General features: G+C 70.6%; 97 protein-coding genes, 10 pseudogenes and 1 riboswitch (1 of these 108 running past the window's edge). Of the genes and pseudogenes, 54 read left to right on the top strand and 53 right to left on the bottom strand.

Annotated features, from left to right (window positions below):
- Nucleotides 1–140: 140 nt before the first annotated feature.
- Nucleotides 141–380 carry a hypothetical protein gene (locus tag AB0C96_RS15060; protein ID WP_362917391.1) on the top strand — a complete coding sequence of 80 codons (240 nt, stop codon included), beginning with the start codon at nucleotides 141–143 and terminating at the stop codon, nucleotides 378–380.
- Between the two features lie 315 nt (nucleotides 381–695).
- Here the strand turns inward: AB0C96_RS15060 and AB0C96_RS15055 are convergent, their stop codons facing one another.
- The 9 genes from AB0C96_RS15055 to AB0C96_RS15015 all read right to left on the bottom strand — a co-directional run bounded on the left by AB0C96_RS15055 (nucleotide 696) and on the right by AB0C96_RS15015 (nucleotide 10566).
- Nucleotides 696–1808, bottom strand: a complete 1113-nt coding sequence (locus tag AB0C96_RS15055; RefSeq protein ID WP_362917389.1) for a type III polyketide synthase — start codon at nucleotides 1806–1808, stop codon at nucleotides 696–698.
- Between the two features lie 4 nt (nucleotides 1809–1812).
- Complete coding sequence (locus AB0C96_RS15050; protein WP_362917387.1) at nucleotides 1813–3927, bottom strand: MMPL family transporter; 2115 nt, start codon at nucleotides 3925–3927, stop codon at nucleotides 1813–1815.
- Between the two features lie 52 nt (nucleotides 3928–3979).
- On the bottom strand, nucleotides 3980–5203 hold the full coding sequence (locus AB0C96_RS15045) for a beta-ketoacyl-[acyl-carrier-protein] synthase family protein (RefSeq protein WP_362917385.1): 1224 nt from the start codon (nucleotides 5201–5203) through the stop codon (nucleotides 3980–3982).
- Nucleotides 5193–5474 (bottom strand): phosphopantetheine-binding protein, encoded by a 282-nt coding sequence (locus AB0C96_RS15040; RefSeq protein ID WP_362917383.1) that lies wholly within the window; start codon nucleotides 5472–5474, stop codon nucleotides 5193–5195. Before AB0C96_RS15040 ends, AB0C96_RS15045 begins: the two co-directional genes overlap by 11 nt.
- Nucleotides 5475–5894: 420 nt before the next feature.
- Nucleotides 5895–7568, bottom strand: a complete 1674-nt coding sequence (locus tag AB0C96_RS15035; RefSeq protein ID WP_362917418.1) for an ABC transporter ATP-binding protein — start codon at nucleotides 7566–7568, stop codon at nucleotides 5895–5897.
- 124 nt (nucleotides 7569–7692) lie between these two features.
- On the bottom strand, nucleotides 7693–8109 hold the full coding sequence (locus AB0C96_RS15030; RefSeq protein ID WP_362917381.1) for a lasso peptide biosynthesis B2 protein: 417 nt from the start codon (nucleotides 8107–8109) through the stop codon (nucleotides 7693–7695).
- Nucleotides 8106–8435 carry a lasso peptide biosynthesis PqqD family chaperone gene (locus AB0C96_RS15025; protein WP_362917379.1) on the bottom strand — a complete coding sequence of 110 codons (330 nt, stop codon included), beginning with the start codon at nucleotides 8433–8435 and terminating at the stop codon, nucleotides 8106–8108. Before AB0C96_RS15025 ends, AB0C96_RS15030 begins: the two co-directional genes overlap by 4 nt.
- 3 nt (nucleotides 8436–8438) lie before the next feature.
- A complete protein-coding gene (locus AB0C96_RS15020; protein WP_362917377.1) occupies nucleotides 8439–10280 on the bottom strand; it encodes a lasso peptide isopeptide bond-forming cyclase in 1842 nt (613 codons plus the stop codon).
- A 178-nt stretch (nucleotides 10281–10458) separates the two neighbouring features.
- Nucleotides 10459–10566 carry a keywimysin-related RiPP gene (locus AB0C96_RS15015; RefSeq protein ID WP_362917375.1) on the bottom strand — a complete coding sequence of 36 codons (108 nt, stop codon included), beginning with the start codon at nucleotides 10564–10566 and terminating at the stop codon, nucleotides 10459–10461.
- A 796-nt stretch (nucleotides 10567–11362) separates the two neighbouring features.
- Here AB0C96_RS15015 and AB0C96_RS15010 point away from each other — a divergent pair.
- Nucleotides 11363–12622 (top strand): FAD-dependent monooxygenase, encoded by a 1260-nt coding sequence (locus AB0C96_RS15010; protein ID WP_362917373.1) that lies wholly within the window; start codon nucleotides 11363–11365, stop codon nucleotides 12620–12622.
- A gap of 52 nt (nucleotides 12623–12674) precedes the next feature.
- On the opposite strand, the gene tgmB is transcribed toward AB0C96_RS15010, so the two are convergent.
- Together tgmB and tgmA are read right to left on the bottom strand one after the other, a co-directional pair.
- The gene (tgmB, locus tag AB0C96_RS15005; protein WP_362917371.1) at nucleotides 12675–13604 is read right to left on the bottom strand and encodes an ATP-grasp ribosomal peptide maturase; all 930 of its coding nucleotides are present in this window, start codon (nucleotides 13602–13604) and stop codon (nucleotides 12675–12677) included.
- A gap of 6 nt (nucleotides 13605–13610) precedes the next feature.
- Complete coding sequence (tgmA, locus tag AB0C96_RS15000; RefSeq protein ID WP_362917369.1) at nucleotides 13611–13802, bottom strand: putative ATP-grasp-modified RiPP; 192 nt, start codon at nucleotides 13800–13802, stop codon at nucleotides 13611–13613.
- An 842-nt stretch (nucleotides 13803–14644) separates the two neighbouring features.
- Between tgmA and AB0C96_RS14995 the strand changes: the two genes are divergently transcribed.
- Nucleotides 14645–15073 (top strand): hypothetical protein, encoded by a 429-nt coding sequence (locus AB0C96_RS14995; RefSeq protein ID WP_362917367.1) that lies wholly within the window; start codon nucleotides 14645–14647, stop codon nucleotides 15071–15073.
- A 103-nt stretch (nucleotides 15074–15176) separates the two neighbouring features.
- On the opposite strand, the gene AB0C96_RS14990 is transcribed toward AB0C96_RS14995, so the two are convergent.
- From AB0C96_RS14990 to AB0C96_RS14980, 3 genes are all read right to left on the bottom strand, one after another.
- Entirely contained in the window at nucleotides 15177–15593 is a 417-nt protein-coding gene (locus tag AB0C96_RS14990) for a VOC family protein (RefSeq protein WP_362917365.1), read from the bottom strand.
- 10 nt (nucleotides 15594–15603) lie between these two features.
- The gene (locus AB0C96_RS14985; RefSeq protein ID WP_362917363.1) at nucleotides 15604–16032 is read right to left on the bottom strand and encodes a helix-turn-helix transcriptional regulator; all 429 of its coding nucleotides are present in this window, start codon (nucleotides 16030–16032) and stop codon (nucleotides 15604–15606) included.
- Nucleotides 16033–16327: 295 nt separating this feature from the next.
- Nucleotides 16328–16450 (bottom strand): hypothetical protein, encoded by a 123-nt coding sequence (locus AB0C96_RS14980; RefSeq protein WP_362917361.1) that lies wholly within the window; start codon nucleotides 16448–16450, stop codon nucleotides 16328–16330.
- Between the two features lies 1 nt (nucleotide 16451).
- Between AB0C96_RS14980 and AB0C96_RS14975 the strand changes: the two genes are divergently transcribed.
- Nucleotides 16452–18839 (top strand): excinuclease ABC subunit UvrA, encoded by a 2388-nt coding sequence (locus tag AB0C96_RS14975; RefSeq protein WP_362917359.1) that lies wholly within the window; start codon nucleotides 16452–16454, stop codon nucleotides 18837–18839.
- Between the two features lie 112 nt (nucleotides 18840–18951).
- Here AB0C96_RS14975 and AB0C96_RS14970 read toward each other — a convergent pair whose 3' ends face one another.
- Complete coding sequence (locus tag AB0C96_RS14970; RefSeq protein WP_362917357.1) at nucleotides 18952–20151, bottom strand: CaiB/BaiF CoA-transferase family protein; 1200 nt, start codon at nucleotides 20149–20151, stop codon at nucleotides 18952–18954.
- Between the two features lie 276 nt (nucleotides 20152–20427).
- On the opposite strand from AB0C96_RS14970, the gene AB0C96_RS14965 reads away from it, so the two are divergent.
- On the top strand, nucleotides 20428–21228 hold the full coding sequence (locus tag AB0C96_RS14965; protein WP_362917355.1) for an alpha/beta fold hydrolase: 801 nt from the start codon (nucleotides 20428–20430) through the stop codon (nucleotides 21226–21228).
- An 18-nt stretch (nucleotides 21229–21246) separates the two neighbouring features.
- On the opposite strand, the gene AB0C96_RS14960 is transcribed toward AB0C96_RS14965, so the two are convergent.
- Together AB0C96_RS14960 and AB0C96_RS14955 are read right to left on the bottom strand one after the other, a co-directional pair.
- On the bottom strand, nucleotides 21247–22791 hold the full coding sequence (locus AB0C96_RS14960) for a serine/threonine-protein kinase (protein ID WP_362917353.1): 1545 nt from the start codon (nucleotides 22789–22791) through the stop codon (nucleotides 21247–21249).
- 101 nt (nucleotides 22792–22892) lie between these two features.
- Nucleotides 22893–23321, bottom strand: a complete 429-nt coding sequence (locus AB0C96_RS14955) for a MarR family winged helix-turn-helix transcriptional regulator (RefSeq protein ID WP_362917351.1) — start codon at nucleotides 23319–23321, stop codon at nucleotides 22893–22895.
- Nucleotides 23322–23382: 61 nt separating this feature from the next.
- Here AB0C96_RS14955 and AB0C96_RS14950 point away from each other — a divergent pair, with 61 nt between their 5' ends.
- The 3 genes from AB0C96_RS14950 to AB0C96_RS14940 all read left to right on the top strand — a co-directional run bounded on the left by AB0C96_RS14950 (nucleotide 23383) and on the right by AB0C96_RS14940 (nucleotide 28114).
- A complete protein-coding gene (locus AB0C96_RS14950; protein WP_362917349.1) occupies nucleotides 23383–24165 on the top strand; it encodes an alpha/beta hydrolase in 783 nt (260 codons plus the stop codon).
- Nucleotides 24166–24333: 168 nt separating this feature from the next.
- Nucleotides 24334–27345, top strand: a complete 3012-nt coding sequence (locus AB0C96_RS14945) for a BTAD domain-containing putative transcriptional regulator (protein WP_362917347.1) — start codon at nucleotides 24334–24336, stop codon at nucleotides 27343–27345.
- Nucleotides 27346–27766: 421 nt separating this feature from the next.
- Nucleotides 27767–28114: a hypothetical protein gene (locus AB0C96_RS14940; protein ID WP_362917345.1), complete on the top strand. Its 348-nt coding sequence runs from the start codon at nucleotides 27767–27769 to the stop codon at nucleotides 28112–28114.
- Nucleotides 28115–28229: 115 nt separating this feature from the next.
- Here the strand turns inward: AB0C96_RS14940 and AB0C96_RS14935 are convergent.
- A pseudogene (locus AB0C96_RS14935) lies at nucleotides 28230–28430 on the bottom strand (carboxymuconolactone decarboxylase family protein); the annotation flags it as partial.
- Nucleotides 28431–28433: 3 nt separating this feature from the next.
- Between AB0C96_RS14935 and AB0C96_RS14930 the strand changes: the two are divergent.
- Nucleotides 28434–28565, top strand: coding sequence for a hypothetical protein (locus AB0C96_RS14930; RefSeq protein WP_362917343.1), 132 nt, complete (start codon nucleotides 28434–28436; stop codon nucleotides 28563–28565).
- A gap of 66 nt (nucleotides 28566–28631) precedes the next feature.
- On the opposite strand, the gene AB0C96_RS14925 is transcribed toward AB0C96_RS14930, so the two are convergent.
- Nucleotides 28632–29504 carry a serine hydrolase gene (locus AB0C96_RS14925; RefSeq protein ID WP_362917341.1) on the bottom strand — a complete coding sequence of 291 codons (873 nt, stop codon included), beginning with the start codon at nucleotides 29502–29504 and terminating at the stop codon, nucleotides 28632–28634.
- On the bottom strand, nucleotides 29501–30499 hold the full coding sequence (locus AB0C96_RS14920) for a LysR family transcriptional regulator (RefSeq protein ID WP_362917339.1): 999 nt from the start codon (nucleotides 30497–30499) through the stop codon (nucleotides 29501–29503). The genes AB0C96_RS14925 and AB0C96_RS14920 overlap by 4 nt, the downstream gene beginning before the upstream one ends.
- 85 nt (nucleotides 30500–30584) lie before the next feature.
- On the opposite strand from AB0C96_RS14920, the gene AB0C96_RS14915 reads away from it, so the two are divergent.
- Nucleotides 30585–31556 (top strand): PHB depolymerase family esterase, encoded by a 972-nt coding sequence (locus AB0C96_RS14915; protein WP_362917337.1) that lies wholly within the window; start codon nucleotides 30585–30587, stop codon nucleotides 31554–31556.
- Nucleotides 31557–31662: 106 nt separating this feature from the next.
- Nucleotides 31663–33294 carry a penicillin-binding transpeptidase domain-containing protein gene (locus AB0C96_RS14910; protein WP_362917335.1) on the top strand — a complete coding sequence of 544 codons (1632 nt, stop codon included), beginning with the start codon at nucleotides 31663–31665 and terminating at the stop codon, nucleotides 33292–33294.
- Nucleotides 33295–33417: 123 nt separating this feature from the next.
- Here the strand turns inward: AB0C96_RS14910 and AB0C96_RS14905 are convergent, their stop codons facing one another.
- On the bottom strand, nucleotides 33418–33702 hold the full coding sequence (locus AB0C96_RS14905) for a hypothetical protein (RefSeq protein ID WP_362917416.1): 285 nt from the start codon (nucleotides 33700–33702) through the stop codon (nucleotides 33418–33420).
- Complete coding sequence (locus tag AB0C96_RS14900; RefSeq protein ID WP_362917333.1) at nucleotides 33699–34400, bottom strand: HNH endonuclease family protein; 702 nt, start codon at nucleotides 34398–34400, stop codon at nucleotides 33699–33701. The genes AB0C96_RS14905 and AB0C96_RS14900 overlap by 4 nt, the downstream gene beginning before the upstream one ends.
- Nucleotides 34401–34950: 550 nt before the next feature.
- On the opposite strand from AB0C96_RS14900, the gene AB0C96_RS14895 reads away from it, so the two are divergent.
- Nucleotides 34951–36366, top strand: coding sequence for an ATP-binding cassette domain-containing protein (locus AB0C96_RS14895; RefSeq protein WP_362917414.1), 1416 nt, complete (start codon nucleotides 34951–34953; stop codon nucleotides 36364–36366).
- A 79-nt stretch (nucleotides 36367–36445) separates the two neighbouring features.
- Here AB0C96_RS14895 and AB0C96_RS14890 read toward each other — a convergent pair whose 3' ends face one another.
- From AB0C96_RS14890 to AB0C96_RS14880, 3 genes are read right to left on the bottom strand one after another with little or no spacing between them, the layout of a single operon-like run.
- Entirely contained in the window at nucleotides 36446–37669 is a 1224-nt protein-coding gene (locus AB0C96_RS14890; protein ID WP_362917331.1) for a cytochrome P450, read from the bottom strand.
- Nucleotides 37670–37681: 12 nt separating this feature from the next.
- A complete protein-coding gene (locus AB0C96_RS14885; protein WP_362917329.1) occupies nucleotides 37682–39097 on the bottom strand; it encodes an FAD-dependent oxidoreductase in 1416 nt (471 codons plus the stop codon).
- Complete coding sequence (locus AB0C96_RS14880; RefSeq protein ID WP_362917327.1) at nucleotides 39094–39348, bottom strand: ferredoxin; 255 nt, start codon at nucleotides 39346–39348, stop codon at nucleotides 39094–39096. Before AB0C96_RS14880 ends, AB0C96_RS14885 begins: the two co-directional genes overlap by 4 nt.
- Nucleotides 39349–39526: 178 nt before the next feature.
- Between AB0C96_RS14880 and AB0C96_RS14875 the strand changes: the two genes are divergently transcribed.
- The 4 genes from AB0C96_RS14875 to AB0C96_RS14860 all read left to right on the top strand — a co-directional run bounded on the left by AB0C96_RS14875 (nucleotide 39527) and on the right by AB0C96_RS14860 (nucleotide 45476).
- A complete protein-coding gene (locus AB0C96_RS14875; RefSeq protein ID WP_362917325.1) occupies nucleotides 39527–40192 on the top strand; it encodes a TetR/AcrR family transcriptional regulator in 666 nt (221 codons plus the stop codon).
- 20 nt (nucleotides 40193–40212) lie between these two features.
- Nucleotides 40213–40869: a hypothetical protein gene (locus tag AB0C96_RS14870; RefSeq protein WP_362917323.1), complete on the top strand. Its 657-nt coding sequence runs from the start codon at nucleotides 40213–40215 to the stop codon at nucleotides 40867–40869.
- A gap of 326 nt (nucleotides 40870–41195) precedes the next feature.
- Nucleotides 41196–43724, top strand: a complete 2529-nt coding sequence (locus tag AB0C96_RS14865; RefSeq protein WP_362917321.1) for an ATP-binding protein — start codon at nucleotides 41196–41198, stop codon at nucleotides 43722–43724.
- A 168-nt stretch (nucleotides 43725–43892) separates the two neighbouring features.
- The gene (locus AB0C96_RS14860; protein ID WP_362917319.1) at nucleotides 43893–45476 is read left to right on the top strand and encodes a Na+/H+ antiporter; all 1584 of its coding nucleotides are present in this window, start codon (nucleotides 43893–43895) and stop codon (nucleotides 45474–45476) included.
- A gap of 343 nt (nucleotides 45477–45819) precedes the next feature.
- Here the strand turns inward: AB0C96_RS14860 and AB0C96_RS14855 are convergent, their stop codons facing one another.
- Complete coding sequence (locus AB0C96_RS14855) at nucleotides 45820–47742, bottom strand: NAD-binding protein (protein ID WP_362917317.1); 1923 nt, start codon at nucleotides 47740–47742, stop codon at nucleotides 45820–45822.
- 247 nt (nucleotides 47743–47989) lie between these two features.
- On the opposite strand from AB0C96_RS14855, the gene AB0C96_RS14850 reads away from it, so the two are divergent.
- On the top strand, nucleotides 47990–48523 hold the full coding sequence (locus AB0C96_RS14850) for a DUF1648 domain-containing protein (protein ID WP_362917315.1): 534 nt from the start codon (nucleotides 47990–47992) through the stop codon (nucleotides 48521–48523).
- A gap of 103 nt (nucleotides 48524–48626) precedes the next feature.
- Here AB0C96_RS14850 and AB0C96_RS14845 read toward each other — a convergent pair whose 3' ends face one another.
- From AB0C96_RS14845 to AB0C96_RS14835, 3 genes are all read right to left on the bottom strand, one after another.
- Nucleotides 48627–49241: a CBS domain-containing protein gene (locus AB0C96_RS14845; protein ID WP_362917313.1), complete on the bottom strand. Its 615-nt coding sequence runs from the start codon at nucleotides 49239–49241 to the stop codon at nucleotides 48627–48629.
- 269 nt (nucleotides 49242–49510) lie between these two features.
- On the bottom strand, nucleotides 49511–49927 hold the full coding sequence (locus AB0C96_RS14840) for a peptidase inhibitor family I36 protein (RefSeq protein ID WP_362917311.1): 417 nt from the start codon (nucleotides 49925–49927) through the stop codon (nucleotides 49511–49513).
- Between the two features lie 86 nt (nucleotides 49928–50013).
- Nucleotides 50014–50262 (bottom strand): hypothetical protein, encoded by a 249-nt coding sequence (locus tag AB0C96_RS14835; protein WP_362917309.1) that lies wholly within the window; start codon nucleotides 50260–50262, stop codon nucleotides 50014–50016.
- 461 nt (nucleotides 50263–50723) lie between these two features.
- Between AB0C96_RS14835 and AB0C96_RS14830 the strand changes: the two genes are divergently transcribed.
- The gene (locus AB0C96_RS14830; RefSeq protein ID WP_362917307.1) at nucleotides 50724–51623 is read left to right on the top strand and encodes a helix-turn-helix domain-containing GNAT family N-acetyltransferase; all 900 of its coding nucleotides are present in this window, start codon (nucleotides 50724–50726) and stop codon (nucleotides 51621–51623) included.
- A gap of 36 nt (nucleotides 51624–51659) precedes the next feature.
- On the opposite strand, the gene AB0C96_RS14825 is transcribed toward AB0C96_RS14830, so the two are convergent.
- Nucleotides 51660–52718, bottom strand: coding sequence for an FAD-dependent monooxygenase (locus tag AB0C96_RS14825; protein WP_362917306.1), 1059 nt, complete (start codon nucleotides 52716–52718; stop codon nucleotides 51660–51662).
- Between the two features lie 96 nt (nucleotides 52719–52814).
- Between AB0C96_RS14825 and AB0C96_RS14820 the strand changes: the two genes are divergently transcribed.
- The 5 genes from AB0C96_RS14820 (at nucleotide 52815) to AB0C96_RS14800 (ending at nucleotide 56933) form a co-directional block, all read left to right on the top strand.
- Nucleotides 52815–53309: a TetR family transcriptional regulator gene (locus tag AB0C96_RS14820; RefSeq protein WP_362917305.1), complete on the top strand. Its 495-nt coding sequence runs from the start codon at nucleotides 52815–52817 to the stop codon at nucleotides 53307–53309.
- Between the two features lie 214 nt (nucleotides 53310–53523).
- Nucleotides 53524–53901 carry an ATP-binding protein gene (locus AB0C96_RS14815; RefSeq protein ID WP_362917304.1) on the top strand — a complete coding sequence of 126 codons (378 nt, stop codon included), beginning with the start codon at nucleotides 53524–53526 and terminating at the stop codon, nucleotides 53899–53901.
- A 249-nt stretch (nucleotides 53902–54150) separates the two neighbouring features.
- A complete protein-coding gene (locus AB0C96_RS14810) occupies nucleotides 54151–55014 on the top strand; it encodes an RNA polymerase sigma factor SigF (protein ID WP_362917302.1) in 864 nt (287 codons plus the stop codon).
- A 179-nt stretch (nucleotides 55015–55193) separates the two neighbouring features.
- Nucleotides 55194–55733, top strand: a complete 540-nt coding sequence (locus AB0C96_RS14805) for a GNAT family N-acetyltransferase (RefSeq protein WP_362917300.1) — start codon at nucleotides 55194–55196, stop codon at nucleotides 55731–55733.
- 447 nt (nucleotides 55734–56180) lie between these two features.
- Nucleotides 56181–56933, top strand: coding sequence for a tRNA-dependent cyclodipeptide synthase (locus AB0C96_RS14800; RefSeq protein WP_362917299.1), 753 nt, complete (start codon nucleotides 56181–56183; stop codon nucleotides 56931–56933).
- Here the strand turns inward: AB0C96_RS14800 and AB0C96_RS14795 are convergent.
- Nucleotides 56899–57564: a hypothetical protein gene (locus tag AB0C96_RS14795; protein WP_362917297.1), complete on the bottom strand. Its 666-nt coding sequence runs from the start codon at nucleotides 57562–57564 to the stop codon at nucleotides 56899–56901. The genes AB0C96_RS14800 and AB0C96_RS14795 overlap by 35 nt on opposite strands.
- A gap of 34 nt (nucleotides 57565–57598) precedes the next feature.
- Complete coding sequence (locus tag AB0C96_RS14790) at nucleotides 57599–57829, bottom strand: hypothetical protein (RefSeq protein WP_362917295.1); 231 nt, start codon at nucleotides 57827–57829, stop codon at nucleotides 57599–57601.
- 233 nt (nucleotides 57830–58062) lie between these two features.
- Here AB0C96_RS14790 and AB0C96_RS14785 point away from each other — a divergent pair, with 233 nt between their 5' ends.
- From AB0C96_RS14785 to AB0C96_RS14760, 6 genes are all read left to right on the top strand, one after another.
- Entirely contained in the window at nucleotides 58063–59031 is a 969-nt protein-coding gene (locus AB0C96_RS14785; RefSeq protein WP_362917293.1) for a cyclase family protein, read from the top strand.
- A gap of 239 nt (nucleotides 59032–59270) precedes the next feature.
- Nucleotides 59271–62102: a SpoIIE family protein phosphatase gene (locus AB0C96_RS14780; protein WP_362917291.1), complete on the top strand. Its 2832-nt coding sequence runs from the start codon at nucleotides 59271–59273 to the stop codon at nucleotides 62100–62102.
- Nucleotides 62103–62287: 185 nt separating this feature from the next.
- On the top strand, nucleotides 62288–63823 hold the full coding sequence (locus tag AB0C96_RS14775) for a sugar ABC transporter ATP-binding protein (RefSeq protein WP_362917289.1): 1536 nt from the start codon (nucleotides 62288–62290) through the stop codon (nucleotides 63821–63823).
- On the top strand, nucleotides 63820–64860 hold the full coding sequence (locus tag AB0C96_RS14770) for an ABC transporter permease (RefSeq protein ID WP_362917287.1): 1041 nt from the start codon (nucleotides 63820–63822) through the stop codon (nucleotides 64858–64860). Before AB0C96_RS14775 ends, AB0C96_RS14770 begins: the two co-directional genes overlap by 4 nt.
- Before the next feature lie 80 nt (nucleotides 64861–64940).
- On the top strand, nucleotides 64941–66068 hold the full coding sequence (locus tag AB0C96_RS14765) for a substrate-binding domain-containing protein (protein ID WP_362917412.1): 1128 nt from the start codon (nucleotides 64941–64943) through the stop codon (nucleotides 66066–66068).
- A 323-nt stretch (nucleotides 66069–66391) separates the two neighbouring features.
- Nucleotides 66392–66709 carry a hypothetical protein gene (locus tag AB0C96_RS14760; protein ID WP_362917285.1) on the top strand — a complete coding sequence of 106 codons (318 nt, stop codon included), beginning with the start codon at nucleotides 66392–66394 and terminating at the stop codon, nucleotides 66707–66709.
- A gap of 81 nt (nucleotides 66710–66790) precedes the next feature.
- On the opposite strand, the gene AB0C96_RS14755 is transcribed toward AB0C96_RS14760, so the two are convergent.
- Both AB0C96_RS14755 and AB0C96_RS14750 read right to left on the bottom strand, forming a co-directional pair.
- Nucleotides 66791–71689, bottom strand: coding sequence for a trypsin-like peptidase domain-containing protein (locus tag AB0C96_RS14755; protein WP_362917283.1), 4899 nt, complete (start codon nucleotides 71687–71689; stop codon nucleotides 66791–66793).
- A gap of 7 nt (nucleotides 71690–71696) precedes the next feature.
- Nucleotides 71697–72002 carry a trypco2 family protein gene (locus AB0C96_RS14750; RefSeq protein ID WP_362917281.1) on the bottom strand — a complete coding sequence of 102 codons (306 nt, stop codon included), beginning with the start codon at nucleotides 72000–72002 and terminating at the stop codon, nucleotides 71697–71699.
- 282 nt (nucleotides 72003–72284) lie between these two features.
- Between AB0C96_RS14750 and AB0C96_RS14745 the strand changes: the two are divergent.
- Nucleotides 72285–72509: pseudogene (locus AB0C96_RS14745) on the top strand (helix-turn-helix domain-containing protein); the annotation flags it as partial.
- A 74-nt stretch (nucleotides 72510–72583) separates the two neighbouring features.
- Here the strand turns inward: AB0C96_RS14745 and AB0C96_RS14740 are convergent.
- On the bottom strand, nucleotides 72584–73087 hold the full coding sequence (locus tag AB0C96_RS14740) for an ATP-binding protein (protein ID WP_362917279.1): 504 nt from the start codon (nucleotides 73085–73087) through the stop codon (nucleotides 72584–72586).
- A gap of 343 nt (nucleotides 73088–73430) precedes the next feature.
- On the opposite strand from AB0C96_RS14740, the gene AB0C96_RS14735 reads away from it, so the two are divergent.
- The gene (locus AB0C96_RS14735) at nucleotides 73431–74024 is read left to right on the top strand and encodes a DinB family protein (protein ID WP_362917277.1); all 594 of its coding nucleotides are present in this window, start codon (nucleotides 73431–73433) and stop codon (nucleotides 74022–74024) included.
- Nucleotides 74025–74924: 900 nt separating this feature from the next.
- On the opposite strand, the gene AB0C96_RS14730 is transcribed toward AB0C96_RS14735, so the two are convergent.
- Nucleotides 74925–75935: a DUF5937 family protein gene (locus AB0C96_RS14730; protein WP_362917275.1), complete on the bottom strand. Its 1011-nt coding sequence runs from the start codon at nucleotides 75933–75935 to the stop codon at nucleotides 74925–74927.
- Nucleotides 75936–75990: 55 nt separating this feature from the next.
- Between AB0C96_RS14730 and AB0C96_RS14725 the strand changes: the two genes are divergently transcribed.
- Complete coding sequence (locus AB0C96_RS14725) at nucleotides 75991–77274, top strand: MFS transporter (protein WP_362917274.1); 1284 nt, start codon at nucleotides 75991–75993, stop codon at nucleotides 77272–77274.
- 135 nt (nucleotides 77275–77409) lie between these two features.
- Here AB0C96_RS14725 and AB0C96_RS14720 read toward each other — a convergent pair.
- A pseudogene (locus AB0C96_RS14720) lies at nucleotides 77410–77631 on the bottom strand (IS3 family transposase); the annotation flags it as partial.
- A 121-nt stretch (nucleotides 77632–77752) separates the two neighbouring features.
- A complete protein-coding gene (locus AB0C96_RS14715) occupies nucleotides 77753–78424 on the bottom strand; it encodes a hypothetical protein (RefSeq protein ID WP_362917272.1) in 672 nt (223 codons plus the stop codon).
- A 1089-nt stretch (nucleotides 78425–79513) separates the two neighbouring features.
- On the opposite strand from AB0C96_RS14715, the gene AB0C96_RS14710 reads away from it, so the two are divergent.
- Both AB0C96_RS14710 and AB0C96_RS14705 read left to right on the top strand, forming a co-directional pair.
- Nucleotides 79514–80740: a PP2C family protein-serine/threonine phosphatase gene (locus tag AB0C96_RS14710; protein ID WP_362917270.1), complete on the top strand. Its 1227-nt coding sequence runs from the start codon at nucleotides 79514–79516 to the stop codon at nucleotides 80738–80740.
- A 332-nt stretch (nucleotides 80741–81072) separates the two neighbouring features.
- Nucleotides 81073–81411 (top strand): transposase, encoded by a 339-nt coding sequence (locus AB0C96_RS14705; protein WP_362917411.1) that lies wholly within the window; start codon nucleotides 81073–81075, stop codon nucleotides 81409–81411.
- A 361-nt stretch (nucleotides 81412–81772) separates the two neighbouring features.
- Here AB0C96_RS14705 and AB0C96_RS14700 read toward each other — a convergent pair whose 3' ends face one another.
- The 3 genes from AB0C96_RS14700 to sigJ all read right to left on the bottom strand — a co-directional run bounded on the left by AB0C96_RS14700 (nucleotide 81773) and on the right by sigJ (nucleotide 86059).
- The gene (locus AB0C96_RS14700; RefSeq protein WP_362917268.1) at nucleotides 81773–82714 is read right to left on the bottom strand and encodes a sigma-70 family RNA polymerase sigma factor; all 942 of its coding nucleotides are present in this window, start codon (nucleotides 82712–82714) and stop codon (nucleotides 81773–81775) included.
- A gap of 10 nt (nucleotides 82715–82724) precedes the next feature.
- Nucleotides 82725–83915, bottom strand: a complete 1191-nt coding sequence (locus tag AB0C96_RS14695; RefSeq protein WP_362917266.1) for an FAD-dependent oxidoreductase — start codon at nucleotides 83913–83915, stop codon at nucleotides 82725–82727.
- 1190 nt (nucleotides 83916–85105) lie between these two features.
- On the bottom strand, nucleotides 85106–86059 hold the full coding sequence (sigJ, locus tag AB0C96_RS14690) for an RNA polymerase sigma factor SigJ (protein WP_362917264.1): 954 nt from the start codon (nucleotides 86057–86059) through the stop codon (nucleotides 85106–85108).
- A gap of 176 nt (nucleotides 86060–86235) precedes the next feature.
- Here sigJ and AB0C96_RS14685 point away from each other — a divergent pair, with 176 nt between their 5' ends.
- Together AB0C96_RS14685 and AB0C96_RS14680 are read left to right on the top strand one after the other, a co-directional pair.
- Entirely contained in the window at nucleotides 86236–86640 is a 405-nt protein-coding gene (locus AB0C96_RS14685; RefSeq protein WP_362917262.1) for a hypothetical protein, read from the top strand.
- A 311-nt stretch (nucleotides 86641–86951) separates the two neighbouring features.
- Nucleotides 86952–88106: an FAD-dependent oxidoreductase gene (locus tag AB0C96_RS14680; RefSeq protein ID WP_362917260.1), complete on the top strand. Its 1155-nt coding sequence runs from the start codon at nucleotides 86952–86954 to the stop codon at nucleotides 88104–88106.
- Nucleotides 88107–88573: 467 nt separating this feature from the next.
- Here the strand turns inward: AB0C96_RS14680 and AB0C96_RS14675 are convergent.
- Nucleotides 88574–88695, bottom strand: a pseudogene (locus AB0C96_RS14675) (nitroreductase); the annotation flags it as partial.
- Between the two features lie 276 nt (nucleotides 88696–88971).
- On the opposite strand from AB0C96_RS14675, the pseudogene AB0C96_RS14670 reads away from it, so the two are divergent.
- Nucleotides 88972–89301: pseudogene (locus AB0C96_RS14670) on the top strand (HAD-IA family hydrolase); the annotation flags it as partial.
- A gap of 539 nt (nucleotides 89302–89840) precedes the next feature.
- Here the strand turns inward: AB0C96_RS14670 and AB0C96_RS14665 are convergent.
- From AB0C96_RS14665 to AB0C96_RS14655, 3 genes are all read right to left on the bottom strand, one after another.
- Nucleotides 89841–90233, bottom strand: a complete 393-nt coding sequence (locus AB0C96_RS14665) for a recombinase family protein (RefSeq protein ID WP_362917258.1) — start codon at nucleotides 90231–90233, stop codon at nucleotides 89841–89843.
- A gap of 24 nt (nucleotides 90234–90257) precedes the next feature.
- Entirely contained in the window at nucleotides 90258–90392 is a 135-nt protein-coding gene (locus AB0C96_RS14660; protein ID WP_362917255.1) for a sigma factor-like helix-turn-helix DNA-binding protein, read from the bottom strand.
- A gap of 359 nt (nucleotides 90393–90751) precedes the next feature.
- Nucleotides 90752–91846 carry a MerR family transcriptional regulator gene (locus AB0C96_RS14655; protein ID WP_362917253.1) on the bottom strand — a complete coding sequence of 365 codons (1095 nt, stop codon included), beginning with the start codon at nucleotides 91844–91846 and terminating at the stop codon, nucleotides 90752–90754.
- 1002 nt (nucleotides 91847–92848) lie between these two features.
- Between AB0C96_RS14655 and AB0C96_RS14650 the strand changes: the two genes are divergently transcribed.
- From AB0C96_RS14650 to AB0C96_RS14630, 5 genes and pseudogenes are all read left to right on the top strand, one after another.
- Nucleotides 92849–94375 carry a serine/threonine-protein kinase gene (locus tag AB0C96_RS14650; protein ID WP_362917251.1) on the top strand — a complete coding sequence of 509 codons (1527 nt, stop codon included), beginning with the start codon at nucleotides 92849–92851 and terminating at the stop codon, nucleotides 94373–94375.
- Between the two features lie 120 nt (nucleotides 94376–94495).
- Nucleotides 94496–94899 (top strand): annotated as a pseudogene (locus AB0C96_RS14645) (transposase family protein); the annotation flags it as partial.
- Nucleotides 94900–94907: 8 nt separating this feature from the next.
- Nucleotides 94908–95093, top strand: a complete 186-nt coding sequence (locus AB0C96_RS14640) for a hypothetical protein (RefSeq protein ID WP_362917420.1) — start codon at nucleotides 94908–94910, stop codon at nucleotides 95091–95093.
- Complete coding sequence (locus tag AB0C96_RS14635; protein ID WP_362917409.1) at nucleotides 95068–96159, top strand: barstar family protein; 1092 nt, start codon at nucleotides 95068–95070, stop codon at nucleotides 96157–96159. Before AB0C96_RS14640 ends, AB0C96_RS14635 begins: the two co-directional genes overlap by 26 nt.
- 188 nt (nucleotides 96160–96347) lie before the next feature.
- Nucleotides 96348–97376, top strand: a complete 1029-nt coding sequence (locus AB0C96_RS14630; protein WP_362917248.1) for a hypothetical protein — start codon at nucleotides 96348–96350, stop codon at nucleotides 97374–97376.
- 506 nt (nucleotides 97377–97882) lie between these two features.
- Here AB0C96_RS14630 and AB0C96_RS14625 read toward each other — a convergent pair.
- The gene (locus tag AB0C96_RS14625; RefSeq protein WP_362917246.1) at nucleotides 97883–98329 is read right to left on the bottom strand and encodes a nitroreductase family deazaflavin-dependent oxidoreductase; all 447 of its coding nucleotides are present in this window, start codon (nucleotides 98327–98329) and stop codon (nucleotides 97883–97885) included.
- An 83-nt stretch (nucleotides 98330–98412) separates the two neighbouring features.
- Here AB0C96_RS14625 and AB0C96_RS14620 point away from each other — a divergent pair.
- Nucleotides 98413–99081 (top strand): annotated as a pseudogene (locus AB0C96_RS14620) (transposase); the annotation flags it as partial.
- Nucleotides 99082–99646: 565 nt separating this feature from the next.
- Here AB0C96_RS14620 and AB0C96_RS14615 read toward each other — a convergent pair.
- A complete protein-coding gene (locus tag AB0C96_RS14615; RefSeq protein WP_362917244.1) occupies nucleotides 99647–99874 on the bottom strand; it encodes a transposase in 228 nt (75 codons plus the stop codon).
- Nucleotides 99871–100155, bottom strand: a complete 285-nt coding sequence (locus AB0C96_RS14610) for a hypothetical protein (RefSeq protein ID WP_362917242.1) — start codon at nucleotides 100153–100155, stop codon at nucleotides 99871–99873. Before AB0C96_RS14610 ends, AB0C96_RS14615 begins: the two co-directional genes overlap by 4 nt.
- A gap of 183 nt (nucleotides 100156–100338) precedes the next feature.
- Between AB0C96_RS14610 and AB0C96_RS14605 the strand changes: the two genes are divergently transcribed.
- The 4 genes and pseudogenes from AB0C96_RS14605 (at nucleotide 100339) to AB0C96_RS14590 (ending at nucleotide 102933) form a co-directional block, all read left to right on the top strand.
- Complete coding sequence (locus AB0C96_RS14605; RefSeq protein WP_362917240.1) at nucleotides 100339–100623, top strand: transposase; 285 nt, start codon at nucleotides 100339–100341, stop codon at nucleotides 100621–100623.
- Nucleotides 100599–100913, top strand: a pseudogene (locus AB0C96_RS14600) (IS3 family transposase); the annotation flags it as partial. The gene AB0C96_RS14605 and the pseudogene AB0C96_RS14600, both read left to right, overlap by 25 nt.
- Nucleotides 100914–101011: 98 nt before the next feature.
- On the top strand, nucleotides 101012–101332 hold the full coding sequence (locus AB0C96_RS14595) for an integrase core domain-containing protein (RefSeq protein WP_362917238.1): 321 nt from the start codon (nucleotides 101012–101014) through the stop codon (nucleotides 101330–101332).
- A gap of 317 nt (nucleotides 101333–101649) precedes the next feature.
- Entirely contained in the window at nucleotides 101650–102933 is a 1284-nt protein-coding gene (locus tag AB0C96_RS14590) for an NPCBM/NEW2 domain-containing protein (protein ID WP_362917236.1), read from the top strand.
- 396 nt (nucleotides 102934–103329) lie between these two features.
- On the opposite strand, the gene AB0C96_RS14585 is transcribed toward AB0C96_RS14590, so the two are convergent.
- The gene (locus AB0C96_RS14585; protein WP_362917233.1) at nucleotides 103330–103878 is read right to left on the bottom strand and encodes a hypothetical protein; all 549 of its coding nucleotides are present in this window, start codon (nucleotides 103876–103878) and stop codon (nucleotides 103330–103332) included.
- A 774-nt stretch (nucleotides 103879–104652) separates the two neighbouring features.
- Between AB0C96_RS14585 and AB0C96_RS14580 the strand changes: the two genes are divergently transcribed.
- The 4 genes from AB0C96_RS14580 to AB0C96_RS14565 are packed head-to-tail and all read left to right on the top strand — an operon-like array spanning nucleotide 104653 to nucleotide 107705.
- Nucleotides 104653–104979: a hypothetical protein gene (locus AB0C96_RS14580; protein ID WP_362917231.1), complete on the top strand. Its 327-nt coding sequence runs from the start codon at nucleotides 104653–104655 to the stop codon at nucleotides 104977–104979.
- Complete coding sequence (locus AB0C96_RS14575; RefSeq protein WP_362917229.1) at nucleotides 104976–105827, top strand: DUF692 domain-containing protein; 852 nt, start codon at nucleotides 104976–104978, stop codon at nucleotides 105825–105827. The genes AB0C96_RS14580 and AB0C96_RS14575 overlap by 4 nt, the downstream gene beginning before the upstream one ends.
- On the top strand, nucleotides 105820–106512 hold the full coding sequence (locus AB0C96_RS14570; RefSeq protein WP_362917227.1) for a DNA-binding domain-containing protein: 693 nt from the start codon (nucleotides 105820–105822) through the stop codon (nucleotides 106510–106512). The genes AB0C96_RS14575 and AB0C96_RS14570 overlap by 8 nt, the downstream gene beginning before the upstream one ends.
- The gene (locus tag AB0C96_RS14565; RefSeq protein WP_362917225.1) at nucleotides 106509–107705 is read left to right on the top strand and encodes a ferritin-like domain-containing protein; all 1197 of its coding nucleotides are present in this window, start codon (nucleotides 106509–106511) and stop codon (nucleotides 107703–107705) included. The genes AB0C96_RS14570 and AB0C96_RS14565 overlap by 4 nt, the downstream gene beginning before the upstream one ends.
- A gap of 52 nt (nucleotides 107706–107757) precedes the next feature.
- Here AB0C96_RS14565 and AB0C96_RS14560 read toward each other — a convergent pair whose 3' ends face one another.
- Nucleotides 107758–108480 carry a helix-turn-helix domain-containing protein gene (locus AB0C96_RS14560; protein WP_362917223.1) on the bottom strand — a complete coding sequence of 241 codons (723 nt, stop codon included), beginning with the start codon at nucleotides 108478–108480 and terminating at the stop codon, nucleotides 107758–107760.
- A 66-nt stretch (nucleotides 108481–108546) separates the two neighbouring features.
- Here AB0C96_RS14560 and AB0C96_RS14555 point away from each other — a divergent pair, with 66 nt between their 5' ends.
- A complete protein-coding gene (locus AB0C96_RS14555) occupies nucleotides 108547–109005 on the top strand; it encodes a PaaI family thioesterase (protein ID WP_362917221.1) in 459 nt (152 codons plus the stop codon).
- Between the two features lie 641 nt (nucleotides 109006–109646).
- Here the strand turns inward: AB0C96_RS14555 and AB0C96_RS14550 are convergent.
- The 3 genes and pseudogenes from AB0C96_RS14550 to AB0C96_RS14540 all read right to left on the bottom strand — a co-directional run.
- Nucleotides 109647–109885: pseudogene (locus AB0C96_RS14550) on the bottom strand (transposase); the annotation flags it as partial.
- 156 nt (nucleotides 109886–110041) lie between these two features.
- On the bottom strand, nucleotides 110042–110422 hold the full coding sequence (locus tag AB0C96_RS14545; RefSeq protein ID WP_362917407.1) for an acyl-CoA thioesterase: 381 nt from the start codon (nucleotides 110420–110422) through the stop codon (nucleotides 110042–110044).
- 218 nt (nucleotides 110423–110640) lie between these two features.
- Nucleotides 110641–110822: riboswitch (cobalamin riboswitch) on the bottom strand.
- Nucleotides 110823–110902: 80 nt separating this feature from the next.
- Nucleotides 110903–111112: pseudogene (locus AB0C96_RS14540) on the bottom strand (short-chain fatty acyl-CoA regulator family protein); the annotation flags it as partial.
- 489 nt (nucleotides 111113–111601) lie between these two features.
- On the opposite strand from AB0C96_RS14540, the gene AB0C96_RS14535 reads away from it, so the two are divergent.
- Both AB0C96_RS14535 and AB0C96_RS14530 read left to right on the top strand, forming a co-directional pair.
- Entirely contained in the window at nucleotides 111602–112744 is a 1143-nt protein-coding gene (locus AB0C96_RS14535) for an MFS transporter (RefSeq protein WP_362917219.1), read from the top strand.
- Nucleotides 112741–113664, top strand: the 5' portion of a protein-coding gene (locus AB0C96_RS14530) for a sugar ABC transporter permease (RefSeq protein ID WP_362917217.1). It continues 171 nt past the right edge of the window; 924 of the gene's 1095 nt are visible here — the first part of the coding sequence; its start codon is at nucleotides 112741–112743; its stop codon lies beyond the right edge, outside the window. Before AB0C96_RS14535 ends, AB0C96_RS14530 begins: the two co-directional genes overlap by 4 nt.

Here is a 113664-nt window from a genome sequence, read left to right as displayed (position 1 = left end):
CGGGCCGCCATCACCGGATTGCCGCAGGCACGCGGGCCCGGCGCGCCGCCGAGCAGTTGCAAGATCTTTCGTATTACCTTTCGTAATCTCACCAAGTCAATTGACCGCAGGTCGCATCCGCTCAACCCACCGGAGACGAAATGTGCAAGCTTCGCAAGGCTGCCGTGGTGATTGCTGCTCTCGGCGGCGTCAGCCTCCTCGGTGCCGGTACCGCCTACGCCGACGGCGGGCCGGGCAGCCTGTTCGACATCTTGCAGGGCAGCTCGTGCAGGTCGCACGATCTGAACACCGATGTCCTCGGCGCGGTCGGGGTCGGCAGTGGCGCGCAGTCCACCGCGTTGGGATCGTCCCTCGGCTGCAACAACAGATTCGGCAAGTAACGGAAACGGGACCCGGCGCCCGAACCACCAGCCGGGCACCGGGTCCATTTTTGAACCTTCTTCACGGCACGGGTACGGGGCCCGTCCGAGCCACGGCCGGGCCGAAAGGGCATCAGAATTCAGGCTGGCCCGTCAGGCAAAGTGGTGCATTCCTCTCGGCGGCCGTTCAGGCGATTTCGATGCAGGCGGTGCGCCCGTAGATCCGCCCCACAGGGGTAGATGCGCCGCATAGAGGCATGCGCCGTCTATGGATATCCGGATATCCGTGGCGCTGTCCCCTGGGAGGACGTCTGAGGTGTACAGGGGACGTTCGGGTCACCAGCGGACGAGGACGAGTTCGATGGCGAAACCAGGGCCCATGGCGATGACGAGGCCCGGTGCGCCTGGGGGCGGTGGTGTTTGCATCGTCATCTGTAGTACGTCCAGTACGGACACGGACGCGAGGTTGCCCCGCTCCGCCAGGGACCGCCGGGTGTGTTCCAACATCTGCGGGGGCAGGCCGAAGGCCCGCTCGACCGCGGTGAAGACCTTCGGCCCGGCGCCGTGGACGACCCAGCTCGCAACCTGGTCCGCGGTGAGCCCATGCCGTCCGAGGAGCTCCTGGACCACCTTGGGCAGGTGTTCCTCCGTAAGCGTCGGAATCTCCGGGGACAGCACGGCCTTGAAGCCGTGCGTGCCGATCTCCACGGCGACGATGTCCTCGCTGTCGGGGAGCAGGAAACTCTCGGCGTCGACCATGTGGGGACCGGTGGCGCCTTCGTCCCTGTTGCCTCCGACGGCGACGACCGCGGCCACGCCGTCTCCGAAGATGCTGGCGGCGATGATGTTCGACATCGAGCCGTCCTTGCGCAAGTACCCCAGCGAGCCGAGCTCCACCGCGAGCAGGACGGCCACCTGGTCGGGGTAGGCCCTCAGGTAGTCGTGGAGCCGGGCGAGACCCGCGGCCCCTCCGGCGCAGGCGTTCCCGAACAGCGGGATGCGCTTGACGTCCTTCCGCAGTCCGATCCGGTGGACCAGCCTCGCCTCCAGCGACGGCACGGCCAGTCCGGTCACGGTGGTGCTGACCACCGCGTCCACCTCGTCCGGCTGCACCCCGGCCGCCCGCAGCGCCTGGGTCAGCGCCTGCTCCCCCAGCTCCAGGGCGGTCTCCAGCCATACCCGGTTGGCCCGGGTGAAGTAGTCGGACTCGCAGAGCGCGGCGAACTCCTCCAGCGGCAGCGACAGGTGGCGGGTGCGCACACCGATGTTGGCCTGGATCTTGTGCAGCATCAGGGTCCCTGCCCGGGACTCCTTCAGGGTCTCGCGCGCCAGGGCGGTCGTGATCTCTTCCTGGGGGTACCGATACGGCGGCATGACCGTCTCGACCGCCGTTACCCGTGGGTCGGGACTCCCCGGTCCCCGCTCGCAGCGCTCCGTCTTCTGCCTCATTGGCTCAGCCTTCGCCTTTCTCCGCGCGCGCGGTCATCCACGGTGAGGGTCGGGTGCGGGCCGGCGTCCACCAGTTGGCCGGGCCGAGGGCCGCCATGACGGCCGGCACCAGCAATCCGCGTACCAGCACGGCGTCCACCAGCGCGCCGAGCGCCACGCCGATGCCGATGAGCTTGAGCAACGAGACCTCGGACGTGCCCATGGCCGCGGTGGAGAGGGCCACCGCGGCGGCGGCGGAGGTCATCAGCCGGCCGGTCCGGGCGATGCCGCCGACGATCGCCGCCCGGTTGTCGCCGCAGCGTTGGTACTCCTCCCGGATGCGGCCCAGGAGGAACACCTCGTAGTCCACCGACAGGGCCAGCGTGATGAAGAGGACGAACAGGAGCGTGGAGGCGTCCAGCGACCCCATCGCCCGGAACCCGCCCAGCGCCGCGTTGCCGTGGCCGTCCTGGAAGAGGACGACCATCGCGCCCAGGCTCGCCCCGAGACTGACGGCCGCCACGGCCAGTGCCTTCAGCGGCGCGACCACGGTGCGGGTGAAGGTGCCGAGGAGGACCATGAGTCCGACGGCGAGCAGCAGCAGGCACCGGGGCAGGGCGTCGAGCACCGCGTCCGCGGTGTCGGTGACCTCCGCGGCGCGTCCGCCCACCAGCACGGTCCCTGGGGCGGGTGCGGCCCGCACCGCCCGGACCACGGCGTCCGCCTCCGGTGTGTCGGGGGCTGCGGCGGAGGCCACCAGCAGCACGGCAGCCTCGTCGGACGGGACGGTGCGCACCACGCGTGCGCCGGTGACGTCCGGGATGTGGGCGAGCCGGTCGCGGTACGAGCGCGCCCCGTCCGTCGCTCCGGGCCCGGTGACGACCACGGTGAGGAGCCGTTCGGGGGGTGCGGCGAACTCGGTGCGCACGCGCTCCGCGGCAGTGGCGGCCGGGGCGGACGGCGGGAGGGTCCGTTCGTCCACCAGGCCGAGCGACGCATGGGAGAAGGGCAGGGCCATCAGGACCAGGAGCAGCACCGCCGTGCCACCGGCGAGGAGGGGCCGCGCGGTGACCGCGGAAGCCGTCCGCTGCCAGAACCGGCTTCCGTCGCCCGTTCCGCTGCGCCGCCACCGCGCCAGGGGGTCCCACGCATCGGCGTGCGGACCGAGCAGTCGCAGGCAGGCGGGCACCACCGTCAGCGCGATCAGCGCCGCCAGCACGGCGACCACCATGCCCGCCAGGGACAGCCCGCGCAGCAGGGGCACCGGCACCACCATGGCGGTGGCCAGGCAGGCGGCGACGGCGGCGGCCGAGAACGCGACCGAGCGCCCGCTGGAGCGCAGGGCGGCGGCCAGCGCGGTCTCGCGGTCCGCGCCCCGTGCGGTCTCCTCCCGGAACCGGGCCAGCAGGAAGAGGCTGTAGTCGACGGCCAGGCCCAGGCCGATGGCCGAGGCGGCGCTCACGGCGACCCGTGACACGTCCATCACCTGGGCCAACAGGCCCAGCACCGGGAGCGTACAGCCGACCGCCAGGGCGGCCACGACGACGGGCAGCAGGGCCGAGACCACGGATCCGTAGGCGAAGACCAGGACGACGAAGAGGGCCGGTGCGGCCAGCAGTTCGGCCCGGCGCAGGTCGTGGTCGATCGTCTCGTCGATCTCCCGGTGCGCCCACACCTCTCCGCTGGGCTCCACGCGCAGGCCCGGGGCGGCGGAGCGGGCAGCGGACACCACGCCGGGGGCGGCGTGCTTGCGGTCCTTGTCCGTACCCTTCAGCCGCGCGGCGACCAGGACGGTCCGTCCGTCCCTGGAGCGCAGCCACGGATCCCCGGTCGCCACCGCGGACCACACGGCGCGTACGTCACGCTGCCGGGACAGCGCCCCCACCACTGCTCGGGCCCCGTCGCGGACCGCCGCCTCGTCGCCGCCCGTCGTGCGTCGCGACACCGCGAGCAACAGATCGGGCGACGGCACGTTCAACCGCTCGGCCTGGTCGCCGGCCCGCTCCGCCTCGGTCTCCGTGGCGACCGCGCCGCCGGAGCTCAGTGCCGAGAAGGCGGCCGGCGACAGGGCCGCGGCGCACACCGCCGCCAACAGGGCGCACACCACCACCAGCCAGGCCCGACGCCGCACCGTATCCATCCGTGTGCCAACCCTCACTCATGGCCGGCCTTGGCCGACGCGTGTTCCCGATCTAGGGAGCTGTGAACAGCAGGACGGCGTTCTGGCCGCCGAAGCCGAAGGAGCAGCTGATTCCGGCGGCCCCGCCCGTCGGACGCGGACATCCGGCCACCACGTCGAGCTTGTGGTCCCCGTCCTGGTTCTCGAAGTTCGCCACCGGCGGGACCTTCCCGTGGCGCAGCGCGAGGACCGTGTACGCCGCCTGGATCGCCCCGGCCGCTCCGAGGGCGTGCCCGATCACGCCCTTGGAGGCGGTGACCGGTGGTACCCCGTCGCCGAAGACCCGGGTGAGGGCCACCGCTTCGGCCTCATCGTTCAGCGGCGTGGAGGTGCCGTGCGCGTTGACGTGACCGATGTCCCGGGGCCGGCACCCGGCGTCCTCCATAGCGGCCCGGATGGCCCGGACCGCGCCGTCGCCGTCCGGATGGGGGGCGATGGGATGGTGCGCGTCGGCGCCGGCTCCGTAGCCGGCGAGCAGCGCCAGGACGGGCGCTCGACGCTCCCGCGCGGTGGACGTGCGTTCCAGGACGAGTACACCGGCGCCTTCCCCCAGAACGAAGCCGTCGCGCGCCGCGTCGAACGGCCGGCTGGCGAGTGCCGGCTGCTCCCGCCGCAGGGACAGCGCCCGCATCTGCGTGAAGCAGGCAGACGCCGGGCGGCAGCAGGCCGATTCACTGCCGCCCGCCAACACCACGTCGCAGGTTCCCGACCGCAGCAGGTCCCGGGCGACGCCGATCGCGGTCGCCCCCGAGGCACAGGCGCTGGAGGTGGTGAAGTTGGGGCCCTGCGCACCGAGGTCGATCGCCACCTCGCCCGCGGCCATGTTCGGCACGCTCCGCGTCAGCCCGAGCGGCGACATCCGCTCCGGCCGCCCCGCGCCGAGGTGGCAGAACTCGGTGATGTAGGTGCTCAGGCTGTTCGATCCGACGCCCAGCACGACCCCGACCCGGTCCGCTCGCCAGGTGCGCGCGTCGAGCTCGGCGTCGGCGACGGCCCGCCGCGCGGCGACCAGGGCGAACTGGATGAAGCGATCCACCCGTCGCGCGTACGGCCGACCGAGTTCCCCCGCGGCGTCGAAGTCGGCCACCCGGCAGGAGAAGTCGACAGCGAGCCCCGCCAGGTCGGGATCGGCGGCGGCCAGCGACCGGCCCCGGCACAGCGCGGCCCAGTTCGCCTCGGCCGTGTGCCCCGCCGGAGTCACCAGGCCCAGCCCGGTGACCGCGATATCAGGTCGCATTCCGGAACGCCCGAGCCGCATCGCCGAGGGTGGAGGACGGGGAGAGGTCCGCGGCCTCGTCGGGCAGGACGATCCCGAGCTCCTGCTCCGCGGCCACCACCAGCTCCATCAGGGACAACGAATCCATCTCAAGGCTCTCGAACGTCGTGTCCGCCGAGAGCTGGTCGGGATTCACCTTCACGTCCAAATGGCTGGTCAGCAGGGTGACGAGGGGCTCGGGGAGCTCCGACCGTGCCGGCTGTCCTGCCGCCTGCTCCACTGTCTGTGTCATGCCGGGGCCTCCTGTTCCATCGCCGCGGGACGAACGGAGCTGTTGCTTGGTGCGTCCGTGGGACCGCGTGTGCGGGACGCCCATGCCCTCGCTGACAGGAGCGTCGTGACGAGTCGGGCACCCCGCATTCGGTCGGCTGTTGGTCGTGGGCGAGATCCCACGTCGCCTGGGGCCCGTCCCTTGTGCCGTGGCCGGCACGCCCCGTGCTGTTGCAAGTGAGATCACGTTAAAGTCGCCGGCGCGTCGGCGCGAGCCGCCGCCAGCAGATGAGTGAGTGCCCGGGACCGGGTCTCGGGGAGGGCGTCGCGGACCTCCCGCGGTTCCGGGGTCGGCGGGAGGGCACGGGCCCGCCGACCGTATCCGCGGGGACGCCGGTGCCCGCCGGTTGGCCCGCACTGCGCCGTCCGGCGGGGCGGTGGTTCATTCGGTGGGGCGCAGGAGTTGCGTCGCCGCCAGTTCTGCGTAGAGGGCGTCGTCCCGGACCAGGCGCGCATGGGTGCCCACCGCCCGGACGCGCCCGGCCTCCATCACCACGATGCGGTCCGCGCTGGTCACGGTGGAGAGGCGGTGCGCCACCACCAGCACGGTGGTGGTGCGGGCCACGTCGGCGATGGTGTCGCGCAGGGCGGCTTCGTTGGCGGCGTCCAGCTGTGAGGTGGCCTCGTCGAGGAGCAGCAGCCGAGGGGTGCGCAGCAACGCCCGGGCCAGCGCGACGCGTTGGCGCTCGCCGCCGGAGAGGGCGCTGCCCCGATGGCCGACGGGCGTGTCGAGCCCCTGGGGCAGCCGGTCGGCGACCGTGTCGAGCCGGGCGCGGCGCAGCACCGCGCGGAGCCGGTCCTCCGTGGCGTGCGGGCAGCCGAGGAGCAGGTTCTCCCGCAGGGTGCCGGCCAGGACGGGTGCGTCCTGCTCCACGTACCCGATGGCGGCGCGCAGTTCGGCGAGGGGCCGGTGTCGTAGGTCCCGGCCGTCCAACAGAATGCGGCCCGCGTCGGGTTCCCAGAACCGCTCGATGAGCGAGAAGATCGTGGTCTTGCCCGCCCCGGAGGGGCCGACGAAGGCGGTCGTGCCCCGGGCCGGGATCGTGAAGGAGACCTCGCGGTGGACGTCGGGCGCCCCGGGCCGGTAGGCGAAGCTCACCCCGTCGAAGGCCACGGCTGCGGGGCCGGGCGGCTCGGTGTGCGGAGCGAGCGGTGAGGTCTCCTCGACCGGCAGGTCCTCGGTCTCGCCGATGCGCACCGCGGCCGCCGCTCCGACCTGCAACTGACCGGCCACGCCGGCGAGTTGGTTGATGCGTGGCGCGAGGGCGAAGAGGTAGAGCAGGAAGGCGACCAGTGTGGAGACGCTGATCGCATGCGCGGCGACCCGTGCCCCGCCGACGCCGAGCACGGCGAGGAAGGCGATCTGGGTGGCCGCGCCGGTGACGGTGTCGGAGACGACTTCCCAGGAGGCGGTGCGCACGCCGGTACGCCGGGCCCGCTCGGCCGCCTCGTGGAGCCGTGCGATCTCGCGCTGTTCCGCACCGCACGCCTTGACCGTGCGGAAGGCTCCGAAGGTGCGTTCCAGGGCGCTGGCCATGTCGCCGATGGCCTGCTGGGTCTGCTCGGCAGCCCGTCCGATCCGGGGCAGGATGCCCCCGCAGACGACGGCGATCAGCGCGATCGCGCCCAGGGTCACGGCCAGCAGCACGGGGTCGAGCAGCGCCATCATGCCCACGGTGAGCAGGCTGATGACGGTCTGGGTGAGGGCCGACGCCATGGCCTGGGTGGCGACCTGGCGCAGCAGGGTCGTGTCGGAGGTGACGCGGGCGATGAGGTCGCCGGGTTCGTGGCACTCGGCGACGGGGACGCGCAGCCGGAGCAGTCGGCCGGCCAGTCGGCGCCGCGCGGCGCACACCACCGTTTCGGCGGCCCGTTCCAGCACGTAGTACCCCAGGGCGACGAGGACCGCGCCGGTGAGCACGAGGGCACCGAGGGCGAGCATGTCGCCGGTCACCCGGTGCCCCGCGCCCAGCTGATCCACCAGGTGCTTGGCGGCGAGGGGTTGGACGAGTCCCGCCGTCGCGCCGAGCAGACCGAGCAGGGCGCCACCGAGGATCGCGCCGCGACTCTGCCCGAGCTGCCGGGCGAGGGCGCGCCGGGCGGGGTGACGGGGAGCGGCGCGGCCGGGTCCGGCGTGGGCGGTGGCGGCTCGGTCCGCTCGCGTCTGCACGCTCACTGAGTCACTCCACGGAGAGGAAGCGCTGGTAGTAGTCCACGGGACAGCCCTCGCCCACCAGCTCGCCCTCGGCCTCGACCCAGGCGTGGGCGGCGAACGGCGGCCGCTTGCGGGCGCCCACGCACCACACGGCCCACTCGCCGCGCATCCGGCACAGCAGCACGGTGCCCAGCGACCGGGGCAGGCAGCCCTTCTGGCCGCCGCAGGAGAGGCTGACCGCGAGGACGGTGTCCCGGGCGGCCGTGGCCTGTCGCAGGCTGGTGGGGCGTGCGCCGCGCCGCAGCCAGCGCAAGACCGTGCAGATGCGTCCGGGCGGCTGGGTGGCGAGCAGGTGGGCGCACCCGACGGCGAACCGCGCAGCCCAACGGCGCCCGAACGGAAAGGATTCCGGGCGGTACGGCACCGCCTCCGGGGTGGTCATGACGGTGTCCCTCCGGCCTTGCCGACGCGGCGTGCCGCGGAGAAGAGGTTGGCGGAGCGCAGTTCGCCGACGATGCGGTGGACGTCCTCCGTCGCCTCGGCGGGGTCCACGTCGTACCGTGCGGTCAACACCGAGACCGCCCGGTCGGGGGGCTCGCCGTCGAGCAGCACCCGCAGCACGAGGGCCGCGGTGGGGTTGAGGGTCCAGTACTCCCCCGTGGACTGGTCGAGCAGGGCCACGCCGTACTCGGTCTCGGTCATCAGCACGCCGGAGCGGAGTCGCAGCGTCTCCATCTGTCCCCCTCGGTCGGGTCGTCGACGCGTCATCGTTCAGAGGTTCCTTGCCTCGCGTGCGCGCAGCCACAACTCGCAGGCCACGGTGGTGTGCAGCAGGGCGCTCTCGGTCTCCACATCGAGCGGTCGCCTGCACCAGTCGCGCAGCACGGCGGTGTCGATCAGGCCGAGCCGCTCGAGCCGGGAGTCCTCGCACAGGGCCAGCAGGCGGACGCGGTGCTCCCGCAGGCCGACCTCCTCTTCGAGCGAGGCGTTGGCCTTGGTGGCGCGGGCCCGGCTGACTTCCGGGACGATGCCGCGCATCGCCTCCACGATCAGGGGCTTGTACCGCCAGGGCGTGATCCGTTCCCAGGGTCGGATCGCCAGCGCCGCCTCGACGACCTGGGTGTCGTAGTACGGCGCGGAGCACACGATCCCCCACGGCCCGGCCAACTGTCCCATGTGGCGGACGAAACGGGAGATGGCCTCCATGGTGGCCAACTCACGGTGCGCGCCGTGGTCCGGGGCGAGGGCCTCTGTGACGGGTGCCGCGGCGAGGATCTGCCGGCGCACCGCGGCCACCGCCTCCGGTGTGGTCCAGTGCGGCATCCGGGCCGGTTCGGCCCATTGGAGGACCGGCACGTCGGCGGACGACGGTGGCTCGCCGAGGTCCGTGGCGACCTGCTTCAACCAGGTCGAGTACGAGCGGCGGTCGACGAGTTGACCCACCATCCGGCGCCGGCTCCACCGGTACTTCGCGCGGTAGCCGCGCAGGTGACGTAGGGCCGTGCGCGGACGGGTCCGGACCATGTGGTGCAGGCGGGCCGCCCCGCCGCTCAGCAGCTCGTCGCCGCCGATGCCGGTGAGGTGCAGACCGGACCCGCGCTCGGCCGCCGCCCGCACGACGCTCATCCGCCGGCTGTGGTCCACGGCCATCGCCGAGGGCGCGTCGAGAAGTTCGTCGACGGTGTCGAGGCCCTCGAACGTCAGGGGCACATGGTCCGCTTCGAGGACGTGGTGCTCGACCACGCCCAGCGCCTCGACGGTGCGCCGTGCCCAGACGGTGTCGTCGGCGAGCGGGTCGTGCAGGGCGACGGTGTAGGCGACGACCTTCGCCCCACCGGCCACGGCGGCGCAGCAGACGGCCGTGGAGTCCAGCCCGCCCAGGTCGCAGGTGACGAAGGAGCGCCCCCGGGTGCGGACGTCGACGGCCGTGGTCAGCGCCGCCGCGAAGCGGGCGGCGCCCTCGTGCAGGGGGACGTCGGGCTCGGGCGGTGTCCACCAACGCCGCGTCCGGGCCGGTCCGTCGGGGCCCACCGTCAGCTGGTGGCCGACGGGCACGGTGTCCACGCCGCGCCAGGGCGGGACGGTGTTGAGCGGGTACGTCAGGCCCATGGCGAGCAGCTGGAGGGCGAGCCGTTCCTCGTCGAGGTGGGTGCCGAGGAGCTCGGCGAGCACATCCGCGCGGTCGCAGGCCACGGCCGTGGAGCCGGCCCGCGCATGGAAGACCCTGCGCACACCGACCACACCGCCCTGTACGCGCAGGCTTGCGTCGGCGGAACGGGCCAGCAGATGGAAGCTTCCGGGCCAGGCGGCGGCGAACCGGTCGAGCACGTCCGGGGATCCGGTGGTCAGGACCGTCTCGGCGGCGCGCGTCGCCTCGGCCGTCGTCACCGCGTGTTCGCCGAGGACCGCCACCCGGGCGTCACCGGCGCCGCCCACCGTGAGGGCGCCTTCAGGCCAACGCCCCAGCAACCACGGCCGGTCGGAGGGGTGCGATATGACCTGGAGGGCATGGGGGCGGGCTTTCGCGACGATCTTCTCGACCGCCTCGTCGGGGGTGTCGGGCAGGACGAGGAACCATGTCGATATGTCGGACAGGAATGCACAGCGATTCACAGTTCCTTTGCCTCCGGTCGCCGGTACGGTGAGCAAGACGCGGTGAACGAACGGAAATCGGGGGGTGAATTCCCCTATAGGGCACAGGACTTCACCCCCCGATCCCAGGGATGGTCCCGCTCGTCACCGGTCACATTCCGCAGGAATCAACCCGTGACAGCGGGGCCCGCGAACCACCTCAGATGAGGTTGTGCCCGCCGAGGACGTCCTTCGCGGTCTTGGAGGCGAGACCCGTCACCTTGCGGAAGCTGCCGGCCTTGGCCAGGGTGGGACGCTCGTACGTCATGGCTTTCTTTTCCTCTCTTCGATGGGGACGTTCAGCCGCAGGTCACCTGCCATGGATGCGGGGCTTCGCGGTACCGAACCGGAGGGCGAGCCGTCGGGAGAACACGAGCGGACGACGGCTTGCCCTTTTCCCGTGGGCATTTTCTGGGCCATTACCTCCACCGTGCCTGCGCAGACGAATTCCACACGGAGGAGGTCCGGTTGCGGTTTTCTCGGTCCCGCATATCCATGCACGGATATTAAATATGACCTCCCCGCCCTAGCAATGGGGCAACGGCTCAGACTGATCGCACGCCCCCGGCATCAAAGCACTGCGTGCGCCCTCCACTTCTCGGCGCGCGCCCCCAAAAGGCTCGAAAAAACGCACATCTACGGACCCCTTCACGGCCCGTACGGGCACAAAGCGGAAGCCAACCGTCACTACCGAACAAGCGGAACGTCCGCCTCACTTCGCGATTCAACCACCCCTCGGTGGCGACCGCGCACCTCCGGGGCGCACCACACCCCCCGAACGCCACCACTCGCATCCAGCGCCCGCGAACGCCCGCGCCGCAGCACCTTGACCCACCACCACAGCCCCGCCACCACACCTGACCGCTACTGGAACCCCCACTCACCCACCCCCCATCCCGCACTAGTGCACCCAAAGGTGCACCACCACAGCCGTCGAGCCGAGCAGACCCCGAACACCCCCGACAGAGACCCTCCGAGCACTAGTGCACTGCCTCAAGTACTCCCGCTAACAGAGGGGCAATCGCGCTTGCCTGCCCCTCTGCTTACTACGTACACGCCGCACTATGCAGAACACCGACATCCTCATCTCCGGCGCCGGCATCGGCGGCACCGCTCTGGCGTACTGGCTGAGCACGGCGGGCTTCAGCGTCACGATCGTCGAGCGCGCGCCCACACTCCGGCCGGGTGGCCAGACCGTGGACCTACGGGGTGCCGGCCGTACCGTCGTCACGCGCATGGGCCTGATGGACCGCGCACGGGCGCTCAGCGTCGACCAGCGCGGCCTGGCACTCGTCAACGCCTCCGGCCGCTTCACCGCCCGGCTGCCCGCGGACAGCTTCGGCGGCGAGGGCATCGTCTCGGAGATCGAGATCCTGCGCGGCGACCTCGCCCGCCTGTTGTACGACGCCACCGCGCCGGACACCGAGTACCTCTTCGACGACACCATCGCCGGGCTCGACCAGGACGACGACGGGGTCACCGTCACCTTCGAGAAGGCCGCCCCGCGTCGATTCGGGCTGGTCGTCGGGGCGGACGGGCTGCACTCTGTCGTGCGCGCCCTGGCGTTCGGTCCGGAGTCGGACCACATCCGCCCGCTGGACCTCTACACCGCGTGGTTCACCGTCACCGAGGAGATGGACCTCCAAGGCTGGTTCCAGATGTACAACGCGCCGGGCGGACTCGTCGCCTCGGCTCGGCCGGGGCGGCTCCCCGGTGAGGTCAAGGCGGGACTCAGTTTCCGATCGGCGCCGATCGCCTACGACCGCCGCAACCCCGCCGCGCAGCAGGAGTTGGTGGCGCAACGCTTCGCCGGCGCCGGATGGGAGGTCCCCCGCCTGCTGAGGGCGATGCGCACCGCGCCCGACTTCTTCTTCGACTCCATGGGCCAAGTCCGCCTCGACCACTGGTCCCGCGGCCGGACGGCGCTGCTCGGCGACGCCGGCTACTGCCCCACACCGCTCACCGGCCTGGGCACCAGCCTGGCCCTGGTCGGCGCCTACGTACTGGCGGGTGAGCTCGCCGCCGCCGATGGCGACCACCGGATCGCCTTCCGGAACTACGACCGGGTCATGCGCCCCTATGTCGACCAGGCCCAGCAGTTGCCGCCCGGCGGCGCCTCGGGGTACGCGCCCTCCACCGTGCTCGCCATCCGGTTGCGGGACCTCTCGATGCGCTCGATGAACCGCTGGCCGATGCGGAACCTGCTCGCCGCGCAGTTCGCCAAGGCCGGGGACATCGCCCTGCCCGACTACGGTCTGCACCCCCTGGAGGAAGGGCGCGCCGGGTCGGCCGAGCCCAACCGGCCGACCGCCACGACCGGGTGAGACGCCACGACGGGTCCACGCCGCGGTGCGGGGGCCGGGCGATCCGGCACGCTCAGGCCAGCGGATCCGCGGCCAGCCAGGCGGCGATGGCCTGGGCGATGGGCTGGTCGGTGTCGAGCTGGATGAACGCGAACTGGCCGCCCTGGTTGCATTCGAGGAACCACCAGGTCCCGTTCCGGTCCTCAGCGAAGTCGAAGGCCCCGTAGGCGAGTTGAGCGGTGGACATGTAGGCCAGTACCGAACGGCGGACCTGGTCGGGGACCTCGGCGGGCTTCCAGGCGCCGTTCTCCACGAACCGGCTGTCCACCACCTCCAGGTCGGCTTCCTTGCGAGCCGCGAAGAGCTGGCCGTCGACGCAGGTCAGTCGGATGTCGGCCCACTTGCGGATGTGCTCCTGGAGCAGGGTCGGCCCGGCCGCGACCGCGGTGAAGTCCGCGTCCGGACTGATGCGGGTGGTCGGCAGCACCATCGGCGGATCGTCCGGGTGCTTCCCCGATACCGACTTGACCACCAGGTCCTGATACGTGGCGGCGAACTGGCGCGCGACCGCGGGGAAGGAGGTGATCAGCGTGGCCGGCACGGTGAAGCCGCTCTGCTGGGCGATACGGAGCTGCCACGGCTTGTAGCGGGCCCGCCCGGCCACCGTGGGATGGTTCATCCAGCGGGCCCGGGTGGAGGCGAGCATGCCGTAGAGCGCCTGCTCGGACTCCGCGGTGAGCCAGGTCGACCGTTCCTCTGCACGGCTGGCCGGCGTGCCGGGCCGGCGGACCCACACCGAACGCAGGCTGCTCAGGCTCACCATGCGTTCGTCCGTTCTGAGGTAGCCGTGGAAGTCGTTGCCGACGTAGTCCGCCGAGAGGTCGACCCGTCCGGGTAGGTCGGCGGGGTCGAGGCGGACGAGCGGCACGCCGAGGTCGTTCAGGACCGCGACGACCATGTCCGCGGTCAAGTCTTCCTCGCAGGTGAGGACAAGAACGGTCATCGACGTTCAGTCGTCGAAGTGGGTCTTGGACCCGGCGGTGGAGGCGGTGGTGCCGGTGGCCAACAGGACCGCCCGGCTGCTGGTGGCCGGTCGACCGTCGGACAGGACGTTGAGTTGACGCGTGGCGTCGTAGGTGTACGGAGTGGTGGCCGCCGACTTCACCGTCGGGCGGGCGTAACTCAACGCGAACGGACGCATACCTTCTCCTTCAAGACCCCGTATTCCGCCCCACATGGCACGGTCAGGGGCGGGTATCTCACCGGACAACTCTGAACAGATGACGCAACGACTCGAACAATAGTTGCCACCTTTGCTTGTTTTCCGCGAATCCCTTGACGGAGTTGGCGCCGGAATGCATTTGCGGAACGATCCGTACCGCCTGAGCGTGAGAACAGCACTACACCGCGTATTCCCACCCGGGCGTGAAAGCACAACGACAGCAGGGCACTTCGGCATGCTTGGCTTGAAGCGTCAATCGTTGCGGTGAGTTGATCCCTACTCGACGATGAGTATGCGCAGGACTTGCACCGAGCGGCAGGTGGCGGCCTTTACCCACCCACCGGACTCGATCAGAACTCCGAGCGACCATCCGGCCACTGAAAGAGATATGGCCGAGGCCATTGTGAATCCGGATACGGATGCGAGTGCGGGTACGGGTGCGGAAACGGACGGTGGACGGGCCGGTGGATGCGCGCGTTGAAGGCGCGCGTCGGAGGCGTGCGTCGAAGGCCTGCGTCGGAGGCGTGCGTTGAAGGCGCGCGTCGGAGGCGGATGGTGGAGGGGGACGGCGGATGCGGGCGCCCGGTGCGCAGCCCACCTCCCGGTGGGGACGGGCGCGTCCTGAACGGCACCTCACCGACGCGGCCCTGACGGATCGCCACCACAGCCGGCCGGCACGACGTCGTCAATGTCTGGCGACGCGGCCGGTCAAACGCATAAGATCACTCACCAAAACGAACAACTGTCGCAGTCACCGTGCAACCGGAGAATCCTCCACGAGACCATGCCACGGTGACGGCGCAGGGGGGAAGGAAGACTCGATGAACACCGTACGTCTGCGGCACCGCCTCGCCGGGGTCGCGGCCCTCAGCGCCCTGGTCGGGGCCGGTGCACTGGCCACCGCTCCGTCGGCCGCCGCCAAGGCCAACGTGCTGACCCTCACCAAGGTTTCGCTCCACGCACCGGGCCTCCGGGCGAACGTGACGTACTCCTGCGACCCGGGGATGAACCACGAACTGGTCGCCAACGCCACCGCGCTGGACCGGCCCGGGCACGACGAGTCGATCGCCGCGGGCACCGTCAAGAAGGCCCAACTCGTCTGCGACTACAAGGATCACACCACGCAGGTGACCCTGCGCCCCGCCGCCGGTTCGCACTTCGCCAAGGGTGACAAGGTGAAGGTCGCCGTCTTCTACTTCGACGAGGACGGGTTCAGCTACGCCCGTCAGGAGGCCGTTGCCGTCCTGTAGCCGGGGGTTGAGGAACCCGTAGCGGAACCCCTAGAAGAACCCCTAGCGGAACCCGTAGCGGCCGCCCCCTGCGGACGGCCGCTACGGTCCCCACCCCGCGAGCTCACTTCCCGAGCGGCTGGGTGAAGCGCAAGAGATTGCCGGCGGGGTCGCGGAACGCGCAGTCGCGGACACCGTAGAACTGGTCCATGGGCTCCTGTAGTACCTCGCCGCCCGCGGCGCTGATGCGCTCGAAGGTGGCGTCACAGTCGTCCGTCGCAAAGATGACGCCGCGCAGCAGGCCCTTGGCCATCAGCTCCGCCATGGCCTGTCTGTCGGCCGGCGAGGCGTTCGGGTCGGCGAGGGGCGGCTCCAGGACGATGTTCACGTCCGGCTGCGAGGGCGATCCGACGGTCACCCAGCGCATCCCCTCGTACCCGACGTCGTTGCGCACCTCTAGGCCGAGCACATCACGGTAGAAGGCGATCGCCTTGTCATGGTCGTCGACGGCGATGAAGCATTGGGAAAGCGTGATATCCATGCCGTTCACGCTACGGCCGAGCGGCGGGGTGTGCTTCTCCATTCCTGACCGGCCGCGTGTGGATCTTGGCCATGCACGCCGGGATGGCGGCGGCATGGTCATGACTGCGGGCCCGGTAGGCGCTCGGACTCTCGCCGACCAGCTGGGTGAAGCGCGAGCTGAACGACCCCAGCGACGTACAGCCGACCGCGAAGCAGACCTCGGTCACCGTGAGGTCGCCGCGCCGCAGCAGCGCCTTGGCCCGCTCGATGCGGCGGGTCATCAGGTAGCTGTAGGGCGTCTCGCCGAAAGCGGCGCGGAAGCTGCGCGAGAAGTGGCCCGGCGACATCAGGGCGCCACGCGCCAGCGCCGGGACGTCGAGCGGTTCGGCGTAGTCGCGGTCCATCCGGTCGCGGGCCCGCCGTAGCCGGACGAGGTCGTCGAGGTCCTGGCGTCTCACCGGATCAGTCTCGCACAGCGCGCGGGGGCGCTGTGGCGTCGTGGGCGCGGTGGCGGGGAGGCCTCGTGCCCGGCGATGCGGGTGACCGGACCGATCAGGAATGGAGAAGCGCCGGTCATCGAGCCGCACCTAGCCTGACCGTCATGGACATCACCGTTCACGGGTGCAGCCGTACGGGCTCCGCGACTGTGCCTGCCAAGATCCCGCGGGCAACCTGATCCGCTTCGACGAGCTCCGCTCGGCCGTCCGCCCTTCCACCGGGACGCCGCGGCGCCGACACCAAGCGGATCGACGGCTACCGTTGCCGCACCGCGCCGACGAAGCAGAACCGGACGTACTGTTCGCACCAGGTCGGATCGAGCCGGGCGACGCCGACGGCGGCCGCCGAGGCGGTTCCCGCCCCATCAGATGGAGACACGATGAGCAAGGCCAGGAAGACGGACCCGCGGTCGTCCGCGCTGCACGCCGCCGACAGCCACGATCTGATCCGCGTGCACGGCGCGCGCGAGAACAACCTCAAGGACGTCAGCATCGAGATCCCGAAGCGCCGGCTCACGGTGTTCACCGGCGTCTCCGGCTCGGGCAAGAGCTCGCTGGTGTTCGACACCATCGCCGCGGAGTCGCAGCGGCTGATCAACGAGACGTACAGCGCGTTCGTGCAGGGCTTCATGCCGACGCTGGCCCGTCCCGAGGTCGACGTCCTGGACGGCCTGACCACCGTGATCTCCGTCGACCAGCAGCGGATGGGCGGCGACCCGCGCTCCACCGTCGGCACCGCCACCGACGCCAACGCCATGCTGCGCATCCTCTTCAGCCGGCTCGGCACGCCGCACATCGGGCCGCCCAGCGCGTACTCCTTCAACACCGCCTCGGTCCGGGCCGCCGGCGCGATCACCGTCGAGCGCGGCAACAAGAAGGCCGTGAAGGCGACCTACCAGCGCACCGGCGGCATGTGCCCGCGCTGCGAGGGCCGGGGCTCGGTCACCGATCTCGACCTCGGTCAGCTCTACGACGGCTCCCTGTCGCTCGCCGACGGTGCGATGACCATCCCCGGCTACAAGGCGGGCGGCTGGAACTACCGGCTCTACGCCGAGTCGGGGCTGGTGGACCCGGAGAAGCCGATCCGCAAGTACACCAAGCGGGAGCTGCACGCCTTCCTCCACCACGAACCGGCCCGGATGAAGATCGCGGGCATCAACATGACGTACGAGGGCCTGGTCCCGCGGATCCAGAAGTCGATGCTCGCCAAGGACAAGGAGTCGATGCAGCCGCACATCCGCGAGTTCGTGGAGCGGGCGGTCACCTTCACCGTCTGCGCCGACTGCGACGGCACCCGGCTCAGCGAGGGCGCCCGGTCCTCGAAGTACCAGCGGAAGAGCATCGCCGACGTCTGTGCGATGGAGATCAGGGACCTGGCCGAGTGGGTCCGCGGCATCGCGGAACCGTCGATCGCGCCGCTGCTCACCGCGCTCCAGCAGACCCTCGACTCGTTCGTGCGGATCGGCCTCGGCTATCTCTCGCTCGACCGCCCCGCGGGCACGCTCTCCGGCGGCGAGGCACAGCGCGTCAAGATGATCCGACACCTGGGCTCCTCGCTCACCGACGTCACCTACGTCTTCGACGAGCCCACCACCGGCCTGCACCCCCATGACATCCAGCGGATGAACGACCTGCTGCTCCAGCTGCGGGACAAGGGCAACACCGTGCTCGTGGTGGAGCACAAGCCCGAGGTGATGGCCATCGCCGACCATGTCGTCGACCTCGGCCCGGGCGCCGGCACCGAGGGCGGCACCGTCTGCTTCGAGGGCACCGTCGAGGGGCTGCGGGGCACCGACACCGTCACCGGCCGGCACCTCGACGACCGGGCCGGCCTCAAGGAGACGGTGCGCAAGGCCACCGGGGCGCTGGAGGTCCGCGGCGCGTCCACGCACAATCTGCGCGGCGTCGACGTGGACATCCCGCTCGGGGTGCTCTGCGTGGTCACCGGCGTGGCGGGCTCCGGCAAGAGCTCGCTCGTCCACGGGTCGATCCCGGCGGACGAGGGGGTGATCTCGGTCGACCAGGCCCCGATCCGCGGCTCCCGGCGGAGCAACCCGGCGACGTACACCGGGCTGCTCGACCCGATCCGCAAGGCGTTCGCGAAGGCCAACGGGGTGAAGCCGGCACTGTTCAGCGCCAACTCCGAGGGCGCCTGCCCCGAGTGCAAGGGCGCCGGCGTCATCTACACCGACCTGGCGATGATGGCCGGCGTCGCCACCCCCTGCGAGGAGTGCGAGGGGAAGCGGTTCGAGGCCTCGGTGCTGGAGCACCACCTCGGCGGCCGGGACATCAGCGAGGTCCTCGCCATGTCGGTGACCGAGGCCGAGGAGTTCTTCGCGGACGGCGAAGCGCACACCCCGGCCGCGCACAGGGTCCTTCAGCGGCTCGCCGACGTCGGGCTCGGCTACCTCAGCCTCGGCCAGCCGCTCACCACGCTGTCCGGCGGCGAGCGGCAGCGGCTCAAGCTGGCCACCCACATGGCCGAGAAGGGCGGCGTCTACGTCCTCGACGAGCCGACCGCCGGCCTGCACCTCGCCGACGTCGAGCACCTGCTCGGCCTGCTCGACCGGCTGGTCGACGCCGGCAAGTCGGTCATCGTGGTCGAGCACCACCAGGCGGTCATGGCACACGCCGACTGGATCATCGACCTCGGCCCCGGCGCCGGCCACGACGGCGGGCGGATCGTCTTCGAGGGCACCCCCGCCGACCTGGTCGCCGAGCGCTCCACCCTGACCGGCGAGCACCTCGCGGCCTACGTCGCCGCCTGACCGGGCCCTCGCGGGTACGGGGCGCCGCGCGCCGAGCCATGCGCACCGGCGGCCCCGCACCCGCGCTCCTCGCTACGTGGTCACGTGGGCGGACGGGTCTTCCGCAGGTGGGTCAGATGACGTGCTCGGCCCTCATGTCGTCGATGTCGGCCGTGCCGTACCCCAGCTCGGCCAGGATGCTCCCGGTGTGCTCGCCGACGGCGGGTACGGGGTCCATCCGCGGGACGGTGCCGGCCAGGTCGGCGGGCGGCAGCAGCGCGGGCACGGTGCGGCCCCCGGGGATCGGTACGTCCCGCCAGCGGTCCCGGGCGCTGAGCACCGGGTGGGCCAGGAAGTCCCCCACGTCGTTGACTCCGGCGTTGGCGATGCCGGCCCGGTCCAACAGCCCGCTCACCTCGCCGCTGTCCGATGCCCGGAACCGCTCGGCCACGATCGCGTTCAGCTCCTCGCGGTGGGCCACCCGGTCGGAGCCGGTGGCGAAGCGCGGGTCCTCGACCAGGTCGGGACGCTGGAGGAACTGCTCGCAGAGGGCGACCCACTCGCGCTCGTTCTGGATGGAGAACAACACGTCCTTGCCGTCGGCCGCGGTGAAGGCCCCGTACGGCGCGATGGTGGCGTGCTGGGTACCGACCCTCGGGGGCTGGGTGCCGCTGTACCGGGTGTAGTAGGCGGGCTGCCCCATCCACTCGGCCAGCGCCTCGAACAACGAGACCTCCACGGCCCGGGCGACACCGGTGGTCGCGCGCGTGAACAGGGCGGTGAGGATGCCCGAGTAGGCGTACATGCCGGCGGCGATGTCGGCGACGGAGACACCGACCCGGGCGGCCTCCCGCTCGCTCCCCGTCAGCGACACCAGCCCGGTCTGGCACTGCACCAGCAGGTCGTAGGCCTTGCGGTCGGCCCACGGTCCGCTGGACCCGTAGCCGGAGATCGAGCAGGGGATCAGCGACGGGAAGCGCTCCGCCAGCGCCTTCGCGCCCAGGCCCAACCGATCGGCCGCCCCGGGCGCCAGGTTCTGCACGAACACATCGGCCCCACCGAGCAGTTGCTCCAGCACCCGCCGCCCGCGGTCCGACTTCACATCGAGCGTCAGGGACTCCTTCGACCGGTTGAGCCACACGAAGTAGCTGGACTCGCCGTGCACCGTGGTGTCGTAGCGGCGCGCGAAGTCACCGCCGCCGGGGCGCTCGACCTTGATGACCCGGGCGCCCAGATCGGCCAACTGACGCGTGGCGAACGGTGCCGCCGCCGCCTGCTCGATGCTGACGACGGTGATGCCGGCGAGCGGCAGGTCTTCGGGCGGCTCGGACATGCAGTGACCTCCAGGTGTGACCGACCGGGAGCCGGGCCTCGCACAAGGGCGTCGGCCCGCTCCGTGCCCCGCGCGCGGGAGTACCATCACGTGATGTTCATGGCGGCGGCGGTGAAATAGCAAGTGGTGATGGCGCCATACCGCGGACGGTTGGTGATCGGCAACCGTGGACGTCGTCGCCGAGGAACTGGTCCGTCGGGTCAACTCGGCCGTACGGCACGGCAGATGGCCCTCCGCCCGGCCACCGGCGCCCACCACCACCCCGGAGGAAGGCTCATGACGGACCCCACGCAACACCTCCACGCGGTGGCCCGCGCCGACGACGGCACCGGGCTGGCCTACCAGCGTCAGGGAGCGGGGTACCCGCTCGTCCTCCTCCAGGGGCAGGCCAACAACCACCACTGGTGGGACCCGGTACGGGCGGATTTCCACGTCACGCACACCACGATCACCCTCGACTACCGCGGCACCGGCGACAGCGACAAGCCGCAGGGCGGCTACGCCACACGGCAGTTCGCGGAGGACGTCATCGCGGTGCTGGACGCCGCGGGCATCGGGCAGGCCGACGTCTACGGGACCTCGATGGGCGGCCGGGTCGCCCAGTGGGTCGCCGCGCGTCATCCGGAGCGGGTCCGGCGCCTGGTCCTGGGCTGCACCTCACCGGGCGGCCCGCACGCCGTCGAACGCGACGTCTCCGTGCGGCGCGCCCTGGCGACGGCCGACCCCAGGGCCGCGCGCCGGGCCCTGATCGACATGATGTACTCCCCCGCCTGGCGGGCCGGCCATCCCGGCCCCTACACGACCCTCGGCGACCCCGACATGCCCCCGCACGCCCGCCACGGGCACCTGGTGGCCAGCAACGAGCACGACGCCTGGGACGCGCTTCCCCGCATCAGCGCGCCCACCCTGATCCTGCACGGCGACGAGGACCGGCTCACCCCGTCGGACAACGTCCCCCTGCTCGCCGCCCGTATCGCCGACTCCGCGACGTATGTCTTCCCGGGGGCCCGGCACGCGTACTTCGAAGAGTGCCGCGAGGAAGCCGGCCGGCTGGTCGCGGAGTTCCTCGGTGTGTAGCGGCACCGGCGCCGGAACTCAATCGCGGAGCCGGATTCCCTTGACGGCGGTGTCGAAGACGGGCCGGTAGCGGTCCCACTGCTCGTTCGGCGCGGAGAGGTAGACCACGTACTGGGTGCCGTCCGAGCCGCTGAAGGCCAGCTCCACCGCCCGGTACTTCCGTGCCTTGCCGTCGAAGGTGAACTCCCAGTACCCGGCGGCCCGTCCGCGGAACGTCGTGGGGGACATCCTGACCCGCTCGTAGCCCGGGTTGTCGCGACGCGTCTGGGCCTCTTCGGTCTCGCGCCAGTGCCGGAGCGGATCGGCCCCGGCGAACTCCACGATGTTGATCCTCAGGCCGGCCAGCCCGGACGGGTCGATGTAGCCGACCTCGCCGCCGGCCAGGTTCTTGGACGTCCAGCCGTCCTGTACGGGAAACGAGAAGCCCTCGCCGGCCTCGGCCTGGTGGTACCCGGCGGGAAGGGGCGGCAGGGGTGAAGGGGTGGGGCTCGGCGGGCGGGTGGAGGCGCGGGCCGTCGACGGGGCGGTGCTCACCGAGGCGCCACCACCGTCCCCGGGCCACGGCAGCACGCCGCTCGTCACGGTGGCGGCCAGCGTCACGGTGGCGGCCACCGCTACCGCCGAGACGGCCCACAGCGCCCGGCGACGGCCGTGCGTGCGCGCCGGTGCCGGCGCCGGTGCTGCCACGGTGCCGCTCTGCCGCCGCTCCGGCCGCGTGGGCAGCTCCGGGGAGGTGACGAGGTCGCCGACCGCAGGGCCCAGCAGGCGCTCGGCCTCGTGCGCGTCCATGCGCCGGTCGGGCTCCTTCACCAGCAGGCCCTCGATCACCGCGGTCAGGTCCCCGGCGTTGCACGGGGGCGGGTACGCGTCGGTGGCGATGGCGTACGCCGTCTCGATCGCGGTGTCCCGCTGGAACGGGGGACGCCCTTCGACTGCCTGGTACAGCGTCGCGCCGAGGGACCACAGGTCGCAGGCGGGGCCGGGCTCGGCGATCTGGCTGCGCAGGCGTTCCGGCGCCAGGTACTGGATCGAGCCGACCAACTCGCCGGTCTTGGTCAGCGACGGCGCTCCGGGCTGCACGGCGATCCCGAAGTCGGTGAGGACGATCCGCCCGTCGTGCCCGAGCAGCACGTTGGCGGGCTTGACGTCCCGGTGCAACACACCGGCGTCGTGCGCGGCGCGCAGTGCGGCGGCCATGCTGCGGCCGATCCGCGCCGCCTCGCCGGGCGGCAGCGTTCCCCGCTGCTTGAGAACGTCACTCAGCGTGACCGAGGGGACGTACTCCATGACGATGCACGGCAGCCCCTCGTCGTCGACGACGTCGTGCACCACGATCACGCCGGGGTGGGTGATCCGCGCGGCGCTGCGGGCCTCACGGCGGGTGCGCTCGTAGAGCCGGTGGACCTCGTCGTCCTGGAGGTGCGGCGGAACGTGGAGCTTCTTCACGGCGACGTGCCGGCCGAGCACCTCGTCCTCGGCCCGCCACACGGTGCCCATTCCGCCCCGGCCCACCCGCTCCACCAGCCGGTAACGGTTGGCTATGAGCCGTCCCAGATCGGACACCGTGAGACCTTCTTCTTCCGCGCACGCCGCAGCGCGCCTGGCACCTTGCGGGAGCACCTTAACGTGTGCGGGTTGCGAGCGGGCCGCTCCCCTCGCCGCCGCTACTCCGTGCCTGCGCCGTCCTCCGCCATGAGGCGTCGGAGCAGGTCGAGCAGCGTGGCGCGGTCCTCTTCGGGCAGCGGCGCGTAGCAGGCGGCGAGCACCTCGTCGGCGACGCCGTGACCGGCCTTCAGGGTCTGTTCGCCGGAGGCCGTGAGGTGGTGCTCGATGCGTCGACCGTGCCCCGGCCGACGCTCGACCAGGCCCTGCGCCACCAGGCGGCCGGCGAGCGTGCCGAATGCCTGCTCGCTCTGGAACGTCGCCGCGGCCAGCGCACGGGCCGACGCCCCGGGCGTGCGACTGATCGCACGGAGGGCGTCCCATTGGGCCAGCGTCGTGCCGACGGCCGCGAGCCCGCTCTCCAACGCCCGGTGCTGCCGGTACTGGACCTGCTTGACCGCTCTTCCGAGAACTTGCAGCTCGCGATGCATGAGCCAAGTCTAGAGCACGACCAAGCTAGCTTATATAAATATGTTTAGTTACGGTGGGGGTATGGCTACCGACCACACAGTCCCCCTGTACGAAGACCTCTCCCTCACGCTGTCCGAGACCGGCACCGGCAGGCCCGCACTGGTCCTGCACGGCGGCGGAGGCCGCACCACGGTCGCCGGTATCACCGCGCACCTCTCCCGGACCCGGCGCACCTTCACACCCGTGCACCCCGGCTGGGACGGCACCCACCGCCCGCCGTGGCTGACCGGCATCGACGATCTCGCCCTGGCCTACCTGCACTTCCTGCACGACCACGGACTCCGGGACGTCCTCGTCGTCGGCTCCTCCCTCGGCGGCTGGACCGCCGCCGAGATGGCCGTCCGGGACACCGCAGGCGTCATCAGCGGTCTCGTCCTGATCAACGCGGTGGGCGTACACGTCGACAACGAACCGATCCGCGACATCTCCGCCCTCGACGCCCGTGGCATCGCCGAGTACGCCTGGCACGACGCGCAGCGCTTCTCCCCCGCCCCCGCGGACGTCCCCGCGGACGAACTCGCGCGCCGGCAGGCCAACATGGCCACCTTGCGCGTCCTTGCGGGCACCCCTTCCATGTACGACCCCAAACTGCGCCACCGGCTGGGACGCGTACAGCCGCCCACGCTCCTGCTCTGGGGGGAGAGCGATCGCATCGTCACGCCCGCCTACGGCGCGGCCTACGCCGAAGCCTTCGCCGACGGCCGACTCGACGTCATCCCCCGGGCGGGCCACCTGCCGCACATCGAACAGCCGGCGGCCACCTTCGCCGCGCTCGACTCCTACCTCGCCGAGACGAACGCCTGAGCCGACTCCGACTCCGACCACGGGGCGTGCGGCGCCCACCGCCCGCCGCCCTTCAACCCATCACGCCCCTTGCGTATCCGCGTTTCTCGGTAGTGACTTGCCAACCCTTGCGGGAGGCGCTGAAATGCCGATGAAATCTCGATGATGCGGTAGACCGGAGGCTTCGGGATGGACGGGGGATCTACCCAGCGGCTTCGGATCGCCGTACTGGGGCCGGTGCGGGCCTGGCGTGACGGAACGCCGCTGGACCTGGGCCCGGTACGGCGGCAGGCGGTGCTGGCCGCGCTGGTGCTGCGTCCGGGCACGCTGGTCAGCCATGAGCAACTGCTCGACGACGTATGGGGTGCGCAGCCGCCGAGATCCGGTCGCCGGGTACTGCCGAGCTACGTCTACCCGCTGCGGAAGGCGCTCGACACGGAGGGCGCCGGACGGTCGGGGTCGGTGATCCGCAGCGGCCGGGACGGGTACCGCTTCGTCGGCGACGGGGTGCGGCTCGACGTCACGGAGGTGGCCGAGCGGGTCGGCGAGGCGCAGCGCGCGCGGGCGTCCGGCGACCTGGCCTCCGCGATGGACCGGTTCTCCGAGGCGCACACCCTGATTCGGGGCGAGCCGCTGGCCGGGCTGCCGGGGGCGTTCGCGCAGGGCGAGCGGCAGCGGTTGGCGCAGCGGCAGCGCACGTTCCAGCAGGAGAGGCTGGAGTGCCTGGTGCTGCTGGGACGGTCCGCCGAAGCCCTGGACGACCTCACGGCACTGGCCGCCTCCGACCCGTACGACGAGTCGCTGGCGGCACTGCGGATGCGTGCCCTGTACGGCAGCGGACGCCAGGTGGCGGCGCTGAGCGCCTATCAGGACATGTCCGGGCGGCTGCGCAAGGAGCTCGGGGTCTGTCCCGGCGAGGAGCTCCGCCGGGTCCACCAGGCGGTGCTGCGTCGGGACGACGAGCAGCTCCTCGGTCCGGCGGCGCACTCTGCCGCCCCGCCGACCGCGTCCCGGCCCCGCCCTGCGGTGAACGAACTGCCGGGCGACATCGGTCGTCTCATCGGCAGGGAACGCGAACTGGCACTGTTAACCGCCTCCTCGCCGCCCGACTCCGTGTCGATCGTGGCGGTGGACGGCACTGCCGGCGTCGGCAAGACCGCGCTCGTCGTCCGCGCGGCCCGTGCGCTGAGGGCCCACCACCCGGACGGCTGCCTGTTCGTGGACCTGCGCGCCCACAGCACGGAACGGCAGGGACTCACGCCGGAGCGAGTGCTGCGGCGGTTGCTGCGCGCGGTCGGCGCAGCCGACAGCAAGGTCCCCGACGACCTCGACGAACTCACCGCGGCCTGGCGGGCCGCGACCAGCCGGCTGCGGCTCCTCCTCGTGCTGGACGACGTGCTGAGCGCGCAACAGATCCGACCGCTGCTGCCCGCCGGGCCGGGCAGCAGGGTGATGGTGTCCGGCCGACGGCGGCTGGCCGGACTGGACGCCGACCGACGGGTCACCCTGGAGCCCCTGGCGACCGACGACGGGCTCTCCCTGCTCCGGCACATCGTCGGGGAGGAGCGCGCGGACCGGGAGCCGGAGGCCACGCACGAGTTGGTCCGGCTGTGCGACGGACTGCCGCTGGCACTGCGCATCGCCGGGGCGCGGCTACAGACCCGCCCCGCCTGGACCCTCGCGTACCTGGTCAACCGGATGGCGGGCGACGAGCGGCGCCTCGGCGAACTCAGCGCCGGGGACCGCAGCGTGGAGGCGGCCTTCCGGCTGTCCTACGACCAGCTCGCGCCGGAGCAGCAGCATGGATTCCGTGCCCTGGGCCTGTCGCCGACGGTCGAGTTCGACCCGCTGGCCTCGGCCGCCATGCTGGGCGGGTCGTCCCGCGACGCCGAGCGGATACTGGAGAGCCTGGTCGACGCGAGTCTGCTACAGGAGCCTCGTCCGGGCCGCTACCGATTCCACGACCTGGTGCGGGTGCACGCGCGGCGGCTCGCGGAAGCCGCGCCCCAACAAGCCCGCACAGCGCGCACCGCCACGCTCCGCCTCTATCTGGACGCGGGCCGGATCGCCAGCGACTGGGGGCCGGGCGGTTTCCCCACCGGGCCGCAACCCGCTGACGCCCCGTTCGCGGACTGGAAGGAAGCGGACCGCTGGCTGGACGCGGCCGGCGCAGAACTCGTCGACGTCGTCGGCTACGCCGCAGCGCTCGGTGAAGCCGACTACGCGTGCTGGATCGCCGAGGCGCTGAGCGACTACTTCGCACGCCGAGGGCGGTACCACGAGTGCCGAACGGCCCTGGAGATCGCCCTTGCGCATGCGGACGGGGCCACCGACCGGCGGATGGCCCCCGCACTGCGGAACTGCCTGGGCGTCACCGACGTCCACCAGGGCCGCTACCCGCAGGGGCACGCCTGGTTCACCGAGGCACTGCGCCTCGGCCGCCACCGCGCCGATGAACGCGAAGAGGCCCGGGCGCTGACCGGATTGGGCGCCGCCGAGCTGGCCTCCGGCCGTCCCGATCGGGCAATTCCCGCTCTCACCACGGCAGTTGAGCTGGCCGAGCGGCTGCACGACAGCTGGCTGACCGCGATGGGGCTCTGCATCCTCGGCACCGTCCACCACTTCCAGGGCCGGAACGAGGAGGCGCTGACCCGCCTCGCCGACGCCACTGCCCACGCGGAGAAGAACGGCAGACCGCGCATGATCAGCAGGGCCCTGGTCTGCGCCGCCGACGTCCACCTCGCCATGGGCCGGCACGGCGCGGCCAGGGACCTGTTCCGGCGCGGCGCCGACCTGCTCCAGCAGGTCGGGGACGTGCTGCTGCACACCCTCACCCTGACCCGCTTGGGCACCGCGGAGCAGGACGCGGGAAACCTGAGCGCCGCGACCGCCCTCCATCATCAGGCGCTCTCCCAGCATCAGTTGCTGTCGCCCCTCACCGAACCGCACTGCGACCGGCTGGAGATGGACATCCGCTACCGGCTGGGCCGCACCCACTTCGCGGCGGGCCGCGTCGCCGAGGCCCGGGAGCAGTTCCGGACCGCCCTCGCCGTGCCCGGAGCCGACGAGCACCCCGAGGAGCACGCCCGGGCGGTCGCCGGACTCAAGGACTGCGAGGACGGCAAGGACTACAAGAACCGCGAAAACTGCGAGGACTGCGGGTCGGTCGGTTGTGGTGGTGCCGGCCGGAGAGGGAAGTAAAAGCTCCGTCAAATTCCAGGCCCCGGTCGCCGCTGCGGTCGGGACGGAAAGCACGCCCTGGTCCGGCCGGATTCGCTTCCGGAAGAGCCGGGGAGGCCTCGGAAGGGCCCGGTCGGCTTTGCCGACGGTTGACCTTCTGTACGGATCAACGGCGTCTGCGGTGACCGGGCGTACCGCTCCGGCCACGCCCGGCAGCGGGCCGCGTCACCCGTGTTTGACCTTGTCGGGAGCCGTGCCTACGCTCGAAAGAGACATTGTTTGAGATCGCAACGATGTCAGCGAAGCAGGGTCGGAGTCCTGCGAAGTCGCCCCGCCGGCGCGCCGGGGCTCGCGCGCTCCCGCGCACCGTGGTGAGGCCCGGAGAACTCCACAGTGATACGCCGATACATCGGCAACGCAGCACCCCCGAAAGGGGACGATCATGCGCGCGAAGACCAGGATCCACCGCATAGTCGCAGCACTGTGCGCACTGCCCTTCGTGGTGCTCGCCGGAGCCGGAGCCGCGAGCGCGGCCACCACCTCCGCACCGGCGGTCGCACCCGCCCACCACCAGACCCGCATATGGGTCTGTGACGACGACTGGTACTGGGGCTGGGACTGCTACGGCGGCGGTTATGGCCACTACGGCTTCGGCTACGGCTTCTACGGCCACGGATACGGATTCGGCTACGGCGGCCACGGATACGGCGGCGGCTACGGCGGCGGCCACGGATATGGCGGCGGCTACGGCGGCGGCGGCCACGGCGGCGGCCACGGCGGTCGCGGCTGATCATCGACCGTCAAACAGCTGAACACTTCCTACCGCAGGGGGCCCGCCCACACGAGCCGGCCCCCTCTTCTGTGCCGCCCGTCCGGTCGCGCGGACCTCGCGCGCGGTGTGGCGGTCAGCGGACCAGGAACGGGGTGGCCCAGGGCTCTTCCTCCAGGAGGAGTCCGTTGGCCAGGCAGCTGATGGTTCGGTACCAACCGATCAGCACCAGCAGCTCCAGGAGTTGGGCGTCTTCGTAATGGTGGCGCAGGGCGTGCCACACGGGCCGCGAGAGCTGCGCCGTGTCGTGCAGCGCATCGACGGCGGCGAGCAGCGCCCTTTGCACGGCGACGGCTACCGCCTCACCCCCCTCGGCGAGGACCTCGTCGCTGCGCTCCGCCCGCTGAACGCCTGGAGCCGACGATGGGCCGGCGCCATGGACGCCGCCCCGGCGGACGACCCCGAGACCTGACCACGCGATGACGGACCCTCAATTTGCCCTGGTGGCACCGATGTTGCGCAGCTAGGAGTGTCTCCCTCAGGGGGCACGCAGTGCGTCGACGGCCATGCGGGCGGCCGTACCGATGACGGCGTCGGCTGCCGGGAGGGTGGCCGCGGTGTTGGCGGTGCGGGTGAAGACGGCGACGGCGTAGCGGCCGCCGTCGGGGTATTCGACCACGCCGACTTCGTTGCGGACGGTCGGCAGGCTGCCGGTCTTGCCCGCGACATGGACGTCGTCGAAGGGAAAGCCGGACGCCATGCGGTGCGGCCAGACCTGTAGCCCGAGGATGCGGCGGATGGCGGCGCCGTGCTCGGGGGCGCAGGCCTCGTCGCGCCAGACGGCGCCGAGCAGGCGGGTCATGTCGCGCGGGGTGCTGCGGTTGGTGCGGGCCGGATCGAGGGCCCTGAGCCGGGTGATGACGTGCGGGTCGGTCAGCGCCCGGGCCCCGTCGGGTCCGGCGTCCTCCCGGATGGTGGCGAGGAGTTCACCGAAGGTGTGGACGGCGTGTGTCCGGGTGAGTCCGAGACGGGTCATGGCGCGGTTGACGGCGTCGAGGCCCGCGCGTCGTAGCAGGAGGTCGGCGGCTGCGTTGTCGCTGACCGCCATCATCAGGTACGCGACGTCGCGCAGCGACATGCGGACCGGGTCGAGCATGGCGGCCAGGCCGGTGGGGCCCGCGGTGCGGCCGGCCGGCGGGCACTCGATCTGCTCGCCGAGGTCCAGGCCCCCCGCGGCGGCCAGCTGATGGAGGGTGACGAGCAGGCAGAGTTTGTGGACGCTGGCGGTACAGACCGGCTGGTCCGCACCGGCGTCCAGCTGCGCGCCGGAGTCGATGTCGAGGGCGTGCAGCCAGCCGGTGACACCGGCTTCGGCGAAGACCGCATGAATGCGGGTGGGTGTGTCGGTCACAACCAGTACTCCGATGCCGGGCGAAGGTGCAGCGGCCGCGAGGGCACCTCGGCCCTCGCGCCGGCGGTGGTCCGCAGCGCGTCTGTGGCCGCCGCCGCGAAGGCGCTGACGGCGGCGTCGCCCCTGCCCTTCGGCCAGGCCACGGAGTGCCGCCAGGCCAGCGGGGCACCGGCGAGCGGACGCCAGACCACGCCCGAGCCGGCGCCTGGGCCCGGGTCGAGGTCGACGTCCCGTTCGCGGACGTCCGCGGGCTGGGCGTCACGCGGGCCGAAAGCCACCGCCCCGGCGGACAGGACCAGGCCGCGGACGAAGCTGGCGCCCTGGCCGTGCCGGACTGCGGCGGGGGTGTAGCCGTTGCGGGCGCAGGTGGTCAACAGGTCGTCGTACAGCGCCGGGGCGCTGCCCCGGGGGAAGAGGATCAGGTCGTACCCGGTGAGCGAGGCGAGCGGCACCTCGTCGAGCTCGGCGGCAGCGGCGCCGCGCGGCAACAGCACCCCCAGCTCGCGGCGCAGGACCGGACCCAGTTCCAGCCCGGTGACATCACAAGGGTGGTGGATCAGCCCGACGTCCAGGTCGTGCGAGGCGAACCGGGCGAGTTGCTGAGCGGTGGACAGCTCGTGCAGTTCCAGTTCCGGGCCGGCGTGGCGCCGTTGGAAGTCCGCCAACACGGCGGCGACGGTCTCGCCGGCGATGTCGGGCAACAGGGCGGCGCGCAGCAGGCCGGTCTCGCCGTCCCGGACGCGGCGTGCGGTGGCCATGAACGACTCGGAACAGGCGAGCAGTTCACGGGCCTCCGCCAGCAGCAGCGCTCCGGCCTCGGTGATCGTGACCTGTCGGCTGGTGCGCTCGAACAGTCGGACGCCCAGCTCCCGTTCCAACCGCTGGATGCGCTGGGACAGCGGCAGCTGGGCCATGCCCAGAAGAGCCGCGGCACGCCCGAAGTGTGACTGTTCTGCAACAGCCACGAAGCACTCCAGATGCCGCACAAGGTCCATGACCAGTAATCATATCTATAATTGATCGATCCGAGATCGATATGCATCTTGGACAGATACCGGACGACATTGGTCTCCTCGGGGTATGGATTCCTTCACTCCGCCCCTCCGCGGCCGTACCGTGCTCACCTGGTGCTGCACGCTGGCGCTCGGCCTCGTACTCACCGGCTGCGGCGCGTCGACCGAGCCGCGCACCCAGACGACGACCGCCGGCTCATCGGCTCCGACCGCGGCAGCCGGGGCGCACAAACAACTGCGGGTGGACGGCCGTACCCGCGGCCACCAGCTGCACCGGCCCACCACGCCCGGCAGTCGGCCCCGGCCCCTGGTCATCGCCTTCCACGGCCGCGGCTCCACCCCCTCGTACCTGCGCGAGCAGACCCGTCTGGAGGCGGACGCCCGGGCCCGCGGCATGCTGATCGCCTATCCCGAGGGACTGCACAAGATGTGGGCCGCCGGCACTCGGGCGACCGGGCAACGGCCGGACCCGGACCTCGACGTGCGGTTCACCAAGGCGCTGATCGACGACCTGGTGCGCACGGAGCGGGCCGATCCCCGGCGGGTCTACGTCGTCGGGTTCTCCAACGGGGGCTCGATGGCGCTGCGGATGGCGGCCCAGCACCCCGAACTGCTGGCGGGAGCGGCCGCGGTGTCCGGCGAACTGCCCACGGGGGCCGACCGGGTCAAGCCCACCGGACCCGTACCCACCATGATCATTTACGGAGCCGACGACCCGGTGCGCCCGCTCGCCGGAATGCCCTCCCCCTCCCCCGCCCCCGCCGGTGAGGAACCGATCACCCCGACCATGTCGGCCCGGGCCAGCGCCGAGGCGTTCGCGGCCGCGGGCAGGGCGGGCGAACCGGCCACGGAGGCCAAAGCGGGCTATGACCGAACCGTGTGGCGCCTCAAGCCGCCCGGCGCCACCGTTCAGCTCCTCGTCATGCATGACGCCGGACACACCTGGCCCGGCTCGCGCATCACTCCGCCTGCGGGCTTCGGGCGCACCAGCACCGCCCTCAGCGCGACCAGCACGATCCTCGACTTCTTCCGCCTCTGAGCAGTGCTCAGGCCCACCGGACCGTCAGACCGACCAGACCGGCCCGGCCCATCACTCCGACCGGACCGACCAGGTCTTCCGAACCCGACCAGACAAGGACTCCGCGATGCCGAAATCCGGGTACGCCACCACTCGCCCTCGCACATCGCGCACCGTGATACGGGCCGTCACGTCGGTGGCCGTGGTGAGCGCGGTCGCCGTGGGCGGGACGTATGCGGCCGGTATCGGTCCCTTCGCCGGTGGCGCCGCGGGCCCGGACCCCGCCGCCCTGGCCCAGGCGCGCGGGTTCCTCGCCGACTGGGCCGCCGGGCGGCTGCCGAGCGCGGCCGCCCGTACCAGCAGACCGGCCACGGCCCAGGAGGTGCTGCGCAACTTCACCACCGGGCTCGACATCGGCAGACCGACGCTCACCGCGGCGGCGCCCACGAAGGCCGAGGACGACACCGTCAACGTCCCCTTCACCGCCACCATGCCCATAGCCGACCTGGGCACCTGGACGTACACCTCGCAACTGCCGCTCCACAAAAGGGGCGACGGTACCTGGACGGTGGAATGGGCGCTGTCAGTCGTCCACCCGCGTCTCAGCGAGACCAAGAAGTTCCACCTCGCACGCGCGGACACACACGCCCCCGAGGTCACCGACCGGACGGGGGCGGCCCTCTCGGGCGCCGCGTTCCCCTCCCTGCGCCCCGTCCTGGCCCAGCTCGACAGCGGCACGGGCGGCGGCGCGCGGCACGGCACCGTCCAGCTCGTCGACCGGGCCACCGGGAAGGTGGAACGCACGGAAGCGCGCTTCGGCGGGAGATCCGGCCGGCCGGTCGGCCACCCCGTCCGTACCACCCTCGACGCAACCTGGCAGGCCGCCGCGGAGAAGGCCCTCGCCTCCGGGGCCCACGGCAGGAACGCCTCGCTGGTCGCCCTCCGGATCGACAACGGCGAGATCCTGGCCATGGCCAACTCCCCGTCCGCCGGCTTCAACCGCGCCGTCTCGGGCACCTACGCGCCCGGCTCCACCTGGAAGATCGTCACCGGCAGCGCCCTGCTGCTCAAGGGCGCCGTCGCGCCCGACGACATCGTGGACTGCCCCAAGTACCTCACGGTGGGGAAGGAGTTCCACAACGTGGAGACCTCCGAGCACCGCAACGCCTCCTTCCTCAAGGACTTCACCGAGTCCTGCAACACCGCGTTCATCAGCCTGCGCGGCAAGCTCGGTGACCGGGAGCTCGGTGACGTCGCCGGCACGTACTTCGGCGTCGGTCAGCAGTGGCACGTCGGCATCCCCTCGTACGACGGGTCGGTGCCGGCTCCCCATGACGAGACCGAGAAGGCCGCCTCGATGATCGGGCAGGGCAGGGTCCAGGCCAACCCGCTGATCATGGCGTCGGTCACCGCCACCGCGGCCTCCGGCACCTTCCACCAACCCTCGATCACACGCGGCAACAAGAACACCACCAGCACCACCCCGCTCCCGCAGAAGGTTGTGCGGCAACTGCGCCGGATGATGCGCTCCACCGTCACCGACGGCACGGCACGGGTCCTGGCCGACCTCCCCGGCGACATCGGTGCGAAGACCGGCACCGCCGAGGTCTCCGAGGAGGAACCCAACAACGGCTGGCTCGCCGCCCATCGCGGCAACGTCGCCGTGGCCTGCGTCGTCGAGCACGGCGTCACCGGTGGTGGCTCCGCCGGGCCCGTCCTGCGCAGCCTCCTGGCCGCCGTCCCCACTGATCCCGCATGAACCGGACGCCGACGGGCGGCGCCGGCCGCTCGTCGGCGGCGGACGCTCGTCGGCGGCGGACGCGGTGCGCACCACGTCAGCGGTCGACCGCCACCCCGGCCCCGGCCCGGACCCCCGCCCCGCTCAACCACCCACATGGGCCCCGCCGCCGGCGCGTACGGCGTCGAGTACGGCGCGGTGGAGCGCCCGGATCCCGGTGGGAGGAAGGGGCACCGGGCTGCCTTCGAGCCCGTACCACTCCTCCGCTCCGGTGTACTGGACCTGGACGCTCGCCGTGCCGTCCCCGAGGTCGGTGGTGGCCACGGTCAGGTCGCCGGTGATCACTCCGACGTCGACGGTCATCGCGCCACCCGCCCCGGCGGTGACGTCAGCCACGAGCCGGGGCGGCGCGCTGTCGCCGGACGTCATGGCTGACACGTGTCCAGCATGACCTCCAACGCCGCCCTCTCCGGCTCGGTGATGTTGAGGCGGTAGAGGTACTTGACGTCCACCCAGGCACGCGCATACGTGCACCAGTAGGCAAGCCTCGGCCGCCACTGGTCCGGACTCTGGTCACCCTTCTGACGGTTGCTGGACGCGGACACGGCGATCAACTGCGGGTGCGTCAGGTCGTTGGCGAACTCCCTGCGCCGTTCGGTGGTCCACTCATCGGCGCCGGACCGCCAGGCGTTCGCCAGCGGGTCGATGTGGTCGATGTCGATCCCTGAGGCCGCGTCGACCGTCTTGCCGTCGTAGGGGCTGTACCAGGTTCCGGAGATCGCGCGGCACTCCTCGTCCTGCTTCACGTCCTTCCCGTCCCTGGCCAGTACGACCTCGCGGGTGTCGCACTTCCCGTACTGGCGGATCCAGTGCGGGAACTTCGCCCGGCTGTAGCCGTCCATGGAGTGGGGTTCGGCAACCGTGAGCGTGGTCAGTTCGTCGCGCGCGACCGCCGCCGGCGACGGCTCGGGCAGGTCCAGGGGGGTGGCCGCCGTGTGGGCAGTCGCGGCCGGCCGCTCCGGGGCAGCGACAGCCGCAGGCGCCGGCGTTGCCGCGCATGTGGTGAACAGGGCTGCGAGTGCGGCACCCGTGGTGGCGATGGAGCGCCACCTGCATGTCGTGGTCATGCCGGCAGCCTCTCCAGCAGAAACAATTCTGCATTCCACACCAATGCAGACATTCACCCGAAAGTGGGCACGCCGAGAGGATGCAGGGACGGACTTCGGACGCCCGGCAGCATGGGCTTGCCGAGGAGAGCGGGGTGCGGAGCGCCGCGGCGGACGGGCCGGCAATCCCCGCCCGTCACCTGCGTATCGAACTCGGCGTTTCGGCCACCCTCGCGCCCCGGGTCGGCCCGCACGCCCCAAGGGTGGATGCGGTCTACATGTGCCGCGCGGCGTGCGCCCGTACGGGATCCGCCCCGTCTCAAACACGTGTGTTCGATATCGCCGGCCTCGTCGTTGACCCCGGAGAAAGTGCCAGCAGGACTCTCAACGACCTTGCAGGAGGACCGAGTTGACCGCTGCCGAGACCACTCCCCCGCCGGCCCTGACGCCTCCGCCGCCACCGCCCGCCGAGATCACCTACTCCGGCGAATACTCCGTGAACCCGCTCGGCGAGGTGTCCTTCCGCACGCTGTGTGCCCAGCTGCCCTCGGTCCTGCGCCGCATCGCCACGATGGCCTGGGACGTCGACCGCCGGGCCGTGCTGTTGCTCCTGGCCTGTCAGCTGGTCACCGGCGTCGTCGCCGCGCTGCTGCTGACCGCCACCGCCCGGGCCATGCGCCCGATCCTCGGCGGGGGCGCCGTCGCCGACCGACTGCACGAGGCACTGCCGGCACTGCTGGTCGTGGCCGGCGCGGCCGCCGTCACCCGCGGTGCGAGTGCCCTGGCCGCGTACGCCGAGCGGCGGATCACGCCCGGACTCACGACCGTGACGGACACCGCGCTGGTCGAGGCGGTCTGCCGGGTCGAGGCGGCGGCCTACGCCGTGGACGGGTTCGCCGACCGTCAAGAGGCCGCGGAGATGGGCGTGTTGCGCACGCAGGTGATGGTCACCGACGCCCAGCGCTTCCTGTCGGCCCTGGTCAAGATGGTCACGGCCAGCGGCGTGCTGTCGGTCCTCAACGTGCTGATGTTGCCGCTGCTGCTCCTCGCGGTGCTCCCGGCCGGCATCGGCGCGGTACTCACCGCCCGCGTCGACTACGAGGTCCACTACGCGAACATCGCCGATCGCAATGTGCGCGGCATGATGCGCTGGTGGTCGACGAAGCGTCCGGGGAGTCGCGGCGAGCGTGCGCCGGTCGACCCGCAGGCGGCCCGGCGCGGCCAACTGACCGTGGAAGCACCGGTGGAGGAGATCCGGTTGGAGGACGTCACCTACCGGTACCCGGGCAAGGAGGAGCCGGCCGTCGAAGGCGTTTCGCTGTCCCTGCGGCGGGGCGAGATCCTCGCGATCGTCGGCGTCAACGGCTCCGGCAAGTCGACGCTCACCCGTCTGATCACCGGCATCTACCTCGCCGACAAGGGCCGGGTGACCTGGAACGACGTCGATCTCGCCACCGTCGCCCCGGCCACCGTGTGGAACTGCACCGGGCTGGTCCCGCAGATCTTCGCGCAGTGGCCGCTCCGGGTGCGGGAGAACGTGACGCTCGGGCAGCCCCGGACCTTCGACGACGCTCCCGTGTGGGCGGCGATCGACGCGGTCGGCATGCGCGGGGCCGTCGAGGGGTTACCGCACGGCCTGGACACCTTGCTGGCCCGGGAGGTGTTCGGCGGGGTGGAGCTGTCCGGGGGTCAGTGGCAGCGCCTGGCCTGTTCCCGGGCCCTGTACCGGCGTCCGCCCCTGCTGATCCTGGACGAGCCCACCTCGCAGATGGACCCGCGCGGCGAGCACGGGATCTTCGAGGAGATCAAGGCCATCGCCGGTGACCGCATCACCCTTGTGGTGACGCACCGGCTGGAGAACACCAAGGTCGCCGACCACATCGTGGTCATGGAACGGGGCCGCATCACCGAACAGGGCCGGTACGACGACCTCGTCCACGCCGGCGGCACCTTCGCCGAACTGCTCGCCCTCTCCCAGGACCGCTAGGTCCCCTCTCGCCGATCTCCGTGGGCCGGTACGGCCTACCTCCCCGATCTCCGTGGGCCCGCGGCGCCCGGCACCGCGGTCACGTTGCGCGCGGATCGGGGACGAGGCGGGCGAAGGAGACCGGGAGGCGTTCCGGGCCGCGCAGGATGGCGTTGTCCCGGTACGGCGGGGGGTCGGCGACCAGGCGGGGGGATTCCAGGCGGCGGGCGAGGGCGGTCAGGGCGATCTGTGCTTCGGCGCGGGCGAGGGTGGCGCCGATGCAGTAGTGGATGCCGCCGCCGAAGCCGAGGTGGGCGTTGTCGGGGCGGTCGGGGAGGAACCGGTCCGGGTCGGGGAAGCGGTGGGGGTCGCGGTTGGCCGCGGCGAGGAGCAGGCGGACGCGTGCCCCCTTGGGGATGGTGGTGCCGGCGATGTCGATGTCGGTCAGGGTGCTGCGGCCGGACATCTGGACCGGCGGGTCGTAGCGCAGCACCTCCTCCACCAGCGGCGTGGCGAGATCGGGGTCGGTGCGCAGCCGGGCGAGGGCTTCGGGGTGGCGCAGGAGTGCCAGGGTGCCGTTGGCGATGAGGTTGACGGTGGTCTCGTGGCCGGCGATGAGGAGCAGGCCGAGCGTGACGCGTAGGTCCACGGGGTCCATGGGGCCGTCCGGGCCCTGGCTTTGCATCAGGCCGGAGAGCAGGTCGTCGCCGCCGGTGGCGTCGTGGCGTGTGATGAGCCCTTCGAGGTACTCGATCAACTCGCCGCGCGCCTGCTGGAGTTCGCGGAGTTCGTCCTCGGTCTGGGTGTCGATCGGGTCCAGGCCGCGGGTGAGGCGGCGGGCCAGACTGCCGAAGAGGCGTTCGTCCTCGCGGGGCACGCCGAGCAGTTCGCAGATGACGGTGACGGGGAGCGGGTAGGCCAGGTCGCCGACGACGTCCAGCTGTCCTGGCCGCTCGCTGGTGTGGGCGTCGAGCAGCCCGGTGACGAGTGCGTCGATGTGGTCGCGCATGCCCATCACACGCGGGACGAACTGTTCGGTGACCAGGTGGCGCAGCTGGTCGTGCCGGGGCGGGTCCTCGACCAGCAGGCTCTTGCGGATCGGCTGCTGTTGTTGCGGGTTGCGGCGGTCGGCGCTGATGCGCGGGTCCCGGAGCAGCAGGCTGATCTCACGGTGGCCGCTGACCAGCCAGGTGCCGTCCTCCGTGCACACGACCGGCTGCTGGCGGAGCTGCTCGTAGAAGGGGTAGGGGTCGGCGCGGTTCTCGTACCTGAGGGCCTGGCCGAACAGGACGGAGGCGGTGTGCTGCCGGGTGGTCGCGGTCATGGTGGATCTCCCTCACTCGTGTCCGGACGGGACGGACGGGACGGACAGGACGGACAGGGTGGACGGGATGGACGGGGTGCACGGGACGGACTGGCCGGGCAGGACGGACGGGGTGCCGGGTGTGACTGCGGCTGCCGGTGCGGGGGCGGTGGGCTGCGGGAACGCGGCGTCGAGCGGCCGGAGTCGGTCCGGTCCGTCGGTGGCGTTGAGCACCGGCGGGAAGGGCGCCCCGGCCTCGATGAGGGCGGCGTATCCGTCCAGCACGCGGGGGCAGTCGACCGCGACGACGGCGACCAGACGGCCGCGTCGGCCGTAGGCGGCCACGAAGCGCTGTTCGTCGAGCGAGCCCTGGGTGACGACGACCTGGTCGGCCAGGGCGGGCAGCCCCAGGCACTTGAGGTTGACCCGGAACTGGTTGGACCAGAACGCCGGCAGGGGTTGGTGGCCGCGGTGGTCACCCGGCTCGTGGAGCATGTTGTGCGCGGCGGTACGGGCCTGGGCCACGGCGTTGTCCCAGTGGTCCAGGCGCAGCAGCTGCCCGGGGTAGCGCGGGTGCGGCCAGCGGGCGACGTCACCGGCGACGAAGACGTCCGGCACCGGCGTCCCGTCGTCGGTCCGTGCTCGACAGGCCTCGTCGCAGACCACCCCGCGGGCGTCGGCGGCCAGCCCGGAGCCGGCCAGCCACTCGGTGTTGGCGAGGGCACCGGCGGCGACCACGGCCACCTCGGTCGTCACCACGGTGCCGTCGGAGAGGACCGCCCGCCGCAGCCGGCCGTGGGCGTCGCCTTCGAGGGCGTGGACGGTGGTGTGGAGTCGCAGGTCCACTCCGGCGTCGCGGTACCAGTGGGCCGCGGCGCCACCGACGACACCGCCCAGGGCGCTCGCCAAGGGGGCGCCGCTGCGTTGGGTCACGGTCACCTCAAGCCCCAGGTCGCGGCAGACCGAGGCGACCTCGCCGCCGGTGAATCCGGCGCCGATGACGAGCACCCGGCCCGGCCCGGCGGCCAGCGCCGTGCGCAGCCGGTCGGCGTCGTCGCGGGTGCGCAGCACATGCACCCCGTGCAGGCTGCCGCCCTGCCGCTCGGGCCAGGGGCGGGCCCGGGTGCCGGTGGCGATCAGCAGTCGGTCGTAGCCGACCTGCCGCCCATCGGCTTGCGTCACCCGGCGTTCGCGCAGGTCAAGGCCGGTTGCGGGGCTTCCGAGCAGCCATCGGGCGGAGATGTCGCGCACCCGGGGCAGCAGGGTGCGGTCGGTGGGCAGCCAGCCGGACAGGACCGCCTTCGACAGCGGCGGACGGTCATAGGGCGCGTACGGCTCGTCGCCGATGAGCGTGAGCTCGCCGGTGAACCCTTCGTCTCGGAGCGCCTCGGCGGCGCGCAGCCCCGCCAGGGAGGCGCCGACCACGACGATGCGTTCGGGTGCGTTCACCGCGCACGCTCCGGCGTCAGGGGCGCGGGCTCGGTGGCCCTGCCCAGGGTGATGGCCTGTACCGGGCACGCCGCGGCGGCCCGCTCGACCTCGCGGCGCGTGCTCGGGTCGGGCGCGTAGTCGTACTCCAGCGCCTCCTCGCCGTGGAAACGGAAGACGGTCGGCGCGGCGTAGACGCACTGCCCGTAGCTCTGGCAGCGGTTCAGGTCCACCACCAGCCGGGGTGTGTCCGGCGCGGAATCGGTGCTCATTTCTTCGCTCTCCTCCCAGGTCAGAGCGGGTCCGGCGACTCTTCGGGTGGTCGGCCGTGGCCGTACGGCGGTTCGCCGGTTTCGATCGCGGACGCCATTCAGATAGCAACCACTATTCGAACTGTACACGCTATCCAAGCATTGACATAGTGCTCGCTATCCGAATAGCCTCGACAACATGAGCAGCGAGCGCGACGAACCCGTACGGCAGCGACTGACCCGAGCGGAGGCCAAGGCCCGCACCCGACGGCTGCTGCTGGACGCGGCGGCCCGGGTCTTCGCCCGCAAGGGCTTCGCCGGGGCCTCGGTGGAGGAGATCGCCGAGTCCGCGGGCTTCTCCATCGGCGCGCTGTACTCGAACTTCAGTGGCAAGGAGGCCCTCTTCCTGGAGCTGATGGCCGAGCGCGGTCTGGGCCGCGTCGCCGAGGCCGCCCAGACCCTGGACCGACACGAGGCGGGCACCGGCGAGGCCGCCGCCGAGCTGGGGCGCCTGCTGGTGGACGTCGCCGACAAGGACACCGACTTCGCCCCGCTCCAGGCCGAGTTCTGGCTCTACGCGGTGCGCAACCCGCACGTCCTCGACACCATGGCCGCCGCGTTGCGCGCACCGCGCCAGGAGCTGGAAGGCCTGATCACCACCTGGCTCACGGACCAGGGCGCCCCCTCCGAGGTCAGCGCCGAGGCCGTGGCCACGGTGGTGGCGGCACTCTTCCAGGGGCTGGTGCGGCTGCGGCGGGTCGACCCCGACAGCGTTCCCGAAGAGCTCTTCGGCCAGGCCTTGCGCTGGCTGTTCACCGGCATCGGCGCGGGCATCGCCCCCGCCCCCGGCACCGACCGGGACTGAGCCCCCAAGGAGTCACCTTCATGAACCCGGCCCCCCGGGGGCACGCCCCCGCCCGGAGCATCCGCAGGGCCTACGTCGTGGCCGGCGCGGTCATGGCCCTCATGTGGGTCGGCGAGGGCAACGAGCCCGCCTGGGCCCACGCGCTGCGCGCCACCTTCGTCCTGCTGGTCCTCCCGCCCCTGCTCCTGCGGACCGACCGCCACCTCACCACCGCGTTCCACACCTCCGCGCGCCCCGGCCCCGCGCTCACCCGGCTGATCGGCGCCCGGGTCCTGATCGTCTCGGCCTCCCTCGTCGGCAGCGCCCTCGTCGGCCACCTGTTGGACCCGCACATCGCCTTCGACGCCAGGGCGCTCGGCATCCGGCTGTCGCTGGTCCTGCTGACCGTCCCGCTACAGATCCGCGCAGCGCGCCGGGCCCGCGCCGGCGGTGTCCACCCCGCGACCCGCCCCACCCTGTCGGCGCCCCGCCTGATCTGCGCCAAGTTGGGCCTGATCGCTGCCGCGTTGCTGGCCCAGACGCTCCTCAACCCCTATGTCGCCAACGCCCAGTTGCTGGTCGCCGCCGGCATCGTCCTCACCGTGGCCGCCCTGGGTCCCACGATCCACCCCAGGCTGTTGGTCACCCACCCCACCCCGGCCCCCCGGGAGCCGAGTCCGGCCCGCACCGCCGCCTGAACGCGGGGCGGGACAACAGCGTCCTGGAGGCCCGGGACGACGTCCTCACGTTCAGCGGAACGGCCGACCCGTCGGCGTCACCCAGCCGTTCGGTCGTCATGAGTCGCTGCTCGGCAGACTGCCCTGCGCCGCGCCTCTCCTCCTCCCGTGCCCCGCCCACCGGCGCACGGGACCTCCCGGGTCAGGAAAACGTCAACGTCGCCCGGCTCCCCCACACGCGCGCCGGGCCGATGTGACCATGGAGCCCCCCATGCCCGCCGGCCCCGAGGTCCGCTCCCCGTCCCGGCGCCATGGGGCCGTTCAGGACCGGTGAGGGAGGGCCTTCGGTGGCGCCCAGGGTGATCGCGGCCGATACGCCAGGCGTACGGCCGGGCAGGCTCAAGGTGTTCCTCGGTGCGGCACCGGGGGTCGGCAAGACGTACCGGATGCTGGACGAGGGGCGCCGGCGGGTGCGGCGCGGCACGGACGTGGTGGTGGCGTACGCCGAGTGCCACGGCCGGCCGCACACCGAAGAGATGCTCGAAGGGCTGGAGGTACTGCCCCGCGCGCACCGCAGCTACCGCGGCACGTCGTTCGGCGAGTTGGACCTCGACGCCGTCCTCACCCGCCGGCCCGCGGTCGCGCTCGTCGACGAGCTGCCGCACACCAACGTGCCCGGCGGCCGCAACGCCAAGCGCTGGCAGGACATCGAGGAGCTGCTCGGCGCCGGGATCGACGTCGTCACCACCGTCAACATCCAACACCTGGAGTCCCTCAACGACGTCGTGGAGAAGATCACCGGAGTCCCGCAACGCGAGACCGTGCCCGACGAGGTGGTCCGCCGCGCGCACCAGATCGAGCTGGTCGACATGCCCGCCGAGGCGCTGCGCCGACGCATGGCGCACGGCAACGTCTACCAGCCGGAGAAGGTCGATGCCGCGCTCGCGCACTACTTCCGGATCGGCAACCTCACCGCCCTGCGGGAGTTGGCGCTGCTGTGGGTGGCCGGGCGGGTGGACGAGACGCTACAGCGATACCGTTCGGAGCACGGCATCGGCACCGTCTGGGAGACCCGCGAGCGCGTCGTGGTGGCGCTCACCGGCGGCCCGGAAGGCGAGACGCTGATCCGTCGCGCGGAGCGGATCGCGGACCGGTCGTCCGGCGGCGATCTGCTGGCCGTGCACGTCGCCCGCAGCGACGGACTGGCCTACGCCTCGCCCGCAGCGCTCGCCAAACAACGCGCCCTGGTGGAGAGCCTGGGCGGCAGCTACCACTCGGTCGTCGGCGATCACGTACCCACCGCCCTGCTGGACTTCGCCCGTGCCGAGAACGCCACCCAGCTCGTGCTGGGCACCAGCCGGCGCAGCTGGCTGTCCCGTCTGGTGGCGCCGCGCGGCATCGGTGAGGACACGGTCGAGCTCTCCGGCGACATCGACGTCCACATGGTCACCCACGAAGGAGCCGGCCGAGGCCGCCGGTTGCCCGTACCGGGCCGGCAACCGGCGCATATACGCCGCCTCGCCGGCCCGGTGGCCGGCCTGCTGCTGCCCCTGCTGCTGACCGTCGTGCTGATCCAGAGCCGCGGCACCCTCAACCTGACCAGCGAGGCCCTGCTCTTCCTGGTCACCGTCATCGGCGTGGCCTGCTTCGGCGGCGTGGTCTCCGCGCTGCTGGCGTCGCTCAGCGCATCGCTGCTGTTGAACTACTACTTCATCCCGCCGAGCGGGCAGTTCACCATCACCGAGCCCAACAACGCATTGGCCCTGGCGGTCTTCGCGCTGGTCGCCGTCACGGTCGCCGCCATCGTCGACCGCTCGCTGCGGCTCGCCCGGCGCGCGGCCAGCGCCACCGCGGAGGCGGAGACCCTCTCCTCCTTGGCCGGGAACATCCTGCGCGGAGACCAAGCGGTGCCGATCCTCCTGGAACGCACCCGTGAGACCTTCGGCATGGAGTCCGCCGAACTCGTCCCGCGAACGGACCAGGAGGCCGGGGCGGAGGGTGACGGTGACGGGCTGGTGAAGGTGCCGGCCGGGCCGGACCGCATGCTCGTCCTCCGCGGCCGGCGCCTTCCCGCCTCCGAGCACCGCGTCCTCACCGCCTTCGCGGCCCACCTGGCCGCCGCGCTGGACCACGCCCGCCTCACGGAGGCCGCCGCCGAGGTCGAACCGGTGAAGGCGGCGGATCGGATGCGGACCGCGCTGCTGGCCGCGGTCAGTCACGACCTGCGCACCCCACTGGCGAGCGGACGCGCCGCGGTCAGCTCGCTGCGCAGCACCGACGTGGACTTCTCCACGGCGGAACGGGACGAGCTGCTGGCCACCGCCGAGGATGCCCTCATCGAGCTCAACCGCCTGGTGGACAACCTCCTCGACATGAGCCGACTCCGTGCCGGAGCCCTCACCCTGCACCTCCAGCCGACCGCCGTCGCGGACGTCCTCCCCCTGGCCCTGGCGCCCCTCGCCACCCCGCCGGTGCCGATCGAGACCCGGGGGCTGACGGAGATCGGCGACGTCCTCGCCGACCCCCCGCTCCTGGAGCGCGTCCTCGCCAACCTGGTCACCAACGCGGTGCGGCACTCGCCCGCCCGGCAGCGGGTACTGGTGACCGCCAGCGCCCTCGGTACGCGTATCGAACTGCGGGTCGTCGACCGGGGGCCGGGCCTGCGCCCGGAGGACCGGGACCGGATCTTCGTGCCCTTCCAGCGCCTGGGCGACAGCGACAACACCAGCGGCCTGGGGCTGGGGCTCGCACTGTCGCGGGGCCTGGCCGAGGCGATGGGCGGCACCCTCACCCCCGAGGACACCCCCGGAGGCGGGCTGACCATGGTCCTGTCGCTACGAGCCGCCCCCACGGAGGAGCCCGTGGAGCTCCGGTAGCGAGCCCACCGGGCGGGCGTCATCAGCGGTCCGTCAAGAGGCGCGACGTCTTCGACGCACATCTCTGTGGCAGTAACCCGACGACACCCGGTACCTTTCCCTGCGGAGTGCCGGGAAGTCTGGTCGGCGACGGTTCAGCAATTGCCAAAGCCACCGAGAGACGAGTACGTGACCGACCTGACTGCCATCCTCCTTCTCGTCGTCCTCGCCACAGCGGTGGCCACGGGCGCCCGTCACTGGCGCATCCCCGCTCCCTCACTGCTCGTCGTCGTGGGCATGCTGATCGGGCTGCTGCCCTGGCCACCGGACATCCAGGTGACTCCCGAAGCGATCAGCGTGGTCGTCCTGCCGCCGCTGCTGTACGCGTCCGCCGAGGAGATCCCGTGGCGTGAACTGCGCATGGTGTGGCGGCCGGTGACCGTCCTCGCCCTCGGACTGGTGCTGGTCAGCGCGGCGGCCGTGGGCGCCGTGGCCTCCCTGGTGACCCCGCTCGACACCACCATGGCATTCGTCCTGGGCGCGGTGCTGGCCAGCACCGACCCGGTCGCGGTGACCGCGCTGGGCCGCAAGATCGCGTTGCCGCCCCGCATACAGGTGCTGGTGCAGTCCGAAAGCCTCTTCAACGACGCCACCAGCCTGGTGCTCTTCAAGGTCGCGGTGGGCACCGCCATGGCCGCGCGTGCGGTCACCCTTCCCGCGGCCGGCGGCCAGTTCGTGCTGCTGGGCGGTGGCGGTGCGCTGGTCGGCGGTGCGGTGGCGGGCGTGGTGACACTGATCCGCCGGCGGACCGAGGACCCGATCCTGGAAACGGTGATCGCCCTGGTCACCCCGTACGCCGCCTACGTGCTCGCCGAGGACCTGCACACCTCCGGCGTCACCGCGGTCGTGGTCGCGGGGGTGGTCCTCGGCAGCACCGGCCACAGGCTCACCAACGCCACCATCCGGCTCCAGGTGCACGCCGTCTACGGCACCGTGGTGTTCCTTCTGGAGAGCGTGGTCTTCGCCGTCATCGGCCTGGAACTGCCCACTCTGGTACGTCAGTTGGCGGCGGACGAAGGAAGTTGGCCGCTGGGGGTGCTCGCGGTGGCCGGCACGGTGATCGCGGTACGGCTCCTCGGCGTCCTCCCCCTCTCCGCCGTCATGCAGCGACGCCGCGGCAACGGCACGGTCACCTGGCGGATCCCCGCGGTGGTCTCCTGGGCCGGCACCCGTGGGGTGATGCCGCTGGCCGCCGCCCTGTCCATCCCGTTGGTCGCCGACGACGGGAGCCCGCTGTCGCACCGCCCGCTGGTCCTGGTGCTCACCACCGGCGTGGTCGTCTTCACGCTCGTCCTCCAGGGCTTCACCCTGGCGCCGGTCGTCCGCTGGTCCAGGATCGCCCTGGAGCCGGAACACACCGCCCGCGAGGAGGCCCGGGCCCGCGCCGGTCTCGCACAGGCCGGGCTGGACTGCCTGGACGAACTCGAAGCCGTCGAGGCCGCGCCCACCGCCCTCCTCGACCAGCTGCGCCGCGGCCTGCTGGCCCGCCTCGACCAGGCCGACGCCGACCAGGCGGACGCCGACCAGGCGGACGACACCGCCCCGTCCTCCTGGCCCTCGGCCGCCGCCTACCGAGAACTGCGCCGCGCGGTGATAGCCGCGGAATCCGTGAAGCTCCAGCGCCTCTACGCGGACAACCACATCAGCGACCTCACCCGGCGACGCCTGCAACGCAGTCTGGATCTCGAAGAGGCCGGACTCCACGAGGAGTGAGGCCGGACCCGGCGGGGGGCGGCGCCGGGCGGTGTTCGGCATCAGAACCGGTCCGGGAACTTGACCACCACCACGAGGAGCACGACCAGCGACAGCGCCACCAGCACCCCCACGATGCGCTCCACGCTCACGTCTCCACCGCCGCCTTGATCGCTCGCCATCGCGTCACAACGGTCCTCCTTCTGTTCTCCGCTCGGCGCCGGACCGCTCCACCGTGCCCGCCGACGGGGCGCCGTACGCACAGCGGGGCCGGTTCCCTGACGGAATCCGAACGGCACACCCACCCGTACGGCACCCTCCCGTACCTTCCCGCACGCCTCCCGAACTCGTCAGACCGTCGCCGTCACGGGTGGTGCCGTTCCGGCGGGTGGGGCTGGACGCCGGTCATCAGGAAGTCCAGGCCGCGGCGGGTCGACGCCACCACGACACGGTCCCCGGCGCCCAGGACCCGGCCGTGCGAAGGTCGCCAGTCGAAGCCCGGCCGGTCGAGGCGGAGGCCGCCGCCGAGCGTGTCGTTCGCGACGGGGGCACCCTGCGCGTCCGCGGCCCCGACGGCCAGGACGCGCCATTCGTTCTCGCGGAAGGCCTGGTGGACGGAGCGGCCCTCCAGCTCCGGGTGCCCGGCGACATCGACGGTGGTGAAGAGGAGGGAGCCGCGCTCGACCGGCATGATGCCCAGGACATGACGGCCCATCATGGCGGCCGCGAAGGACGGTGCGGCGAGCGCCGAGACGGAGCGGCTGCGGGTGGTGGCGTCGGGGTAGGAGGCGCGCATGGTGCGGGAGACGGTGGCGGCGAAGTCGTCGTCGTAGAGCCGCATCACCACCCGCACACGGGGGTTGGCCTCGCGGGCGGCCATGGCGATGTCGAGGTTCTCGCCGTCGTCGCGGGTGAGCACCAGCAGCGACTTGCCCTGGCGGATCCGGGCGCGGTCGAGCACCCCCGGTGCACCGGCGTCCTCCAGCAGCAGGGGTACGCCGAGTTCGCGGGCGAGGGCGACGCCGCGCGCGTGCGGATCGCGCTCGATGACGACCACCTGGTGTGCGGTGGTGCGCAGTTGGGCCAGGACGCGGGTGCCGATCTTGCCGAGGCCGACCAGCACGATGTGGTCGGCGAGGTCCTCGGCCGGCGGATGCCCTACGGAAGCCTTGCGGAACGCGTCGGTGGCGTTCATGGTGGCGGCCACGACGAGTGGGAGTACGGCCAGGCCGACGAAGCCGGCGATGAGTTGGAGCACCCGGCGGGCCGGGGACTCGTCGGTGGCCGGGTCGCCCATGGTGAAGATGTCCAGCAGCGGCAGGTAGATCGACTTCCACAGCGGGCCGGGTTCGGCCAGCGCGGTGGCCACGGCCAGGACCGCCACGATCGCGGCCAGTGCACCGAACACCGCGAGGACCTCACGGGCCAGGAACACCTTCCACGGCAGATGCGCCAATCGGTCCCGCAGCCAGGCACCGTAGCCGCGCCGGTCACGCGACGGCGGCTCGGGCGCGTGCTGGTGGGTGACCTCCTCCAACATCAGCCGGCCGTGGGTGAATTGCCGGTGGTAGGCGGTGAAGGTGTCGGGCAGCAGCTGGGTGCCCTCCTCGCCCGGCGTCTCGGGGCTGTCCTCGCTCGCCGGGTCGTCCTGGTGGGCACCGGACAGCACCGCCAGCGTGGCCAGGTCGGCGGACTGCGGCGGGGTCCGCGCCGGGCGCACCACACCACGGAAGACCTGCCCTTCGACCTGGAGGGTGTGGCCCTGGCCGACAGCGGCGGCGGCCACCAGCTCGGGCACCGCGGTGTCGGTGTCGGACAGCACCGTGGTGGACATGTCCAGCGACGCGTCGTCGGCCCGGCCGAGCGCCGACACCGCGCGGTCCAGGAGCCGTTCGAGGTGGCTGCCGCGCTCCCGGTTGTACATCCGGATCACCAGGCGGATCGTCGGGTTGAGGGTGCGGGCCAGCAGCGCGGCGGTGACGTTGACCTGGTCGTCGCGGTAGGTGAGGGCCAGCGCGGCCGCCCGCTCCACCCCCGCGGCGCTCAGCGTCCGCTCGTCCGGTCGGGCGGCCACCAGCAGCTCGACGGGCGACTGCGGATCCCGGTGCAGCGCGGCGATCTCCGGCGCGTGCCCCTCCCTCCGCGAGGGCAGCACGACGGTGACCGCCTCACCGCACACCGCGTCCAGCGTTTCCGCGAGCCGGTGGGCCAGACCGTCGTCGCCGCAGATCACCATGTGCTGGGAGCGCTGGCCAAAGGGCATGCGCAGATGGAGAGTTGACGTCACGTGATCAAGATTGCCGGGACATGACACATGGTTCCGGCGCGCACAGCAGTTCGGTGTCAAGGTTGCGTAGAGATCGCCCGGGAGCACTCACCTGCGCCGCCACGAGGGAAGGCCCGCGCACTGCGCCCCCTTGCCGTGCCCGACCCGAAATGCACCGAGAACACCCCACGGGCAGGGCCACTCCCCCTACGCCCGCAGTCCGTCAAAACGCACCACCCTTCGCACCCGTCGCCGGACAATCGTTCCCATGGTCTTCTCACGCTCCGTACGACTGTGGCTCCTCCCCAACGCGGTGCTGCTCACCGCACTGTCCCTCTGGGGCATCGTCCGCTACCCACACCTGCCGAGCCGCATACCCGGGCACATCGGCACCAACGGGGTGGACGAGTGGACGGACCGGTCGGTCGGCAGCGCCTTCATGCCGGTGTTCGTCCACCTCGGCGTGACGGTGCTGCTGACCGCCTGCGCCGAGCTGACCCTGCGCGTGACCCCGCAGGCCGAACTGCCGGACGGCGCGGGGCCGTTCGGCAATGCACTGGTGCGCTCGTCGCTCAAGCGGCCGCGCACCCGCGCCTCGGCGCTCCGCATGGCCCGGGCGGTGCTGGTGCTCAACGCGTGCACGGGCCTGTCGCTCCTGATCGGCTGCGGGGCGCTGTGGCGCTCCGCGCCGGAACGCGAGGTGCCCGGCTGGCTGTTCGTCGCGATGGTCGCGCCGATGCTCGCCGGGACGGTGCTGACGGTGGTGGCCTCGGTACGCGACCGTCGGACACCCGTGAACTGAGCCGGTGATCAGGGCTCGCGGGGACCATCCGGCCGGCCCGGCGGTCGCCGCGTCCGGGACGGCCGGCGCATCGCCACTCGCGGGCCGGTCCGCCCGGAGGCCGTCATTCCGGGCGTCCGGCCGAGGTGTCGTCCTCGACGGCGGTGAGCCGGTCGATCACCTCGACCACACCGTCGACGCTCTCGCACAGGCGCACGGCGATGGGCACGAGGCTCCTGCGCTCCAAGGTGCCGCTGAGCGTCACCGTTCCGTCGGCGACGTCCACCGTGACGGCGGAGGGCGCAACGCCCAGGGTGCGGGTCAGGATGTCCTCCAGGATCTCCTCCTGGATCGCACGGTCCCTCCGCAGGAACAGCTGCACGAGGTCCCGGCGGCTGATCACTCCGATGAGCCGGCCGGACTCATCGACCACCGGTAGCCGCTTGACCCGCTTCTCCTCCATCGTCCGGGCCGCCCGCACGGCACTCCACCCGGGCCGCGCCACCACGGCGGGGCTGGTCATGATCGCACCGGCGGTGTTCCGGCCCTGCTCGTCGGACGGCCGGCGCAGCAGATCGGCCTCGGAGACGACCCCCACCGGCCGCTCGTCCTCGTCGACGACCGGAACGGCGGTGATGTCGTACTCGTAGAGCAACCGCGCGATCTCCTGGAACGGGGTGCCCGGCTGGGCGACGACGGCATTGGGTGTCATCAGATCGGCGACGCTGCGGTGCCTCATCTCGCGCCCGTCCCTTCCGAGTCTCGTGCGTACGCGCCCACCTGCCCACCTGCCCGGATGCGCCGGTGGGGCGGGGTGGCGCACCGCGGGGTGGCCACCCGACGGGAGGTGCTGGTCCCGTCCCGGGCGTGCCGTCGGCCGGCAGGTGGCCCGACGGAGGAGTACGTGCCGCTCGATGCCGCCACCGCCTCGTCTGTCTCCATCATGCGGGACGCCGACCACCGGGCAGGTGAGGCGACGCTCGAAGGGGGTCTTCGCCGGCCGTCACCTCACCGCCAGCTGGAGACGTCGATGGACCGTGCGGAGCCGCGCGGCTCCAGCGTGCCGACCCGTACCGAGCAGCCGGGTCCCGAGAAGAAGGTCCGGGACCCGCCGCCGTGGTTGTAGACCGACCGCCCGGGTTGGACCGGCGTGGCCTCGCACTCGTGCTGCGGATCCGGCACCGCCCGCATCTCCCCGCTGAAGGAGGGCTCCGACCAGAAGCAGACCAGACCTTGCGGGCAGTCGGCCGCGGCGCGGGCCTGCGCGTCGGCCGCCGCAGTGCCCGGCGCCGCGGCGGACGGCGCCGCGCTCGTGCCGGCTCGCGCGGGACAGGTGGTGGCCAGGGCGAGGGCGGCCGCGGCGGCCAGGGAACCGAGTGCCGCATTCGCCGGACGTACGGGCGGTCCTGGGCTGATCGTGCGCACCGGCCGAGGACTCACCCGACCGGACCAGGGCCGTAGAGGCGAGTGTGCGGCAACGGTCGGAGCCGCATGCGACGTTCATGTCACTGTCACGCTTCCGGGCAGCGTTGTACGAGTCCCTTGCCGCGCGGAGCAACGCGGTGTTCGTGCGAGTCCGGGTCGAGCACGGTCACCGTGCCACCGCCGTTCTCGGTCACATAGGCGCGTCCACCCGGCACCGTGGTGATGCTGTGCGGCAGCGGCCCCACGCGTACGACGGCGATCACCTGCCGGACCTGGGCGTTGATGACCGAGACCGAGTCCGAGCCGAAGTTGGCCACGTAGGCGCCGACGCGCACGGGATAGCGTGCTGCCGCCGGTCGGGACGCGGGGGCCGGTGGTGCGCCGGCCGCGGCCAGTGCGCAGGTCAGCAGCAGGGTGGTGGCCGAGCCCGCATAGAGGCTGCGTCTGCGGCCGCGTCGTGGCGGTGTGCCCGGACGGTGCCGGCCCGGAACCCCGCCGGGCGGGGCGCTGGCCAGGGGGAGACGGTGCGTGGCTCTCCTGGATGAGTAGTGATCATTGCGGTTCCACCAGATCAGGCATCGTGGGATCGCGCAGTCGGGCCACCGGCCAGCCAGCCCCGGCCGGTGCCCCGGTGGAGTGAACGGCTCCCGACGTCGACAGAGCGCACGTCCCCGCACGATCCGCGCCGCCACCTGCACGGACGGGCCCACGCATGCGTCCGGACCCGGCCGCTCCGGTGACGGCGCGCCGGCCCCGGGGCGCGCCCCGAATCCAATTCCCTGACTAGAGTCAGAGAATGAATGCGACGCAGATCGACCAGGTACGCCGGTTCAACCGCGCCGTCACCGAACGCGTGGGCGTGCTGCACGACCACTACCTGGGGCGCGACCGCCCCATCGGCGAGGCCCGGCTGCTGTGGGAGATCGGCGAGCAGGGCCGGGACGTACGGCGGTTGCGCGAGCGCCTGGGACTCGACTCCGGTTACGTCAGCAGACTGCTGCGTTCCCTGGAGGCCGACGGACTGGTGACGGTGGACCCGCACCCGCAGGACCGACGGGTGCGTACCGTCCGTCTCACCGACGCGGGTCGCACGGAACGCGCCACGCTCGATCGCCGCAGCGACGAGCTGGCCGGTCGCCTGCTCGCACCGCTCAACGCCGCCCAGCGCGCCCGGCTGGTCGCCGCCATGGCCGAGGTCGACCGGCTGCTGACCGCCACGACGGTCACGCTGGACACCGTCGACCCGGACCATCCCGACGCCCAGCACTGCCTGCGGTCCTACGTCACCGAGGTACAGGACCGCTTCGAGACCGGCTTCGACCCCGCCCGGAGCCTGCTGCCCGACCTCGGCGAACTCCGGCCCCCGCACGGCTTGTTGCTGGTCGCCCGGCTGCACGGCGAACCCGTGGGGTGCGCCGGCCTGAAGCTACCGCCCGGCGCCCCGGCCGAGGTCAAGCGCATGTGGGTGGCGCCCCACGCACGGGGCCTCGGCCTCGGCCGCAGATTCCTGGCCGAACTGGAGGCGCTGGCCGCCCGGCACGGCCACCACGTGCTGCGGCTGGACACCAACGAGGCGCTCACCGCCGCGATCGGCCTGTACCACTCCTGCGGCTTCCAGGAGGTCGAGCCCTTCAACGACGAGCCGTACGCCCATCACTGGTTCGAGAAGCGGATCACCGGACCTGCACCCGAGTGAGGCCACCCGCCCGGGAAGCGGCCCGGCGGGGGTGGGTCACTCGCCCCCGCCGAACATGGCCGTGGCCTGCTGGCCGTGCGTCTGGTTCCGGGCGACGTACGGGCGGAGTTCCGTCTCGTACGCGGCGAACGCGGCGGTGTGGTCGCCGCCCGCCTCGGCCAGTCGGCGGGCGAGTGTCCGGGCGCCGATGAGCGCCTGTGAGGTGCCCATACCGCTGGTGGGCGCGGCGCAGTACCCCGCGTCGCCGACGAGCACGATCCGGCCACGCGACCAGCGGTCGAGGTGGACCTGGCAGGTGGAGGCGAAGTAGAAGTCGTCCGCCGCGGTCATGGCGTCCAGGAGCCGGGGCGCCTGCCAGCCGTGCCGGGCGAAGGCGGCCCGCACGGCCTCCTGCTGTTCGCCACGGCCGCGCCGGTCCAGGTCGGGCGAGGCGGTGGCGAAGGAGAGGCTGACCGTGAGCCGGTCCGGGTCCCCCGCACTGAACAGGTAGATCGCCGTGTCCTTGGAGTGCTGCAACAGCCCACGGTGGTCGAGGCCGAGGTAGTTGGTGGTGGTGAACCCGGCGCCGGAGAGGCCCAGATGCCGCACGGCGTCGGCGTGCGGGCCGAAGGCCAGCCGTCGGACCTGCGAGTACACCCCGTCCGCCCCGATCACCAGGTCGTACTCGCGGTCCGCGGTGCGCTCGAACGTGACGGAGACGCCCGTCGCGTGCGGGGTCAGCGTGGTGATCGAGTCGCCGAACACGTACTCCACGTCATCCGAGGTGATCCGGTGCAGAATCCGGGTCAGTTCCCGCTTCGGCACTTCGAGTTCGCCGGCGAACGCTTCGGCGGGCAGCTGTCCGGTCACCGCACCCGTCTCGTCCACCAAGGTGGTGCCGCGCATCGCGGTGGCGTGGCCGCGGACCTCGTCGAGGATGCCCAACTCGTCCAGCACGTCGAACGCCGCGCCGCGGAAGTCCACCGCGTAACCACTGTCCCGGGGGGCCGGAGCGCGCTCGACCACGGTGACGTCGTATCCGTCGCGGTGCAGCAAGGAGGCAAGGGCGGGTCCGGCAACGCTCGCGCCCGAGATCAGAACCTTCGTTTTCGGCATGGCAGGACCGTAGCGCCGGTTTGACCAAATGGTCAAACCGTATGGTCAAACCAAATGGATAATCCATTTGGTCAAGCCGTGGGTTAGGGTGCCGTCATGGGGAATCGAGAGGATCTGCTCGCCGGGGCCAAGCAGTGCTTGATCGAACGGGGCTGGGCCCGCACCACCGTCCGTGACATCGCCGCGGCCGCCGGAGTCAGCCACGCCGCCATCGGCTACCACTTCGGCTCCAGGGACGCCCTGCTCACCCAGGCGCTCGTGGAAGCGGTGGACGAACTGGGTGACGAACTCGCCGGCGGTGACGCCGTCGAGGAACCGGAACGCCGCTGGCAGATCCTGATCGACAGCTTCACCACACACCGGGCGCTGTGGGTGGCCCAGCTGGAGGCCGCCGTTCAGGCCGAGCGGTCCCCAGAGGTACGCGAACACCTCGCCAAGGGCCAGCGCGAGGGACGGGCAGGGCTCGGCGGCTCGGTACCGCTGGCGCTGCTGACCGGACTGATGCTCCAGTGGCTGGTCGACCCGGACCACGCGCCCTCGGGTGCCGACGTGGTCGCCGAACTCCGCGCGCTCGCCACCGAAGCGTCCTGATGCGCACGGCCCGTCCGTGAGGACCCGGGCGACCCGCTCCGCTCCGGGAGCGCGTGACGGAGATCGCCCGGACGCTCGCATCCCGCTACGCCGAGGAGCCGACGGGCACGGACCGCCCTCACCGGCCTGATCGACCGGCAGGCACGATTCGCCGCACAAGGGGTAGGCGAACGGCAGAGGGAAGCCGGACGCTGCATCACGAGGGAGGTGAACGGTGACCCGGACGATCGACGTACCCGCCACCGCGGCCGAAGCGCGGGAGCGGGTGGACGCGTTGCTGCACACCTGTCACCGACCCGTCGACGAGGCGGTGGTGATGGACGCCTTGCTGATCACCTCGGAGCTGGTCACCAACGCCCTGCGGCACGCGGGCGGGCTCACCGGCTTCGCCGTGCGCATCACCGGCGGGCGCTTGAAGGTGACGGTCGAGGACGCGAGTCCCGTCCGCCCCTCCCTCCCCGGTGACGACCGGGCGGGCCGGATCGGCGGCTACGGCTGGCCCCTGGTCCGTCGGCTCGCAACGGCCGTCGCCATCACGCCGACCGCCGACGGGAAGGGCAAGGGCATCCACGTCGCGCTGCGGCTGTGGTGACCGGGGCGGGGCTCCCGACCCGCGGACGGTGAGGGAGTGCGCCGGTGAACGCGCCCCGGATCCGGACCAGTTCGGGCAAGGTCGGGCGTGGCCGTCACCGTCGTCGACGCGCAGGTCACGGTGGCGGTCGTACGGAGCGCGCGCGGCCACACTCCCCGGTGATCTTCCGGTGCCCGACGCATGCCGGAGCCGGAGGCGGGTAAGCGGCCGCACAGGTGCCCGCGCGTGCCGGGCGGACGGGGAGGCATGATGAGCATCGTCGTGAGCGACACCTCGACCGAGCACACCATCGACCAGGAAGTCGGCCTTCCGGACGTACCGCACCCGGGCTCGGTGGCTCCCAGGGACGCACGCGAACTGTCCCGACGGTTCTTCGACCGGCTCCGGGAATGCGAAGAGGGCACCCACACCTACCAGTACGCGCGCAACACCCTCATCGAGATGAACATGTCGATGGTCCGCTATGTCGCCCGCCGTTACCGCAACCGCGGCGACGACATGGAAGACATCATCCAGGTCGGCACGATCGGCCTGATCAAGGCCATCGACCGCTTCGACCTCGACCGCGAGGTCGAGTTCTCCACGTTCGCGGTGCCCTACATCCTGGGCGAGATCAAGCGCTTCTTCCGGGACACCGGGTGGGCCGTGCACGTTCCCCGCCGGTTGCAGGAGCTGCGTTCCGAACTGGCCAAGGCCAAGGAGCAGTTGCACCTCGCGTTCGACCGCGACCCCACGGTGCGCGAACTCGCCGCCCACCTCGGCCTGTCGGAGGAGGAGGTCATCGAGGGCCTCATCGCGGCCAACGGGTACTCGGCGGACTCCCTGGACACCCCCTCCGACCCCGATCCGTCCGACCAGCGGCGCCCGCTCGCCGACGTCCTCGGCGAGAACGACCCCGCCCTGGAGACCGTCGAGGACCTCCGCACCCTCGCCCCGCTGCTACAGAAGCTCGATGCCCGCGAACGCCACATGATCGAGCTGCGGTTCGGGCAGGAGATGACGCAGTCTCAGATCGGCGCCGAACTCGGGGTCTCCCAGATGCACGTCTCCCGCCTGCTCAACCGCACCCTGACCAAGCTCCGCGCCGGCATGCTCGCCGACCGCCGCCATTGATGCGCCGGGCCCGGCGGCCCCGGGCCCGTACGAGGGGCACCGCGGAAGGCCCCGCGGGCCCACCTGACGTGCGTGGCGCTGAGCCCGGAACGCCCGTGGTGGAGGATGCTTCTGGGCGGCGGTGCGACCCGGAAGAAAAGAGATTGCCTCGGGCGCAGAGCTCACGTTGGCTGGGCAGCATGACTGAACTACGTACCCCTCGCCTCGTCCTGCGCCGATGGCATGACTCCGACCTTGAACCGTGGGCGGCGCTGAATGCCGATCCCGAGGTTCGAGAACACTTGGGCGACCTGCTCACCCGCGAACAGAGCGATGCCTGCGTGGCACGGTTCCAGGCCGATTTCGACCGACGGGGCTACGGGTGGTGGGCGGTTGAGGTGCAGGCCACGGGCGCGTTCATCGGCTTCGCGGGCTTGGACGAAGTGGACGACGACATGCCGTTCACAGGAGTCGAGATCGGCTGGCGGCTCGCCCGCTCGGCCTGGGGCCAGGGCTACGCCACCGAGGCTGCGCTGACGGTCCTGGCCCATGGCTTCGACAATCTTGAGCTTCCTGAGATCCTCGCTGTCACCACAGCCACCAACCTTCGTTCGCAGGCGGTGATGCGCCGGATCGGCATGACCCGCGACCCGGCCGACGACTTCGATGACCTCACCGAGCCCCAAGGGCCACTGCGCCCGAACGTGCTGTACCGCATCGCCCGTAGCGCGAGGAGCTGACGTCCTCCGCTGGGGTCGTTCGATCGGGCTGCGGGTGCGAGGGGGCGTCCGCTCCAGCGGAGGCCCCCTCTCGCTGCGTATGCGGGCGCGTTCCCTGCGCCGGGCGGTGCAGAGACGGAGCCTGCGCGAAATTCAGCCATCGCCGGGCGGAGCCTTCGGCCCGCCTCGCATGCCCGGCGTTCCGCTCGGAGCCGGTGAGTTGGCGGTCGTTCAACAGTGTCGCAGCGGTGCGTCCGGGTGCGTTCGGATGCGTTCGGCAGACCGGAGAGCCCCTCATCGCCGCGTGATCAACTGGCTCAAAACCTGCTGTATCGAGCACGCGGCCGACCCTACGGTAGGTTTACAGTTCACCGAAGGAACATCTGTTCGGTCGTCGCGAGACGCGCTACAGCGCGCCGCAATGCGGCTTCCGTCGCCTGTCTTCCACCCCCACACCTGGTTGGTGCCATGCCGTCCGAAGTGACATCCGCCCTCGCCCTTCCGAAGACGGTTTTCCCTCCAGCCGCACCAAAAAGGCGCTACAAGGCCGCGATCTCGTTTGTCTCGCCGGCCGCCAGCCAGCACACCTTCGAAGCACACGGCGACTGCTTTCTGGGTATCAGCCTGGAGAACAGCAACTTCCGCCAGGACAAGGTACGCAGCATGGCCGACTGGATATCCCAGAGATTTCCACGGTGCACCGTGCTCGTCGGGGACAGCATCCATCGCATCACCCTGGAATCCACTCGCGGTCTGCATCCGTCGGAAGCCCTGAGCGAGGCGCTGCGCCTGGGGCGTGAATTCATCAGGGATCACGCCCCAGCATTCGAAGAGTTGCGGGAGCGCACGGACTTCACCTTCGTCAAGTGCAGTGAGGTCCAGTCCTGGGACGCCTACCAGGGGTACCACCGAGTCCTGCGGGACTACTTCGACGAGGACGCCGCGTTCCGTGCCTCCGTCGAGTCGTTCGGCCGCCGCTACCACAGCAAGCATTCGGATGGAGCCTCGCCAGAAGACCTGGAACGGCGTATCCGGAGGTCCTCGGACTACTTCCTGGAAGAGTACGCCGTCTTCTGCTGTCTCAAAGAACGCGGCCTGCCGGTCATGCTCTACCCGGGATCGTTCGACACCCTCTACGAAATCGCCGCGGGCCAACACGGGGGAGCACCGAAAGAACTGCGCGACCTCATCGTGGTGTCCCTTCAACTCCGAGGACGCTGACCGTTTCCGCGGCACGCCCCGCCGGGCTCACCAACTTCCCCGAACAGCACACCTGGTCGCCGTCCCAGGGCACCGCGGTCAGGATGGCCCCGTCGTGCCGGCGTCCGTAGCGACAGCTCACCGGGTGGCCGAAGTCGACCTCGGCGACTCCGGCGACCGGCCGTAGGTCCGCGAGGCGGGCGTCGTCCGGCAGCCCGGCGGCCGCCGCTCGCAGCACCGGGTCGTCGGACGCCCTGGCGTCGGACGTGGGGATGGGCGCGACGAACACCCGATCCTCCGCGTCCCACCACCGGCTGTTGAACGCCGTCCCGAAGGCGGCGATGTCTTCCGTCCCCGCCTCGGCCACCGCCTGCTGCACGCAGTCGCCCAACTCCCGCAACCAGTCGGGCAGGGAGAGCGCCAGGCGCCGGGTGTCGGTGGCGTCCCAGAAGAGGAAGACCGGCCCCCAGGCACCGGTGTCCCGGTCGACGTCCACATAGGTGTGTCCGTCACCGTGGTCGAGGTAGACGAACCAGTGGCTGCCCGGACCACCCACGTGGTCGAGGTACCAGCCGACGTCATGCCCGAGGTATGCACCGTTGTTGAAGGACTCGGTGAAGTCGATGTGCTCGGCCGAGGTGTGGCCGTTCACGACGGAGCGGTAGACGCGGGCGCCACCCCCGGGATCACAGGGTGTGCGTGCAGCCGTACTGGCCGTAATACCACTCGTATTGGCCGGTCACCCAGGCATCCGCCCGGACCGTGAAGGTGCCGCGCGGAGGCGGGCAGTGGAACGTCGTGGTGGTGAGGTCGCCGCCCGGCGGGGGGCTCGACGACGCGGTGGCTGTGGAAGCGAGACCGGCGCCACCGACGCTGAACAGCGCGGCGATGAACGCTATCGCGATGACCTTCTTCATGACTTCTCCCAGTTCCAACGCGTGCGTGAACTGCCTCTGGGGCCTGGGCACTCACCGCCTCATCGCCCCACGGAGGCCATCGACCAACGGCGCTCACCTCCTCACGAACCACTCAGGACCGCATCGTCACGGAGACACACAGAGGACCCTACAAGCAACTGCCTCAAATCGGAACAATAGTAAAATTCATCGGGCGAACGGCAGCCCATCCACCCTGGAGCGCTGAGCAGCAGATGACCGGCAACCCCGGCGAGACGCCGACCCCGGCACCGACCGGCGCCGACAACGGGCCCGCCGTCTCCCGTCGGGAGTTCGACGCGCTGTTCGAGACGGTCCGCACCTGGGGTCGGTGGGACCCCGCCGACCGCGGCGCGTGGAACCGCGTGACCCCCACCCACGTGCGACGGGCCACCGCCCTGGTCCGGTCCGGAACGGTCGTCCCGCTGGCGCGCCCGTGGAACACCGCACCCGGCCCCGACAACGGCAAGCCCGCCCTGCACTACATGTCCGACCTCGGCGACGTCGAAGCCCCCGAACCCACCACCCACAAGGACTTCATCGCGGCCGACTACCACGGCAAGGCCGTCAGCCACCTGGACGCGCTGTCCCACATCGCCTACCGGGGGCAGCTCTACGACGGCCGCACCGCGCGCGAGCTCGTCGATGCCGGCGGCGCCCGATTCGGCGCCGTCTCGGCGCTCGGTCCGCTCGTGACCACGGGTGTGCTCCTCGACCTGCCCGCCGTCGCGGGGGGCGGCTGGCTGGAGCCGGGACGGGCCGTGCACGCCGAGGACATCGTCGCGGCGGAGCGGGCGCTCGACGTCACGATCGGCGAGGGCGATGCGGTGCTGCTGCGCTCCGGCAGCCCGCTTCGCCGCCGGGAGCGGGGCGCCTGGAACCCCGACACGGCGAGCGCGGGCTTCCATGTGGACGCCGTGCCCCTGCTGGCCGAGCGCGGTATCGCCCTGCTCGGCGGGGACGGCGACAGCGATGTGCGACCCTCTCCGGTGGACGGTGTGCACTCCCCGGTCCATGCGCTGACGATCGCCGGCATGGGGGTGCCCCTCCTGGACAACCTCGACCTCGAAGCGCTCTCCGCCGCCTGCGCCGAGGCGGGCCGCTACGCGTTCCTGCTGCTGGTCGCCCCGCTGAACATCCCCGGCGGCACGGGCTCGCCGGTCACCCCGGTCGCGATCCTGTGACGGCGCGGCGCAGGCCCCGTCACCCCGGCGATCACGGCGGCGAGCGGCCGGCCGGGCCGTCGGACCGAGAGGGTCCCCGGCCCGACGGCCCGGCCGGCACCCCGGGAAATCCGCGCTTCTCTTCCCCGTCCACGGTCGGTACTGTCGCATAGACGAAGCCCTACAATTGGATCAAATGGTACAGATGCTCCGTTGTGCGGTGGCCATGGCGGCAGGTACCGACAGGGGAAGTGATGTGGATGGGGCTCGTGGGAGTTGACCTCGGCCCCGTACGTGCACGTGACCGGTTCCTTCACGGCGAGTCGGTCGAGGGGACCGTCAGAAGTCCGATCTTGGATTCGTGGCAGCGTTCCCAAGCGCTGGGCCTCTCACCGGAAGGATGCGAGCTCCCCTACCGCCAGGATCTCGACCTGGACGGTCCGCTCGTGCACGCCGCCGGGCCCGTACTGGACCGGCTACAGGCCCTGTTCTCGGGCAGGAACATGAACGTGTCCCTCGCCGACGGGCGCGGGGCGGTGCTGCAACGCCGATTCGGCGAGGCCTCTCAGGTCAGGCACCTGGCCGCGATCCAGAGCGTCCCCGGCTTCGTGTTCGCCGAGCAGTTCGGCGGGACCAACGGCATCGGGCTGGCGCTCGCGGAGCGGCAGTTGATCAACGTGTACGGCGCCGAGCACTTCGCCGAACGCTCCCAGTCCAACGCCTGCTCGGCGATACCCATCCGGGACCTGCTCAGCGGACGCATCGAAGGCATCCTCTGCTTCGGCTACCCGCTCACCGACGCGGACGCGGAGCTGAACGGCGTGATCCGCAGAGCGGCCGGAGCCATCGAACGGCGACTCCTGGAGCAGAGCTCGGCCCGGGAGCGCGCTCTGCTGGAGGCCTACCTCGACGCCCGGCACCACGCGCCGATCGGCGACGGAGTGCTGGGCGAGCTCGCCGAGAGCGGGCTGGACTGGCGGGACCAGATGATCCTCAAGGAGCGGGCCACCGATCTGATCTCCCTGGCGCAGCGGGCCGCCATCGAGGTTCCGCTCCCCAGCGGCCGACGGGTCACCCTGCTGAGCCGCCCGGTGACCAGTCCTTCCGGGGTGGAGGGCGTGGCCATCGAGGCGATCTTCCCGGCGCGGCACCAGCGCCTCGCCGTCCCCGCCACGGGCGGCACCGCTCCCGACCTCCTGGCGGAGCAGATCCTCGCCCCCGCCGTCCCGCCGACCGGGCGTCGTCCCGACGTCGTGCCCGGCCGCGCCGCCCCGACGACCCGCCCGCCCGGCGCCACCGGACGCACCGCCGACCGGATGACCAGCGGGCTGGTGCTGGTGGGCGAGCCGGGGGTCGGCACGTACGCGGTGGCGGCCCGGCGCCGCCTGGAGCTGCTGTCCGAGGCCAGCGCCCGCATCGGCACCACCCTCGACGTGAGCCGCACCGCCGAGGAACTCGCCGAGATGGCCGTCCCGCGCCTGGCCGACTTCGTCACCATCGACCTCCCCGAGGCGGTACTGCGCGGCGAGGAGCCTAACGACCCCCGCGCCGACCTGCACCGCACGGTGGTCCACGGCTATCGGGGCGACTGCCCCTTCTACCCCGCCGGTGAGCCGGTCGACCTGCTCCCCAGCACTCCCCAACTCCGCTGCCTGGCCAGCGGAGAGCCGGTACTGGAACCCGACCTGCGGGCCGCCACGGGCTGGATCGCCCAGGACCCCGGGCACGCCCGGCGGCTCCTGGACCACAACGTCCACTCCCTGATCGCCGTCCCCCTCCTCGCCCGCGGCATCGCCCTGGGCGTGGCGAGCTTCTACCGCTCGCGGGACCCCGCCCCCTTCGGCGACGACGACCGGTCACTGGCCCAGGAGCTCGCCACCAGGGCCGCCATCTGCATCGACAACGCCCGCCGCTACACCCGCGAACACAGCACGGTCCTCGCCCTACAACGCAGCCTGCTGCCGCAGAGCTTCCCCGACCTGAACGCCGTCGAGATCGCCTACCGCTATCTGCCCTCCGAGTCCGGGGTCGGCGGGGACTGGTTCGATGTCATCCCTCTGTCCAGCAGCCGCGTCGCCCTCGTCGTGGGGGACGTGGTCGGCCACGGCCTGCACGCCGCGGCGACCATGGGCCGGCTGCGCACCGCCGCCCGCAACTTCGCCGAACTGGACCTCGCGGCGGACGAGGTCCTCACCTGCCTCGACAACCTCGTCGGGCGCCTCGACCGGGACGAGGGCAGCGAGGAGATCACCACCGACCGCACCGGCATCATCGGCGCCACCTGCCTGTACGCCGTCTATGATCCGGCCTCGCAACAGTGCGTGATGGCCCGGGCCGGCCACCCCCCGCCCGCGCTGGTCCACCCCGACGGCACCGTCACCTTCCCCGACCTGCCGGCCGGCCCACCCCTGGGCCTGGGCGGGCTGCCCTTCGAGACCATCACGTGCCACCTCCCCGAGGGCAGCCAGCTCGTCCTCTACACGGACGGACTCATCGAAGAACGCCACCGCGACGTCGACGTGGCCCTCGACCGGCTGCGCAGTGCTTTGGCGCACCCGAACCGCCCGCCCGAGGAGACCTGCGAGGACGTGCTCCGGACCGTGGTGCCCCGCCACCCCACCGACGACATCGCCCTGCTCGTCGCCCGCACCCATGCCCTGGACGCACACCGGATCGCCACCTGGGAGCTGGCCGCCGACCCGGCGCTCGTCTCCGGCATCCGCGCCGCGGTCACCCGTCAACTGACCGCATGGGGGCTGGACGAGGTCGCCTTCGCCACCGAACTGCTGCTCAGCGAACTGGTCACCAATGCCATCCGCTACGGCAGCACCCCCATCCAGGTGCGCCTGCTCTACGACCGCACGCTGACCTGCGAGGTCGCCGACGCCAGCAGCACCGCCCCGCACCTGCGGCATGCGGCCACCACCGACGAGGGCGGCCGCGGCCTGTTCCTCGTCGCCCAACTCGCCCAGGCCTGGGGCACCCGCTACACCACGAACGGCAAGGTCATCTGGGCCGAGTGCGCACTGGAACTGTCGGGCGGAAAGCTCGGCACCGCGGAAGTGCATTTCGACAACATTCCCGCTATCTAGGGGTCCATCCGGCATTCATCTCAAAGCGGGTCGTAGCATGGCGGACACCGAGTGACGGATACCGGCAGCCCCCTGCCGGCAGTACGGCGCCGAGCCGCACGACGCGGCGCCGCCGCCCCCGCGAAACGCCCAGCAGCACTGCCCCGTCGTCAGGAAGAATCGAGAGGCCGCCCCCGGAGAAGTCTGTGCCCGACGCTCCTGACCACCCCCCTCCCCCGCACCTCGGCCGCGAGCCCCTCGTCCGCGTGCACGGCCTCAGCAAGCGGTTCGGCGGCACGCTCGCGCTGGACGCGGTCGACCTCGACGTGCACTCCGGCAGCGTCCTCGCCCTGCTCGGTCCCAACGGTGCCGGCAAGTCCACGCTGATCAAGGTGCTCGCGGGGGTCCACCACGCGGACGAGGGCGAGGTGACGGTGGCCGGGCACCCGCTCGGCACCGAAGCGGCCTCCCGCACCATGTCCTTCATCCACCAGGACCTGGGGCTGGTCGAGTGGATGACGGTCGCCGAGAACGTTGCCCTGGGCACCGGCTATGCACGCCGCGCCGGTCTGCTGTCCTGGCGGAGGACGCGCCGGCGATGCGCCGAGGCCCTCGACATCGTCGCCGCGCACCTCGACCCCCGCGCCCCGCTCGCCGACCTGCCGCGGGCCGAACGCTCCCTGGTGGCCATCGCCCGCGCGCTGTCGACCCGGGCCGAACTCATCGTGCTGGACGAGCCGACCGCCAGCCTCCCGGCGGCGGACTGCGCCCGGCTCTTCGACGTCCTGCACACCCTGCGCGACCAGGGCCGCGCCATCGTCTACGTCACCCACCGGCTCGACGAGGTGTACCAGGTCGCCGACGTCTTCGCCGTGCTGCGCGACGGCCGCCTGATCAGTCGGGGGCCGCTGATCGACTACAGCCCGGCCCAGCTGGTGCACGACATCGTGGGTCATGACCCCGGCGGCTACCGGTTCGCCCCCGCCGCGGGCCGAGCCGTGCTGCGCCTCGACCGGGTACGGACCGGGCCGACGGCACCGGTCAGCCTGGAACTGCGCGCCGGCGAGATCCTCGGCATGGTGGGGCTCACCGGAGCCGGGCACATGGAACTGGGCCGCGCCCTCGCCGGCGCCCGGCCCCTCGTCGGCGGGCGGGCCCTGCTCGACGGACGGCCGTACCGGCCGGGCAGCGTCGCGGCCGCGGTCGAGTCGGGCGTCGGGTTCGTGACCAGCAACCGCCAGGAAGAGGGCTGCGCCGCCGAACTGACCGTCCGGGAGAACTTCCTGGCCAACCCGCGGGCCGGCGGCCTCCCGGCCCTCCGGTGGATCAGCCCCCGGCGTGAGCGGGCCGAGGCCGCCGACCTGATCCAGCGGTTCTCGGTGTCCCCCCGGGACACCGAGGCACCGATCTCCACCCTGTCCGGAGGGAACCAGCAGAAGGTCATGGTGGGCCGGTGGCTTCGGATGCCCCGCAGGCTGCTGATCCTCGAGGAGCCGACCGCCGGGGTGGACGTCGGTGCCACCACGGCGATCTACCGCCTGCTCCGGGACGCACTGGCCGACGGCCTCGCCGTCCTGTTGCTCTCCACCGACTTCGAGGAGGTCGCCCACGTGTGCCATCGCGCCCTGGTATTCGTCCGCGGGACGGTGACGACGGAGCTGAGCGGCGAAGCCCTCACCGCCACCGCACTCGCCCGCGCCGCCTCGGCCATGCCGCCGGTCACCGGGACGACCGGACGATGAGCCCCTCCCCCCGTCGTCCGATGGACCGCCGCCTCGGACACCTCATCGGCGCCTACGGCCTCCTGGCCCTCGCCGCCCTGCTGTTCCTGGCCTTCTCCCTCGCGCTGCCGGACACCTTCCCCACCCTGGACAACATCTCCGAGGTGCTGTCCAACCAGTCGATCCCGGCCGTCCTGGCGCTCGGCGCGACGATCCCCATCGTCACCGCCAAGTTCGACCTGTCCCTCGGCTACGGACTCGGCCTGGCGCACGTGATGACCATGCAGCTGATCGCCAACGAGGAATGGCCCTGGCCACTCGCCTGCCTCGTGGTGGTCCTCGGCGGGGCCGTGGTCGGCACCTTCAACGGTGTGGTCGTCGAATTCGCGAAGATCGACTCCTTCATCGCCACCCTCGGCACCGGCAGCATCCTGTACGCCGTGACCGGCTGGATCACCAACGGGGCCCGGATCATCCCCGGCCCGCACGGGCTGCCGGCTGCCTTCACCGACCTCTACGACTCCAGGTTCCTCGGCCTGCCGGTGTCCGCCTTCTACGTCCTCGCCCTCACCGCCGTCCTGTGGCTCCTCCTGGAACGGCTGCCCCTCGGCAGGTACCTGTACGTCATCGGCTCCAACCCCCGCGCCGCCGACCTGGTGGGCATCCCCACCCGACGCTATGTCATCTACGCCTTCGTCGGATCCGGCCTGGTGGTCGGCGTCGCCGGCGTACTCCTCGCCGCACAGCAGCGGATCGGCAACCCCAGCGTCGGCCTGGACTACCTGCTGCCCGCCTTCGTCGGTGCGCTGCTCGGCTCGACCGCGATCAAACCCGGCCGGCCCAACGCCCTGGGCACCCTGGTCGCCGTCGTCGTCCTCGCGATCGGCCTCACCGGCATCGGGCAGCTCGGCGCCCAGTTCTGGATCACCCCGCTGTTCAACGGCACCACCCTGCTCCTCTCCGTCGGCATGGCCGGCTATGCGGCACGCCGACAGCTGCGGCAACGCCGGGCCGAACCTCCCCGGCCGCTCCCCGACCTGCCCGAGGCCACCCCGTGACCGCCGCCCGGCACCACCGCGTCACCGCCGCGCGCGGGGCGGCCGGGCACCGTCGCACCGCCCTGACCCGCGCAGCCGCGATGGCGGTCGCGGCCGCAGCCCTCGCCGGCGGCACCGGCCTGGTCGGCTGCGAGCGCGGGGCGTCGGTCGGCGGCGGGCCCCCGTCTGCGCGTCCGACGAAGACCGGTTGCCCCACCGTCCTGGCGGGCGCCACCGCGGCCGTCCGGCGGGCCGAGCGGGCCCACCCCGCAGCGAGCGGCCCCACCGGTGGCCCCACGGCCGTACGCGACAAGCGCATCGTCTACGTCGCGCAGACCATGATCAACCCCGGCGTCGCGGGCGCCGCCCAGGGTGTGCAGGAGGCCTCCGAGGCCATCGGGTGGGACCTCCGGGTGATCGACGGCCAGGGCACCCCCGCCGGGATCCAGGCGGCGTTCAGCCAGGCCCTCGCCCTCCGGCCGTCGGGCATCGTCATCGGCGGATTCGACCCCAATCTGACGTCGCAACAGGTCGCCAAGGCCACCGCGGAGCACATCCCGCTCGTCGGCTGGCACGCGGTCGGCACCCCCGGGCCGAGCAGGCACCCGAAGCTCTTCAGCAACGTCACCACCAAGGTCGAGGACGTCGCGAAGATCAGCGCGGACTGGGTCATCGCGCACTCCCACGGCAACGCCGGAGTCGTGGTGTTCACCGATGCCTCGATCCCGTTCGCCAGGACCAAGTCCGACCTGATCGAGAAACAACTGGCCACCTGCTCCGGCGTGCGGCTGCTGGCCGTGGAGAACATCCCGATCTCGGACACCAGCAGCAGAACGCCCCAGGAAGTCTCCTCACTCCTCTCCCGCTTCGGGGACCGGTGGACCCACTCCGTGGCCATCAACGACGTCTACTTCGCCGACGCCGCCCCCGCCCTGCGCGCGGCACGCAAGAAGGGCGCCGATGCCCCCTTCAACATCGGCGCGGGCGACGGCGACCCCTCCGCCTTCCAACGCATCAACAGCAGACAGTTCCAGACAGCCACCGTCCCCGAGCCGTTCTCCCAGCAGGGCTGGCAGATCCTCGACGAATTCAACCGCGCCTTCCACGGCACACCCGCCAGCGGATACGTCGCCCCCGTACACATCGCCACCGCCGCCAACAGCCGCGGGGCGACCACCTGGGACCCACCCGGCTACCGCGCGCAGTACCGGAGAATCTGGGGCAGGTAGCCCCGGGCGCACCCACCACATACCGGCGGTGCACCGGGCTCCAGCACCCCCTCCGCCACTCCACTCACGGCGGCAGCAGTAATCGATGTCATTGATCGCGACGTCTGAGAGTCCCATTGCGCGGACTCCGCCGTCCCGGAAATGGATTCCACACTCTCGCGTACGCCCCCGGTCTGGTCGCCGAGTTGGCGCGTGCCGCCGACAGGCCTTGGCTGTCCGACCGGATCGCGTCCACGTCGGCAGGTCCTTTGCTGGTGTGGGTGCAGCAGTGCGTGCGGGCCGACACTGGCCCAACCGTCGCGGGCCCTGGGTGGACGCTTCACATGGCACACCGGCCCCGGCCCATCGCCCGCGAACTCACCCCGCTCCCTGACCACGCACGCTGGCACTGTCGGCAATCGGCCCCTGATGGAACCCGCCCTGGGCCCTGGAGTGGCAGCGCCCAGTACGACACACTTCTGCACGACCAGCAGGACCTGCTCGCCCAGATCGGTTTGAGCGCGGACCGGGCCCGCAGCGCTGCCGCCCGGCCTGCCGAGAACGAGGCCGGCTTCGCCACCGGACTTGGCTACGCCCGCTCCTACCACGCCGCCCGCGGGACAACCCACGCCCTGCCCCGGATACACGCAAGCCCGCACTGAACAGCCTCCTCGCGCCCCGCGCCCACACGGGGCGGGACGGAAGGTCCTGCACGCTCTCTCGCACAATCCGTCGCGCTGCGCCTACTCGTCGTCGAATCCCGACTCCATGGCCAATCTGAGGTCGGTTCCGGAGGGAACGATCTTGACGTACAGGCCTGTGAGCTGACCGGCGAGTTGGGCATTCAGACCGCCTCGTCCGATGGCACCCCGGAGTTGGTGGCGAGGGACGGCGACGACCGCTCGCTGGCCGTCGGTGAGAATGTCGGTCGGCTGGGCGTAGGCGAGGGCGTTGGCCAGCAGAGTCCGCTGGTCGCTGGAGTAGGGAACGATCTCGATCTCTTCGTTGGTCATCCCTCCGGAGAGCAGACGCTGGGAGCCCACTATTCGCTCGGCGCGCTTTCCGATGAAGAAACCTCTGACGCTGTTCGTCGGCCTGGTGGGTGCCACGGCAATTCTTGTTCGGGCTCCGGGGACCCGGGCGATGCCCGTGATCGCCAGCTCGCCGGTCGTCAGCTCGGGCACGAAGCCGGCCAGGACACGCTCAACCAGGGCTGTGGCGGTGAGAGACAGGACGAGGGCACCACCCTCAAGGGCCGACGGCCCCACCGACAGCGCGCCGTCGCCCAGCTCCAGGACCAGCGCGACGAGGGTGTCCCCCCTCCCCAGGCGCAGGCCGGGGAGGGAATTGTGGAGCTCCTGGAGCTCCCACATCGGCAGAACCGCCTCGTATGCCTGGCCGGTGGCCGGGTTGTGGACAGCGCAGCGGTACCCGTCCGGCGCCGATCCGACGACGCGCGCGGTCACCGCCATCCCGGGCGCCGGGAAGCGGTCGGGGTGGTCGCCGGAGTCGTTCATGATGAACGCGGCGGCCTCGTCGGGTGTCAGGAGCAAGGTGTCCACGGTGAGCCGGACCAGCCCGACCGCCCGCGGATAGCAGCGTTTGCAGGTGACCAGGCCGTTGTCGCGCACCTTCAGGACGAGGTCCGCGTGATCGCCCCGGTCGCGGGGGCAGGTCCACCGCAGTCCGTCGTCCGAGGCGGCACCGAGTCGGCCAAGCAGCGCCAAGGGGTCCGTCGCGTTCGCCTCCGCAATCCGCTGGTTGAACGGCGACACCCGGGGCACGGGGACGACCTCGGTCAGCTCGTTTCCCTGCACCAGCTCCTTGCGGTACAGCTGTGCTGCCTGCCTGATCCCCTCCAGGTCGAGGCCCTGCCCTTGGGTCGACTTGTCGACCGGAAGCGGTTCGGTGCCGGTGGACAGCACCGGGAGGCGCCAGTTGCTTCCCTTGGTCCGCAGGGTCCCGACCCTGGTCAGCATGCCCAAGGCGGCCGACGCGGAGTCCGGCGCAACCATGCGCAGCCGTGCCGCGTATCGCACCGCCCCCGCGGTGCGCTCGTCGAGCCACCCGTCAGGTTCGGGCGGGAAGGGCACGGTGAGCATGCCGTCCACATGTGGGCCACCCACCTGTGCCCAGTGCAGGAACTCTCCGGGTTTCACCACATCGCCGACGCCCTCCGTGTGTGACCTGGAGTCGGCCAGTTCGAGCACCCGGCCATCCGCGTAGGCGTCCAACCACCGGTGGGTGAATCCCACCATCGCGGCGTAAGTCGCCAGGGCCAACGCCCCGGGAGGGGCGATATAGACGATCCTCGTTGCCGTGTCGCCCAGGGTCAGGCCGCTGGCCCGCAGCGCGTCGATCGTCGCGGACTTCGGGTCGGCTTCCTCCCCGAAGACCCACGGTATCTCCAACTCGTTCACCGCCAGGCCGGGCGGCGTCGGTGGCGAGTGCGTTGTCCTGATCGCGAGGTCGTACCGCAGCAGCGAGTCGGCGGGCGCGGGGGCGCCGGGCAGCGGCACGCCCAACGGGCGCATGACCTGCTCGTCCACCCAGTTGGAAGTTCCTTGGCCGGTGGATGCCTGCTCCTGGCCATCCGGCTGGGGCAGCCAAGCCAGGGAGGCGGGCACGCTGCCACTCAGTTCGGCCAGGCGGCCGAGGACGAACTGGGAATCCGGGGCGGCGGCGTGGCGCTTGAGCCACCCGGAGGCGGCGGAGACGGCCCGTGCGGTGTCCTGTGGGCCGAGATCCGCGCGGGACAGCAACGGCCGAATCACGAACCGGGCATCCGCGGCGGCGGCATGGCAGTCGAGCCACGCCAGGCCGGAGGAGATGGCTCGTCGGGCGTGCTCGGGGCTGAGCTCAGCACGAGACAGGAGCGGCCGAAGCACGAACTGGGCGTCCCGGTCGACGGCGTGGCGGTCGAGCCACGCAAGAGCCAGAGCGGCGGCGCGCTGGCTGTCCGTAGGGCCGAGGTATACGCGAGACAGGAGAGGCCGAAGCACGAACTGGGCATCCCGGTCGACGGCGTGGCGGTCGAGCCATACAAAGGCCGGAGCCAGCGCACGCCGCCTGTCGGCAGGGCCGAGGTCCGCGTGGGACAGCAGTGGCCGAAGCACGAACCGGGCATCCGCTGCTGCGGCATGACGGTCCAGCCAGGCCAGGGTGGCCGAAACCACCCACGCACTCTCCCAGGGACCGAGGTCCGTACGGGACAGCAACGGCCGAAGCACGAACCGGGCATCCGCGGCGGCGGCATGACGGTCGAGCCAGGCGAAGGCGGCAGCGATCACCTGTCCGCTGTCCCGTGGGCTGAGTTCCGTTCGGAAAAGCAACGGCCGAATCACGAACCGGGCATCCGCGGCGGTGGCATGACGGTCGAGCCAGCTGAGCGTGCGTGCGGCGGCTTCCTGCACGGTCTCCGGCGGCAGATCGGCCCGCGCAACCAGCGGGGAGAGCACGTAACTGGCTTCGAGTATCCGCCAGTGGGTCCTGAGCCAGGCCAGCGCGGTGGGTACGAGCAGCAGGGCGCCGCCCGGTGAGAGGTTGCGCAGGCCGCGGTAGAGGAGGTGGCGGGCGTCGACGCTGGCACCGAAGTCCCGGAGCCAGGGGTCGACGACCTGCTCCCAGCACCGCACGGCGGAGCCGGACCAGGGCGCGCCCGAGCAAATGGCGCCGAGAGCGTAACCACCCACGTCGGAGCTACGGCGCAGGATCTGGCCGATGGCGGCCGCGTTGGCTGCGAACCAACTGTCCAGTACCGGAGTCAAGGCCTCGGACCGCTCGGCGAGCCCCAAGTCGTTGGCCAGCCGGCCGACGTTGACGGCAAATCGGCCGATGGTGCGGGGATCGGTCAGGCAGCCGGCCAGCAACGCGTGGGTCCACGCGACGTCCGGGCTGGTGTCGCTCTCCGGGAGCAGGACGGACTCCATGAGCTGATCGGCGACCGCGTCATGGGCGATCGCGAGCACGCCGTTGTGCTGCTCCAGCCAGCCGAGTGAGATGAGGGTGGCCACGACGTCCTCGGCCCTCGGCGTTGCGCTGGCCGCTTCGACCAAGGAAGCGTGGGCAGCGGCCGTTATCTCGTGGAGCGGTTGTGGGCTGGCAGCCGCCGCAGCGGCGGCTGCCAGCAACCCGGATGAGGCTCTGGCGGGCGTGAAGTCGTCTGCGCGGCCGGGGATGGTCAAGCCATCCTCTCTGAGCCGGCTTTCGAGCCAGGCGGACAGCTCATTACCGGACCGCTGTGCAGCAGCCTCCGGAAGTGAGTGCCCCGCCTTCACCCGGCGTTCGATCTCGCGGGCGATCAGCAGTGCGATGATCGGCCGTCGCCCGCTCACTTCCATCATGCGCACCATGCCGAGCTGCCGGAGAGCGCTGGGCGCCAGCTTCCGCAACGCGTTCTCGGTGACGAGGCGTTGGAACGAGTCGTCCTGGCGCAGCTCCACCTCGTCGAAGAGCTCGTGCAGCCGGGCCCGGTCGGCCTTTCGCAGCCAGCCAGGACGGACCGACGCGAGCACGGCCACCGTGATGTCGTTCCGACGGGCCTCGGGAATCAGCCGGTGGCGCAACACCGCCGGGTCCAGCTGCGACTCGTTGAGATAGTCGATCACGACGAGGACGGGGGTTGGCTCCGCGAGCGTCCGTTCGATGAGCTCGTTGATCATCTCGCGGTCGTCGCCAGGCATGACGTGCAGCACCCGCCAGCCGACCTTCAAGGCCTCGTTCCCGACCTCGATGCCGGTGCGGGTCTTGCCGGTGCCCGCCGCACCGACCAGCAGCACACCGCGGCCGTCTGACTTCAGCAGCTTTCTGAACAGCCGTCTCGGGTGAGCCGGGTGGTCATCGCCCGGTGAGACGAAGGGCAAGTGGTCACTGGTCAGGTTCTTCTTGAAGTCGCCGAATCCGTCGACGAGTTCCTGTTGCGGGAGCACCGCCCGCAACGGGTTTCCGGGCGGCTTGCCGGGCGGCTCGATCTGCACGCTGCGCGGAGGTACCCCGTTGAGCAGCAGGATGTCCTCGAACTGCGGGTCCTGCAGCGCCCGGGTTATCGGCTCGGCTTCTGCGCTTCCGGTGCCCGCGGCCGGCAGCCGCTGCGCCTGCACACCGATCAGCAACCGGCCGTCCTCAGTGAACAGGGCCGCGCCCGACATCCCCTTCCAGGGATCACTGGTGCGGTCCTGGGGCGGGGCGGTGATGACTGTCAGGTCCAGCAGCCCCGACTTCAGGTTGGAGCCCAGCTGAACGAATCCGCCGACCTCGCGGCTGTCCCGTCGGCGCAGGCCGCTCACGTCGGCCGTCTCGCGCCGCAGAGCGAAGGCCGGAAAACCGATCCCCATGAACGGTACGCGACCGATACCGTCCGGCAGGCTGCCGAAGGCGACCGGCGGCACGGCAGCCGCCGCCGTGGTGGAGTCCAGGCGCAGCAGCGCGAGATCCTGCCCAGCGGCACGCCACACCGGTGTTGCGAACAGCTCGACGTCACCGCCTCCCAGGCGGACCGCGTAGGAGGGATCGCCATCGCTGTCAAGCAGGTGAGCTACCGTCAGGACCAGCTGGGAGCTGATCCGGTAGCCGGATCCGTACTCGGCCTTGGCACCTCGCCTAACAAGGATTTCGGCCACCCGGGCCTTGTCGAAGTGACTCATCCGGGGATCAGTCGGCGGCGAGCAGGCTCGACACCTCGTCGCTGGTCAGGACAGGCCCACCCGTGTCCGTCTCAGCGGTGAGGCTGAGTTTCACCACGTGCGTCTGCGTCGACTTCGCACTTCCCTTGCCGCCGATGGACAGCACCCAGAACTTCACACCGGCACCGGCCTCGCCGGACTTCTCCACCTCGACCTGGACCTCCAGATCGATGGAGTTGACACGGAAGCGCACGTCCTCGCCGGCCGCGTCGATCCGGGCTCGGTTGATCTCGGAACGCAGCGACGTGAGCAGATCAGCGAGTTCGATGTCCATGCAGCCCCCTGAGCTTGACGTGAAACAAGCAACCGTTCGAGTGCAAGTGTGTCGCAGAACCCTGACCGTTCGTGACCGGTTCGGCGACTTACGCCACCGAAGCGCCCGTCGTCTTCGGGAGCACGGGTAGCTACCGCTCTGACCACGTAGGTTCGCAGGGTTGGTGGTACAAGCGGTTGGATGTGCGGTGACGTCCGTTCCGGCTGCCGGGGGTGTGGTGGCCGAGCCTGTTCGTGTGCGCGGGCTGACCGACCAGGATCGGCCGGCGGGAACCGTGTACCGGTGATCGCCCAGCTGGTGCAGGCGGACGAGGACACTGTCCGGGACGTGATCCACCGGTTCAACGAGATCGGCCTGGCCTGCCTGGACCCTCGATGGGCGGGAGGCCGTCCCCGCCAACTCAGCGATGACGACGGGGACTTCGTCATCCAGACGGCCACCACCCGCCCGACCAGGCTCGGCCAGCCCTTCACCCGCTGGTCCATCCGCAAACTCGCCGCCTACCTGCGCTGGCGCAATCCGCAGCGAGAAAGGCATCCGCCGGGGCGGACGTCCTCGCCCCGCCGAACGGCCTCCGGCCCTCAAGTCGAGGACTGCATGACGACCTGCTCACCCTCTCCGTTCGGTTCCTCGAAGTTGGCCAGATAGCGGTTGAACAGTGTCTTGTCCACGGTGACGGAGTTAGCGCCTTCCTCGTCGTTCCGTACTTCGAGGCGACGCTCCAGCGTGGTCTGATCGGCCTTGAGGTGGACCAGTTCCCAACGGCAGCCGTGGTTCTCGATCAGCACCTTGTAATCGTCGCGGGCAGCACGACTCCAGAAGCTGTAGTCCACCACCACATCGCGCCCGGCCAGCATCAGCTCGACCAGTTGCTGCCGCTGCTCGCAGCGGACCTCTTCCTTGAGCTGGTCGAACGCCTCCACCTCCAGCACGAGGCCGGCGTCGCGCTGCCCGAGTCGTTGCCAGACCACCTCGTCGATCGAGAGCCGAACATAGCCGCTTCGCACCAGCTCCATCGCGTAGGTGGTCTTGCCCGCTCCCGGAAGACCGCACATCAGCACCACCGTGCTCAATTGCTGCGTCACGGAGCCAGGTTAGGCCCGAAAGTCACGCCCTCCTCCATGGCGACAAGGGCTCCGCTGGGAGCGGGCCCACCGTAGCCGACCGACCCGGCGAACCTATGTGGTCACGGCACTAAGCCGCTCTGCCATGGACATGCCTCTGGGGGGGCGAGGGGAGCAACGTGCTGGCGTCCAACCGGCGCAGCACCTCCGTGAACGGGTACGGGAACTGTCCGAATGCCTGCCGCATCAGGGCTCCCAGGACGGTCGGTTCGCAGTGCAGACGGCTCAGTCGCCGGCTGATGCTTCCTGGGCAGCCGGCAAACTCACGCGACCGCTGTCGGCAGGTGATGCGAGACTCGGCCCCATGAAGCCCAATGATCCTAAAGACGACCTGCACCGCTACCTCAAAGCAGCCCGCGAAGCCATCATCTGGAAGCTGGACGGATTGTCCGAGTACGACATCCGCCGCCCCCTGACGCCGACCGGCACCAACCTTCTCGGCCTCGTCAAGCACCTCGCCAGCGTCGAGCTCGGGTACTTCGGCCCGACCTTCGGCCGCCCGCACAACGAATCCCTCCCCTGGCACGAGGAGGGCGCCGAGCCCAACTCGGACATGTGGGCACCCGCCGACGAGTCGCGCGAGGATGTTCTCGGCCTCTACCGCCGCGCCTGGGCGCACGCGGACGCGACGATCGAGGCGCTACCGCTCGACGCGATGGGCCACGTCGCATGGTGGGGCGACAGCGGAGACGTGACGCTTCAGCGGATCATGCTGCACATGACTGCCGAGACGAACCGGCACGCCGGCCACGCCGACATCGTCCGCGAGCTGATCGACGGCAAGGTCGGTATGCGGGAGGACAACAGCAACGTGGATGGCGGCGACGAAACGTGGTACCAGGACTACTGGAACCGACTGGAGGCGTCCGCCAAGGAGGCTCAGGCCAAGCAGAGCTGAGGTCGTTCGGGGAGGTGTTTGCCTTGGTAGCTCGTATTGTTGCCTGCCTCCCCACTCCCATCACATGAGGGTGCCGTCGGTTCTGGACGTTGATGACGCGGGGAGTTGTGTCATGACCGCGTGGTCCCTGGCTGTTGTCGAGCGAAACGGCGTGTGACGTGGGCGGCGTGGGCGGCCCAGTCCCCGGCGGATGCCTTCTACCACTGGACGGCGACCTTGATGTGGGCGGCGAGCATCCGGGCGAGGATCGCGGCGGGACGTTCGGTCGCGAGGGTGAACAGCGCGGTGCCCGGTCTTCTTTGGGCCGGATCTCGATGTTGTGGAGGCGCTTGCCGATCTGGCTGTCGGTGAGGGCGCCCTGGGTGTCCTCCCGGGAACAGCCAGGGAACGTCCTCCGGAGTGCAGCCGATCCTGGCTTGCCATGGCGGGTCGCGACGAGCTCGCGGACCAGGCTGGCCGACGGTGTGGGCAGGACGACCGGCGGCGAGGTGCCGAACGTGACGGAGACCGTGCCGCCGTCGAAGTGGACGTCATCGACGGTGAGTTGGCTGATGGTGGCGATTCTTCTGTGCGTAGAGGATCAGCAGCAGTCCCGCGACGCGGTCCAGGGTCGGCAGTGTGTCGTCGTCGAGGAGTCGTCGGGCGCCGAGCGTCGGGCGTCGGGCGTCGGGCGTCGGGCGTCGGGCGTCGGGCCAGCGTTTCTCGCTGTCGATGGTGCTGAGCGGGCCGGTCCAACGGACCGTGCCATAGCTCAGGTCACGGGCATGCCGGCGCTGTGCCCACCCTCGGACGAAGTGGCCGGTCGGAACGCTTGTGACTGAGCGCCTGAGTTGGCCCGTCAGCGCTGGAGTTGGCCTGTTGCTGGCCCAAAGGGCCCGATCGCACAGGTGACCGCTGGTTTCACGCGGGGGCGGTAGACGGCGGTGATCCTGCGCCCGCGGCTTCCACGACGATCTCTCCGGCCCGGGTGCGTGCGTACAACACCTCTCTGCCTGCACGGTGGGCGCTGACCAGGCCAGCGGTACGCAGGGCCGTCAGGTGCTGTGAGACACCGCCGGGAGTCAGCCCGGTGCGGCGGGCGAGGTCGGTGGTCGAGGCGGGGGCGGTCAGCTCGGTCAGGAGGGTCGCGCGGGACCGCCCCAACACCCCTGCCAGGGCATCGGAGACGGTCGCGGGCCGCGTCTCCCAGAGCGTGCCGACGGCACGTGGCGGGTAACGCAGCGAGGGCAGCCACGGCTCGGTGAGCACGGAGAAGACGCGCGGCCACACAAAGGCGGACGGCACCAGCAACAGCCCCTGGCCGGCCAGCTGACGCGCTCCGTGCGCGGTTCGGTGTGCCACGTGCAGGGTGCCTCCCGCCCAGGTGACCTGTGGGTCGAGGTCCGCGAACAGGTGCTGGGCGCCACCTTCGACCAAGCGGCCGGCGCGGTAGCGGATGTCGCCCTCCAACAGGGTGAGGATCCGCGACCAGTACGGCGCCAGGGCCAGCTCCCAGTACGTCTCGATCGCGTCGGCCAGCCGCCCGAGTTCGACTGTCGGGTCCGCGCGCAGCGCCGCCATCCGCGCGGGCGGCACCTCGGCCGTCGTGTGCAGCAGCGCCGACGGGGTGGCCCGGACCGTGGCCAGCTCCATGTCCAGTGACGGCAGCGGGGTGGTGGGCGGCGGGCAGATGAACCCCGGGATGCGGCCGCTCCGGGCCGAGCCCGTCGGCAACGGAATGAGGTCGAACAGCGGACTCAGGTCGAGTTCCGCCGCCGCCAGCTGCTGCCGCGCCCGGTCGGCCCAGGTGCGGTGCAGGCCGTGTGCGTCCACGCCCTTGAGCACCCGGATGCTCGCCACCACCTCCCACAACGGGGAGATCGCGAAGCGGGTGCGGGCCACGTCCTCCAAGCCGAGTTCGATCTCGATCATTTAGCTCAGGATAAAACAATGGGGAAGCGGTCAACGGTCCTGCACGGTACGGCGCATGACCGAAGCACCCCGTTCCCCGTGGCGGCTGCGCGACTTCCGCATACTCTTCGCCGCGGGTGCCCTCAGCCACCTCGGCAGCAATGTCGGCTACGTGGCGATCCCACTGCTCGCCGTCACCACCCTCGGCTCGGGGCCCGGCCAGGCCGGCGCGCTGGCCGCGCTGTCCACCGCCGCCTTCCTCCTCATCGGACTGCCCGCGGGCGCCTGGGTGGACCGTCTGCCCGGCCGCCGAGTGCTGGTGGCCGCCGACGCCGTCCGCGCCCTGCTGTTCGCCTCGATCCCCGTCGCATGGTGGCTGGGTGTGCTGTCGCTGCCGCAGCTGTACGCGGTGGTGCTGCTGAACGGCTGCGCCACGGTGTTCTTCGACGTCGGCTCGCAGAGCGTCCTGCCCGAACTGGTCGGCCGCGAACGCCTGGCGCCGGCGAACACGGCCCTCGTGAGCCTGATGGCCGGCGCCAGCATCGCCGGCCGCGGTGCCGGTGGTCTCCTGGTCCAACTCTTCACGGCGCCCCTGGCCATTCTCGGCGGAGCCATCGCCTATCTGGCCTCCGCCACCGGCCTGACGGGCATCGGCCGACGCCACGCTCCCGCCGCGGCACCGGCCGACCGGAAACAGCTGCGTGCCGAGATAGCGGAAGGGCTGCGCCATGTCCTCGGCAGCCGCGAGCTGCGCGCGCTGGCGCTCACCGCGACCCTCAGCAACCTCGGCGCACAGATGATCAACGCCATGCTGCCGGTGCTCTTCACCCGCGAACTGCACCTGCCCGCCGGGGCGCTCGGGGCGTACTGGGCGGCCGGCGGCCTGGGCATCCTGCTCGGCGCCGGTGTCGCCCGTCGCCTCGCCGCCCGCCTCGGCCACGGTCGCACCCTGGGGCTGGCCGGGCTCTGGTTCTCACCGGCCGCACTCACCGTCGCGCTCGTCGACGACGGGCCGTGGCTTTGGGTGGCCGGCGCCGGGTGGCTCGTCACCACAGCCAAGACGGGCATCAACAACGTCCTCGGCGTCACCCTGCGCCAGCGCATGACCCCGGATCCGCTGCTCGGCCGTATGAACGCCACCTTCCGATTCCTGCTCACCGGCGCCCTGGCCATCGGCTCCGCCCTCGGTGGCCTCATCGGCCAGACGGCAGGCGTACGCATGGCGATCTGGGCAGGCGCGATCTGCATGGCCTGCGCCTTCCTCCCGGTCTTCTACTCCCCCGTCCGCACGCTGCGCGAGCTTCCGGTAACCACCACGGCACCCCGTCGAGCCTCAGCGTCATCCGCCCCTGAGGCGTAAACCGGCACCCACCCTGCGCGATCGGACCCCCGGGCCAGTAACAGGCCAACTCAAGCGCTGACGGGCCGACTCAAGCACTCCCTACCTTGTTGGCGGGTTGGTCCCGGTCCTTCGCACGTTCGGAAGGCCCGGGGCCTGGGTGTCCGCGGCCCTCTCAGAGGTGACGCCGGGACGCTGGCAGGCGTCGACCTGGGAATTGCGGTCCCATGTCCGCACCGTCTCCGCGGCACCGACACCCAGCTTCGCGGCGACCGCTTTCATCGCGGCCCACTCGGTCGGGTAGTTGGGGCGGATCTCCGCGACCATGCGCACTGCACGCTCACGAAGCTCGGCAGGGTAAGGGGACGGGCGTGCCACAGCTCGATCCTGCCAGGGATTCGAGCCTCCATCGGACCCGGAGCGGTTCAAAACCGTCGGTTGGACTCGTGGTAGACGGCTCTTCGCCCCGGCCCGCTTCCCTCCGCTCTGCGCTGCGGGTCTACCGAGGCGACGACAGGACCTGGATCACTGCGCGCAGCGGCTCCGGCGACGTCGAGAACTCACCGAGGAAGGGAAACGACAGTTCCGTGACGAGAAACAGGTTGGCGGCCACGAGCACGCTCACCGCCCCGACCATCCCGTAGTGGATCAGAGCACGCTCGGAGCCGAACACGACGGAGAACCCGAGGATCAGTCCACTGGTCAAAAGGACCGCCATCCACAAGGACGGCGGCGGACCGATGTTGGTGCTCGCCTGGAGCAGCCGTTCTGTGCGTGCGCTGCTCAAGTCCCTCAACGAAGACAGCGAGCTGGTGAGAAAGGCGCGCTGGGTGTCGTTGCGGGGCCTGACGGTCCCGTAGGTGCTGTTCAGGCGGTCCAGTGCCTGCTCGGCCTCGGGTGCGGTATGGCCGGCCGCAGCGCCGTACCACTCGGCCTCCGCCGCGCGCCCATACGCCAACAGGCCCTGCCGGATCCGTGCGCCCTCTTCCTTGCCGAACACACCGAGGCCCCTGGCCATCTGCACCGCCATGGCACCCTCGGTCCGCGTCGTCTGATCCGCCGTGTTCACCTGGCCCCAGAGCGCCAGGACGATGAAGCCGATGAGGAACCCGTAGACGACCGCGACAACGGGGAACAGGAACGTTGCGACCTCGTTCTGCTCACCCCGCATGAGACTGGGGAAACGGTGCCGTACCAACGCCTGGACGGCTGCCGTGCCGCCGGTGACACCGACGACTAGCCCTCCCAGCAGCACCCAGGAAGGGACGTGGATCACGATCCAACGGGTCACAGTCACTGACCCACAGTAACAGTGGCGACACCGAGCGTAGCGAGAGGGGATGGGTGCCTGGTTCACGCCCCTCGGCCGTCGGAGCGTGGAGGGTTGGAGCGTGGTGGGTTGGGGCCAGCGGCGTGGTCCGCCTCGGCTCCGGAGCGGATCTGGTCCTGGCACCGCTGACCCACCGACACAGCCCGGCCATCTTGAGCATGAGGGGAGGCCGCCCTGCGAGGAAGCCCGGTGTGCCGTCGTGCGGCTGCTGGAGCACGGAGGTGCGGCAGTTGGGGCTCGCGACCTGCTTCTCGATGAGGGCCGCGAGCCGGGGCGGCAGGAGGACGGGGTGCCGGTCGATCGTGAGGTAGGCGTCGTCACCGTCCCTATGGAAGCGGTCGGCCTTGAGCTCGACGAAGCGTGTGGTGGGCAGGGCATAGAGGCTGGTCAGGGAGCCGATGATGCGGGCCTCCAACGGCGGACTGTCGTCGTTGAGGCAGCGGCGAAGCTGTAGGTCGAGTCCGTCGCTGGGCAGGAATCGGCCGGGGAGCCCGTACTTCCTCGTCGGAATGGTGACCTTGCCCGTCAGTCGGCGGGCGACGGCCCAGCGGATGAACGCCGATAGGCCGCGGACCTGCGTGGAGTTGGCCAGCCCCTACCTACTGGTGTCATCACGCACTGCATACGACAGCCGTCCGAAACACCACTCCCCGTGATCACCAACACCATCAGAAAGGGCGCGTACTGCACGACCACAACACCCTTCCTCTGATCCGCACGCCCGAATACATGCGCCCTGCGCTCTGCCCACGACCTTCGATTGCAGAGGCCAGAGCACGGCGATCATCCGGACAAGGAGTTCCAAAGCCGAGCACAGCGAAGGCCGACATGCCGCGCATGGCGTAATGAGCCGCTCCGGCGGCGACCCAGGTCACGTTGTGGAGAGACAGTGACGGGTGTGGGTGACAGGGAGGAGGTGGCAACCGGGGCATGGACGAGGAGAGTGTGGACCGGTCGGAGGGCTTCGGGGAGCGACTGCTCGGCCTGCTACTGGACAGGGCCCGGCTGATGGCGCCGCAGCTGATTGCACCACTGGTCGCTGAGGAGATCGCCCGGATCGGCGGTCGTGACGTCTCCATCCTGCTCCAGGACTACGCGCAGGAGCTGCTGGTGCCGCTGCCGGGCAGAAAGCTGCGCGTGGGCGAGCCTGAGCCGGTGTCCGACTCCCCTGCTGGCCGGGCCTTCCTGAGCGCGGACGTCGTTGAGATGCCCCACTCCCATGGCGGCGTGCGGATGTATCTGCCGCTGCTGGATGGCAGCGATCAGGTGGGCGTGATGGCCCTGACCCTGGACGCCGTCGGCGACGACGACCGGCGCCTGCTCCGCAGGCTCGCCGGCCTGGTCGCCGAGATGCTGGTCACCAAGAACGCCTACACCGACCTGTTCTTCCTGGCCCGGCGTCGCGAGCCGATGAGTGTGTCCGCCGAGATCCAGTGGAACCTGCTACCGCCGCTGTCGATGTCCCTGCCGCAGGTCGAGGTGGCCGGCATCCTGGAGCCCGCCTACCGCGTCGCCGGCGACAGCTTCGACTACGCCCTCAACGACAACATCCTGCACATGGCCGTGATCGATGCCATGGGCCACGGCCTGGACGCCGCTGTGATGGCGACCGTGGCCATCGGCGCCTACCGGCATGCCCGGCGCGTGTTCGTCAGCCTGGCCGAGAAGTACGCGTTCATGGACGACGCCATTTCCGGGCAGTTCGGCCCCGACCATTTCGTCACGGCGCAACTGATGCACGTGAACATCGCCACTGGTGAGCTGGAGCTGGTCAACGCAGGCCACCCCGCCCCATTGCTGATCCGCGCCGGGCGGGTCGTGCGGCAGCTGGAGAGCGCGACGACACTGCCCGTGGGCTTCGGCGGTGAGGTGCCCCGGATCAGAGAGCACATGCTCCAGCCGGGCGACCGTGTGCTGTGCTACACCGACGGCATCATCGAGGAGCACGTCGCCGGCGGGGAGCCATTCGGCGAGGAACGCCTCATCCAATGCGTCAACCGTCTAAGGGAAGAGCCGTCACAGGGCGTGCGGGCGGATCTGCGCCGGCTCTCTCACACGCTGAAGAGGGAACGGGGCGGGCGCACCAGCGACGACGCCACCCTTTTCATGATCGAGTGGCATGGAGGCGCCGCCGACCACTCCGCGGTCTTTGACTGAACGCCACGACGTCAACCATGCCTGCACCACCACGCGCCACCACGCGGACAACGGCACGGTCCCACCAGCGTTCTCAGTTCGCGCGGACACCACCTGACGGGTGAGTGCAACGCTGCCCACTCTCACCTACGAACCACAACACCCCCGACCATCAACTTCGTCAAGAAAGTACAGATTCCACGTCCTCCCCCTCCCATTCCGACCACTAAACAGCACACACCTAAGATCCGCATACGCACCAGCTCGGCCCACCGCCGAACGACGAACCATTCAACTGGGCTCCCCGAAACTCCCGCCCGTATCGCCTTCCAGGCCCCCACCCCGCCGAAGTTCTGCGAGGACGCGGCTCCGGCAGAGTCTCGATGGCGGGGATGACCTGCCACAAGCGTGGGCAGCGGTCCCGGCTGATCTACGCGATCCGTGAGTATTGGAGTCGCAAGGACGAGCCGAAGGGATTCGGCTGGAAGGACTTCCGTGACCTGCTCGTCCGGGCCCGCATCCAGCTCGGCGGCCCGATCGTGCTGGTCTGGGACAACGCGCGTCTGCACCTGGCGGCTGGACTGCGGGAGTTCATCACCGCGAACGCCGACTGGCTCACCGTCTTCCAACTGCCTGGCCAGTCACCGGACTTGAACGCTCAGGGGGGGCGTCTGGTCGCTGGTCAAGCCTGACATCGGCGACCTCGCCGCAGCCGACCTGGGCGACATCACCCGGGCCGTGAAGCGCAGGCTCGAACAGATCCAGTACCGCCCAGACGTAGTCGACGGCTGGGCTCGCTGGCGCCGGCCTGACCGCGGTGTGACTTCGAGCAATGGGTGGCCAGGGGCGCTCGGATTCGTCCTCGTCAGCCCTCCGTGACAATTCGTAGTTGGCCACTGTGTCGACTGATAGTTGGCCATCGGGGATTCGAACTGCATGGCCGAGTCTGATTCGGGAGACCGACGTGCTTCGGTCCCGTGCTGCTGCGCAGCGCGGGACCGAAGGGGTGCCGTCCTCGCTCCGACTCCGGTCACTGGATTCCGGTGGCTCTGGTCACCATGCGTGGATGACCGGCGCCGCGTCGGGTTCGTGCTGCCGCCAGGCCGCATTGAGGCGCGCGAGCCGGTCCGCGGCGGCGATGCCGCGCAGGGACGCGACCTTGCCGTCGCCGACTTCGAACGCCACGGCGCCCACGACCCGGTCGTCGACCACGGCGAGGACGGCTGGGGAGCCGTTGACCAGCGCGATGTGCATCGCGGGGGAGCCGCCGGCCAGCCGCCGCTTCGCCGCAGTGGGCTTGAAGCCGGCCCGCACGTAGGAGGCGATGCGCTCGCGCGTCTTGTACCGCAGCAGCCGCCTGGCCAGTCCGGCGCCGTCCGAGATCGCGGTCGCGTCGGCGGTGAGCATCGCCACCAGCCGTTCCGTGCGCCCCGACGTGGCGGCGACGAGGAACTCCTCGACGATCCGGCGCGCGGACGCGGGGTCCACCTCGCCGCCGCCGCGGCGCTCGGCGGCGACCCGGCGTCGGGCCCGGTGGACATGCTGCTGGCTCGCGGACTCGGTGATGTCGAGGATCCCGGCGATCTCGGCGTGAGGGTAGGAGAAGGCCTCGCGCAGGACGTAAGCGGCCCGCTCGACCGGCGAGAGGCGTTCCATGAGGGTCAGTACGGCCAAGGACACCGATTCGCGCTGCTCGAAGGTATCGGCAGGGCCGAGCATCGGGTCGCCCTCGAGGAGCGGCTCGGGCAGCCAGTCTCCGACAGCGCGCTCATGGCGCGCCTGCGCCGAGCGGAGCCGGTCGAGGCAGAGATTGGTGACGACCTTGGTCAGCCACGCCTCCGGCACCTCGATGCGTTCCCGGTCCGCGGCCTGCCAGCGCAGGAACGCGTCCTGCACGGCGTCCTCGGCGTCGGCCGCCGAGCCGAGCAGACGGTACGCGAGCGAGGCCAGCCGGCCCCGGCTGGCCTCGAACCGATCGATGGCTACGCTGTCCATGCGGAAGAGCCTATGCGGCGACCCTCACACCGATGCGGTCGGGCGCGGTGGTCAGGTGGCGCTTGTGCTTCGGCATGCCGAAGGTCGGGTGGGCGATGCTCCACCCGGCCCCCTTGAGAATGGCCGACTTGAGCCGCGTGGCGGTCCGGCCGCCCAGGTACCAGGACTTCGACCGGACGTCCCCGTCCACCATCTGGAAGATCGCGTCTCGCCGCCCGAGGCTGATGTGGTTGCCGTGGTACTTCAAGGTGGTGGTCGGGACCTCCTTGCCCGTCAAGCGCGCGATGATCGCGGCGGTCGCCTGCATGTTGGTGTAGCCGGCCGAGGCGCAGGACATCGGCAGCGGCCGGCCGTTCTCGCCGATCGCGTAGGCGCTGTCACCGGCGGCGTAGACGTCCGGGTGCGAGACCGAGCGCATGGTGCGGTCGACGAGGATCTGGCCCGTCTCGGCGACCTCCAGGCCGCTGGCGGCTGCGATGGGGTGCACGGCGAACCCGGCCGACCACACCGTCACGTCGGCCGGGATGGACGTACCGTCGGCGGCGATCGCCCGTGTCGGCTCGACTGCTTCGATGCCGGTGTGCTCGTGGACGGTGATGCCGAGCCGGTCGAAGGCCTGGCGCAGGTGACGGCGGGCCTTCGGGGAGAGCCAGGCGCCCAGCTCGCCGCGGGCGGCGAGCGCGACCGAGAGGTCGGGCCGGGACTCGGCGAACTCCGTGGCGGTCTCGATGCCGGTCAGCCCCTCACCGACGACCAGCACGGTGCCGCCCTCGCCCAGGCCGACCAGGCGCTCGCGCAGACTCAGCGCCGAGGACAGGCCGGTCACGTCGAAGGCGTACTCGGCCACGCCGGGGACGCCATGGTGGGCTACGGAGCTGCCGAGCGAGTAGAGAAGCGTGTCGTACGCGAGCTCACCGTCGCCGTCCTCGCCGGTCACGGCAACGGTCCTGCGCTCGGGGTCGACGCCGGTGACGCGCGCCAGGCGCAGGTGCACCCCGGTGCCCGCGAACACGTCGGCGAGCTTGCGGACCGCGAAGTCCTGGCCGATCGCGAGCTGGTGGAGCCGCATCCGCTCAACGAAGTCGGGCACGGCGTTGACGACGGTGATCTCGATGTCGGCGGGCGAAAGCCGGCGGGCCAGGTTTCCGGCGGCGAAGGCCCCGGCGTATCCAGCGCCGAGTACGACGATGCGGTGCTTCATGGCGTTGCTCCTGTCTCGTTCGCGTGCCCCTTGAACGAGACGGCGCCCCGATTGCTGACAGAAGCCGGATGTGACGCGGGTCACCGAACCAAGGCGAGGCCGAGCCTCCCTGTGACCGAGTCCTTGAGTTGGCCCTTCAGCGGTTGAGTTGGCCCGCCTGAGCGCTCTTCTTGGCCCTCCACTTTGGAAGCTGCGATGAGGCCCCAAGTAGCCCTGCGTAGTAGTCACTACGGCCTGTGACCAGCGTTCGGTGTGGATTTTTGCGTGGTGCTCCATGTTGCGCTTGGTTCGCAGACGCCGCCCCGACCGGCCGGTACCGCCGCGGGCCGGTGTCGCCGCGATCGGGGCGGTCGTGCATCTGCCGGCCACCGCCATCGAGGAGGGCCGGGACCTGTCCTCGATGAGCGGCACCACGCCGAACCCGCCCAGCCCCGGGCGATGCCGCTGGACCAGCACGAGGCCACCGGCCGCAGGTGAGAGTGTCAACCGCTGCCCTGCGGGCCACATTTGGCACTCAGGCGGGCCAACTCAACTGCTCACGGGCCAACTCGGGGACCAAGTCACACTCCGACAGGCGTTTGGGGCTGTCTTGGTCAGTCGAAACGGGGCGATGGCCGACTATCGATCGGCGTCACAATGATCACCGATCGAGGCCCCGTTGGATCAGCACAAGCCGTGCTCGATACGACAACAGCTCCAAACCGCTGACCATTCGTCGTCCGCTCCATCGTGCGGCCAGACCAGGCCGGCCTCTGCACGGCGCGCCGCCGAGTGCGTGCCCTGGGCAGGACGCCGGTACGCCGCGCGGGCGACCGCAGCTTCCGGGCCTGGGGCGACACCACCAGCGGCACCAGGTGCGGCCGTGGCCGTGGCAAGGGCGATCAGCGGGGCCACTCTCATTCACCCCGAGTCCGACCAGGTTCAGCCGCCGCCCAGCAGTGCTCCGTCGCGGGTCAGGACGGGTGTGAACCCCAGCGGACGGCGTTCGGGAGAACGGGAAAGCGCGTTGGGGGCAAACCCCTCACGAGTCCGAATCTCGCACCCTCCGCCTTCGTCGTCTCGCGGTCCCAGGTCCGGACTTGGACCGGGTAGACCGTGGCGAACAGGCCGCAGAGACATCCTCCTCGGCGAGCTGCTTTCAGGTGCGCCACCCAGGCCGCATGGCTTCTCGGACACTCATACCAACCAGGTCAGCTCTGTCCTTTCTCGGCCCACGGGCGGAGTTTATCCGGGTTGCGGACCGCCCAGATGTGAGTGATGCGGCCGCCGGTGAGACTGAACGCCGCCACGGTCACGGTGACGCCGGCATGCTGGGCGACCAGGCCCGGCCTGCCGTTGACCGTCCTCTCCAAGAGCGTCAGTCCAGGAGCTTTGCCGGCGATGTGGATCAGGTACTGCGCGATGCGCTCGCTGCCTTCGACCGGGCGGAGGACAGCGCCGACCTGTCCGCCGCCGTCGGCGATCATCGTGGCGTCGGGGTCGAGGAGGTCGACGAGGGCCTCGATGTCCCGGGCCTCCCACGCCTCCTTGAAATGCCGCACCAGACCGGCCTGCCCGGCCACCGGAACCGTCCGAGCCGGCGCGGCGCGAACACGTCGACGGGCCGAGGACGCCAGCTGCCGGCAGGCCGTCGGCGTCCGGCCGACGATCTCTGCAACCTCGGCGAAGGGATACCGGAAGACGTCGTGCAGGATGAATGCCACGCGTTCGGCCGGCGTCATCGACTCCAGTACGACGAGGAACGCCATGTTCACCGACTCGTCCAGGGTGACCCGGTCGAGAGGGTCGGCCGGCTCGGTCCTCCCGCCGCCCGCCGGCCCGCTGATCCACTCCGTACGGTCCGGCAGCGGCTCGGGTATCCATTCGCCGACGTAGCGCTCGCGCCGGACCCGCGCCGAGCCGAGCAGGTCCAGGCAGATGCGGGTGGCCACCGTCGTCAGCCAGGCGCCGGGCGACTCGATGGCCTCCTGCCGTTGCCGCGACATCGTGTACCAGCGGGCGTAGGCCTCCTGCACGGCGTCCTCGGCCTCGGTGAGCGAACCGAGCAGCCGGTAGGCGAGATTGATCAGATGTCGCCGCTCGCCGACTATCGCGCTCAGGCCCGGCTCGGACCGGTCATGCCCTGGCTCGGATGGAGTGCTCATGGTCGCGACCGCCCCCGGTTCCTCGTCCGTCTCGTCCGCTTCCGCTCTCGACACTTCGACGAAACACCCACCGGACTGTGACGTCGGCGCTCCGCCTCACATTTCGCGGGCCCACGTCGTCGGACTACCGAGACACTACCGATTCACCGCCGCGAGGCAGAAGAGGGGACCGCACCATGGCCACACAGACGACGGCAACACACCGCGGCCTGACGTTCCTACAGGTCGCAATCGCCCTGCAGACCTTGGCCATTCTGTTTCAGGCGGTCACCGCCGGGCTGCTGCTCTCCACGTCCCACGGCGAGGTACTGCACAGCGTCGGAGCGCGCGTGATGTACGGCGCATCGATGTTGTACGTGCTCGCCACGATCCTGGCGTGGCGGCCGGGCGGCGGGTCGCCACGCCCCATCCTGTACGCGTCCGGCTTCCTCGTACTCGCTTCCGTGCAGGTGGTGCTGGGCATCGCGCACATGCCGTCGCTCCATGTCCCCCTGGGCGTCCTGATGTTCGGCCTGAGCGTGCTGGCCCTGGGCCAGGCACTGTCCCCCCGCTTGTCCGAGCGCTCCGACACCCGGTCGTGACCCTCGCGCGAAACACCGTCGAACGGATTCGGACCCCGGCGGGCGGCGTTCGAGAGAATCGGAAAGCGTGTTGGGGGGCAACCCTTCACGGGTTCGAACCTCGTATCCTCCGCCTGCTCGAAGGCCCCGACCGGTTCGACGGTCCGGGCCTTCGTCGTTCCGGTGACTGACCCCTCGCCGGGCCCGCCACGGACGCCCCTGCGGATTCGTCGGAACCGGTTCTCGAATCGATGTCACATCCGACAGGGCTATCCAGTCCACTCTTGCGAAGCCGCGCGACAGGAGCGCGGAGCCAGCGGAGGAGCGGCGGAATGAAGCAGCACATCGTGGTCATCGGTGCCGGGTACGCGGGCCTGACGGCGGCACTTCGGGTGAGCCGCCGCCACCGGGTGACGCTGATCGATCCCAAGACCCGGTTCAGCGAGCGCATCCGGCTCCACGAGGTGGCCGCCGGCCGCAGGTCCGCCGGAGTCCCGCTGCGTGAGCTGGTGGCCGGGCGTGACATCTCCACGGTCACCGCCCGCGCCGTCGCGATCGACCTGGCCGGCCGCAGCGTCTCCCTCGACGACGGCACGGTGGTCCGCTACGACCGCCTGGTGTACGCCCTCGGCAGCCGGACCGACACTGCGGGGGTGCCCGGGGCGGCAGACCATGCCTACACCGTCGAGCGGGCGGGCGAGCTGGGCGCGCGGCTGGCCGAGGGCGGCGGCACAGTGGCGGTCGTCGGAGGCGGGCTGACCGGTATCGAGCTGGCCGCCGAGCTCGCCGAATCCGCCACAAGCTGGGAGACCCGTTTGGTCACCGGACAAGAACCGGGCGCGGGCCTGTCCCCCGCCGGACGCCGGCACGTCGCGGCCGCACTCGAACGGCTCGGCACCCGCGTCCACACGAACACCAGGGTGACGGCCGTGCACCCGCACGGGCTGTCGACGGACCACGGCGAGATCCCCGCCGACGTGGTGGTCTGGACGGCGGCGCTCACCGTCCCGCCCCTCGCCGCCGCGGCCGGACTGGCCGTCGACGCCAGAGGGCGCGCACTGGTCGACGCCACTCTTCGCTCAAACTCGCACCCTGATGTGTTCGTCGTCGGCGACGCTGCCCGCGTAAGCGCACCCGGCATCGGGGAACTTCGCATGGCCTGCGCAACCGCCATGCCGACCGGCGCCTACGCCGCCGAAGCCATCGACGCGCTCTCTCGTGGTCGGCAGCCCGGTCCGTTCCGCTTCCGCTACGTCGCCCAGAGCGTGAGTCTGGGCCGCAACGACGCGGTGATCCAAGCGGTCCGCGCGGACGACTCCCCCCACCACCTGGTGATCACCGGCCGCCCCGCCGCCAGGATCAACGAGTGGATCAACCGCTACACCCTCGGCGCTCTGAACGCCGAACGCCGTCGGCCGGGCACCTACCGGTGGGCCAAGCCACTGCGCACCACCGCGCCGAGCGCTCCCCTCCCGCGGCACCCGTAGCAGGCTCTCCTCCGGCCGCCCTGTCCCACATCGTCGTAGCGCCGCAAGGACGACTTCTGCGGAGTAGTCGTCGGCCTGCCCGTCACGCGAGTCGGCGCGACTGCGCCGTACGGTTCCAGGCACGATTGGCAGAGCCGGGCCGTGGTTGCGGTTCTGGTTGCATTCACCCCCGTCCAGCACCGTTCATAGCCCAGCCGGTGGATCGCTCCGCCGCAGGTCAGGATGCCCACGGCTGTCCCCGGACAGCCGGACGAACATGTGGATGGCGTCTTGGGGGCAACACCTCACGAGTGGGAATCTCGTACCCTCCGCACTCGCCCAGCAGGGCAGACGAAGACCCCGACCGGTTTCCGGTCGGGTCCTTCGTCGTTCCGTGGTGGCGGTTTCGGTTGCAGTGGTGGGTGCAGGGGCCGGGCCGGGGCCGGCGGCGATCATCGGCGGTTGAGCGTGGCGCGGCACACGCCGCAGGAAAAACGGTCCAGATACGGCGAGGTCAGTTCGGCCGGGTATATCGGATCCTCCCGCTCATCCCCCGGGTTCCCGCCAGCGCCCTGGCCGTCGCGCGCCTCTTCAGTTCGGCCAAGGGCTGATACTGCAACGGATCAGGGGCTACTCCGTGGTTCGGGAGTTCGGGGCGGAACGAGGTGGAGCAGCTCGGTGGTGGTGATGGGGCGGGCGAAGCGGTCAGGGTGGGCCAGGTGGTTGGTGGCACAGCAAGTTGGTGAGGGTGGGTGTGGGCGTATTGCTCGGTGGTTCCTGGCCAGCTGGTGGCGTGGAGCATCCACGCCGGGGTGCCAGGGAACGCAGAGGGACAAGAACACACGAGGCGCCGACCGCTCGCTGAGCGTTGTGCTACCCAAGGCCAGTGACGACTTCCAAGGTCCTCGGCGGACCTCTCGGTGCGGTGCTGTGTGACCTCGACAACGTGATCCGTTTTTATGACACGAGCCACCTGGCAGAACTGGAACGTGCTGCGGGGTTGACGGAGGGCGCGACCGTGAAGGTGGCCTATGCGCCTGAGACAGACCTGCCGTTGCTCCTCGGCGAGATCTATGAGATTGCTGCCGAACGGGCGGGTGTCGCCATGGACCAGTGTCTTTTCGTGGATGATCGACTGGAGAATATCGAAGCTGCCGTCGCGCTCGGGATGACCGGCGTGCACTACCGCGAACCTGCGGATCTCCGAGAGTCGTTGGGCTCCCTGCTGAACAACGGCAGAAGGGCCCGCGCGCTCAGTTCACGTGCCACAGTGCCCTGCCCCAGCGCTGACAGCTCGCCATTCCGGGAGCGGATCTCGTGCAGTAGCCACCAGACGTCGGCCGGGCGGCGCGGCTGCAACGGGCGCTGACGGCTCTACGCTTCCGCGCATGAACAGCGAGATCCCCGTACGCGGGGCGCCGCGAGCAGCGACTCCACCCCCGCAGCGGCGTGGCTCAGCCGTGTGCGCAATGTGCGCCGATCCGATCGAGGGCCAGGTCTGGGCCAGCCGCGGGCAGGGGCCCTGTCGGGGCAAGCCGGTGCACCCGCAGTGCGAGAAGAAGGCGCGCGCCGCCGTGACGGCCCGTCGGAAGGCAAAGCAGGCTGCATGCACGGCCCGGCCGAAGCAGCTGTCGCTTACGGAGGAGAACCGGCGGCTGTTCGCCGCACAGGACCGCATCCGAGAGCGGCAACGCAGCGCGCCGAAGAAGTAGGGGTGCCGGTAAGACCTGTGTCACCAGCCGCACACGGCGGTGATCAGTCCGCTGACCTGGAGGGTCGGGGCAGTTCTGCCGTGTTGGCCGTCTGGGCGAGCGTGAGACGGCCGCCCTTCAGTTCGGGCACGTAGTTGTAGATGGTGTTGCGGGAGACCCCGGGGAGCTTCGCGATCGAGGTGACGGTGTTCTTCGGACGGGCGAGCAGGTCGCGGGCGTGACGTACCTGTACGTCGGTCATCGCCGGCGGGCGGTCGAGCCGGGCACCTCGGGCGCGGGCTGTGTCCAGGCCCGCGTTGGTGCGCTGCACGATGAGTTCGCGGATGAACTCCGCCAGGGCCGCGAGCACATGGAAGTCCAGGCGTCCGCCGGGCGTGGTCGTGTCGAGCGCCTCGTGCAGCGAGGTGAATCGGCCCCGGAGTCCTAGCTCAGACACCAGCCGCAAGGTAGTCGCGGAGGCTCAGCGGTCGGCGGGCTGCGGGCTGCGGGTCTTGCGCACTACGCCAACGGAAACGCCGACCCCTGCAGCGATCTCGCGGATCGACTGGCCTTCGGCGCGGCGGGCGAGGACCACACGCCGCTTGTCCGCGTCCACGACGGGGCGCCGGCCGCCGACGCGACCGCGGGCTCGGACAGACCCCAGGACGTGCGGTGCAGTTGATCAGCTGGGAGTGGCTGGCCAGGAACCGTTTCCGCTGGTGGACCGCGCGTACCGATGGGATCCGGCCGTGGGGGCGGAATCGCGATTCCGTCCCCACGGCCGGATCGGACTCCTCGTCAGGGAAGGCAGCGGGGAGTGCGCCGCCGTGGCCGGCATCGCCGCACACGCCAGGCGCTCGCGGCCGCGTTGCCCGGCCCCCGCACCGCAGGAGCCGAGTCCAAGGACCACGACAGCAGCGCCTTGAACTCGGCCCCAAGTTGACCGTCAACGGCGACCGAGCGCCCGTCCCGTGGCTAGTTCTCCAGGCGGACAGGCATCAGTATCGAAAAGGTGTCCTCGGTGTCGATCCGGCGGATCGCCAGGGGCGCCGTAGGTGTGCCGAACTCCAGGATCAGCTGGTCCCGGGATCCGGCGGCGAGGGCCTGGAGTAGGAAATCGCGGTTGACGGCGACGTGGTCCTGGTCGTCGTCACCGTCTTCGCAGACGGTCACCACGCCGTCGGCCCCTACCTTGAGCACGCTGAGGTCATAGGAAACACCGTCCTGCTCGCGCACCTCGCTTGCACGGACGGCGCCGGTTTCCACCGCCTCCCGGAAAGCCGTGACATCAACGAGGGCGCGGTGCCCTGCCGGCAGGCGGACGAGGCGACGATAATCAGGGAAGTCGTGATCGAGGCACTGGCCTGCCGCCTGACGGTCCCCCGCCTCCAAGGCCACGCGGTCGCCGTCCACAGTGAGCTGGACGGATGCGTCGTCGCTCAACAGCGCCCGCATCGCGTCGGCGAGCGGGGACGGCACGATGACCTGCACACGGGGCCCGCCATGCCCGGTGGTGCCGGCTTGTGCGACAGCCATCCGGTACCGGTCGGTGGCCACGACATGGAGCGCCTCACCCTCGATGTCGAACAGGACACCGCCGAGCATCGGCAGCTCCGGGTCGGCACTGGCGGCGAAGCGGACCGCGTCCAACGCGGCCGCCAGCTCAGGCGCGGAGACAGCCAGCCGGACGGTGGCGGTGCGGAGCATGGTCATGGGATTCTCCCTGCATTCGAGTAGCGTTCGGAGCGTGGAGAACTCACTGCGGGCATCGGACAGCCCCAGTTCAAGACGGCGCAGATGTGCCTGAAGCAGCTTCCGCACCAGGTCGGTGTCCGCACTGGACCAGCCGGCCAGTACCAGCCGAATGTCCGCCAACGGCATACCCGCCCGGCGCAGCCGGGCCAGCAACCGGGACTCTTCAAGCTGCTCGGGGCCGTACCAGCGGTAGCCGCTCACCGGATCCACCCAGGCCGGGACCAGCACGCCGGCACCGTCGTAGAACCGCAGGGCGCTCACACTCAGTCCACTGTCCCGGGCCATCTCACCAATACTGCGCATCTCGCTCTCCACACCCAGAACTCTGAGCCCTCCACCAAGTCGAGGGTCAACAGCCGGCCGACTCGAACACTGAACACCATGCGGGCACAGAGGCGAGACCAGCCGATGGAGGTCGGGCACCCGCAGTTCGGGGACCTCGCGACCCTGCGCCGCCAGCTCGACCAGGACCTCGCCGGCCACATGGCGCCGGTACGAATCCGGCTGGTTGCCGTGCGCGCTTGTCAGTGCCGGACATGGCCCAGGTTTCTCTGGACGCAGATGTCAGACACATCCGATGCCGGCCCGGTGTGCGCCTGTCGCTGCTCGCCGAGGGCTCGACGGATCGCTTGGCAGGGCAGGCGGAATCGAGGAGCAGAGCTTTCCGATCAGCGCGCCAGGATAATCCCCCTCTCTGCACCGGGACTTGGGTCACAGTTGAGGAGAGGCATGTCGAACCCGTCAGGCAACACCGGCGGAAGCGCCAACGGGAATCCTGCGACCAGCGGAGCGGGTGCCCAGTTACCTCCTGTGGCTGCACCAGGCGGTCAAGGCTCATCCACACCAGCTCCGCTTCCCTCAGCGGCTCCCCCCGCCACGCCACCGTCTGCACCAACGCCGACGCCGCCCAGTTCGTCTGCCACCCCGCCGGCATCGGCAGGGGCTCGCAGCCGACCACCAGCCCACTGCCTACACCTGACAGCGACCCAGGTTCACGTTGGAATCACAAGCCGAGGAGAACCACAAGCTTCTGGAACAACTCGCTCGCGCACTCGGCGACCTCCGAGCCGCCCGACTGCAGAGCCCTCCCGTGACTGAGCGCTTCATGTGGCCAGTTGAGCTTTCGCTGCACAGGAGTGTGCCCTCCCGTGCGTTCGGGGACCCCGACGGTCTCGGCGGGGGCGAGTGCTGTCTGCCCGCGGCTCCGAGGTCGAGGCCGATCCGACGTCCGGCTGAACTGGCGGAGCGTCAGGGGCTGGCCCTACGCTCGTGGAGCGACGGAAGGCCCGGGGGCGGGAAGACGAGGGGGAGTGCTTCATGTCGAGGGTGGCATTTCGATTTCCTGCGTTGCAGTCGCTCGATCCGGACAGTCTTGGGGGCTTTCGGCTGCTGGCGCGGCTGGGCGAGGGGGGCATGGGGCAGGTGTTCCTTGCGCTTTCCCCCGGTGGGCAGCCAGCGGCTGTGAAGGTGATCCGGAACGACTTCGTCAGGGACGCGGAGTTCGGGAAGCGGTTCGCGCGGGAGGTGGGTGCCGCGCAGAAGGTGCGCGGTGCGCACCTCGCACCACTGTTGGACGCTGAGCCGCAGGCCGAGCGGCCGTGGCTGGCCACGACGTACGTGGCCGGTCCGTCGCTGCGGGACCTGGTGGTCGACAACGGACCACTGCCGGCCGGTCAGGTGACGCTGCTGGCCTGGGGCATCGCCCATGCCCTGGCCGACATCCACGCCGCGAAGGTGGTCCACCGGGACCTCAAGCCCGCGAACATCATCCTGGACGAGAGCGGTCCGAAGGTCATCGACTTCGGCATCGTCAAGTCCCTGGCTCAGTCGGTGACCTACAGCAGTAACTCCACCCGGATCGGCACCCCGCTGTATATGTCGCCCGAGCAGGCCTCAGGCCGATCCGTGGACGCGGCCTCCGATGTCTTCGCCCTCGGCTCCACCCTGTACTTCCTCGCCACCGGCTGCGAGGCGTTCGCCGCGGAGAACGAATGGGCCGTCGCCCACCGTGTCGTCGCGGACGCCCCGGACCTCTCCTCGATCCCCCCGCCACTACGCCGGCTGATCACCGACTGCCTCCACAAGGAACCCGAGCAGCGCCCAGCCCCCACCCGTTTGCTGGCGTGGTGCGAGGAGGAGCTGGGCGCGGCGCTGGGTCCGGGTGCCTGGATGGGAATCAACGGTGCCCGCGTGGCGGTCCGGGAGCGCACCAGCGCTCTGCGCGCTCTCACCGCCTCCGACGCGGCAACGGCCGACACCGGGTCCGGTGATCAACCCGATTCCCCGGGGACGGAGGGTACGTCAGACCTGACGGCCACAGCGGTGCTGCCGCCACCGCCGCGCACCCGGGTAATGGACAGCACGCAGCCACCTGGCGCCCCGAAGCCTGCCCCGCGTGCGGCCCAGTCGGTCGCCCAAGCCGCCGACGCGGAAATCCCCGGCGAGGCCCGCCGCCGGGACGCCACCAAACGCCGTCGGCGGGCCCACCTCGCCCTCAAGATTCCAGTCGCAATGATCGCTCTGCTCGGTGTGTACCTTGGTCTGTACGTATTCGCTATCGGGAGCGATCTGAAGGATGCCAAAGCCGGCGACTGCCTCTGGTTCGATACGACTGCAGATCGTGCGGCGAACGGATACACCTACAATGACGTGACCAGGACAGAACCGTGTGCGCTACCCTTTCGAATGTTTGGTAACAGTCATTACGTCGTATTGAAACGAATCGACGGGACCAACGACCATTCCGAGTGCAACCAGGTTCCCGGAGCTGTTGTCGACGCCGACACTTCGATTTTGAAGTCCGCATCACCACCGTACTGGTCGCTATGCGTCAAACCCATGTGAGGGCACACCAGAGATCGACTGAATTCGAGAGGTAACTTCCCTCAATGGCAAGTACTCCCTTGACTTGCATCGGACGGTCGACCGCCTCGAGGCGATGACGGGAATCGCGCATTCGGGCCGAGCCCACGGCAGTTCGGCAAGCTGGTGACGCATCTGCGGCGCGAGGGTGCGGACGTGGTCCGCAGGGGCCGGCCGTGGAGCCTTCCGCTGGAGGACCGGGCACTGCTGGTCGCGGCCTACTGGCGAACGAACCTGACGATGCGGCAGCTCGCACCGCTGCTCGGGATCTCGAAGTCGGCCGCTGATCGCGTCATCGACCACCTCGGGCCGATGCTCGCGCTTCGACCCCGTGAGCGGTTTGGCGAAACACCGTGCTCATCGTGGACGGAACCCTGGTCCCCACCCGCAACCACGCCATCGTCGCACAGTCGAAAAACTACCGGCACTCCACCAACCACCAGGTTGTCATCGACGCCGACACCCGCCTCGTCGTCGTGGTTGGCCGGTCGCTCGCCGGGAACCGGGCCTCGCCATGGTCGCCACCGCTATCGGCGACGCGATCAGCAAGGCGCGCTCCGCCGTCGCCAAGAACGTCTACGAGGGTCCGGTTACCCACCACACCGAGATCCACAACAACAGCAGCACGACTGACTACGGGGGAAATGACTTCGCCGTTGGAACCTGGTCCCGGCATGATTCCCAGCGTGCACAAGGATGAGGACCATCGCCGGCGAACGAAGTACACGCTCACGGAGACGGAGCACGGGCATGCCTGGGGCGTCTGCGCCGAGGCGGAAGGGCTGTTTGGAGAACCCCAACGTGGGACCTACGAGCTGTTCGGCTGGGTTCCGCAAGCAGAAGTGGGCAGTTGGGTCGGCAACCGACTCTGGCTGGTGCCGGACGATGAGACACTCGCCCCCTGGTTGCTGGAGGATGCGGAGAGCCCGGGGCCCCTTAGGACTGACAGTCTCGTGCTCACCGGACTGGACGACTACGAAGGTCCGCCCGAGGGACACAGGGGCCGCGTTCGTGTGCACGACGGGCACCGATGGCTCGGCTGCTGCCGGGAATTCGCCCGTGTCCTGCCGCACAAGCAGCCGGCGCCCCCGCTCGTCCTTCGGGGGCTCGCCAGGGGTGATCAACTGCGGACGGCACTGGCGAAGGGCACCCGGCGGGCGCTGGACCTGGAGCAGGCCGCCCTGGAGATACGAGACGATCAAGGTGAGCCGCTCACCGAACGCCTGCTCTGGACCAGAGTCAGTGCTTGGCGCCCATCGTCCTACGGGACGGACCTGATCGACTTGGAGCTCGATGGAGAGCTCTTCACGCCCGTTCCCGAACACGCCCGGCCCATCTGGGAGCGGTGGCTCGTGGGGCCGCCTGACACGGCAGCTGCATGGGCCGGCCTTGATACCCGGCGCCGCTGGGCCTGGCACGACCTCGTCCGGGAACGAGCTGCCTATCGTGCCCTCTGCGACCGGCCAGCCGGTCACGCCTACGAACTCGATGGTCGTCATGTCACCGACGAACCGGGCCTCTACCTTGCGCTCGGCGAGGCGGTGAACGGACCAGGTGGCTACTTCGGCGGCTGCCTTGCCGCCATCGATGACTGCCTGCGTGGCACCTTCGGCTACACCGCCCCCGCAACTCTGCTCTGGCGGGACGCTGCAACCGCACGCGAGCACTCGTCCCAGGTCCTGTCACCGGGTGGCCAGCCCTACGACCTGTTCGGTGTGGTCCTCGATCTCCTGACCGAGGGCGGCATGCACGTCACCCTGGCGTGAGCCACGACTCCGTGGCCGACTACGCCAGGGACGGTCATCTTCAGTCTGTCGAGACCCGCACCGCTTCGTCCCAGGCGTGGAGGTTGCGGTGGTGGTTCACGTGTCCCGCGGCGACCACGAACCGGAGTTCCGCGGCTGTGTTCACGAAAACGGGTTCTGGCTCAACTTCCGTGAAATGCACACGCTGAGTGACGAATGAGGCCCGCAACGGTCTCGGGGAAGCTGAAAATGATCAGTGGCGATTCTCGTCTGGCCGCCAGTTCGGCGCCGTGGAAGAGACAATGCTTCGGCTGGACGAGCTGTTGTTCCCGTCGGTCGCAGACGTGACGGCGCTGTCGGTGGACGTGCGTGACGAGACCGTACGGTTCTTCTGCCTGGACGCTGCATGCGGACGGCGGACGTTCGTCGAGCAGGTGCCGGGCCTCACCAGGAGATATAGCCGGTGGACCGAACGTCTGCGTTCGACCCTGGCCATGGTCGGCCTCGCCCTCGCCGGCCGGGCTGGCGCCCGGATGGCGAGCGTCTTCGGAGTGTCCGTCAGCCGCAGTACCGTACTGCGGTTGGTCGACCTGCTGCCTGAGCCTGATGCGCCGGCCCCGCGGGTGGTCGGCGTCGATGAGTACGCCACGCGCAAGGGCCGCGTCTATGGCACCGTGCTGGTCGATGTCGAGGGCCGACGTCCGGTGGACCTCCTGTCTGACCGGGAGGCGTCCAGCCTGGCCAAGTGGCTGGCGAAGCGGCCTGGCGTCGACGACCGCTGGAACGAGGGCTGCACCAACGCCTGGAAACTCTGGGAGGAGATCATCCCGCTCGGCTACAAGGGCAGCTACGGCATCGTCACCGCCTATTTCAGGGAAAAGCGCACATCACCCCGGCCGGTTACCGCACGGCCGCCGTCGCCCCGGGCGGTCGCTGTCTGGATTCTTCGCCGTCCGGAATCACTCACCGACAACGAACAGCTCCAACTGAAAGCTGTCCTGGCCGAGTGTCCCGAACTCGACGCCCTCACCAGGCATGTCCGTTCCTTTGCCCGGATGCTCACCGAGCGGCAGGGCGAGAGGCTCCCGCAGTGGCTCGACGCCGTCATCGCCGGTCTGCCCCTGCCCTGGAACTCCGGCGTGGTCGAAGGCCACATCAACCGCATCGAGATGTTCAAGGGGCAGATGTTCGGCCGCGCAGGCTTCCGGCTTTTACGGAAACGCGTCCTCCTCGCGTGACAGACAGTAGTGGCATCAGGGAAGTTGAGCCAGAACCCGAAAACGGTCAGCAGATGTACACCACTTCGGGAGGCGCCAGAGCACACCGCGGATTCGAACGCTCCGTGAGTGTCGGGCCGGGAGGCGGAACTGAGGTTTGGCACGCGCCCTGGACGTGCTCAGTGGTCACCCATGGGCGGGCGCACGGGGCGTGGCAGTGGCTGACGCCAGTCGCCCAGTGTCATGAGGAGAAGCCGTCGGGCGAGAGGGCGTGTCTTGTCCCACGCCGGATCGGTGGCCAGGGCGTTGGCCCAGAGGCCGGCGCGGCAGGCGGCATCGATCTCGCCCAGGCGGCGGCCGATGGCCTGAAGATCGCGCAGATTCTTAGCCTCGCGCTTTCACCAAGTGTGTTGTCCGACTGGTGGCCAGGCAAGCAGAAAACGCCTTTGACCAGTGAGAACGAGGAATGTTGAGTCCTTGTTTGCGTACCCGTCGGAGGCACTTCCCAGGTGAAGAAGCGTCGGGACCTACCCGCGCGCGGGCTCCAGCACGAAGACGGGGATCACACGGTCGGTCTTCTCCTGATATTCGGCGTACGGCGGATACGCGGCGACCGCGCGCTCCCACCACTCGGCTTTCTCATCCCCGGTGATCTCACGGGCCGTCATGTCCCGGCGTACAGGCCCGTCCTGGAGCTCCACGTGCGGGTCGGACTTGACGTTGAAGTACCAGACCGGGTGACGTGGGAAGCCGCCCTTCGAGGCCACGGCCGCGTACCGCCCCTCGTGCTCCACGCGCATCAACGGGATCTTGCGGATCTTGCCGCTCTTCGCGCCGCGCGTCGTGAGAATGACGACGGGCAGGCCGGTGTCCCAGAGCGTCGATCCCTGCGTGCCGCCGGAACTCTCGTACAGCTCGACCTGATCGCGCACCCACTGCGCCGGACTCGGCTCGTACTCGCCCTCAAGAGGCATCGCATTCACCCCATCGTCACGTCATGAAGTGTGGTGTCCGACAGGTGGTCAGGTAACACGCAAAACGCCCACGCCCAGCAAGAATGAGGATTGTCGAGGCCCTTGTTCCCACTCCAGTCGGAGGCACCTCCCAGGGGAAGAAGCATATCGGGTGCTACCCGCGTGTTCGTGTCCGGGGCGGTGGCCGTTCGGTGGTCGCACAGGCCGGGGCGGTGCTGCTGGTCGAGACGGTCCGCAAGTCCGGCCTGGACGACGCGATATCGGCGGCCTTGGCGCCCTGGCGCAAGCCGCGGGCGGTGCACGACCCGGGCAAGGTCCTGCTGGATGTCGCGCTCGCGACGGCTCTGGGCGGGGACTTCCTCGCCGATGTCGCCATGCTGCGGGCCGAGCCCGACGTGTTCGGCCCGGTGGCATCCGACCCCACGGTCTCCCGGCTCATCGACGCCCTCGCCGCGGCCGGACCGAAGGCCCTCACCGCGATCCGGTCGGCGCGGGCCGAAGCACGGTCGCGCATCTGGGAGTTGGCAGGGACGAACGGTCCGGCCGCCGACGGGCACGTGATCGTGGACATCGACGGCGTGCTGGTCCTTGCGCACTTCGAGAAGCAGGACGCCACCGCGAACTGGAAGAAGACCTTCGGCCATCATCCGCTGGTCGCGTTCGTCGACCACGGGCAGGCCGGTTCCGGGGAGTCGGTGGCCGCCCTGCTGCGGCCAGGCGGCTGCGTATGCTCAGGAAGCATGAGCGCGAGCGAGGAGAACGAGTGGACGGGCAACCCGCTGCTGAAGCAGTGGCTCACCCCGCGGCGGGCCGGGTTCGAGGAGTGGGCACGCACGACCGGCGGCGGATGGGACTTCACCGTGGAGTCGCTGGACCGGCTTGAGGCCCTGGTCCGTGACCGGTTCTCTTCGGCCGCCGAGGTCCGAGCCGCTCAGGACACGCCGTTCGTCCAGGGCGCGTACTGGTACCTCGGTGAGGTGTTCGTCCGCGTGCACGGTTTTGAGTGGCAGCAGCGGCCTGGCGGCGACCCGGACGACCTTCCGTTCGTCCTCCAGGCCGGAGGCACCGGCGGGGTCGACGAGGAAGAGGGAGAAGAGTTGGCATGCCTCTGCCCCGACATCGAAATCCGTGCCCTGTTCCTGCGCGGCGACGACAATCACCTTCGTGACGCCCTCGAAGGTTGGCTCTACTGACCTTGAGTTCGTGATGCCGTTCAGCCGTCCGTGACCAGGCCGGTTCCGGCGAGGCAGCCGTCGACCAGGTCAGGGCGGTACTGGATCTGCTTGAGCCGGCGCTTCACGGCCCTGGTCATCTGACTCAGGTCGACTGCGCAAGGTTGCCGATGTCGCGCTTGACCGTCGACCAGACGCCTTCCTTCGGGTTCAGGTCCGGTGCGTACGAGGGAAACTGGAAGACGGTGAGCAGCCGGCGTTCGCGGCAATGAACTCCCGGAACGGGGGCCGTCAGGTGGATACGGACGTTGTCCCGGACCAGCACATTCGGGCCACCGAGCTGGACGCGGGCCCGGACGAGCAGGTCACTCAAGTCACGCCGCCGAAGCCCTTCGGCTGGCCCTTGCGCCCCCTGTATTCGCGAACCGCGTAGAACATCAGGGATCGCTCGCCCGGCTTGTAGCAGGTCATACCCGCCATCGACACCCGTCCCAAGCCCCTGCCCCGCACCTGTACCACCGGCGTCCGGCCCACACGGCCCCAGGTTCTGGCGCGCGGCGGCGTCATCGACTGACCAGCCTCGTCCTCGAAGACGATCCAGCCGTCGCACGCGGTCGCGGTGGCCTTACCCGCGGCCAGACCTCCTTCTTCCACAGCTCCACGACCCCGTCGTAAATCCTTCGGGGGTTGGCTCCGGAGCCGGTGTCGCATGCGGTGTCGGGTCAGATGCCGGGGTCGGCGAGGTGGAGGCCACAGGCGCAGTGCAGGGCGTCTTCTGGGGTACCGGCGAAGCTGTCCCTCCCCTCATAGTGTGGAGATCCGCTATGAGGAAGTTTGATGGCAGAGATATGCAAGAGGTACGACGCGGAGTTTCGGGCCGGGGCGGTCCGGATTGCCCGTGAGACGGGGAAGCCGGTCGCGCAGGTTGCGCGTGATCTGGGGATCAACGAGGGCACGCTGGCTACCTGGATCTTGAGGGAGAAGGAGGCCACCCGGGCCGGCCTGGACCCGGACGAGAGGGCCGAACTTGCGCGGCTGCGCAAGGAGATTCACGAGCTTCGGATGGAACGTGATGTCCTCAAGCGATCAGTGGTCCTGTGGGTCAAGGAGGCGACGAAGTGACCGTTGCGGACTTCATAGCCGACCAGAGGACCAGCCACCGGGTGCCGCACGCCGTCTCCTGCCGGGCCCTTGAGGTCTCGCAGCCCTGGTTCTACAAGTGGCTGGGGCGCCCGCCGACCCGGCGTGATGAGCGTCGTGCCGATCTCGCCCTGGCGGTGAAAGAGGTCTTCGACGCCTCGGGCCGCACTTACGGCTCCCCGCGGGTCCACATCGAGTTGCGCGAACGTGGTTGGCGAGTCTCGAAGAACACGATCGCCAAGATCATGGCCGAGCTCGGGCTGGCCGGCCGCGTCGAGGGCCGCCCCGGCGACTTCATCGGCGACCGCCCTGTCAACTCCGTCATCCAACCCGCTGGCCGTCCCACAACACACCCCTCTGATCAGGAGTGTTGCAACGACTGGTTGAACCCAGGGAATATACGTCCAAGATCTTCGGTGACGCCTGCGACCGGCTGGGCGTGGTGCAATCCATGGGGCGCGTCGGGTCGGCTCTGGACAACGCGGTCGCCGAGGCGACGAACTCGACGCTGAAGGTCGAGTACATCCACCGCCACCGCTTCCACACCCGGGCCGAGGCCCGCATCAAAATCGGGACCTGGATCACCGACTGGTACAACCCGCGCCGCAGGCACTCGGCCTGCGACTGGCTCTCACCCATCGACTACGAGAACCGACACCACATCAGAGAACAGCAGCCCCAAGCTGCTTAACGAAACCCTCCACACACAGAGGGGATGGTCATTCAGCTGGTACAGCCAGGCCCTTGATGCGGGCGGCGAGGAGGACGAAGAGCTCGCACTCAAGCGCCGACGCCCGTGCATCCCACGGCATCCAAGCAGCCGATTACGCGCTCGTACAGGCGAAGACCGATGCCCTGTCAGTCAGGTGACGTCATGTCATGTCGCGCCGTCATCAGCATCCAATCTTCGCCTGGGCTCGGTCACTACGACGGGCTGCCATCACATCCGTCCACGTCGTGCGGTATTTTCACTCAACGTCAGGACGTTGAAGGGTCAGTAGCCCACTCATGCAAGAGCAATTCGACACCATCGGCGGGACAGCACCCTCCGACACCGAGCTGGTCCAGCACATCCGAGCGGCAGCCCGGACCGGCCGCCGGGCGGCGGCTGCTCCGTATGGCGAGCCGGCTCCGGACGGCGCGGTCAAGGCAGGCGAGGAAGCCCTCAACGAGTTCCACCGCCGGCACTACGCCGCCGTACTGGCCTACGCCCGCACCTGCACCAGATCCTCCCAGGCCGCAGCGGATCTGGCGAAGGAAGCCATCGACAGCGTCCTGCACTCCCCCAAGCCGGGAGAGGGGTCTGATGCGGCTTGGCGGGACAGCTTGCTGGCGGCGGTACGCCACACCGCCGCCGCCTGGCACCAGAATGCCCGGAACACCGAGCTGCGCGATGGCTTCGACTCCTGGCTGGCCAACCAGTCAGGGGGCGGACCCGATCCCTCCGACGGCGAACGGGATTCCGCCACCGGCGGCGAACCCTCCGTCGCCATGCGCCCTGTGGGGCAGAAACGGTCCGCCGGACCGCGCACGGCCCAGGTGTCCCGGCTCTCACCGGCGCGTATCGCCGTGCTTGCTGGTGCCGTGACCGTCCTGGCCGGCGTTGCCATATCCGTCGGCACCCTGCTCGGACCGGCGCGCCATGACGCCTCGGCCGGCAGCCCTGGACGGTCCGGTCCCTCGTCGGCCACCACTCCGGACCACCCGCCGACGGCTGCGCCCAGCGGCTCGGCGAACGCCTCCAGCACAGCGACGGGATCCCCGTCCCCCACCCGCACCACGGCGTCGAAGCCTCCGAGCTCCCGGCCCTCGTCGTCGGCAAAGCCGTCGCCGTCCGCGCACCCGGGCTCCGAGGGCACGCCGTCGACCGCCCGAACCACCGCGTTGAGCGCCCGGCCGTGGACCTCCAGCCAGAACGGCTGGGCGCCGGTAAGGCTGAATCGCAGCATCGACGGACGTCCCCTCACCATCCAGGGAACCAGCTACCCCGAAGGGCTGGGGGCCCACGCCTTCAGCGAGATCACCTATCACCTCGGCGGCGCCTGCTCCGCCCTCAGCGTGGATGTGGGCATCGACGACGAAGTGGGCGCAAACGGCTCGGTGGTCTTCCAGATCTACCGGGACGGCACCAAGCTCGCCGACAGCGGGCTGATGACGGTCGACCAGCCCGCGAAGCACCTCACCGCAGACCTGACCGGCGGCACCGAGCTGCGTCTCGTGGTCACCGACGGCGGCAACGGCAACAACTCCGACCACGCCGACTGGGCCGGTCCCCTCATCACGTGCCGCTGAGCGGTCGCCGGCAGCTGCTGTGACCACACCACCCGCCAGGACCGGCAGGGAGGGAGGAGTCAGCGGCCAGTTCTGGTTGAGGGCCCAGCCGATGGTGACCGTCAGGGCGCGTGCGACGCCCGTCGCTCCGCCGAGGGTCGAGAGCGTCACGGACTGGGGGAGGAATTGCAGTCCGATCCGGCCCCGGTCGTGCCCCCGGCGCGGGGCACGACCCGATCTCGGAGCGCCGCTCCAGTGCCGAGATCGCCATGGTGTTGGCGCCCCCGATCCGCCGATCCCCCAATCCCTCGATCCCTCGATCCCTCGACGGGCAGTGCCACCGCACCGAGGCCGAGGAACGTCAGCCGGAAGGTGTGCTTCGCCGCCGGGGCCGTGGTGAGCGCGTCGGCCATGAACCTACGAGTGAAGGTCGCGTGGTCCGCGTGCGACGAGCGGGCAACCGCCGTCCTCCGGTAGGACAACGATGAACCGCCAAGGTCCGTCCTCAACGCGGGCCAAACCGATCGCCGCAGCGGCATCGAGAGCATCAGCGACGGGCCCCGCCCCGTCGGTCAACTCGTCGAGCTTCGCGTAGCGCCTCGCCAGGGCTGCGGATGGACCGTTGATCCACACGGCGACCCTTGCGCCCTTGCGAAGCGCGGCAAGCAGGTCGTCACGGACTCTCCCCTGAGCGGCGGCCTGAACCCTGTCATGAAGGCGCTCCTGTCCGCTCGGCTCTGTCGGAGCGGCTTCCGCCTTCTCACGACACCGCAGACACGAATGCACTGCGCCTCGATCGAACAGGTGCAGATACCGGGTGGTGTGCCGCGCCGATTTCCCGCACAGGGTCCCGCGCGCGCCCACCGCGTGCTCAACACCAGGAGCGCCGTTCACCTCGCAGGCACTGAACCGAGCCGGCTCCCGGGCCGTTGCGAACGACCAGCCATCGGGCGGGACATCGATCATGCGGACGAGCATGCCACAGCCGTCGATCACCGTCGGCCTTGATCTCGGACATCAAGTCCTCAGGCTGGGAGCAGGGATACCGCGAGAGACGGGACAGCGACGAACCAGACCAACCGAGATGACACCGGTTCGCCCGCTGTGGCTGCCATCGGTGGCATCTGGCTGATGGTTCACATCCGCTGGAAGGCGAGCCGTGTCCCGCCGGACTGGCACAGCCCGGCGGGGCGTCCCATCGCCGATTGCGCTCAAGTGGCCCACAGGGCAAGCAAATTCGCTGACAAGCGCCTCGACCTCGGCCTGCCGGCCCGGCGACCGTGCCAGGTCAGTGGCAGGCTCCAGGGCCCAGCCGTCCTCAGTCAAGGAGCTCAGTCCGCCAGGTCCTGGACGGCGGGTCGAGCTCCTTCCTGAGCTCCGTCGGCCCCCGGGGCGATGCTCTTGTGGAACTCGTCGACCGCCGGCGGATTCCGCGGCAAGGAGCCGACGTCGACCGGATGACCGGACAGTGGCCCGATCTGTTCCCCCGGGGGCGCCGTGGCCGGATCTCCCTCTGCCGTCCCCTCGGGCCGCCCTGCCAGGGTGTGGCCTTCGTCTTCGAGCCGGGAGGTACGACCACCATGAGTGAGCGCCCCGCGCACTCCGCCCGCAGTCCCCAGAGGTGCCCGGACCCGGATCCGAACCTGCTCCCCCCAGGAAGTGGCCCGGGAGCTGCACGTCTGTATGGGCCTCAACTCCTGTGCCGGGCTTGACGCGTCGGGCCAGGCCCCCATGGCAGGCATGGGCACCTGCGCGACCGTTTTGCACGTCTGCCACGGCGAAGGCGCCTGCCGGGGCCAGGGCGGTTGCGGCTACGCGGGCACGGACTACGAGCAGTTCCAGCCGGGCGAGCAGGACTGCCGCTACAACGGCAGCTGTGCCAGCCCGATCAACGAGAGCCGGGTCTTCTCGGCCGGCCCGCTGAAGGCCAAGAGCGTGTGGAAGCAGGCTCGTCGGCTCTTCGAGGCGCGGATGTACCCGGCGGGCAAGGCGTTCGGCCCGGCCCCGGGCGAGGGCGTCGAGGATGATCGGATGCCGCACTACGACTACATGTCGCAGCCGCAGTGAGCGAGGCACGGCTGGGCCTGCCGCACCTCGGCCTCGGGGTCGGGCTGCGGACGCCGCACCTCCCGTACATCCGCCGGCACCAGCCGGACGTCGGCTTCTTCGAGATCATCTCCGAGAACTTCCTGGACACCCGCGGCGGCAGACGCCACGCCCTGGCGGAGATCGCCGAACGGTACCCGGTCGTCCTGCACGGGGTCTCAATGTCCATCGGGAGCACGGACCCCCTGGACTTCGGCTACCTGCGCCGGCTGAAGCGGCTGGCCGACGAGGTACGGGCCCCGTGGGTCTCGGACCACGTGTGCTGGACGGGCGTGCTGGGCGTGCACACCCACGACCTGCTGCCGCTGCCGTTCACCGAGGAGACCCTCGACCACGTCGTGCGCCGCGTGCGCATCGTCCAGGACATGCTGGAGCGCCGGCTGGTCCTGGAGAACCCCAGCAGCTACGTGGAGTTCCGCGCCTCCACGCTCGCCGAGTGGGAGTTCCTCGGGCGGATGGCGGAGGAGGCGGACTGCGGACTGCTGCTCGACGTGAACAACGTCCACGTCTCCGCGTTCAACCACGACTTCGACCCGGTGCGCTACCTGCGGGAGCTGCCGCACGAGCGCGTGGTCCAGATGCACCTCGCGGGGCACACCCACTACGGCACGCACATCGTCGACACCCACGACGCGCCCGTGTCCGAACCGGTGTGGGAGCTGTACCGGCTGGCGACCGAGCTGACCGGCGGAGTGTCCACCCTGCTGGAACGCGACGACAAGCTGCCGCCGTTCCCGGAGCTGCTGGCCGAGCTCGACAGGGCACAGGAGCGGGCGGCAGCCGCACCGGCGGGGGGCTCCCGTGGCTGACGCCACCTCGCTGGCCGCCGTGCAGCGCTGGATGCAGTCGGTGATCCTGCACCCGACAGGCGAGGACCCCGGCCACACGATCACCGCGTCCAGTCGGCTGTCGGCCCGCGAGCGGCTGCTCGTCCACCAACAGGGCTACCGGCTGCGGTTGCTGGAGTGCATGCGCACCCTGCACCCGGGGGCGGTGCACCTGCTCGGGCAGGAGATCTTCGACGGTTTCGCGCAGGGCCACCTGGACGCGCACCCCTCCCGCTCCCCCACCCTGGCCGGGCTCAGCACCGGTTTCGCCGGCCACCTGGCCCGTACGCGGCCGGACTCCGGGCCCGGCGCGGAGCGCGAGGCGTGGATCGACCTGCTGATCGACCTGATCCGCTTCGAGCGGGCCTGCACCGAGGTCCTGGACGCGCCCGGCACCGAGGACGGCACGACCCCGTCGCCGCCCCTGCGGCTGCTGCGGGTCTGCGCGCCCGTCCACGCGTACCTGGCCGCGGTGCACCGGGGCGAGGAACCGGATCCGCCCGCACAGCGAACCGTCCATCTCGCCGTGACCCGACGGCACTTCACGGTCGTCACCCGGGAGCTGAGCCCGGGGGCGTACGCGCGACTGCACGTCTCTTCTTCGCATCCCCCAACTTCCCCACCGGCATCGGCATCGGCATCGGCATCGGAGGATGATTCACCGTGACCACGAAGGAATCGGTTGCGGTCGGGGACACGAGTTTCCGGCTCTACGACCCGAAGGTCATCCCCACCTACCCGGGCGTGATGCTCAAACGCGAGCCCGAGCTGCCCATGCGGCTGCGGAAGCTCTCCACCGACCAGGTCAGGAACACGTTCATGCAGATCGAGCTGCCGGCCACCCCTCCGGGGGCCGCTCTCGGCGAGATCGAGCCGTACCACTCCCTCGGCGAGTTCTACGCGCGCATCGAACGGGGCATCCACAACCTCAGCTCGACCATCGACTGGGCCAGGGCGAAGAAGGACCTGTGGAAGTTCCAGTACCACCGGGCCTACTGGAACCAGAACGGCGGCTCCGACCAGCCGCGGCTCATCGTGGACGAGGCGTCCGCGATCCAGGCGATGCAGATCATCGTCGAGCAGGGCGAGGGAGCTCCCGAGGACAAGGGCCTGCTCCCCGACCCGATCGTGCGCACGGACGACCACCCGCCGCAGGACATCGGCAAGTGGCAGGCGTCCCACTACACCAAGTTCTCCGACATCGCGAAGGGCCTCGACGGCATCGGTGTCGTCTGTGACGACACCGGCAAGCAGAAGTACACGATCGACGACGCCGAAGTCATCTGGCCGGTGCTCGACGACCCGGACCTGAAGACCGTCAAGGCGGACCAGAACGTCAAGGACCTGATGGAGTTCTCCAACGCCGTCTACTGCTACGTCCTGGCGCTTCTGGACGCCATCTACCAGACGCCCATGCAGGTGCACGACCCCGCACAGGACAAGGACCTGTTCACGCAGAGCGACCGGTACGCCTACGAACGCAGCTTCATAGCTGTGATGCAGGGGTTGCTGTACCCGGTCTGCGAGCTCCTGGTGCGGACACCGCTCGTCAAGGGGCAGCCGTCCGTCAACGCCGGACCGCCCTTCCAGTACTACGCGTTCAAGACCAAGCAGCCGAAGGCCGAACTCGCCGCACTCTGCGAGAAGCTGCTCCCGAGCTATGCCGCACTGGGCGGTGACGACGGAGTCCAGCGGCAGATCTCGCTGCTGCCGGACTCCAGCTTCCCTGACGGCCCTGATCACGCGGACGGCGCCCGCCGGCCATACGGAGGGCGCCGTCGCGTCGGTGGGCAGCGCCCCGTACCCGTCCTTGAGGGCACGGTCGACCGCATCAACACCCACTTGGCCCCCAGGCAATGAACTGACCGGTCCGCAAAGGGGATTCAGCCGCAAACGCGGCCGCCGGGTTCGCTCACCCGCCGTCCTCCACCGCGGTGTTCAGCTGCTGTCCGGCGATGGGAGCACGACCGCGGTGTGGGACCGTGGCAGGCGTGGCGCGGAGCAGGTAGCCGGAGAACCAGGTGGGGAAGGCCCGTCGCAGCGTGCTCGGTCCGGTCAAGGTGACGGCTCCTGAGCGCAGGAGCGGGGCCCATGGTGTCTCACCGAGCCAGTAGCGGGTCAGTGCCTCCAGGTCGGCGTCTACTCGCAAGGCCACCTCGAAGCCGCCGTCGTCAGTGCACAGGTCGACCTGCGGCCGGGCGATGTGCAGGAAGTACGGCCCGCCCTCGGTTCCGCGGAAGCGCAGTTCGACGATGGTCCGCCGCTCCGGCAGGTGCTCGGTCACGGTACGGCGGCGGATGTCCCACACCAGGACATCGGGGTCGAGGTGTTCGGGCCGCAGGCCGCGCCGGTCCCAGTGCATGGCCCAGCCGCCCAGTTCCCGCACCACCGGCGCCAGATTCTCGCCCGCCTCGGTGAGCCGGTAGCCGCCGTCCTCCCGTGACACGATCCCGGCCTTCTCCAGGGTCTTCAGGCGCGTCGAGAGCATGGTCCGTGAGATGCGCGGCAGACCCCGGCGGATGTCGTTGAAATGCCGCTCGCCCAGCAGCAGCTCCCGTACGACCAGCAGCGTCCACCGCTCACCCAGGACTTCCAGCGCGCGGGCGACCGCGCAGAACTGCCCGTATCCACTCATGCAGCCCACGGTAGCGGTCCAGAATCCGTACTTGTCTTGGCGTGGAAGCGATCTAGCGTTACTGCCATGAGCAGCGAAAACACCGAAACCACCGCTCCTTCCGGCCTGGACTTCCTGCGTTCGATCATCGAGGGCCGTACGCCGCAGGCACCCATCTCGCACACGCTCGGCTTCACGCTCGTCGACGCCGAGCCCGGCCGGGCGGTCTTCGAGGGCGGAACCGGCGAGCACCTGTACAACCCGATGGGCACCGTGCACGGCGGCTACCTGACCACCCTGCTGGACTCGGCGCTCGGCTCCGCGGTCTTCAGCCGCCTGCCCGCCGGTACGGGCTACACGACCGCACAGCTCAACGTGCATCTCATCCGGCCGGTGACCGCGCGGACCGGAAAGCTCCGGGCGACCGGCACCGCCGTCCACGTCGGGCGCACGCTCGGCACCGCCGAGGCTCAGGTGGTCGGCGTCGACGACGGGAAGGTGTACGCACACGCCACCACCACGTGCGCGATCTTCCCCGTCCAGTGAGAGCGGCTCCACGAGTGATGGCCCTGAGACGGCCCGATCCGTCGCCGCCCAGCGCCACATGCCCCGGTCCGCTGTGATCGCCGCCCGGCTGCTCGACCACCGGCCAGCCGGCCAAGGCACTGTCAAAGACGTGCACCACGTGAGCGTGGCCACGATGGGAGAATCTGGGGAGAATCGGCTGTGTAAGACGGCATGAACCTGAAAGACCGTGAAAGGTGGATATCCGCCGGCCAGGCAGGTTCTGATCCGCATCGGCGCAGGTCAGCCTTGACGTGGGCGATCGGTCGGATCGTGGCTCAGTCGGGTTGGGCTGCTTTCACCGGCTCCCCGCTGTTCCCCGCTCGATCTGGTGCGCTTGTGGTGCGGGGGTGAGGGGGTGAGCGGAACAGGGCCGAGGGCTGCCGCGTTCGCAGGGTGGGTTGTCAGTGGCCCTGGCTAGCATCTTGGATGCGCGGTCGACTTCCGGGGTGTCCAGCTCTGTAGAGCAGCTTCATCCCCGATTCTGTCTGGGGGCGGCCCGGGGCCGACCCGGGACCTAACCGACGGTCGGGCTTCGTCGATGGCCAAGAGCGAGACCTGTCAGCGCCGGCCGCGCACCAATCAGTGCTGTACGTCGACCGCTGGTGTACGACTTCCAAGCGTGCACCTGCCCGGACAGACGCGACCAGGTGAGGCGCGTTCACCGCCCGCCACCGCCGCTGGGCGGACTCCACCAGCTTGAAGACCATGGCCAGGGCGGCGGTGCGGGAGCCGGCCCCGCGGGTGACGTTGGTCCGCGACCGCACGGTGGAGATGGGGAATCAATGGGGTTCGTGGTGCGCAAATGGATCCAGTGCTCGGCGGGGAAGCCGAGGAAGGCCAACAGCTACTCCTCGTCGTCGTTCGACGGACTGGTGGCAAGGCACGCACATCCTGAGGCGCCACTGCAGGTCGAGTACCAGCTCACCGCTTTGGCCCGGACCCTGCTGGCACTCTGGTGGCACGGGTGGTTCTGTTCACGAGCTTCTCGCGAACAGAACCACCCGTGCGCACGTCGCTAGGCGAGTTGGCCTCCACGCGCGTTCGTCCCGCCGTCGTCAAGAGCGGGAACCGGGCGGGGCGTGCCTTCGGCGTCGATCGCGACGAAGGTGAGTCGGCCGGTGGCCACTTCGGCGACGGGGCCGGCGGCGTTCCAGCGCTCGGCCGTCACACGGACCACCACCGTCATCGATGTCCGGCCGGCGCGTTCGAGTTCGGCGTGCACGCTGAGCAGATCGCCGGCGCGCACGGGGGCGAGAAAGGTCATCCGGTCGACAGAGACGGTCACGGCCGGGCCATCGGCGTGGCGCCCGGCGGCGGCAGCGGCTGCGTCATCGATGAGCTTCATCACGACGCCACCGTGGATGGTGCCGTAGAGGTTGGTGTCGTGCTCGCTCATGATGTGCGCGAGTGTGACCCGGGAATCAGCCGGTGTTTTCTTGGCAGCGGAATGCAGGGTGACGGTTCGGTCGGCCACGTCAACTCTCCTTCGCGAGTCGCGGCAAGCAGGCCCGGGGCGCGAAGGAAGCGGTGACGGAGGGGCACACCGTGTGCCCGGATCCGCCGGCCTCCGTCGAGCCGCCGAGATCACCGCACGCCCCGTGGCGTACGGGCAGCGGCAGGTATTCGGACTCGCGGGCACGCCTCCCGCACGTACGAGTCGTACGTACCAGGCATCTACTGGCCGTCGCTTCCCGGGCCCGAATGCGGGCCCAGTGCGTATGACGGCGGTCGTTCCCGCTCACCGCTGCGGGGCAGTCCCGGACTCTCACCGGGTTCCCTCTTACGACACGCCCGCCTGGCTGACGGGGCGAACCAGCTGCCACGCCAGGGTAACCGCAACGGGAGCCGGCCCTACTTCCTGTGCTCCGCGGCGCCGTCACGCCGGGCGGTCCGCCACCGGATACGGCACGAACGTGCCGCTGTTCTGGTCGATCTTCAGAGGGCGACCGAGGGCCGGTGCAGCGCGCTGGGAGCCGTCGAAGCGTTCGCAGACGTGGCAGCCCATGCCGATGGGTGTGGCGGCGGAGGGACCGTCGAGGTCGAGGCCGTCGGAGCAGACGACGCGTGAGGCGTGGCGGATCTCGCAGCGGTGGGAGGTGCGTATGAAGTGCTCGACGGCGTCGGAGTCGCCGCCGAAGCCACCGCGAGCGTCCACCCTGGCAGCGCAGGACCGGACATCACGGCATGCCCTGTCGCGGACAACACGACGCAGACCGCGGCGAACACCGCGGCCCGGATATATCGCAGCGCAGCGGTGACAGGCATGGCACCGACATCATGACAAGGCGCCCCACCGGTTTCGGACAGGGGGTGGCCGAATGCCGACCATGGCCTGCGTAAAGCGTCACCTTCAGCCGCCGGCGGTGCTGACAAGAACGACCAGCCTGCGGTCGGCCGGCGACCGGGAACTGGCGACCCGGCCCATACGACTGACTGGGGCGGGCCCCATGGAGGGGTCGCGGGCCGGCGTCTCGGGAGGGCTGCTGCGGTGCGAGTGAAGCGAGGGGCGGAGACAGAAGCGGAGGCCGGCGGACCCGACGGCGACATAACAGGGTCGCGAGGGCCGGGCCCGGCTGTGACCGTCCTGCTGACGAGCGCGATGGCCTTCTCGATGATGCAGCTCTTCCTGATCGGGGCGCTCGGGCCGCGACTGATCGGCGAGCTGGGCATCTCGCGGACGGTGCTGGGGCTGACGACCACGGCCGGGTTCGGTGCGGCGGCTCTGCTGTCGCCGGTGGCGGGGCGGTTGGTTGACCGGGTCGGGCCGCGGCGCTGTCTGGTGGTGCTGTTGCTGCTCGCCGGGGTCTCGTTGACGTTGATCGGGGCCGCTCCGGGGGCGGGGATGCTGCTGGCCGCGGTGGCGCTCGGTGGTCTGCCGCAGGCCCTGGCCAATCCGGCGACCAACAAGGTGATCCTGGCCGTCGTTCCGGCCGAGCGGCGGGGTGGGGTCACCGGGCTCAAGCAGTCCGGAGTGCAGTTCGGCGCCTTCGTGGCGGGGCTGCCGCTGTCACTGCTGGCCGTGGGCGTGGGCTGGCGCGGTGCGGTGTGGACGGCGGCGGGCACGGCGGCATTGGCCGCGGGGTGGGCCGCTCTCGCACTGCCGCCCGACGCGCCGGCGACGGCTCCCGGCCAGCGCCCACCGTCCTCCTCGCGAGGTGTGACGAAACGGCTGGCGGTCTTCTCCTTGTTGCTCGGCTGCGGTATCGCCTCGGTCAATACGTACCTGGCGTTGTTCGGTTCGCAGCGGCTGGGCCTCTCCCCCACCACGGCCGCCGCACTCGTAGCCGTTCTCGGCGTCGCCGGCATAGGCGGGCGCGTGGGGTGGTCGCGTGCGGCGGGGCGGCCGGGGCGGGCCGAGGCGATGCCCGCGCTGCTGGCGGCCGGGGCGGTGGGCGCGGCGCTGCTCCTCGCCGCCGCGGTCCTGGCGCATCCGCTGGTGTGGGTGGCCGCGATCACCCTCGGATCGTTCGCGGTGTCGGCAAATGCGGTGTCCATGGTGCTGGTGATGCAACGGGCGGCTCCGGGGCGTGCCGGGCAGGATTCGGCGCTGGTCTCGGCGGGCTTCTTCGCCGGGTTCGCGGTGGGCCCGCCGTTGTTCGGTGCGTTGGTGTCGGCCTCCGGCTACGTACCGGGATGGCTCCTGGTGGCCGCCGAGTTCGTGGCGGCGGCGATGGTCGCCGTACCGCTGATGTCGCGCCGCCGCGGGGAGCCGGGATGAGCGTAATGAACACGCCGTCAGGAGAGGCGAGTTGGGCCGACCGGGCGCTGGCGTCCCTGTTGGCGCGGGTCTCGGTGACGGCGGACGAGGTCGGTCCGCGCTTCCCCCTGTACGCGGACCCGGACACCGGGTCCTGGACCACCACCGCTCGGGGTTCGTGGACCGGCGGCTTCTGGGCCGGACTGTTGTGGCTGCGTGCGCTGTCCTCGGGCGACCCGGACCACCGGAAGGCCGCGGCCGACTGCACGCAGCGGTTGCGGTACTGGGTCGAGCAGGACACGGCCACGCGCGGCCTGGTGTTCTGGTACGGCACCGCTTTGGCCGCCGGGCCAGGTGGCCACGAGGCGGCGGGCGAGCTGAGGGACGAGGCGGCGCGGGCCTGTCTGGCCGCGTACGACGCGGAGTTGGGGCTGGTGCCATGGGGCGATGCCTTCGGCGGGCCGCGGTTGCTGGCACGCGCGGACGGGGTGCCGGGGTTGGTACCTCTGCTGGCGCACGCGCCGGGCAGCGGGCCGGCCGCCGCGTACGGCCACCTCATCCGGCACCTCGAACTCTGCCTGTCCGAGGAGCCGCCACGGCCGGCATGGCAGGCCCGGCCGCCCGCCGCATGGACGGCGTACCCCGAGCCCGCGCCCGGCTGGAGCCGCACGGCGGCGTGGCTGTTGCTGGCGGTCGCCGACGCGCTGCACTGGCTCGGGGACGAGGACACCGGTCTGCGGAAGGCCGCAGCACACCTTGCCGCACTGCGCCTCGCGCCGGATGCGAGGCTGATCCCGCCGGCGCAGGACGCACATCCGCACGGCCCGGTCGATGCATCGGCCGCAGCGATCGAGGTGGTGGCGGCGTTGAAGCTGGCCGCGTTCGCGCGGGCCACGGGCGACGAGCCGGAGGGCGATCGGCTGGCGACCCGAGGGCGGCTG

Origin of the sequence: Streptomyces sp. NPDC048506 (assembly GCF_040651315.1) — a bacterium.
Lineage (GTDB): Bacteria > Actinomycetota > Actinomycetes > Streptomycetales > Streptomycetaceae > Streptomyces.
This window is presented reverse-complemented; position numbering and strand designations above follow the sequence as displayed.

Bases quoted from the DNA above. Each gene is read 5' to 3' on its own strand.
- AB0C96_RS15060 (WP_362917391.1), top strand. From the start codon at position 141: ATGTGCAAGCTTCGCAAGGCTGCCGTGGTGATTGCTGCTCTCGGCGGC.
- AB0C96_RS15055 (WP_362917389.1), bottom strand. From the start codon at position 1,808: ATGAGGCAGAAGACGGAGCGCTGCGAGCGGGGACCGGGGAGTCCCGAC.
- AB0C96_RS15050 (WP_362917387.1), bottom strand. From the start codon at position 3,927: ATGGATACGGTGCGGCGTCGGGCCTGGCTGGTGGTGGTGTGCGCCCTG.
- AB0C96_RS15045 (WP_362917385.1), bottom strand. From the start codon at position 5,203: ATGCGACCTGATATCGCGGTCACCGGGCTGGGCCTGGTGACTCCGGCG.
- AB0C96_RS15040 (WP_362917383.1), bottom strand. From the start codon at position 5,474: ATGACACAGACAGTGGAGCAGGCGGCAGGACAGCCGGCACGGTCGGAG.
- AB0C96_RS15030 (WP_362917381.1), bottom strand. From the start codon at position 8,109: ATGACCACCCCGGAGGCGGTGCCGTACCGCCCGGAATCCTTTCCGTTC.
- AB0C96_RS15025 (WP_362917379.1), bottom strand. From the start codon at position 8,435: ATGACGCGTCGACGACCCGACCGAGGGGGACAGATGGAGACGCTGCGA.
- AB0C96_RS15015 (WP_362917375.1), bottom strand. From the start codon at position 10,566: ATGACGTACGAGCGTCCCACCCTGGCCAAGGCCGGCAGCTTCCGCAAG.
- AB0C96_RS15010 (WP_362917373.1), top strand. From the start codon at position 11,363: ATGCAGAACACCGACATCCTCATCTCCGGCGCCGGCATCGGCGGCACC.
- tgmB (WP_362917371.1), bottom strand. From the start codon at position 13,604: ATGACCGTTCTTGTCCTCACCTGCGAGGAAGACTTGACCGCGGACATG.
- tgmA (WP_362917369.1), bottom strand. From the start codon at position 13,802: ATGCGTCCGTTCGCGTTGAGTTACGCCCGCCCGACGGTGAAGTCGGCG.
- AB0C96_RS14995 (WP_362917367.1), top strand. From the start codon at position 14,645: ATGAACACCGTACGTCTGCGGCACCGCCTCGCCGGGGTCGCGGCCCTC.
- AB0C96_RS14990 (WP_362917365.1), bottom strand. From the start codon at position 15,593: ATGGATATCACGCTTTCCCAATGCTTCATCGCCGTCGACGACCATGAC.
- AB0C96_RS14975 (WP_362917359.1), top strand. From the start codon at position 16,452: ATGAGCAAGGCCAGGAAGACGGACCCGCGGTCGTCCGCGCTGCACGCC.
- AB0C96_RS14970 (WP_362917357.1), bottom strand. From the start codon at position 20,151: ATGTCCGAGCCGCCCGAAGACCTGCCGCTCGCCGGCATCACCGTCGTC.
- AB0C96_RS14965 (WP_362917355.1), top strand. From the start codon at position 20,428: ATGACGGACCCCACGCAACACCTCCACGCGGTGGCCCGCGCCGACGAC.
- AB0C96_RS14955 (WP_362917351.1), bottom strand. From the start codon at position 23,321: ATGCATCGCGAGCTGCAAGTTCTCGGAAGAGCGGTCAAGCAGGTCCAG.
- AB0C96_RS14950 (WP_362917349.1), top strand. From the start codon at position 23,383: ATGGCTACCGACCACACAGTCCCCCTGTACGAAGACCTCTCCCTCACG.
- AB0C96_RS14945 (WP_362917347.1), top strand. From the start codon at position 24,334: ATGGACGGGGGATCTACCCAGCGGCTTCGGATCGCCGTACTGGGGCCG.
- AB0C96_RS14940 (WP_362917345.1), top strand. From the start codon at position 27,767: ATGCGCGCGAAGACCAGGATCCACCGCATAGTCGCAGCACTGTGCGCA.
- AB0C96_RS14920 (WP_362917339.1), bottom strand. From the start codon at position 30,499: ATGGACCTTGTGCGGCATCTGGAGTGCTTCGTGGCTGTTGCAGAACAG.
- AB0C96_RS14915 (WP_362917337.1), top strand. From the start codon at position 30,585: ATGGATTCCTTCACTCCGCCCCTCCGCGGCCGTACCGTGCTCACCTGG.
- AB0C96_RS14910 (WP_362917335.1), top strand. From the start codon at position 31,663: ATGCCGAAATCCGGGTACGCCACCACTCGCCCTCGCACATCGCGCACC.
- AB0C96_RS14905 (WP_362917416.1), bottom strand. From the start codon at position 33,702: ATGACGTCCGGCGACAGCGCGCCGCCCCGGCTCGTGGCTGACGTCACC.
- AB0C96_RS14900 (WP_362917333.1), bottom strand. From the start codon at position 34,400: ATGACCACGACATGCAGGTGGCGCTCCATCGCCACCACGGGTGCCGCA.
- AB0C96_RS14895 (WP_362917414.1), top strand. From the start codon at position 34,951: ATGGCCTGGGACGTCGACCGCCGGGCCGTGCTGTTGCTCCTGGCCTGT.
- AB0C96_RS14890 (WP_362917331.1), bottom strand. From the start codon at position 37,669: ATGACCGCGACCACCCGGCAGCACACCGCCTCCGTCCTGTTCGGCCAG.
- AB0C96_RS14880 (WP_362917327.1), bottom strand. From the start codon at position 39,348: ATGAGCACCGATTCCGCGCCGGACACACCCCGGCTGGTGGTGGACCTG.
- AB0C96_RS14875 (WP_362917325.1), top strand. From the start codon at position 39,527: ATGAGCAGCGAGCGCGACGAACCCGTACGGCAGCGACTGACCCGAGCG.
- AB0C96_RS14870 (WP_362917323.1), top strand. From the start codon at position 40,213: ATGAACCCGGCCCCCCGGGGGCACGCCCCCGCCCGGAGCATCCGCAGG.
- AB0C96_RS14850 (WP_362917315.1), top strand. From the start codon at position 47,990: ATGGTCTTCTCACGCTCCGTACGACTGTGGCTCCTCCCCAACGCGGTG.
- AB0C96_RS14845 (WP_362917313.1), bottom strand. From the start codon at position 49,241: ATGAGGCACCGCAGCGTCGCCGATCTGATGACACCCAATGCCGTCGTC.
- AB0C96_RS14830 (WP_362917307.1), top strand. From the start codon at position 50,724: ATGAATGCGACGCAGATCGACCAGGTACGCCGGTTCAACCGCGCCGTC.
- AB0C96_RS14825 (WP_362917306.1), bottom strand. From the start codon at position 52,718: ATGCCGAAAACGAAGGTTCTGATCTCGGGCGCGAGCGTTGCCGGACCC.
- AB0C96_RS14820 (WP_362917305.1), top strand. From the start codon at position 52,815: ATGGGGAATCGAGAGGATCTGCTCGCCGGGGCCAAGCAGTGCTTGATC.
- AB0C96_RS14810 (WP_362917302.1), top strand. From the start codon at position 54,151: ATGAGCATCGTCGTGAGCGACACCTCGACCGAGCACACCATCGACCAG.
- AB0C96_RS14805 (WP_362917300.1), top strand. From the start codon at position 55,194: ATGACTGAACTACGTACCCCTCGCCTCGTCCTGCGCCGATGGCATGAC.
- AB0C96_RS14800 (WP_362917299.1), top strand. From the start codon at position 56,181: ATGCCGTCCGAAGTGACATCCGCCCTCGCCCTTCCGAAGACGGTTTTC.
- AB0C96_RS14790 (WP_362917295.1), bottom strand. From the start codon at position 57,829: ATGAAGAAGGTCATCGCGATAGCGTTCATCGCCGCGCTGTTCAGCGTC.
- AB0C96_RS14785 (WP_362917293.1), top strand. From the start codon at position 58,063: ATGACCGGCAACCCCGGCGAGACGCCGACCCCGGCACCGACCGGCGCC.
- AB0C96_RS14780 (WP_362917291.1), top strand. From the start codon at position 59,271: ATGGGGCTCGTGGGAGTTGACCTCGGCCCCGTACGTGCACGTGACCGG.
- AB0C96_RS14770 (WP_362917287.1), top strand. From the start codon at position 63,820: ATGAGCCCCTCCCCCCGTCGTCCGATGGACCGCCGCCTCGGACACCTC.
- AB0C96_RS14765 (WP_362917412.1), top strand. From the start codon at position 64,941: ATGGCGGTCGCGGCCGCAGCCCTCGCCGGCGGCACCGGCCTGGTCGGC.
- AB0C96_RS14760 (WP_362917285.1), top strand. From the start codon at position 66,392: ATGGCACACCGGCCCCGGCCCATCGCCCGCGAACTCACCCCGCTCCCT.
- AB0C96_RS14755 (WP_362917283.1), bottom strand. From the start codon at position 71,689: ATGAGTCACTTCGACAAGGCCCGGGTGGCCGAAATCCTTGTTAGGCGA.
- AB0C96_RS14750 (WP_362917281.1), bottom strand. From the start codon at position 72,002: ATGGACATCGAACTCGCTGATCTGCTCACGTCGCTGCGTTCCGAGATC.
- AB0C96_RS14735 (WP_362917277.1), top strand. From the start codon at position 73,431: ATGAAGCCCAATGATCCTAAAGACGACCTGCACCGCTACCTCAAAGCA.
- AB0C96_RS14730 (WP_362917275.1), bottom strand. From the start codon at position 75,935: ATGATCGAGATCGAACTCGGCTTGGAGGACGTGGCCCGCACCCGCTTC.
- AB0C96_RS14725 (WP_362917274.1), top strand. From the start codon at position 75,991: ATGACCGAAGCACCCCGTTCCCCGTGGCGGCTGCGCGACTTCCGCATA.
- AB0C96_RS14715 (WP_362917272.1), bottom strand. From the start codon at position 78,424: ATGCGGGGTGAGCAGAACGAGGTCGCAACGTTCCTGTTCCCCGTTGTC.
- AB0C96_RS14710 (WP_362917270.1), top strand. From the start codon at position 79,514: ATGGACGAGGAGAGTGTGGACCGGTCGGAGGGCTTCGGGGAGCGACTG.
- AB0C96_RS14700 (WP_362917268.1), bottom strand. From the start codon at position 82,714: ATGGACAGCGTAGCCATCGATCGGTTCGAGGCCAGCCGGGGCCGGCTG.
- AB0C96_RS14695 (WP_362917266.1), bottom strand. From the start codon at position 83,915: ATGAAGCACCGCATCGTCGTACTCGGCGCTGGATACGCCGGGGCCTTC.
- sigJ (WP_362917264.1), bottom strand. From the start codon at position 86,059: ATGAGCACTCCATCCGAGCCAGGGCATGACCGGTCCGAGCCGGGCCTG.
- AB0C96_RS14685 (WP_362917262.1), top strand. From the start codon at position 86,236: ATGGCCACACAGACGACGGCAACACACCGCGGCCTGACGTTCCTACAG.
- AB0C96_RS14680 (WP_362917260.1), top strand. From the start codon at position 86,952: ATGAAGCAGCACATCGTGGTCATCGGTGCCGGGTACGCGGGCCTGACG.
- AB0C96_RS14650 (WP_362917251.1), top strand. From the start codon at position 92,849: ATGTCGAGGGTGGCATTTCGATTTCCTGCGTTGCAGTCGCTCGATCCG.
- AB0C96_RS14640 (WP_362917420.1), top strand. From the start codon at position 94,908: ATGGTCGCCACCGCTATCGGCGACGCGATCAGCAAGGCGCGCTCCGCC.
- AB0C96_RS14635 (WP_362917409.1), top strand. From the start codon at position 95,068: ATGATTCCCAGCGTGCACAAGGATGAGGACCATCGCCGGCGAACGAAG.
- AB0C96_RS14625 (WP_362917246.1), bottom strand. From the start codon at position 98,329: ATGCCTCTTGAGGGCGAGTACGAGCCGAGTCCGGCGCAGTGGGTGCGC.
- AB0C96_RS14605 (WP_362917240.1), top strand. From the start codon at position 100,339: ATGGCAGAGATATGCAAGAGGTACGACGCGGAGTTTCGGGCCGGGGCG.
- AB0C96_RS14590 (WP_362917236.1), top strand. From the start codon at position 101,650: ATGCAAGAGCAATTCGACACCATCGGCGGGACAGCACCCTCCGACACC.
- AB0C96_RS14585 (WP_362917233.1), bottom strand. From the start codon at position 103,878: ATGATCGATGTCCCGCCCGATGGCTGGTCGTTCGCAACGGCCCGGGAG.
- AB0C96_RS14580 (WP_362917231.1), top strand. From the start codon at position 104,653: ATGGGCACCTGCGCGACCGTTTTGCACGTCTGCCACGGCGAAGGCGCC.
- AB0C96_RS14560 (WP_362917223.1), bottom strand. From the start codon at position 108,480: ATGAGTGGATACGGGCAGTTCTGCGCGGTCGCCCGCGCGCTGGAAGTC.
- AB0C96_RS14555 (WP_362917221.1), top strand. From the start codon at position 108,547: ATGAGCAGCGAAAACACCGAAACCACCGCTCCTTCCGGCCTGGACTTC.
- AB0C96_RS14545 (WP_362917407.1), bottom strand. From the start codon at position 110,422: ATGAGCGAGCACGACACCAACCTCTACGGCACCATCCACGGTGGCGTC.